We start from the raw sequence: 113,953 nt of genomic DNA on the forward strand, positions 1-113,953 counted from the left end.
CGAGGTCAGGTCGACCCCGATCCAGGCATCGTACGTGAAGGGGCTGCAAATCTCATCTGCTGTCAAAATGCAGCCGCCGCGATACACCATCTTGTGGGGCGTCGCTGACGCGGATCGGTCGGCGGCGGCGGGGGGCTCGGCTAGCCTAGTCGCGTCGAACCATTATGTCGCAAGCAGGTCGCTGACGGGCGTTGATAATGGATTTGGTATCCAGGCGGGTTATGCTCGCTGCCCCTTGCACCGGAGCGCTCGCTATAACCGTGGCGGCAGGTGCATCAGCCGCGACGACGCCCAGCACCCTTGCCAACTTGCCGGCCTGGATGGGCTTGGCATCCGTACGGGGCGCGAGCTGGGCAGTGCTGGAAGGCTCCGGAGCAGTCTCGCCCGGTGTGGTCGTCTATGCAGAGGCCAATACGGTGCTCGCGACACCCGAACCTCTGTTCGAAGCGGCATCTCTGTCCAAGGTGGTTCTGGCGGTCGCGGTTCATGACATAGTGCGGGAAGGCCTGATCGATCTGGATCGACCAGTGGCCGAGCATGTCGCGTTCACCGACGATGGCGTGACGCGGTCGATCACGCCTCGCTACCTGCTCTCTCACTCTAGCGGCCTGCCTGATTGGCGCGACGAAGCGAACGAGCCGCTAACAAGCTCGTTCGCTCCCGGCACCGCTTCCGCTACGCTGCCTTGGCCTGGCTGAAGTGACCTCTGCCGGCCCATTGGGCTCCGTTCGACATCAGGGTAGCCGTGTTGGGGTTACAGCCCTATCCGTCAGTGCTTCGTAGTCCGTTCCGACCGTGAATGCACATGAACGGACGTCCGCGTCCGCGTCTGGGCTATGAACGAGAGGCTCTCAGGGGCCGGATGTGGGCCTAGCGTTACCTAATGGTCCAAAGGTCAGTCTCAATCTTCGGCCCAGCGCCTGAGCAGGTTGGACTGCGTCTTTGCCAGCAGGTCCAGTTCGGGCGTCTTGCCAAGGCGGTCGAACAGGGCGTGCCGTGCCGTTTCCAGATCGAACAGGAGTTCGCGGGCATCGGCATCGCGGATCAAGCTGCGTACCCAGGTTACGGCGGCGAGGCGCTCGCCGGATACGACCGGCGCGACGCGGTGCAGCGCCGTCGTCGGATAGACCACTGCATCGCCTGCCGCGAGTTTCACGTCCTGTTCGCCCGCCGCGGACTCGATCACCAGTTCGCCGCCTTCGTACGTGTCGGGCTCTGACAGGAATATCGTAACGGACACGTCGGTGCGCATGCCGCCCATGATCGCGTCGTCGACATGGCTGCCATAGGCCATGCCAGGTTCGTAGCGGCTGAACAGCGGCGGGCGAACCACGTGCGGTCGTGTGGCCATCCGGAACAACGGGTTCGCGAGCAACCGGTCGACCACCTAGTCCTGCATGTCGGCCAACAGCGGGTCGGCGCGGTCCACCTGCTCGTTGCGCTTGACCGGGCGGGCTTCGCGACCAGCGGTCCGGCGCCCATCGACATAACGCGTCTTGCCGAGATTATCTCGCAGCGACTGGAGATTGTTGGCGTCCAGAACGTTGGCAATCATGATCAACATCAAGTTTCTCGTCGCGTCGGCGTGACGTCGGGACGAGTCCCTATCAGTCCAAGGCCATGTGGCCAACGTATTGGCGAGTAAGGAATAGTATGCGTACGAAATTGTGGATGGGCGTTGGCGCCTTCGTCGTCGCGCAATCCGGTCAGGGGATCCTGGCCGAAGTGGCAGCCAAACCTCTGGCGCCGTCCGTCGACCAGGTCGGCGAAGGCGGCGAGAACGAGCGCGGCGAGGGTGAGGGCGAAGGTGAGGGGCGACACGTCGTGCGCTCGACCAAGTCGAGCCATGTCGTCCGCAATCCCCGTCGCGCGCGTGCCGCGCAACAGCATGCGGGCCAGCGCGGCGAAGGCGAATATGAAGGTGGCGAGAACGAAGCTGGTGAAGGCGAGGGCGAACGCTGACTCTCGGTCAAAAATGAGGAGGAGCCAGTCTGGGATCACGCGCACACTCACATGAGCCGTGGCGGCGATAAACAGTATACCTGGTTAAAAAGCGAGATCGTCTCGCACCGGCTGATCCTGGACCTGAGCGTCTTTAGTGCGATTATAACGCTGGGAACGGTGCTGGCGGCATCGCAAGCCTAGGCGCTGCTCAGCCACTCCGCCTCGCTGACAACGACACGTCCCTGAAATCGGTGGCCGGGCGGGCTGATGGCCACCTCATGCGCGCTTCGGTTCGACCGTTCGTCGGACCCGCATCGTGCGATGAGGTCTCCCGCAAAAACGATTGTCTTTCAGGCAAATCGGCTAATCGGTCGTCGTTCCCGGCTGACCGTTTGCATCGAAACACTGCATTGTCACGGATCGCCGTCACTATCGGTAAGGGCTACGATGACGTGACCCGCCGGGTGGGGATCGTGGTCGATCAACCAGTCGCGGGCTTTCCTGACCATTTGCGCCGGCCGTCTACTGCCATCCCCTTCCATGCGGACCAGGATAATTTCTCGTGCCAGCGCCTGTGAGGCGCTGTTCGCGCATCGCCAACGCGACTTGTTCAGGACAAGTATCGGCGCCGATCCTTGCCGAGTTACAGTTGCTACCTCCGGTTCGTGGCCAGTTTTCTGTGCTGTAGGATCGGTGAAACTATCGAGTTGCGACGATTCAAGAGATTTGAAATTCCCTATAAAATTGGATGTCTTCGATTGTGGTTAATTGTGGCGCAGTTCCACCATCGCGACGTCTTGTTCGCGCATTGGTAGCGTCAGTCGATAAGGCTTTCCCGCGCGGACATGAATAGTGCTGATAAGCGGGGCGTCGGTCGTAACGCTTTGCAGTTTTTGCAGCTGCGCATCAGTCAACTTGGCGGGACGGCCCATTTCCAAGTAGGTCGAATACGCGTCGTTCTGCTGGAAGCCGGTGCGCCGCGTCCGTAGCTGGTATGATCCCGGCTTCAATCCTGTCAGGTCGAGCGTGAGCGGCGTGGTCAGTGCAGGCTTGCGCAGCTTGGTAAAGAACGGGCGATTGCTGACGGGCTGATTTGGCAACACCGCTCGCCAGGCCAGCACCTGCAATGTTCCATCTTTCAATGTGGCGATGGTCTGGTCATCGCCGGTGGGCAATTCACGGTCGCCGAGATCCGCCAGATACTTGTACGCGAACCACGATGCCTTGCGCACGCCTTGCGGCGTCATCAGTCCGAAGCCGCCCTCGAACGGTCGGGCTTGTGGGCCCGGCTCTTCGAACAAGTCGCTGTAAGTCCAGTAACTCATGCCCTGCGCCAGTCCCTCGGTCCGACGGAGCTTCGACAAGATGTACGCAGCGCTCAGATAATCATCGTGAATGGGATCGCGCGGATTGTAGCTGGTACTCCATTCGGTGAAAAAGAGCGGCAGGCTGGATCGCCCGGCTGCTTCCATTTCCTTGCGAACCTTACGCACATCCTGAACAATAGCATCCGGATTACGCGAGAGTTTGTTGTCGCCCTCACCTTTTTCGTCCAGAAAGCCGCCTTCGACGCCGTAGGTGTGCGTCGTGATGAAGTCGACCGGAACGCTGTTCGTCTTGGCGTATGCGAGAAATTCGGGGATCCATGCCGCGCCCGCGGTCGATGGTCCACCGATGCGCAACTGTGAGTCGATCGCCTTAATCGTGTGCGCCGTCCGGGCATAATAATCGAAATACGCCTGCTGGTCCGCTTTCTCCCAGAAACCGTCCAGGTTCGGCTCGTTCCAGAATTCGAAATACCAACTGCGCACTTCCTTCGCCCCATAGCGTGACACCGCATGCCGAACGAACGCATCGACCAAAGCCGTCCATTTTGCGGGCTCTGGGTGGGAGGTATTACCCTTCCAGTAAAAGAGCGTTTGGTCGGATTGTTTCATGCCGTCGGGCGTGAAGCCGAGTTCCACAAACGGCTTCAAGTCCATCTTCAACAAATTATCATACAGATAATCAATACGACGCCAGTCATAAACGGGCTTGCCGGCAACTTCCCGATACACATGCAGTTGATCGGCAAAGATGTTGTGGAAGCGAATGTGTCGGAAGCGAAGTTCCTTCTGCACCGTTCGCAGTTGCTCCAGACTATCATGACGGATGAGCGTGCCCGGATAATCCGCGCCGATAGACATTTCCGCCATTCGATTTCGCGGTTGGGTTTTACCCTGAACATTGACCGCAATGACGTGGGGCGCAGTCTTTTGCGCGATCGCGTCACTTGGAACTGAGAGGCCCAGAACGATCCCGATTGCCAATGCGGATGCCCGTGCTGCGTACCGAAAATGCATTCTGTGCTACCCCGCTGAAGCCGTCGACGTACGATGATAGCCTTATCAAGGCAATTTCATGCGGTTCGCCTGGTTCGAACCACATAATGCCGAGGTCGGTGCCGGAACAAGAGCCTGCCGTTTCCGGGGGAATGTCGGAGTGGCGGAGCAGGGCCGGTAATATCCAGGCCCCGGCTCGTGGCTCGACAGGCGAAATTTGGAGTGATGGCAGCGAGATGAGGGGTAATTGCGACGAAGCCGCGCTCTTGGCGGCTGTCCAAGGGACCTCATCACGGCGGCGGGGCAGGCTGCATAAAAGATGACGTATTATTCAATTGTCCTATAATAGTGTTAGGGCTAACGCCGACGTAGAAGCATCGTGACGAGAAGATGCAGCTAGAGGATGTGGCGTCCCAACGGGTGCCGCATAATGGGGGGGATTTATGAGCGTTTTCACTACCGATTCCGGTCGACGTTGGCATGCCGCAGCCGCAATGCGCGCCGGTGTGTCCTTGGCAGCGCTGCTCGCTGCCGGCGTTAGCGGCAATGCCTGGGCACAGGCCGAGACGCAGGCCATATCGCCAAACACGACGCAGGCAGCAGCACCGGGACAGGGTCCCGGCGATCCGGCCGCTGACCAGGGCGATGGCGACATCGTCGTCACCGGCCGTCGCGCCGCACTGGAGGCGGCGGACGAGCGCAAGCGTCGCAGCGAAACGATCGTCGACTCGATCGTGGCCGACGATGCCGGCAAGCTTCCCGACAACTCGATCACCGAGGTTCTTCAGCGTGTCTCGGGCGTGTCGATCGTGCGCTTTGCAGCACTCGGCGATCCCGATCACTATTCCGTCCAGGGTTCGGGCGTGCAGGTCCGCGGCCTGACCGGCGTGGCGTCGCGCCTCAACGGCCGCGAGATCTTCAGCGCGAACAACGGCCGCGCGATCCTGTGGAGCGACGTGACGCCCGAGCTGATGTCGGCGGTCGACGTCTACAAGGCATCGACGGCGGACCTGATCGAGGGCGGCACCGGCGGTCAGATCGATCTGCGTACCAAGCTGCCGTTCGACTTCAACGGCAAGTTCCACATCGCGGGCACCGGGGAGCTCGCGCTCGGCGACATGGCGAACAAGGCCGATCCTTCGGGCTCCGTGCTGGTCACCGACTCGTTCGATACGCCGATCGGCCGGATCGGCCTGCTCGGCGACGTCGCGTTCAGCCAGTTCAGCTCGCTGTCGCAGTTCATCCGCGTCAGCCCCTATTTCAAGACGAAGCTCGGCGATGGCAGCGAGCGGTACGTCCCCAGCGGCTTCGCGTATGGCGACGAGGCGTTCCAGTACAAGCGCTACGGCATCTACGGTGCGGCGCAGTGGCAGCCGGCGGAATCGCTGACCTTCACCGGCAGCTTCTTCCAGTCGCGCTACAAGAGCCAGTCGAGCGACTACGGTACGCAGCTCGATTCGCAGACGCTGGCGGTCGATCCGGCGAGCAGCACGTTCGACAGCAACGGCCTGCTGACCAAGACGAACGCACTGTTCAATCGCGATACGGGGACGTTCCTGCCTACCGGCGGCTCGGTCAACAGCAGCGGCAACAAGGGTTTCGTGGAGAGCAATACGCGGACACGCGATTACTCGCTGTCGTTCGCGTGGGCGCCGGATGACAGTCATCTGTCGCTGAAGGGATCGCTGCAGCGTGTCGATTCACGCCAAATCTACGACCGCGTCGACATCTTCCGCGACATCGGGTTCGGCCAGAGTTTCGGGATGGACCTGACGGGCGACCTGCCGCAGATCACCGTCGGTCCGGCGACGCAGGCGTCTTTCGCCAATCCAGCGAACTATTTCTGGACGGCATCGATGCCGCACAACGAACGCAACAAGGGTCGGCTGGACGCCGGGCAGCTCGATGCCGAATACAAGTTCGACGACAGCTTCTTCCGGTCGGTCAAGGTCGGCGGCCGCTATGCAAAGCGGACTGAGCGCGACCTTGCGAACGGCTATAACTGGGCGGCGCTCGGCCGCGGCTGGAATGGCGATCCGCAGCTGACCTATGCCAACGCGGCACCGGGCGACGTCGCCAGCCACGCGTTCAAGGACTTCTTCCGCGGCGACACGACCCTGCCGGGCAACCTGATGTTCGCGTCGGAAAGTCTGGCGGACCGGTTCAACGTCAATCGCACCGGGCTGGTACAGTCGCCGCCGACCAACTTCTGTGGTCCCCCGACTATTGACGATGACAACAACCCGGCTACGCCGAACGTCCCCAATCCTCTCTGGAACGATTGCTCGTCCAAGGGCCCATTGCCGGCCACTGGCTATGGCGGCCTTTCGGGGATCCGAGCACCGGGCTTCGTCCTCCCAGGCGACGAGGTGCAAAATCGTACCAAGAACATCGCGGGCTATGCGCTGGTGCGGTTCGGGCCCCAGGGGGATGCTCGTGGCATCTCCGGTAACGTAGGTGTGCGGGTCGTGCACATTGAGAACGAGGGCAGCGGGTTCATCCAGCAGAATGGCGGCACTGTCTTTATCCGCAATGGCGCTCAGGTTTCGCTCGCGAACACCTTCCTAGCGCGCGGCGGCAAGGCGGATTTCACGCGCGTTCTGCCGTCGGTCAATATCGAATATGCGCCGACCGACCGGATCAAGGTGCGCGGCGGGTACAACATCACGATGGATCTGCCGACCTTCAACGCGCTGCGCGCGTCGGGGTCGATCGGTGTGGCGACGACACCCAGCCAGACTCCGGGCGGGATCGGGACGTTCAACAACTTCACCGCGGACACCGGCAATCCGTTGCTGAAGCCGACGCTGTCGAACAACTTCGACGTCTCGCTCGAATATTACGGACGTGCGGGGACGTCGTTCCACATCGCGCCGTTCTACAAGCGGCTGACCAACCTCCCAATCTATGCGCTGACGACCCGGCAGGTCACCGTCCAGTTCACCGACGGAACGACGGAGAACGTCTCGGCATCTGCAACCGACTATAGCAACGCGACCAAGGCGGCGACGGTCAAGGGCGTCGAAGTCGGGGGACGCTTCTTCTTCGACATGCTGCCGGGCGCGCTTGCCGGTATCGGTTTCGAGGGCAACTACACGTTCATCAAGAGCAGCAATCCGGGCGATGCCTACCGCGATATCACCGGTGCCAGCAGGAACGATGCGCCGCTGGTGGGTCTGTCGAAGCACAACCTAAACGCGACGTTGCTTTATGAGCGCAATCCGATCTCGTTGCGGATCGCGTACTCGTGGCGCTCGCAATATCTGTTGTCCACGAACAGCAACGGCACGAACGGTACGTACACCTATTACAGCGCGCCGGGCGTCGTCAGCAATCAGGATGGCGGCCTCGATCCCACCACTCAGATCGCGCTGCCGATCTATGGCGGCAACTACGGGTCGATCGATGCCGGCGTCCGCTTCAAGGTGACCGACTATCTGTCGTTCGGCGTGCAGGGGACCAACCTGACCGCGTCGACGCAGCGCACGCTGATGGGGGGCTACCCTGGCGGCAAGCTGGTCGGGCGTAGCTGGTTCCAGGCCGATCGTCGTATCAGCACTGGTATCAACCTCGCCTTCTAACGATGATACGCTGCTCGCCGACACCGTGTCGGCGAGCAGCAAAGCGAGGCTGTAATGACCAAGCGGATCCTGATCGTGGGCGGTGGCACCGCCGGGTGGCTGACCGCGGGCTATCTCGCCAAGCGGCTCGGCGCGGACCTGCCGGGCGGTGTCGCGATCACGCTTGTCGAGTCGCAAGACATTGGGATCCTTGGGGTCGGTGAGGGGACGTTCCCGACGATCCGGCGGACGCTCGCGACGATCGGGATCGACGAGGCCGACCTGATCCGTCGTTGCGGTGCGACGTTCAAGCAGGGTGCCAAGTTCGTGCACTGGCGCCACGCGCCGGGGCAGGGGGCGACCGATCATTACTCGCATCCCTTCCAGGTCGCGGATTCAAGCGATGGCCTCGACCTGCTGCCGTATTGGCTGCTGGGGCATGGCGGTCCGGAGAATTGGGACGAGGTCTCCAATCCGCAGAAAAAAGCCTCCGACCGGCATCGCGCACCCAAATTGCCTACCAATCCCGATTATGTCGGGCCGCTCAACTACGCGTTCCACTTCGACGCGGTGGCGCTGGCCGGTCTGTTGCGCGAGCAGGGGGTAAAGAACGGCGTCCGGCACCTGACCGACACCGTGAGCGAGGTGCTGCTCGATGCCGAGGGTGCGATCGGCGGCGTGCGCACCGAGCGGAACGGCGTTCTGGACGCGGATCTCTATATCGACTGCACCGGCTTTCGCGCCGAACTGATCGGCAAGGCGATGAAGGTTCCGTATCGCTCGTGCCGGGACGTCCTGTTCTGCGATCGCGCGATCGCGGCGCAGCTACCCTATGCGCGGCCCGACGATCCGATCGCCTCCTACACGATCTCGACCGCGCAGAAGAACGGATGGATCTGGGATATCGGGCTCGATCGCCGGCGGGGCATCGGCCATGTCTACTCGTCCGATCATGGCGACGACGAGACGGCGGAGCGCGTCCTGCGGGGCTATCTCGGCGCGGCGGGTGAAAAGGCCGATGTGCGCCATTTCAAGTTCGATGCGGGCTACCGCGAGGTCAACTGGTACAAGAACTGCGTCGCGGTCGGGCTGTCGAGTGGTTTCTTCGAGCCTCTTGAAGCGACCGGCATCGCGTTTGCAGAGGTGTCGGCGGGAATGATCGCCAACCTGTTCCCGTGGGGCGGCGATTACGAGACGTCCGCGCGTCAGTTCAACGCGAACATGCTCCGCCGCTACGAGCGCGCGCTCGATTTCATCAAGCTCCATTATTGCATCTCGGAACGGCGCGACACGGCGTTCTGGCGCGACAACGTGGCCGACACGTCGGTGCCGGACAGCCTGCTGGAACTGCTCGACCGGTGGCGCTTCCGGCCACCCAACGAGCTCGACATCGACGGCCAGGTCGACATCTTCACCGAGGCGAGCTGGCAGTATGTGCTGTACGGCATGGGGTGGAAGACGGACCTGAGCGCGAAGGCCGGTGCCCTGCGCTATCACGAGGATGCGCGGCGCGCGTTCGCCGAGGTACAGCGTCAGGCGCGCTATGCGATCGCGAATCTCCCGTCGAACCGGGACCTCGTCGCATACGCCCAGACCCACAGCTTTGGTGCGCGGGCCGCGGCATGACCAGCGACGGTGCCGCCCGAGTCACGAAGGTCGTCATCGTCGGCGGCGGCACGGCAGGCTGGATGACCGCCGCTGCGCTGTCGCGGCTAGTGCCGAGCGGCGTATCGGTCACACTCGTCGAATCCGAGGAGATCGGCACAGTCGGCGTCGGCGAGGCGACGATCCCGCCGCTGCTCGACTTCAACCGCATGCTGGGGATCGACGAAGACGCGTTCGTCCGCGCGACCGGCGCGACGTTCAAACTGGGGATCGAGTTTCGCGACTGGGTTCGGCTCGGCGACGCGTATCTGCATCCGTTCGGCACGCATGGCCGTGATATCGGCGGGGTGTCGTTCCATCAGCTCTGGCTCCGTCAGGCCGCGTTGGGCAACCCCGATCCGGGACCGATCGGCGACTATTGCCTGTCGGCAGTCGCAGCGCGTCGCGGGCGGTTCACCCGGCCGAGCGCCAATCCCGAATCGGTCCTGTCGACCTTGTTCTACGCGTTCCACTTCGATGCCGCCTTGTACGCGAAGCTCCTGCGCGACATGGCGGAGCAGGACGGCGTGGTCCGCGTCGAGGGTCGCGTGGTCGCGGTCGAGAGGGACGCAGGGACGGGATTCATCGAGGCGGTGCGGCTCGAAGGCGATCGCCGCATCGACGGTGAATTGTTCATCGACTGCAGCGGTTTCCGATCGTTGCTGCTGGGCGACGCGCTGGACGTTCCGTTCACGAGCTGGAAGCATTGGCTGCCATGCGACCGGGCCTGGGCGGTGCCGAGCCAGCGACAGGGAGGTCTGACCCCGTACACGCGCGCGACCGCCGATACCGCCGGATGGCGCTGGCGCATCCCGCTTCAGCACCGGGTCGGCAACGGGTACGTCTATTCCAGCGCACACATCGACGACGACGATGCAAGGCGCGCGCTTTTGGCGGGGTTGGAAGGGGAGGCGTTGGGCGAACCACGCCAGTTACGCTTCGAGGCAGGTCGACGGGACCGACTATGGGAGCGGAACTGCGTCGCGATCGGGCTCTCCGGCGGCTTTCTCGAGCCGCTCGAGTCCACCAGCATTCATTTGATCCAGTCGGGCATTACGCGACTGATGAGCCTGTTTCCCGACCTGGGGTTCGGCGTGACCGAGATCGACGAGTATAACCGCGTGATGCTGCGCGAATACGAACAGGTCCGCGATTTCATCATCCTGCATTATCACGCGACCGAGCGATCGGACTCGCCGTTCTGGGACCGGTGCCGGACGATGGCGATCCCGGCGTCGCTGTCGGCCAAGCTGGCGCTCTGGTCGGGGAAGGCGCGGGTGTTTCGCGAACAGGGGGAATTGTTCACCCCAGATGGCTGGATCGCGGTGCTGCTCGGCCAAGGCATCCGGCCGGCGTCGTTCGACCCCCTGGCCAGCGCGCTGCCGGCCGACGAGTCCGCGCGGTTCCTGGCGCATGTTCGGGACGTGATCGACAAGACAGCTGCGGCGATGCCGACGCACGAGGCGTTCATCGCCCAGAACTGCGCTGCACGAACGCACCAAGCGGCATGATCCCGTTACGGCGCACAGGCGGACGGCTGGCCTCGACAAGGCGGCTGCGCATCGTCGCGACGACGGCGTTGCTGCTGGCGTCCCTCGCAACGCCGGGGTCCGCCCGCGCGCCGGACGCGGTGGCGTATCGCTGGACCAACGTGACGGTCGGCGCGGGCGGGTATGCGCCCAACATCGTATTCAGCGCGGTGGAGCGGGGGCTCGCCTATCTCCGGACCGACATGGGTGGCGCGTATCGCTGGGACGAAAAGATCGCGCGCTGGGTGCCGCTGCAGGACGGTAACGCGGTGCCGAGCTACATGGGTATCGAGAGCATCGCGCCCGATCCCCGCGATCCCGATGTCGTCTACATGGCGGCAGGGGTGGGTGCCAGCCAGCCCGCGGCAATCCTGCGATCCGCCGACCGGGGACGATCTTGGCGGATCACGCCCGTCCCGTTCGCGATGGGCGGCAACGAGGATGGTCGCGGGCTCGGCGAGCGGCTCGCGATCGATCCCAATGCGACGAGGCGGCTGTTCTTCGGCTCGCGGCACGACGGCTTGTGGCGCAGCGACGATGCCGGCGCGACCTGGGCAAAGGTCGCGCGCTTTCCGGTCGCGGGGCTGGCGCGCCCCGGTTTTCGCCGGACGCATGGTGGGATCGCCTTCGTCGCGATCGATCCTACCAGCGGCGGGGCAGGCCGACCGTCCCGACGCGTGTGGGCCGGCGTTGCCGATCCGGGCGCCACGCATCTGTATCGTTCGGACGATGCCGGCGAGACGTGGATCGCGGTGACGGGCCCGGCGCTGCTCGCGGCGAAGGGCGTCGTCGATCCGCGGGGCGTGCTGTGGGTCGGCTATGCGAGCGGGCTGGGGCCGAGCGGCATCGCGACCGGCGCGGTGTGGCGCTACGATCGCGACGGCACCGGCCGCGACGTGACCCCTGCCGCGTGGCGCGATACCGGGGCGGAGGGCGCATTCTTGGGCGTTGCGGTGTCCGCGATGTCGCCGGGAACCGTCGCGGTCAGCACCGTCGACCGCTACAAACACCGGGATTCGCTCTGGATCAGCCGCGACGACGGCCGAAGCTGGGACGATGTCGGGCCGCGCAGCCGGCGCGACGTGTCGGCGACGCCGTTCCTGTTGCACGAGGGGAAGGGTGCCGATTTCGGCCACTGGATCTCCGGCCTTGCGATCGATCCGTTCGATCCTGGTCATGTCGCCTACACGACCGGCGCGACGGTCTACGCGACCCGCGCGCTCACACGTTCGGGCGCGGTCGACTGGGCGCCCTGGACCCGCGGGATCGAACAGACGGCGATCATCACGCTCGCGTCGCCGACTGGGGGCGCTCCGCTGATCTCGGGGTTCGGTGACCTCGCCGGCTTCGTGCACGACGATCTCGACCGCTCGCCGCGGCCGACGTTCGTCGATCCGTACATGTCGAACACCAACACCATCGACTACGCCGGGATGGCGCCGAACGTCGTCGTCCGAAGCGGCAGCCTGTACCTGGACAGGCCGCGCGACGCGTCGATGGGGCGGTCGGAGGACGGCGGCCGCACCTGGACCGAGATCACCGTGCCGGCGATGGGCAATCCACCGCGGCGCGAGGACCTGAACGGCGATTGGCCGATCACCGTATCGGCCGACGGCACGACGATGGTCGTAGCGACCCCGGTCCCGCAGGTGTCGCGCGACGCCGGCCGTCATTGGTCGATCGTCGCCGGGCTGCCGGGCAAGATCCGTGCAGTCGCCGACAAACGCGACCCAAGGGTTTTCTACGCGGTCGACGTTCTGCATGGGCGGGTGCTGGTGTCGCGCGATGCTGCGGCAAGTTTTTCCGTCGTCGCGGCACGAGGGCTGCCGGCCGATCTCAAGCCGGTCGGCCGGCAAGGTCGCGAAGCGCAGAGCAGCCTTGTGGCCGACCCCGACCGCACGGGAACATTGTGGCTGCTGGCGGGCGAACGGCTGTTCCGGAGCATCGACGGCGGCGCGAACTTCGCGCCCGCGCATGGTGAGCTGCGGGTCGAACTCTTCGGTCTCGGCCGGAACGGTGTGTTCGCGATAGGAACGCTCGCCGGTGTCCGGGGGGGCTGGCGCTCGGTGGATCAAGGACGGTCCTGGGCGCGGATCGACGACGACGCGCATCGCTGGGGCGGCCGCTACCGCGTCATCTCCGGCGATCCCAGGCGCGAGGGACGGGTCTATATCGGCACGGACGGCCGCGGCCTGTTCTACGGCGATCCGATCGCGGCGCGATAATCCGGCGCTCACGAACGCCCGGCATGCGTCGCTAGGGTCGGCTCGAACGAGCGGATCGTCGAAAGCTAGACCAGGCCGCGGCCTTCCAGCTTCAGGACGGGGACGAAACCCTCGCCGGGGTTGGCGGGCATCGTCAGGTGCAGCCCGCGTGCATCGCGGTGGTGCGCCAAGCTGCCGCCGCCGAGCAGGGTTACGCGTTCGACGACGCCGTCGGCGAAGCGGTTGCGTCCCAGTGCTTCGATCGTGACCTCGCCCTGCGGCCAGCCAAGGAACAGCGCGTAGAGCGCCCCCTTGTTGGTGGTGAAGCGCACGTCGCGCGACGTGAACACGCCCGAAGACTGCTCGTTCTGCATGCCGGCCTGGAGCTTGGTCGGGCCTTCGCCGTAGATGCGCCATGGCCGCGAGCCGAAGATCGCCTCGTCGTTGACCGCGATCCAGCGGCTCATGCCGTCGAGGATCTTCTCCTCCTCGCCGTCGATCGAGCCGTCGCCGGGCTGCGGGATCGAGAGCAGCAGGTTGCCGTTCTTCGAGACGACATCGGCAAGCCGCTGGATGACCTGTTCGGCGGTCTTGTAGCTTTTGTCGGTGAGCCGCGCGACGTTGTAGAACCAGTCACCGATGCACGTATCGGTCTGCCACGGCTCGTCCCACAGATGATCGGTGAAGCCGCGCTCGACGTCCTGGACCAGCCCGAACCGCGCATAAGGCTTTAGCTGCTTGGCGGTCAGCACGACGTCGATCTTGCCGTGCCAGGCGATCGAGCGGTTATAGTAATCCGCTGCTGCCTGGAGCCCGATCGGGCCGAACGGCAGCTCGTAATCGTCGAAATAGCAGAAGTCGGGCTTGTACTTGTCGATCAGGTCGGTCTGGCGCAGCAGCCATTTCGCGGCATAGCCCGGATCGTTCGGCGGCGGCGTTTCGATCCACTGGCCATCGTTCGCATCGTGCCACGCGTTCATCGCCGCCACCGTGTCGATGCCGTTCGGCAGGACCGCGTGCGCGCCGGTGTAGAGCTGTTGCGGATCGAGCCCGTCCCACCATGTGCCGCGGCCGTCGGCGGTGCGCAGTTTGAACGCGTCGTATCGCTGGCCCTTCAGCGGACCGGTCGGGTCATAGCCATAGGCGGTCTGATACCAGTGCCAGCTATGCGCGGCGTGGTTCGAGACGCCGAACTTGAGCCCGGCTTTCCGCGCGGCCTTTTCCCAAGTGCCTACGACGTCGCGCTTCGGCCCGACGCGGAGCGAATTCCAGGCGTGATAGCGGCTGTCGTAGCAGTCGAGATTGTCGTGATGATTGGCGAGCGAGACGAAATATTTCGCCCCCGCCTTGGCATAGCGGGCGATCAGCGCGTCGGGATCCCAACGATCCGCGGTCCAGCGGTTCATCACCTCCATCATCCCCGACTTGGTCGGATGACCGTACGTCTTGAGGTGATGTTCGTAGGCAGGGTGCCCCTGCATGTACATGAAGCGGCCGTACCAGTCGCCCTGCTCGGGCACCGACTGCGGCCCCCAATGCGACCACAGGCCGAGCTTCGCGTCGCGGAACCACTCGGGGTAGCGATAGTGATCGACCAGCGATTGCCAGGTCGGTTGCACCGGGCCCCGCGCCAGCCCCATCGGGCTCTGCGCTAGCGCAAGTGTTGCGGGACCAAGTGCGGCGATCCCGGCGAGAACTGAACGGCGGCTGAGATCGATACTCACTTGGCTGCGACGGTCCGGCGGATCGCGGCGAGCGCCAGCGGGCGCATCACCGCATAGCCGGCGGGGGTCGGGTGGACGCCGTCGCTCGCCAGCCCCGGCTTCATCGCGCCCTCGGGCGTGGCAAGCGCGGTGTAGTAATCGACATAGGTGAAGCCGTTCTTCGCAGCATAGGCCTTCAACCAGCTATTGAGCGCGCGGATCTGCGGCACCGGCTGCTTGTCCTTGCTCCACGGAAAGGCGGCGGCGGGCGGGGTCGAGGCGATGATGACCTTGATGCCGTTCGCACGCGCGAGGTCAGCCATGCTGGCGATGTTTCCCTGCACGATTGCCATCGTCGAGGCGCCGGTGTTGCCGGCGATGTCGTTCGTGCCCGCCATGATGTGGACCGCGCGCGGCTTGAGCGCGATCACGTCCTCGCGGAAGCGCACCAGCATCTGCGGCGTGGTCTGCCCGCCGATGCCGCGATCGATCAGTCCGCCGGTGAACAACGCTGAGTCCGCGCCGATCCAGTTGTCGGTGATCGAATCGCCCATGAAGACGACGCGCACAGGCATGCGGGATGCCTTCAGCTGTTCGTTCTGCGGGCGGTACCGGCACAACTGGCCGAAGTCGCGCGTGAGCATGTGCAGCTTCCAGGCCTCCCATCCGGCGCCATCGGTCGGCGACGGATGCGCGGGGCAGGGGGCCGCGACGATCCCGACCGGATCACCGGCATAGGGATCGCCCGGGACATTGGTCTGTGCCGCGGCGGCCGACGAGGTCGCCGCCAGCGCCGCAATGGCGATGCCGCGCATCACTTCCCCGCGCATCACTTAGCCGAGACGATCTGGACCAGCGACGCGGCGTCCTGCCCGGTCGGCAGCTTGCCCGATGCCGTGAGCCTCCGGGTCTTGTCGTCCCAGCGCACCACTGCCTTGCGCCCACCCTTGGTGCGATAGTCGTTGGTCACGCCGTCATCGTCGTACAGCGCGAAGTTGGCATCTGCGCCCGGATACACGCGGATGCTCTCCAAGGCCTGGGCCGTCGCTGTGCTCGGCACCTGGACGCCCATCGGGATGATCGATCCGGCGCGCACGAACAGCGGGATCTTGTCGATCGGCGCATTCGCGGTGACGGTCTGGCCGCCCGTGAAGCGCTGGTTGGTCCAGTAGTCATACCATTCGGCACCCGCCGGCAGATAGACCTGGCGGCTGGTCTTGCCCTGTTCGGTGACGGGCGCGACCAGGAAGGCGGGGCCGAACATATATTCGTCGCCCATGTCGGCGACGTTGGGATCGTTCGGGAAATCCATGAACAGCGCGCGCATCATCGGCGCATTGCTCTCGTACGTGTGGCGCCCGAGCGAATAGATATACGGCATCAGCGAGTAGCGCAGCTTCAGGAAGTTCGCGAGGACCGGCTCGGCCGCGGTGCCGTACTGCCAGATCGCGGTGGCCGGCCGCTGGCCGTGGATCCGCAACGTCGGCGTGAATACGCTGTATCCGAACCAGCGCGTGAACAGCTCGGGATAATCCGCGTAGTCGGGCGCCATCGCGGTCGCGCCCGCTGGATCGAGCAACACCGGGCGTGTCGCCTTGGGCCCGTTGGGCCATTGCCAGCCGCCGATGTCGCTGCCCCAATAGGCCATGCCGCTGGCGGTGAAGCCGAGCCCGGCGGGCACCTGCCGGTGCAGCGCCTCCCAGGTCGACTTGATGTCCGACGACCAGAACAGCCCGCCGTTGCGCTGTGCGCCGAGATAGGCCGCGCGCGACAGGATCAGGTTGCGCATCGTGGGGCGATCCTTCGCCGACCCGTCCGCCACGCTCATCGTGTGGAGCAGCGGGAAGACGTTGTGATAGCGATCGCCCGAGCCGATCGAATAGAAGCTGCCGTCGGGCACCAGATCAGGTTCGGTCTCGTCGAGCCAGAACCAGTCGAAGCCCTGGCTGGCGATGTTGTCGCGGATCCGGTCCCAAAACCAGTGGCGCGCATCGGGGTTGGTGCTGTCGAGCAACGCGCCCGCGCGGTCGGAGCGGATCGGCAGGCCGTCGACGACGTTGCCGTCCTTGTCCTTCAGCAACCAGCCCTTGGTCGACAGCAGGTCGAAGTAGCGCGATTCCTTTTCGAACCGCGGCCAGACGCTGATGATCGAATGCATGCCCATCGACTTGAGCTTGTCGTTCATGCCCTTGGGATCGGGGAAATAATTCCGGTCGATGTCGAGCTGACCCATGCGCGACCAATAGAACCAGTCGAGCACCATGATGTCGAGCGGCAGGCCGCGGCTGCGATATCCGTTGGCGACGTCGAGCAGTTCCTTCTCGGTCTCGTACCGCGCTTTGCTCTGGATGAGACCGAACGCGGCCTTTGGCGGCAGCGGCGTGGTGCCGGTCAGCGTGGCGTAGCCGGCATAGATTTCGTCGGTAGTGGCGCCGGCGATGACGAAGAACGAGACGCGCTCGCCGACTTCCGACTGCCAGTGCGTCGCGCTGTGCAGGCCGGGAGACATGACCGTCGAGGACGGGTTGTCCCAGACGATGCCGTAACCCTTGTTGGTGACCATGAACGGTACGCACACCGTCTCGCCCGCCGGTGCATCGTAATTGTGGCGGCAATCGATCGTGCGGCCGCGAAGGTCGAGCTTGCCTTCCTGGTTCTGGCCGAGGCCGTAATAATGCTCGTCCGCGGGCGAGGCGAAGCTCGCGCCGACGCGGAACGTCTTCTCGCCGTTGACGGTGTGCGGCGCCATTTCCCAGCCGGTCATCTGCGTCAGCATCGAGCCGTCGGGCTTGCGGATCGTCACCGATACGGGCGGCAGCGACGGCGCGAAATAGCGCTCCATCTGCGACGGCGCCTTGGGCCAGGGCTTGGCGTCGACCGACAGCGACAGTGCGGACGAGGTGAAGACGTCGGCGCCTGCATCGCTACGATGCGTCCAGCCGGCGGCATCGGGCTTTGCGTTGGGACCATCGCCGGGGGGCGCGTCGACCTGGCCACGGTCGGTCGCGATCGTCACGCGGACGATGTTCGGGGCATAGGCCTCGACCGAAACCAGGCTCCCGTTGCGGTCGACCGTCGCGATCGGTGCGGCAAAGGAGGTGGTGCCGAGCGTCGCGAGCGCGACACCAATAGCCAACCGTGCGACCAGGCGCGACGACCAGCCCCGCGACGAGCGGTCTAGTCGCGACGTCTTGCCGGACTGATCGGACGGCTGCGTGACGACACGGGCTGGGGCAATATGCATTAAAATCCTCTCCACGGGCTTATGCCCTTACGGTAACGCGATCATGGCCGGAACGGCGATTTTGTCGTATAATTGCAGATACGGGAGATGGATCAACTGTATTTCCGTTGATCGTCGCACCCCGGGACTAGAAATCCGGGCGTAACCCGTTCGCTTTGCGCTCACGGAGAAGGATGCAGTCTTGGTTCGTATGAATAAGCTAATCGCGGGCGTGGCCCTTTCCGTGTCGTTGAGCGGCGGTACCGCGTCCGCGCAGACCATGACCGAGGTTCCGCGGATCGTCAGCAAGGCGGGCCGGCATGCGCTGCTCGTCGACGGTGCGCCGTTCCTGATGCTGGGCGCGCAGGTCAACAACAGCAGCAACTACGCGTCCGCGCTGCCGCAGGTGTGGCCGATGCTCGACCGGATCCATGCGAACACCGTCGAGATCCCGATCGCTTGGCAGCAGGTCGAGCCGGTCGAGGGCAGATTCGACCTGAGCTTTCTCCAGACGCTGCTCGATCAGGCGCGGATGCACGACAAGCGCGTCGTGCTGCTCTGGTTCGGGACGTGGAAGAACACTTCGCCCGGCTACACGCCGGATTGGTTCAAGGCCGACAATCGCCGTTTTCCGCGGATGAAGATGAAGGACGGCACCGACCATTATGTCCATTCGCCGATGTTTCGCGCGACGCTGGAGGCGGACAAGCGCGCGTTCGTCGAGGTGATGAAATATCTGAAGGCGCATGATCCGCAGAACACGGTGATCATGGTGCAGCCCGAGAACGAAGTCGGCAGCTATCGCTCGCCGCGCGACTACGGCCCGCAGGCCAATGCGGTGTTCGCAAAGCCGGTGCCGGCAGATCTGGCCAAGGCGCTGAAGAAACCGGGTGGCAGTTGGACGCAGATGTTCGGCGCGCAGGCCGACCGGGCGTTCAACACCTGGCACACGGCGCGCTTCGTCGACGAGATCGCCGCGGCGGGCAAGGCGATCAAACCGTTACCGATGTACGTCAATGCGTCGCTTGCGGGGCCCTCGAACGTGCCCGATCCGACCGGAGTCGCGAGCGGCGGACCGCAGCAGGACGTGCTCGACATCTGGAAGGCGGCCGCGCCCGCGATCGATTTCCAGGCGCCCGATATCTACGACCGCGACGCGGGTCATGTCGCGCTGTACCTCGACGCGTATGCGCGGCCCGACAATGCGCTGATGGTACCCGAGATCGGCAATGCGAAGGAGTTTGCGCGGTTCTTCTATGCGGCGCTCGGGCGCGGTGCGATCGGCTACGCGCCGTTCGGCATGGATGACACCGGGTATTTCAACTATCCGCTCGGGGCGAAGGCGCTCGACGACGACACGGTAGACGCGATCGGGCTGAAATACGCGGTCCTATCGACGATGGCGCGCGACTGGGCGAAGATCGCGTACGAGCATCCGACCTGGGGCGCGGCCAAGCCCGACGAGAGCACGGGGCCGACCGCTCCTCAGTTGACCACCATGGGGAACTGGACGATCGCCACCAGCTACGGCGAATGGCAGTTCGGTCAGAAGGACTGGACCTGGATCAAGTCCGAGCCGCCCGTCTGGGCGAAGCAGCCTGTGGGCGGCGTTGCGGTCGCACATCTGTCGCCGAACGAATTTCTCGTAGTCGGCGATCACGTCCGCCTGAACTTCGGGACGGCGAAGGATGGCCCGAAGAACGGTTCGGTATTCCGCGTCGAAGAAGGTCGCGTGGTCGACGGACGATGGGTGATGAGCCGCGTGTGGAACGGCGACCAGACCGACTACGGGATCAACCTCACCACGCCGGTCATTCTCAAGGTGATCATGGGTAGTTACAAGTAACTGCGCCGGGCTCGACCGATATCAGGCAATGGGGAGGGCTCTATAGTGCTGCTCGCGATCGGTGTTCTTTCTTCGTCGTAGCGCATCGCGGATGCCATGAACCTGCACCGCGTCATGGCTTCGGGCTGCGCCGGAGAATTCGGTGTTGGCGCTGGAACACTGCGTTGGAAATTGAAAACCACGCTTGGATGTCCGCTATTGGGGCTTGGCGCCACACATCCGTACCCGCCGGGTAAGAATAGCCTTACTCCGCGCGTTATATCGTAGAATTTTCCATTCCCATTTCAGGGTCATCGGAAAAGAAAACTTAAAGGGCGTCTCAAGACTGCTATTGGCGCCAAATTTTATGGCCGCAACAAGTATTTTCCAATAATGGCTTAACCACGTCTCCACCACAAAATGGTGGTTGGTGACCCCTACGGGAATCGAACCCGTGCTTCAGCCGTGAAAGGGCCGCGTCCTAACCGCTAGACGAAGGGGCCTGCGTGGTGGAGGCCGACTAAGGGGAAGGGGGCGGGGCGTCAAGCGTTTCGGTACAAGAATTTAGTCCGCCCACGCCGCGTCCTCGACATGGAGTTCGGCGGATGGGCGCGAGGACCAGTCGTCGATCTTCGCGCGGCCCGCCAGCCAGAGCTTGCGGTGGGGGGGGGCGCCTAGCAGGGCTTGGCCCAGTGCGCTCTCGGCCGAGCGGAAGGCCATCGCCTTGATGCTGCGGCCGTCGTCGCCGGCGACGATCGTGCGGACATGGCCGTTGCCGACGACGTCTGCCTTGATCACGCGGACCGGGCCCATCGCAACGCGCGGCGCTGGCCAGCCCATGCCGTAGGGACCGCCGGCTTCCATCGATTCGACGAGGCCGGGGTTTACTCCGCCGGCCGCCAGCACTGCGTCGAGCAGGAGCGCGCGATCGCCATTGGAACGTTCGACCGCGGCGGCTAGACGCTCTTCGAGGAAGTCGGTGAAGGCGGGAATCGCGGCTTCGGTGATCGTCAGGCCGGCGGCCATTGCATGGCCTCCGCCCGCCACCAGCAGTCCGTGTTCGCGGGCTGCCATCACAGCCGCGCCGAGGTCTACGCCGGGTATCGAGCGGCCGGAGCCCTTGCCGATGCCGTTCTCGTCGATCGCGATGACGATCGCGGGGCGGCCGAGCTTTTCCTTGAGGCGACCGGCGACGATGCCGATCACGCCGGGGTGCCAGCCGTGGCCGGCGACGATGGCGACCGCGCGGTCTCGGCTGGAGAGGAGGTCGGCGGCCTCCTGCACGGCGGTTTCGATCGCGCGGCGTTCTTCGTTGAGGCGGTCGAGTTCGGTAGCGATCTGGCGGGCTTCGTCGGGGTCCTGCGTGGTGAGCAGGCGGACGCCGAGGTCTGCGCGACCGACGCGGCCGCCGGCGTTGATGCGCGGGCCCAGCGCGAAGCCGAGGTCGGTGCAGGTCGGGTTGCGCGTCAGGCGCGACGCCTCGATCAGCGCGGCGACGCCGATGTTCTTGCGCGCGCCCATGACCTTGAGGCCCTGCGACACGAACGCGCGGTTGAGGCCGCGAAGCTGCGCGACGTCGGCGACGGTGCCGAGCGCGACGATATCGAGCAAGTCGATCAGTTTCGGCTCGGCGCGGTCCTTGAAGAAGCCGCGGACGCGGAGCGTACGGACGAGCGCGGCGGCGGCGAGGAAGCACATGCCGACGGCGGCGAGGTGGCCGTGGGCCGCGCCTTCGGTCTCGTCGAGGCGGTTGGGGTTTACCAGCGCGAGCGCGTGCGGGAGCGCGGTCGAGCATTTGTGGTGGTCGATGACGATCACGTCGACCTGCGCGTCGCGGGCGGCATCGAGCGCGTCGAACGCCTGTGCGCCGCAGTCGACCGTGACGATCAGCGTGGCACCTTCGCCGGCGAGGCGGACGAGCGCTTCGCCCGACGGGCCGTAGCCTTCGAGCAGGCGATCGGGGATATAGGGGCGCGCCTCGATACCGAGATCGCGCAAGACCAGGACCATCAACGCGGCGGAGGTGGCGCCGTCGACGTCGTAATCGCCGAAGATCGCGACCTGTTCGTGCGCCTGTACCGCGTCGGCGAGGCGCTCGGCAGCGCGGTCCATGTCGCGGAAGATCGACGGGTCGGGCATGAATGCGCGGATCGAGGGCGTGCGATGCGCGTCGAGCGCGTCGCGGGGGCAGCCTCTGGCGAGGAGGAGCTGGGTGACGAGGTCGTCGCCGGTAAAGCCGTCCCGGCCGTCAGCCGCTAGGGCTCGCCAACGCCAGGGCTGGCCGAGGATGGAGGATGTTACGCCAAGAACTGTCATGTCTCGGACGTAGTGGCTGCGGGGGGATTGTCGAGCGGAGAGGGACGCGTGGTTAGGGCGATCTGGCAACCGCGTGCACCACGTGCGTCTTGTTCTCCCGCGAAGGCGGGAGCCCAGTATGGGTCCGCGCCTTCGCGGGGAACAGTTTTGCGCGGACTGGCGGAATGTAAACTCTCCCCCCCGTTCGTGCGGAGTAGCGACCGAGTAGCTTCGTAGAATCGTATCGAGGGCGCGTATTGAAGCATGCGTTTCGTGTGCCAACCGGTCCTTCGATACGCCGTCTCGATACGCCGCCTTCAGCGCCTACTCGACGGCTACTCAGGACGAACGGGGAGGGAGGGCGGGATCAGGAATCCGCGCCAGGCGGATCCGCAACAGGGGATAGGCGAGCGATGTTGAAGTCGGTCTACGCAACCCTCACTTCATCCAGGGCCGCTCGCGAAACCACTTTGTCACGATATACTTCACGCCCTCGACCACTGGCATACCCTCGTGCAGCGTCAGCCCGTTAGGGCTCCCGTCCGGGTTCATGTTGTTCCATGCCAGCAGCATGCCGCGTTTCGGCGCGATCTTCACGCCGGCCTGCGGGAACCACGTCGCGCCGCCCTCGGGGACGTTGTTGAGGAACACCATCGCGGTCCAGGTGCGCTGGCCGCCTTGCTCCTGCATTTTCGCCCAATAGCTTTCGGACTCGTGGAAATAGTCGTGGTGCGCGCGGAATTGCTGGCCGGGGGCGTAGCGTTGGCCCTGCATTGTCTCGCCGTGGAGCAGGTCGATCCCGAGCAACGTCGCGATCGCTTCGTCGGTCGGCTGCACCTCTGGCGACCAGCGATCCATGTCGCAGCTCTCGCTGGTCCGGAAATTGCTGTTCGGGCGATCGGACAGCAGGGTCGACGGCCGCCGCTTGGAATCGATCACGGCGATCAGCCGCTTGCACGTCGCGGGATCGAGGAACTTGTCCTGATAATAGAACTGCACCGTGTCCATCGCGATGCGCTGCACCGCCGGATTGGCGTCGAGGCGCGCGGCGACCTGCGATCCGAAGGCCTGGCGGACTGCCGCGGCCGGATCGATCTTCTTGGCTTTTGAAAAGATACCCACGCCGCAGGATTTGGCGAAACGCCTTCAAAACGCAAGAGCCCCGCGATGATCTTCACCACCGCGGGGCTCCCCCTGTTACCTTAATGCCGGTAAGCCGCAATTCTCAGGAAGGGCCTACCAGAAGATGTCGTACACCGTGTCGACCACGCGGCCGCTGTCGAGATCGACCAGCAACGCGTCGTTGTAATAGCGCACCCAGCGATACGGGCCGTACGCCTCGGGCAGGCGGTAGGTGTACGGGTCCTGGATCCAGTAATTCTGGTTGTAGAGGATGCTGTTCAGCGAAAAGCCGACGCCGAAGCGACGATAGCCCGATCCCCACCCGCTCGGCGCGTAGTAGCGGGGGAGGCGGTAGGCGCCGCGGTTCGACGCGCGGTAGTTGCTCCAGGCGTAACGGTTGTCGTTGCGCCAGCCACGGTTCCACGCGCCGCCCTGGTTGTAGTGACCCTGGTTGTAGCCGCCGCGACCATAGCCCTGGACGTTGCCGTAGGCGCGGTTGGGCTGGCGGTTCTGGTAGCCATCGCGGCCGCCGTTGCGCCAGTCGCCCCGGTTGTCATTGCGCCCTTCGTTGCGCCAATCGCCTCGTCCGCCGTTGCGGTCGAACTGGCCGCGATCCGCTTGCTGGTTGCCGCGATCGAAACCGGGGCGTCCCTGGTCGCGGTTCCAGTCGGGGCGGTTCTGGCCGGCTTGCGGGTCGGGACGGTTTTGGCCGTTCCAGCCCTGGCCGTTGCCGCGCTGACCGTTCCAAGCCTGACGGTCGCCACGCTGTCCGCCGCGCTGACCGTTCCAATCGGGACGGCCTTGACCATCCGGTCGGTCGCCACGGACTTGCGGTTGCGTGCCGAGATCGGCGCGTTGCGGGCGCTGGCCTTGGTCGGGCGCGGCGGGGCGGTCGGGGCGCTGCTGCTGGAAGGGTTGCCCGTCCGGACGTGGGCCCCGATCGCCGCGATCCTGACGCTGGCCGCGGTCAGGGCGCTGGCCACGGTCACCGCGGTCCTGGTCGACCTGCTGCGCGGTCGCGGTCGATGCCATCATGGTTGCCGGCACCAACGCGGATGCTGCCATCAAGAGTTTGAGAAACTTGCCCGTCATTGCCGTCGTCCTCGACTGCCGGCGCACGAGCCGACTCCTATGATGTATCGGGTCTAGTCGATCTCGTGTGTGGAGAGGCTGAATGGGTTCGTCAGCGATTAGACAGGTTTAGGTCGGATACGTCGCTACGTCTCTGAAGCATCCACCCCGGCGAAGGCCGGGGCCCAATTGGGGGCGGAGAGTAACAAGGCGCGCGGCCAATCACCTTGGACGTTCCAGTTGGGCCCCGGCCTTCGCCGGGGTGGTGCAGCAGGGGTAGCGGCAGTTACACCAGCTGTAATCGGGTGCGCTACCGAACCACCACAGACATCTGGCTCTTCCTTGTTCTCCCGCGAAGGCGGGAGCCCAGACTGGACTCCCGCCTTCGCGGGAGAACATGCTCTTTGATTTTACGGACGCGCTACCGCGCAGGTGGTGGCACCAGAGCAGGCACCAGCCGCGCGGAGTCCGCCGGATCGATCCCCGGCCGCGGTCCTGCGGGAATAACCTCTTCCCCCCGCATCGCCCTTCCGGCACGCTGCACCGCCTCGACCACCCGCGGATACACCCCGCATCGGCACAGGTTCGTGATCTGCTCGCGGATCAGCGCTTCGCTCGGGTCGGCATTGCGCTTCAGCAAAGCCGCGGCGGCCATGATCATCCCCGGAATGCAGAACCCGCACTGCGACACCGACTCCACGATAAAGGCCAGCTGCACCGGATGATTGCGTTCGCGCGACAGTCCTTCGATCGTCGTGACGTACGCCCCCTCGATCGAGCCGATCGGCACCCGGCAACTCCGCACCGCACGCCCGTCGATATCGACCGTGCACGCGCCGCACTGCCCCGTGCCGCAGCCATATTTGGTCCCCGTCAGGTTCGACGCATCGCGCAGCGCCCACAACAGCGGCGTCTCGTTGTCGAGCTTGTATTCGATCGGCTCGTTGTTGACGGTGAAGCGGCTCATGCGCGCCGTCCTAGCCCCGCGAGACGGATCGCACCACGCGGCATTGCCACGCGCCGTCGCCCCGGCTTATGTCGCGCAGATAATACCGCGAGGGGGCGCACCACGATGCACGTCGATACCAAATCCACACCAGCGGCCGGAGGCGATGCCAGCCACGGCTACGACGCGCCCGACCTGCGCGTGTTCGTGTTCGCGCTGTTCTTCATCTTCGGCGGCATCACCTCGCTGAACGACATCATCATCCCGAAGATGAAGGAGCTCTTCACGCTCGACCATGCGACCGCGATGCTGGTCCAGTCGGCGTTCTTCCTCGCCTATGCGCTGTTCTCGATCCCCGCCGCCGCGATCGTGCGCAAGGCTGGCTACATGCGCACCGCGTCGATCGGCCTCGTGACGATGACCGCGGGCTGCCTGTTGTTCATACCTGCCGCAGGGCAGGCGAGCTTCGGCATGTTCCTGTTCGCGCTGTTCGTGCTCGGCGCCGGCATCACCGTGGTGCAGGTCGTTGCCAACCCGCTGATCTCGGCGCTCGGCCATCCCAAGTCGGCGTCGAGCCGGCTGACCTTCGCGCAGGCGTTCAACTCGCTCGGCACCACCATCTTCCCGTATGTCGGCTCCGCGCTGATCCTCGGCGGGCTGGCGACGGTCGACTCTTCCAAACTCACCGGCGCCGCGCTCGATGCGTACCGGACGGAATCGTCGCGGACCGTCGTGCACACCTATATCGGCCTCGCGATCGCGCTGCTGATCGTCGCCGCGGTCGTCTGGACCCGCCGCAACCGGCTCAACGAGGAGCAGGACCAGACCGGCAGCATCTTCCACGCGTTCACGCTGCTCAAGCGTCCGCGCTTCGCGATGGGGACGGCGTGCATCTTCCTGTACGTCGGCGCCGAAGTCGCGGTCGGCTCGCTGATCGTCAATTACCTGATGCAGCCGAGCGTGATGGGCCTGACCGACGTCGCGGCGGGCAAGCACGTGCCGTTCTACTGGGGCGGCGCGCTGGTCGGCCGGTTCATCGGCGCCTACGTCCTGAACAAAGTGTCGCCGGGCAAGGTGCTCGCGGGCGTCGCGACGGGGACGCTGGCGCTGATCCTGATCTCGGCGAACACCGAGGGCGCGCTGTCGGGCTGGGCGCTGCTGGCGATCGGTCTGATGAACGCGGTGATGTTCCCGACGATCTTCTCGCTGGCGTCGGAAGGTCTCGGCAAGCGTGCGGCGGAAGGCTCGGGCGTGATCGCCACGGCGATCGTCGGCGGCGCGATCATCCCATATCTGACGGGGATGCTCGCGGACAAGTCGGGCAGCCTGCACTTCGCGCTGCTGCTCCCGGCGATCTGCTACGCGCTGATCCTGGCGTACGGGCTTTACGCGCGGAAGCCGGTAGTCGAAGCGGCCTACTGAGCGTGTTCCCCCGCGAAGGCGGGGGCCCAGACTGGGTCCCCGCCTTCGCGGGGAAACAAACTACTGCGACGATCCAAGCATCGGCGCCGCCCGCCCGGTCGCGAGATCGGCATCCGAAAACCGGATCGGCGTACGCAGCCCCGGCATTAGAGACCCATCCGGCCGCGCGACTTCAATCGCCATCCCCCGTGCGACAACCTGCGGATCGTCGAAAGCCTGCGCAACGGTATTGATCGGCCCGGCCGGCACCCCGACCGCCTCCAGCCGCGCCAGCAACTCGAGCTTAGGCACCAGAGACGTCGCCGCCTCGATTCCCGCGAACAACACATCCTTGAACGCCAGCCGCCCGGCATTGGTCGCGAACCGCGGATCGTCGCGCATCTCGGGCAAGCCCATCGCATCGCAGAACCGCCGGAACTGCCCGTCATTCCCGACCGCGAGGATGAACCACCCATCGCTGGTCGGAAACACCGCATAGGGACACACGTTCATATGCGCATTCCCGACCCGCGTCGGCGACACGCCGCTCGCAAACCAGTTCATCGCCTGGTTCGCCAGCACCCCGGTCATCGTATCGAGCAGCGCCATGTCGATCTGCTGACCCCGGCCGGTCCGCTCGCGCATCGCCAGCGCCGCCTGGATCGCGATCACGGAATACAGCCCGGTCATGATGTCGGCGAACGCGACGCCGATCTTCTGCGGCGCGCCATCGGGCTCGCCGGTGAGGTCCATGATCCCGCTCATGCCCTGGACGATGAAGTCGTAGCCTGCACGGGGAGCGTAGGGCCCGTCCTGCCCAAACCCGGTGATCGAGCAATATACCAGCCGCGGGTTGATCGCAGTTAGCGCAGCGTAGTCGAGCCCGTATTTTACGAGCCCACCGACCTTAAAGTTCTCGATCACGACATCGGCGTCGGCGATCAGCTCGCGGACGATCGCTTGTCCTTCAGCGGTCGTAAAGTCGGCCACGATCGACCGCTTGCCGCGATTGGCGGCATGGAAATACGCGGCGTCGCGCGTACCGTTGGGGTTATCGATGAATGGCGGGCCCCAGGTTCGCGTGTCGTCCCCGGCGGGGCTCTCGATCTTGACGACGTCGGCGCCGAGATCGGCGAGGACTTGGCCTGCCCAAGGCCCAGCCAGAATGCGCGCGAGTTCGACAACCTTTAGCCCGGTGAGAGGGGAAGGTTTGCCCTCCACGATCACAGCACCACCCCGGCGGAGGCCGGGGCCCAATTGGAAAGGTTGGAATAACGGCACGCAGCGTTAGCCAATATGCGTCCCCCAATTGGGCCCCAGCCTCCGCCGGGGTGGTACGACGAGCCGCGCGCAGCCTTCAAAACGCAGCGATACCCGTGATCGCGCGCCCGAGGATCAGCGCGTGCACATCATGCGCACCCTCATACGTGTTGACCGTCTCCAGGTTCATCAGGTGGCGCATCACCTGATACTCCCCCGAAATCCCGTTGCCGCCGTGCATGTCCCGGCTCATCCGCGCGATGTCGAGCGCCTTGCCGACGTTGTTGCGCTTGACGATCGAGACCATTTCCGGCGCGAACCGGCCCTCGTCCATCAACCGCCCGACGCGCAACGACGCCTGCAACCCGAGCGCGATTTCGGTTTCCATGTCCGCCAGCTTCTTCTGGAAAAGCTGCCGCCCCGCCAGCGGCGTCCCGAACTGGTTGCGATCCAGCCCATACTGCCGCGCCGCATGGAAACAAAACTCGGCCGCGCCCAATGCACCCCAGGAAATCCCGTAGCGCGCGCGATTGAGGCAGCCGAATGGCCCCTTCAACCCCTGCACGTCGGGGAGAAGCGCGTCGTCGCCGACCTCGACCTCGTCCATCATCACCATGCCCGTGATCGACGCGCGCAACGACAGCTTGCCCTCGATCTTGGGCGTCTCCAGCCCCTTCATCCCGCGCTCGAGGATGAAGCCGCGTATACCGCCGCCATGCTCGTCGGACTTCGCCCAGATCACGAACACGTCGGCGATCGGCGAATTGGAAATCCACGTCTTCGCGCCCGAGATCACATAGCCGTTCGCCGTCTTCTTCGCGCGCGTCGTCATCCCGCCGGGATCCGACCCCGCATCCGGTTCGGTCAGCCCGAAGCAGCCGATCCATTCGCCCGTCGCGAGCTTGGGCAGGTATTTACGCTTCTGCTCCTCGGACCCGAACGCGTTGATCGGGTACATCACGAGGCTCGACTGCACCGACATCATCGAGCGATAGCCCGAGTCGATCCGCTCCACCTCGCGCGCGACCAGCCCGTACGCGACATAGGACGCACCGACGCCGCCATATTCCTCGGGGATCGTTGGCCCCAGTAGGCCCAGCGCACCCATTTCGCGGAAAATCGCGGGATCGGTATGCTCGTGCTGGAATGCGTCGATGATCCGCGGCGCGAGCTTGTCGTCGGCATAGGCCTTCGCGCTGTCACGGATCATCCGCTCGTCCTCGCTCAACTGATCGTCGAGCAGGAACGGATCCGCCCAGTCGAACTTGCCCATCCCGGCCATATGAATCTCCTTCGTTGACCGCCGACTTCGTGGTTCGGCCAGCGAAAGTCCACCCCTGACGAGACGTTTACGCGTCGATCAGCGTCAGCACCGCGATCGTCACATGCTCGCGGTCGCCGATCGAGTCGATGCGGTCGACCACCAGATCGGCGACGATATGCCCGCGCATCGCGAACTCCGCTTCGGGCAGTCCGTCGATCCAGTCTCGAAGACCGGGTACGGGCATCGCCGCGATCGTCAGCCGGTGCAGCGTGCCGACGAAGGTCGCGCTCGCCCAGGGCGTGCACGCGATCGACTCGACGTGCATCGTCAGGCCCGCCGCCCCCGCATGGCCGCGAAGCGCGCGGATCAACAGCGTGCCCGCATCGGGGTCACGGATCGCGTCCATCCTCACGATCCTTGCCGTTCTATAAAGGTTTCGATCCGCGCCACCATCGGCGCGCGCGGCTGGCGACCGAGTCGGAGATCGTGGACCAGCCGCGGATCGCCGACCGCCAACCGGCCGAACTTCGACGTCGGCATGCCAGTCTGCCGCAGATATCGGTCTATCTTGATGAGAACGGACATGGTCGCTCCTTCCTGTTCTGGCCCCGAGTCCCTGGCCGAGCCTTGTTTGTGTTCTTGATCTGTTCCGGCAAATCCTACTTGTCTAGGAAAATTCCTACGCTACGGTTCGGGCGTGGCTAGAACCGTGTCCGATCCCGATCCAAGAACCGCGCTGGCAACGCTGGCTGCGGCGCGTGGCGACAGTCTGGCGGCGTTGTCGGCGATGCTGGGGCGCAACGCGGCGTATCTTCAGCAATATGTCCGCCGCGGATCGCCGCGGGTGCTCGGCGAACGCGACCGCCGATTGCTGTCGGACTATCTGGGTGTGAGCGAGGCAACGCTGGGCGCGCTCCCCGAACGCGCGGCAGGGTTTCGCATCCGCAAGCTCGACGTCGCGGCGTCGGCTGGGCCGGGCGCGCTGGTCGACCGCGAGATCGTGCTCGGCACCGACACGCTGGACCCCGGCCTCGCGCGGAAACTCGGGCTAAGGGACGGGCAGGCGGCGATCATCCGCGTGCGCGGGAGTTCGATGGAGCCGGGACTATTCGACGGCGATCACATCGTGGTCGACACCGCCGACCGTACGCCGCGCGCAAAGGGCGGGGTTTACGTCATCCGGATCGACGACGCGGTTATGGTGAAGCGTGTAGCTCTGGTACGCGGTGCGCTAGTGGCGACGAGCGATAACCCGGACGCGGCGGCTGTGCCGGACGGAGCGATCGCCGTCATCGGCCGCGTAGTCTGGCAAATGCGCGAGCCGCGGTAAGGATAGAGCCGCAGCGCCCCAAAATGCATCCGGTTCTCCCGCGAAAGCGGGAGCCCAGGGTTACAACCGACAACGTTCGTGGTCCTGGACCCCCGCTTCCGCGGGGGAACGGGTAGAAAAGCCTCCCCTTGCAGGGATGCCCAGGAGTCAGCGCCCCTGCAGCTTGCTCAGGATGGTCATCGACTGTTCCGAGCCCGACTGCGGGACGATCTCGCCCACGCGGTCGATGATCGCGTCCCAATGTGCCGCGACACCCTCCACCGACAGGTCGTCGCCGGTCAGCAATTTGCCCTGCGTCAGCGTCACATACGCCGCCTGGAACACCCCCGCGCCCGCGCCGACGATCATGTTGGTCGGCGCATCTTCCGACACGAGGAACACCGCGGCAGGCGCGACCTTGTCGGGGGAAAACGCCTTGAACGCTTCCTCGGGGAAGATGTCCTGGGTCATCCGCGTGCCCGCGGTCGGCGCGATCGTGTTGACCTTGATGTTGTTCTTCGCGCCCTCGATCGCGAGCGTCTTGGTCAGGCCGGCGAGACCCAGCTTGGCGGCGCCGTAGTTCGCCTGCCCGAAATTGCCGTAGAGACCGGTCGACGACGCGGTCATCAGGATGCGGCCGTAATTCTGGGCGCGCATCGTGTCCCAGACCGCCTTGGTGGCGTTGGCCGAGCCGTTCAGGTGGACGTCGACGACGAACTTGAAGTCGGCGGGCTCCATCTTGGCGAAGCTCTTGTCGCGCAGCACTCCGGCGTTGTTGATGAGGATGTGGACGCCGCCCCATTTCTCGGAGGCTTTCGCAACCATCTCGACCATCTGGTCGTACTCGGTGACACTGCCGCCGTTCGATATCGCCTCGCCGCCCGCCGCTTCGATTTCCTCGACGACCTTCAGCGCGGCGTCGGAATGGCCGGTGCCGTCGCGCGAGGCGCCGAGATCGTTTACGACGACCTTCGCACCACGACGGGCGAGTTCGAGCGCGTATTCGCGACCGAGACCGCCGCCTGCGCCGGTGACGATCGCAACGCGGCCTTCAAAGCTGATAGATCCAAAGTTCTCAGACATGGAAAAGGCGCCCCTCTCTTATAGTTGGAGCGCCTTTCCTAGAACGTAAAGCCAGCTAGGCAAGCGGCAGGATCACCCGCCGCTTGCCGTCTGACTTACTTGCCGCCGCGGTTGCGGCAGCCGTCCTTGACCGTCTTCGAGCACACCGGATACTCGGCGGGTGCCGGCGTCGGCGGGGTGACGGTCGGCTGGCCGAACGTCACGCCACCGGCAGGTGCTGGCGGTGCCATCGGTGCGGCGGGTGCTGCTGCCGGATCGGCAGGAGCGGCCATCGCAGGATCGGCAGGCGCTGCGGGATCGGCCGGTGCCGCCTGGTCCGCGGGCGCGGTCTGCGCGGCGGGGTCTGCCGGCGGCGTCGTCTGGGCGATCACGGGCGACGCGAGAAGAGCGGCGGCGGCGAAGAGAATGGACTTCATACGAATCTCCTAAATGGGTGCACCATTTTGGTAGCGCGACGTCTGAACGCACTAAGTCGTGCTTGGGTCCTTCGTTTCGCATCCGATTCCATTCGCCCCACCGCGGGACAGTCTCGTTATCCGCCCGTATCGAGCGAATAGCCCGCCGAACGAACGGTGCGGATGATGTCCGGACGCTCGCCGACGTTGATCGCCTTGCGCAGTCGCCGGATGTGCACGTCGACCGTCCGGCTCTCGATATCGCTGTCGTGCCCCCACACCGCATCGAGCAGCCGCTCGCGCGAGAACACCCAGCCCGGATGCTCGAGGAAGTGCTTCAGCAGGCGGAACTCGGTCGGTCCGAGCGACACGACTTCGCCCGAACGGCGGACCTTGTGGCCGACGGTGTCCATCTCGATGTCGGCATAGCTCAGCGCTTCACCGGCGAGGGCAGGGCGGACGCGGCGCAGTACGGCTCCGACGCGCGCGACGAGCTCACGCGGCGAGAACGGCTTGGTCACGTAATCGTCGGCACCGGTTTCCAGGCCCCGCACGCGATCCTCCTCCTCACCACGCGCGGTGAGCATGATGATCGGCACGTTCTGCGTTTCGGGCGCACGGCGCAGGCGGCGGCACACCTCGATCCCCGACAGCCCCTCGACCATCCAGTCGAGCAGGACGATATCGGGCACTTTCTCCTTGGCAAGCAGCAAGGCTTCCTCGCCATCGGGGGTATGCGCGATCTCGAAATCCTCGCGCTTGAAATGCCAGACCAGCAATTCGGCCAGCGCAGCATCGTCCTCGACCAACAGCATTTTTGCGCGTGCCATTATGCCTGCTCCTTCTTTATGCCGCGTTCGCGATCGACCATCTGCGTGCCGGTCGCGGCGAAATAGACCATCTCGGCGACGTTGGTGGCGTGATCGCCGATCCGCTCGAGGTTCTTGGCGACGAACAGCAGATGCGCGACCTGACCAATCGTCCTGGGGTTCTCGACCATGTAGGTGACGAGCGTGCGGAAGATGCTGTCGTAGAAATCGTCGAGCGCATTGTCGCATTCGACGACGCGGACGGCTTCCTCGGGGTCACGCGCGGCGAACGCGTCGAGCACGTCGTGGACCATCTCGCTCGCCATCCGGCCCATCGCGGGCAGGATCGAGATCGGTTCGATCCGGTGCTCGCTCTCGATCATCGGCACGCGTTTGGCGATGTTCTTGGCGTAATCGCCGATCCGTTCGACGACGCCGGCGATCTTCAGCGCGGCGACGACCTCGCGGAGATCGACCGCCATCGGCGCGCGCAGCGCGATGATCCGCACCGCCAGTCGCTCGACCTCCGCCTCGATGACGTCGATCTGCTTGTCGGCGACGCGGACCTGCTCCGCGAGCGCGAGGTCGTTGCGTTGCAGCGCCTGCATCGCCTTGTCGATCGCGTCCTCGGCGAGCCCGCCCATCTGCGAGATCAACCCGCGGAGCTCGCCGATGTCGTTGTCGAAGGCCTTGACCGTATGCGTGTTCATGGTCGTTTCCCGACTCAGCCGTAACGGCCGGTGATGTAATCCTTGGTCCGCTCTTCGCGGGGATTGGTGAAGATGTCCGAGGTGTTGCCGTATTCGACCAGCGTGCCGAGGTGGAAGAACGCGGTCTTCTGGCTGACGCGCGCCGCCTGCTGCATGTTGTGCGTGACGATCACCATCGCATAGCGGCCGCGTAGTTCGTGGATCAGCTCTTCGATCTTGGCGGTCGCGATCGGATCGAGGGCCGAGCACGGCTCGTCCATCAGGATGACCTCGGGATCGACCGCGATCGCACGCGCGATGCACAGGCGCTGCTGCTGGCCGCCCGACAAGGCCGTGCCGCCGTCGTTCAGCCGATCCTTGACCTCGTCCCAGAGGCCGGCGCGGCGCAGCGACTTCTCGACGATCCGGTCGAGATCCGCTTTCGCACCGGCCAGCCCGTGAATGCGCGGGCCGTAGGCGACGTTCTCGTAGATCGATTTCGGGAACGGGTTGGGCTTCTGAAACACCATGCCGACGCGCGCGCGGAGCTGCACCACGTCCATGTCGGGCGAATAGATGTCCTGGCCGTCGAGCTTGATCTCGCCGGTGACGCGCGCGCTGGCGACAGTGTCGTTCATGCGGTTGAGCGTGCGCAGGAAGGTCGACTTGCCGCAGCCCGACGGGCCGATGAACGCGACCACCTCGTCCTGGTCGACGTCGATAGAGACGTCATTGATCGCGATCTTGCTGCCATAGGCGACGGAGACGTTGCGCGCCGTCATCTTGAGGATGGGAGGCTTGAAAGGTTTTGGCATCACCAGCGGGTCTCGAATCGGTTGCGGAGGTAGATCGCGACGCCGTTCATCGCGAGCAGGAACACGAGCAGGACGATGATCGCGGCGGAGGTCTTCTCGACGAAGCCGCGGCTGACCTGATCGGACCACAGGAAGATCTGGACGGGCAGCACGGTCGCGGGATCGTTTAGCCCAGACGGCGGCGCGGCGATGAACGCCCGCATGCCGATCATCAGCAACGGCGCGGTCTCGCCCAGCGCGCGCGCCATGCCGATTATCGTGCCGGTGAGGATACCGGGCAGCGCGAGCGGCAGGACGTGGTGGAACACGACCTGCACCGGCGACGCGCCGATGCCGAGCGCGGCGTCGCGGATCGACGGCGGGACCGCCTTGATCGCGTTGCGCCCGGCGATGACGATGACGGGCATGGTCATCAGCGCGAGCGTGAGGCCACCGACGATCGGTGCCGACCGCGGCATCCCGAACGTGCCGAGGAATACGGCCAACCCGAGCAGGCCGAAGATGATCGACGGCACCGCGGCGAGGTTGTTGATCGAGACCTCTATCAGGTCGGTCCAGCGGTTCTTCGGCGCATATTCCTCGAGATACAGCGCCGACAGCACGCCGATCGGGAAGGCCAGCAGCAGCGTGACGATCATCGTCAGCAGCGACCCCTTGAACGCCCCCCAGATCCCGACGCGGGTCGCATCGGTTGAGTCCGCCGAGGTGAGGAAGCCCGCGTTGAACCCGCGGGTCAGCGCACCGCTCGCCTTCAGTCGCGCGACGATCGCTTCGGCGTCGCGCGTGCCGTTGCCCTTGGCGGCGACGTCGATCGGGCTGGAGACGGGGACCTCGAACACGGTCTTGCGCTGGAGCAGAGACGGGTCGGCCTTGATCGCATCGCGGACCACCGCCCAGGCGCCGTCGGAGAGCAGGTCGGTGCCGTCCTTGCCGAACGCCTTCGTGGCGGCGGAGTCGACGGTGCCTTCCAGCCCTGCACCGGCGAGGGCGAGATCGGCGCCGCGACCCACCAGGCGGGCGGGCACGATCGGCAGCTTGGCGGCGGCGAGATCGACCGGGAGCGACACGCGTGTCTCGACGAACCCGCTCGCGCCCTGCATCACCATCGTGATCAGCAGATAGGCGAGGAACGCGGCGGACAGCCACACCGCGGCGAGCCCGGCGAAGCGGAAGCGGCGCTCGGATGCATAGCGGCGGCGGATGCGCGATTGCATCGCCTGCGTCGTCCAGTCGGTCGGCACGCGGCGCACCGGTTCCGCAGCACTCACGGGCAGTTGGGGCACGAGCGTGTCACTCATAGGCTTCGCGGTACCGTTTGACGACGCGCAGCGCGACGATGTTGAGAAGGAGCGTGACCACGAACAGCGTCAGGCCGAGCGCGAACGCGGCGAGCGTCTTGGGGCTGTCGAACTCGGCCTCGCCAGTCAGCAGGTCGACGATTTGCTTGGTGACGGTGGTGGTGCTCGCGAACGGGTTGAGCGTCAGCGTCGCGACGCCGGAGGCGGCCATGACGACGATCATCGTCTCTCCAATCGCGCGGCTGACTGCCAGCAACACGCCGCCGACTACGCCGGGAAGCGCGGCAGGAAGCAGCACGCGGCGGATCGTCTCGGACGAGGTCGCGCCCATCGCAAGGCTCCCGTCACGCATCGACGAGGGGACCGCAGCGATGGAGTCATCCGCCATCGACGACACGAACGGGATGATCATGATGCCCATCACGAGGCCGGCGGCGAGCGCGCTTTCCGACGACGCCCAGCTGATCCCGACCGACACGGCGAGGTCACGCACCGCGGGCGCAACGGTCAGCGCGGCGAAATAGCCGTAGACGACGGTCGGTACGCCCGCGAGCACCTCGAGGATCGGCTTCATCCACTTGCGCGTGTTGGGCGCGGCATATTGCGTGAGGTAGATCGCGCTCATCAACCCGAACGGAATCGCGACGATCATCGCGATCACCGCGCCGATGAAGAACGTCCCCCAGAACAGCGGCACCGCGCCGAGCGACGCGCCCGGATCGCGCGCGTCGATGACCTGTGGGCTCCAATGCGTGCCGAACAGGAAGTCGGTGATCGGCACGACCGAGAAGAATCGCGCGGATTCGTACAGCAGCGAGGCGACGATACCGACGGTTGTCAGGATCGCGATCAGCGACGCACCGAGCAGCATCAGCATCACGACCCGCTCGACCTGCGTCCGCGCACCGAACCCGGGCTTCACGCGCGTGAAGGCGAACGCGCCGCCGGCGAAAGCGAGCAGCAGCGCGGCGGCGGTGGCGATCCAGTCGTAGCGCGATTGCGCCGCGGCGTAGGACGGGGCGAGCGTGCGGGCGAGCCCGTGGAACGCACCGAAGCTGCGACCCTCCGCGAGGCTACGCGCTTCGGAGAGGATCGAGGCGCGGTCGAAGCCGGGCGGGGGGAGCTGGATCGCGGCCGGGGTCGCAAGCACCGCATCGGTGACGAGCGCCGGCGCGGTCATCGACCAGACGACGAGAAAAACGAGCGGCGGGATCGCGGTCCACAGTGCAACGTACCAGCCGTGATGCGACGGCAGCGAGCTGAACCGCACGGTGCTGCCCGCGCGGAAGCGCGTGGCGCGGACGCGCGCGGTGAGCCAGCCGATCAGGCCTAGACCGAGGACTAGGAAGAGGAGGGCGATGGGGGACATCAGGCGGGTCCTCCCAAGGCAACCACGCCGGCGGAGGCCGGGGCCCAATTGGGGAGGTTGCAGTAACGACGTGCTGTGCTCACCAATGCAACGGTGCCCAATTGGGCCCCGGCCTTCGCCGGGGGGGTGGCGCTATAATTTGGGACTTTCGTCGTCAAACTCACGTTCCCCCGCGGACGCGGGGGCCCAGCTAAGTTCTGATCGCGCGCTTGGCCCCTGGGGCTCCGCGTCCGCGGGGGAACTAGCAAGGGCGTGCGGTTGGACGAAACACCCATCACGACAATACCGCCGGATCCAGCACCGTCTCATTCGCGATTATCGCCGCCGACCGAGCCTGAATCGACGCCGGCGAAGCAATCAACCCCCGCTTCACCAACGGCCCCGTAGCCCCCCAGTTCGCCGCATACAGCTTCAACAAGTTCCGCAACCCCGGGATCGCGGTCAGATGAGCCTTCTTCACGTAGATATACAGCGGCCGAGACCCCGGATACGCATTGTCCGCGATCGTCGCATAGGTCGGCGCCACGCCCGAGATCGATACCCCGTTCACGTCGTCCTTATTCTCTTCGAGATAGCTGTACCCGAACACGCCGATCGCATTCGGGTTCGACTGCAATTTCTGGACGATCAGATTGTCGTTCTCACCGGCATCGACATAAACCCCATCCTCGCGCACCCGCGTGCACAGCGCCTTGTGCGCTTCGGCATCCGACTTCGCGAGCGCCTTGGCCGAAGGATCGCTCGCCTCGCACCCCTTGGTCAGGATCAGCTCGGCCAGCGCATCGCGCGTGCCACTGGTGGCCGGTGGCCCATAAACCTGGATCGGCACCGCGGGCAGCGCGGGATTGACGTCGCGCCACACCCGAGCGGTATTCACTTTGCCGCCCGGATTGGCAGCCAGCGCCTTGTAGAGATCGGTCGGCGTCAGCTGCATCTTCGGGCCGTTCTTCGCCTCGGCAAACGCGATGCCGTCGATCCCGACCTGGATCTCGATCACGTCGCGGACGCCGTTCTTCGCGCACGTCGCGTACTCGCTCGCCTTCATCCGCCGCGATGCATCCTCGATATCGGGATGCGCTGCGCCGACGCCGGCACAGAACAGCTTCATGCCCGCCCCGGTCCCGGTCGATTCGATCACGGGCGCCTTAGCATCGGGATCGTTCGCGACGAGCTGCTCGGCGATCATCGTCGTGAACGGATAGACGGTGGAGGAGCCGACAGCGGTGATCTGGTCACGCGAGCCCGCACCGCCGCCGTTCGCCTGATCGACGCACGCGGCCAGAGCACCCAACACCCCAAGTAGAACGAACCGCTGCACCAGAATTCCCGTCATGCACCGGCCTTAGCGGTACTTAAGACGATCCTGTGTGACAGTTGGGTTACCCTTTTATGACAGCGCCTTTGGTCGCCCCGCCGCTCGGGGGGAGGATGACCGAAACCACCGTCCCGACGCCGACCTGACTTGCGATATCGAGCCGACCGCGGTGCCGCTCGACGATATGCTTGACGATCGCCAGCCCGAGACCCGTCCCGCCCAGCGATCGGCTGCGCCCAGCATCGGCGCGATAGAAGCGCTCGGTCAGCCGCGGAATGTGCACCGCGGCGATCCCGTCACCCTCGTCGCGAATCGACAGGCGGATCATTCCTGCGTCGTCGCGCTTCAGCTCGATCGTCACCGGCGTCCCCGCACGCCCGTATTTCATCGCGTTGCCTATGAGGTTGTGGAGCATCTGCGACAGCTGCACCCGATCCCCCGACACCGAGGAGAGGTTCGGATCGATCGTCGCGACTAGGTCATGCCCGCGATCGCCCGCAGCATCGGCCAGTTCCTCGCGCGTGTCCTCGACGAGCTGGGCGAAATCGACCGCTTGGTCGGGCAGGCGAAACTTCTCCGCCTCGATGCGCGACAACGAGATCAGATCCTCGACCAGCCGCTGCATCCGCCGCGCCTCGTCGTCCATCACCTTCAGGAACCGCGCACGCACCTCCGCATCTTCGCCTGCCTCGTCGCGCAACGTCTCGATAAAGCCGAGGATCGACGCCAGCGGCGTGCGCAGTTCGTGGCTCGCGTTCGCGACGAAATCGATCCGCATCCGCTCGGCCGCGTAGTTGCCGGTCTGATCGACAAGGTGGACGATTCGCTGGCCTTCCGACGTCTCGCTGAGCAGCATTTCCCAGCGCTGATCACGCGTGCCGAGCCCGACCAGCTCGATCGGTCGCTCGCCGTCGATCGGTCCCGGCGTGCCCAGGCGCTCGGCGGCGGCAGGATGGCGGATCGCAACGCGCGCATCCTCGCCGAGAATATGCGCCCCGAGCAAAGTCCGCGCCGCGCGATTGGCGACCACCACGCGGCCGTCCTCGACCAGCATCACCGGTGCGACGATAGCGTCGAGGACGTCGTCGAGCACGGACGGCGACACGCTCGTCGCATCATCCAAGGCAGGCGCCTCGTCGCCGGTTCCGGCGGCAACCAAAGCGGCGGCGATTCCCCCGACCAGCGCGACGATCGCGCCCTGCACGTCATGCGTGAGCGCGAACACCGCCATTGCAGCGATGACGACCACGACGATCGCCCAAAACGTACGCAGGCCAAATCCGGAAAGCATTGCGGTCTCCTGGGACGGAATCGACGTCCATGCGCAGCGCCATACAGCGGCACGGTGCAAACCGGTATGGTCCGTTGGCGCCCTCGACGTGACACACCGCGAAATCGAACGATATGCGAAGTCGTCCTACTCCGGCACGCTCTCCCAAGCGTCGATACGGCGATGTTGTCAGCGCTTCAGGATTATGAAAGGGCTGTGGTCTAGCAGGGGCATCATGGACGACATCGAACTCAACCAAGATCCGGTCGCAACCGCGGAGACCGACACCTCCGTTCCATCGCGTCGCCGCGTGCTGGCGCTCGGAGCGGTGACCGCAGGCATGGTAGTGTCGATTCGCCCGGCGCTCGCGCAGACCGCGGGTTCGGTGTTGAACTGCGAGATTCCGGTGCCCGATCCGGGCCGCGCCGGCAGCTATATTGATGCGAACGGCGGCGTCGTACCGGCGCGTACCAAGGGTGCATTCCCGCCCTCGACGCGCGCGTTCAAGGGCGAAGAGGTTAAGCGCGCCATGGCCAGCGGCAGCACGCTGCCCGGCACCGATTCGGACCGCAGTCGCGCGTACGTCAAATATATCCGTCGGTTGCAGCGCGGCCAGGGCGGCTTCACCTGCTTCGCATCGTTGCAGATGCCGCGCGGCTGAAGCCGTGTCGGGGACGATTTTTCGGGGACCGCCCGACGGAGGCCTGCTGATCGCGCCACTCGATGAATTCACCGCGGTCTATCATCGCGCGTCGGGGATCACGCACTTACTGACCGAACCCGCGCCGCAGATTCTGGCGGTGTTAGGCGAAGGAGCATCGTCGCTGGACGTCCTCCTGGAGCGGCTTGGACGGGACTATGATCTCGACGACGGTACGCGTGAGGCTTTGGCGGCACGGCTAGAAGAACTCGTCGAAGCCGGACTGATCGAGCGGGCATGAGGCACGCTTTTTCCGTCCGCATCGGGCCGATCGGTTTCCGTATCGGCTCCGACTGGCGCGCGCCGATCGCCGAACTCCAAAGCCTGTACCGCGATTACCCCAAGCCGCACGACGGCGTCCCCGACTTCACCGTCCGCCTGTTCGCGCGCCGGCCTTGGCGACGGTTCATCCGCCCGTCCGTCGAGATCGGTGGCGACTACATGCTCCCCGAAGCTGCACCCTTGCCGCTCCGCCAGGGATTGCTCGCAGCCGAGATGGCGATGAATCTTCAGATGGCGCTGGGCGCCCGTCGCTATCTGTTGCTTCACGCGTCCGCAGTCGAGCGCGATGGTCGCGCGCTGTTGATGACCGGCATTTCGGGCGCAGGGAAATCGACGCTCGCGACCTTGCTCGCGGCGAAGGGCTGGCGGTTCATGGGGGACGAGTTCGCGTTGCTCGAACCCGCGACCGGGCTGATCCACGCGTTCCCGCGATTGATCAGCCTGAAGAACGAGGCGATCGCGGCGGCCGAGGCGGCATGGCCGACCGCGCGGATGGGGCCGCTGATGCCGGCGACGCCGAAGGGCGACATCCGCCACATGGTCCCCGATGCACGGGCGATCGCGGCGATGGATGTGCCCGCAACGCCCGCGCTGCTCGTCTTCCCGCGCTACGGTTTCGAGCCGGAGACGCGACCGGTGCCGCCGGCCGAGGCGTTCGTGCGAATGACACAGGCCTCGACGAATTACGTCGCGCTGGGCGAGGCCGGCTTTCGCGCTTTGACGGGCCTGATCGCCGACGTCCCTTCGGTCGCGATCGATTATCCGGACGGGGCAAGCGCGATCGAGCAGGTCGAGGCGCTATGGTCCGCGCTGTGAGCGACGCCCGCCTCCTCGCCCGCGCGCTCGCCGATCCGGCCAGCATCGTCGGGCTCGATGCGGACGGCTGGACCGCACTGCTGACGATGGCGCGGGCGGAGCAGTTGATCGGTACGCTGGCGATGCGTCTCGACGGCTTGCCGATGCCAGCTACGGTGAAGGCGATCCTCGCCGACGCACGCGCCGCTGCCGAACACGGCCGCCGCGCCGCGCTCTGGGAGGCCGAGATGGCCCGGCGGGCGCTATCTGCGGTCGAATGCCCTGTCATCCTGCTGAAGGGCACCGCGTTCGTCGTGGCGGGTTTGTCGGCAGGGCAGGGGCGATCGATCGGCGATCTCGACATTCTTGTGCCGCGCGCATCGATCGACGCGGTCGAGGCGGCGCTGCTCGCGGCTGGCTGGGAATGGGTGAAGCCCGACCCGTATGACGACGTCTATTACCGCCGCTGGATGCACGAACTCCCGCCGCTGATCCACCGCGACCGCGACCGGATGATCGACGTCCACCACACCATCCTGCCGCTGACTGCGCGGATCACGCCGGATGCGGCGGCGCTGATCGTCGGCAGCGTGCCGCTGGAGAATGGTTTGCGTACGCTTTCTACCAACGGCATGCTGGTCCATGCCGCAGCGCATTTGTTCGCCGATGGAGATCTCGCCGGTGGTCTCCGCAACCTGTGGGACGTCCGCTGTCTGGTCGAGGAGTTCGGAACCGACGGCCTCGACGAGGAGGCACGACGTCACGGTCTTCACCGTGAAATAACGCGGTCGCTTCGGCTGGTTGAAGTGCTGTTCGGCGATGGCAAGGCAAGCGACTTCGACCGTCTCTACATTCGCCGTATTACTGCACGAGACGGCTGGGGCAGGCCAACCCGACCGATCACCCGGCTAGCCTTCTACGTCCGCTCGCACTGGCTGCGCATGCCGCCAGCGATGCTTGCCCGTCACCTCTGGACGAAGTGGCGCAAGGCTTAATTCAGACGTGCTCCACGTTTGCGCCGGACGGCCCAGACGATCAGCAACACGACCGTGATCGCGAACGTATCGGCGATCCAGTCGTAGATGTCGCAATCGCGGTGGAGCGACGGGATCGCCTGCAGGACCTCGATCATCGCGCCGAGGAACGACAGCCGCTCGCCGATCCGGAACAGCCGCGCGGTCGGAAACGACAGCGCCGCCAGCAGCGCCATCGTCGCGAAGGCGAGCATATGCCCGAACTTGTCGCCGAACTGGTCGATCGGCATGTGCGGCGGCTTCGGCAGCAGCGCCATCGTCACCGCGAACACGATCGCCACGACCAGCGCGACGCGCGTGAGCGTCGTCCGGTTCATGCGCCGAGCCTTTCGAGCGTGGGGATGAGTTCGTCGAAACCGTCGACCACCGCGTCGGCGCCCAGTTCTTCGACAGGTTGCATCAGGAAGCCGAAGCTGCACGCGATCGTCGGCAACCCCGCCGCTTGCCCGGCCTGGATATCGAAGATCGAATCGCCGACGAACGCCGCGCGGTCTCCGCCGCCCCCGCTTTCACGACACAGCTTCACCATCTCGTGGATCGGCATTGGCGACGGCTTCGACTCCGCCATCGTATCGCCGCCCAGGATGCAGGCAAATCGATCGATCAGCCCGAGTTCGCCCAGTACGGTCCGCGCGAACCGTTCGACCTTGTTGGTGACGATCCCCAGCGTCACGCCCTTCGCGGCCAAAGCGTCCAGCGCGTCGATCACACCTGGATAAGGCTTTGTCAGCACACAGATATTCGCCTCGTAATAGGCGAGCAGTTTGGCGTGCAGCGTGTCGAGCATCGGCTCGTCATAGCCGCCGGTCGCGGTCAGTCCCTGCTTGAGCATGTGCCGCGCGCCGCCGCCGATCATCGGCTTGACCTGCTCGACGGTGAGGGGCGGGCGATCGACCGTAGCGAGGGCGTGGTTGACCGCGGCGGCTAGGTCGCCGCTCGTGTCGAGCAACGTGCCGTCCAGGTCGAACCCGACGATATCGAATAAAAAATGCGTCATTGGGTGCGGGCCTGCCAGCGAGACTATGGAATTGGCAAGGCTTTCGTGGCAGCGATCCTTCCATGACGACGCATTCCATCGACCAACCGATTCCGGCCCACCCCATCGCAGTCGTGATCCTTGCCGCCGGCAAGGGGACGCGGATGAAATCCGATCTTCACAAGGTGCTTCACCCGATCGCCGGGCGGCCGATGCTGCTGCATCTCGTCGCAAGCGCGGCGGCGTTGCAGCCGGCGAAGACCGTCGTCGTGACGGGGGCAGGGCGTGAACAGGTTGAAGCGGCGGTGGCGCCGCTTGGGATCGCCACTGCGCTCCAGGCGGAGCAACTGGGCACCGGTCACGCGGTTGCGCAGGCCCGCGAGGCGCTGGCCGGGTTCGAGGGCGACGTCCTGATCCTCTACGGCGATGTACCGTTGGTCACGACCACGACGATGCAGCGGATGATCGACCGGTTGCACGCCGAAGACACGCCCGCCGTCGTCGTGCTCGGCTTTCGCCCGACAGAGCCCGGCGCCTATGGTCGCGTCATCGCCGACGCCGCGGGCCGGATGGACCGGATCGTCGAGTATAAGGACGCGTCGGAGGCGGAACGCGCGGTGACGCTGTGCAATTCCGGACTGATGGCGGTGCACTCGACCGACCTGTTCTCGCTGCTCGACCGGCTCGGCAACGACAACGCGGCAGGCGAATATTATCTCACCGATATCGTCGAGCTTGCCGCAGTCGCCGGTCGCTCGTCCGCCGTCATCGAAACCGGCGCGGACGAGGTAGCCGGCGTCAACAGCCGCGGCGAACTCGCCAGCGTCGAAGGCGCATGGCAGGCAACGCGACGCGCGCAGGCGATGGTGGACGGTGCGACGTTGATCGCCCCCGACACCGTCTGGTTCTCGCACGACACGCAGCTCGGTCGCGACGTCGTGATCGAACCCAACGTCGTCTTCGGCCCCGGCACCCGCGTTGCTGACGGCGCGACGATCCACGCGTTCAGCCACGTCGAGGGCGCCTCGGTCGGCAAGGGCGCGAACGTCGGCCCGTTCGCCCGCCTCCGCCCCGGCGCGGAACTCCACGCGGATGCCAAGGTCGGCAACTTTGTCGAGGTAAAGAAGGCGATCATCGGCGAAGGCGCGAAGGTGAGCCACCTCACCTATATCGGTGACGCGGATATCGGGGCGGGCGCGAACATCGGCGCGGGCACCATTACCTGCAACTACGACGGCTATTTCAAATACCGCACGGTAATCGGCGAAGGCGCATTCATTGGTTCGAACTCGGCTTTGGTCGCGCCCGTCACGATCGGCGCAGGCGCGATCGTCGCCGCGGGATCGGTCGTCACGCAGGACGTCGAGACCGATGCGCTAGCGCTGGTTCGTCCGCCTCAGGTGGCGAAGCCCGGCTGGGCCAAGCGCTTTCGCGAAAAGATGTTGGCGCGTAAGGCGGTCAAGTAAGTTTCCACGGAGTAAGATGTAAATGTGCGGCATCGTTGGAATTTTGAGCGGCGAAGACGTTGCCGGCCGTTTGCTCGACGGCCTGAAGCGGCTTGAATATCGGGGCTATGATTCGGCGGGCATCGCCACCGACAATGACGGCGCGATCGAGCGGCGTCGCGCGTCGGGCAAGCTGGTCAATCTCGCCAACGAACTCGCCGCGCATCCGCTGCCCGGCAAGACCGGCATCGCGCATACCCGCTGGGCGACGCATGGCGGCCCGACCACCAACAACGCGCACCCGCACGCCACCGGCGAGGTCGCGGTGGTCCACAACGGCATCATCGAGAACTTCAAGCCGCTGCGCGACGAACTGATCGCGCGCGGCCGGACGTTCACCAGCGAAACCGACACCGAAGTCGTCGCGCATCTCGTCAGCGAGAAGATCGAGGCGGGTATGGACCCGATCGCCGCCGTCCGCGACGTGCTGCCCCGCCTGCACGGTGCGTTCGCGCTCGCGATCCTGTTCCGCCAGCATCCCGACCTTCTGATCGGTGCGCGTCTCGGCTCGCCCTTGGTCGTCGGCTACGGCGAGGGCGAGATGTACCTCGGCTCCGACGCGCTGGCGCTCGCGCCGTTGACGCAGCGGATCGCGTATCTCGACGAGGGCGACTGGGTCGTGCTGACCCGCGACGGCGCACAGGTCTATGACCGCGAGAACACGCCGGTCGAGCGCGCGATCACGCTCTCAGGGATCACCGGCGAGGTGATTTCGAAGGGCAACCACAAGCATTACATGCTGAAGGAAATCTACGAGCAACCGATCGTCGTCGCACAGACGCTGCGCTCGTATCTGAAGCGGATGGAAGGCGAGATCACGCTGCCGATCCCCGAGTTCGACCTCTCGACGATCAAGCGCGTTACCATCGTAGCGTGCGGGACGAGCTTCTACGCGGGCATGGTCGCCAAATACTGGTTCGAACAGTTCGCGCGCGTCCCCGTCGACCTCGATGTTGCGTCTGAATTCCGCTACCGAGAGCCGGTGATGGAGGAGGGCGGACTTGCTCTCTTCATCTCGCAGTCGGGCGAGACCGCGGACACGCTCGCGGCGCTGCGCCACGCCAAGGCCGAGGGCCAGAAGATCGCGGTCGTCGTCAACGTGCCGACCAGCACGATGGCGCGCGAGGCCGACCTTCTGTTGCCGACCCATGCGGGGCCTGAAATCGGCGTGGCATCGACCAAGGCGTTTACCTGCCAGTTGGCGGTTCTTGCGGCACTCGCGGCCAATCTGGCGCATGCCAAGGGTCTGCTGAGCAAGGACCAGGAGCGCGAGATCGTCCGCCACCTCGCCGAGGCGCCCGCCGCGCTCAACGGCGCGCTGGCGTATGACGAGGCGATCGAGGCGATGGCGCACAAGATCGCCGGCGCGCGCGACGTGCTGTATCTCGGCCGCGGCACCGATTACCCGCTGGCGCTCGAGGGCGCGCTGAAGTTGAAGGAAATCAGCTACATCCACGCCGAGGGCTATGCCGCCGGCGAGATGAAACACGGCCCGATCGCACTGATCGACGAGCATGTGCCGGTCATCGTCATCGCGCCCTCGGGCCCGCTGTTCGACAAGACCGTCAGCAACATGCAGGAAGTCATGGCCCGCGGCGGCAAGGTCGTGCTGATCTCGGATTACGACGGCATCCAGGCGGCCGGCGAAGGCTGCATGGCGACGATCACCATGCCCAAGGTCCACCCGCTGATCGCGCCTTTGGTGTACGCAGTACCGGTGCAGCTGCTCGCGTATCACGTCGCGGTACTGAAGGGCACGGACGTCGACCAGCCGCGAAATCTGGCGAAGAGCGTGACGGTCGAGTAATCGGCTTCGCATCTGAAGAGCAAACCTAACACCGGTATACCACCCCGGCGAAGGCCGGGGCCCAATTGGGGGACGGTAGTAACGACGGATAGTCCTCCGTTACGGCGACCTTTCCAATTGGGCCCCGGCCTCCGCCGGGGTGGTGTCTTCTTCTCAGGTCGAGCAGGCGTTTTCTCCTCGAATCCCAAACCCCCGATTGACTAAGATTGTGCGCCGCGTCACAACTCGCGCCGTCGATGTCGGGCAACCGGCATGGCACCGCGCGGGAGAGCGTTTCCGGTCCTTCAAGGGCCAAAGGAACCGCCGAAGGAGCAACCACCCCGGAATCTCTCAGGTACCAGAGACCGCGCGAGGCTGATCGACACTCTGGAAAGCGTCCTGACGTTCGCGTCGAGGGCCACCGAAGGGGTAAGCGCTGGACATCTCCGGCGTGAAAGCTCTCAGGTCCCGTGACAGAGGGGGTTTGGATCGTTGCACCGTTTGGTGCCGCGCGCCCCTTCGACGGAGACCGACATGAGCGACCCAGAACAGCGCGATTTCGCGAGCATCATCGACCAGGCAGACGACTACGTCGAGCCCGAGATCCTGCCGTTGCCGCTCGACGCGTGGCACCGCGCACAGGGCGCGCGGATGGTCGAGTTCGCCGGCTACGAGATGCCGATCCAGTATGACGGCATCATGGCCGAACACGCCTGGACGCGCGACTCGGCCGGCCTGTTCGACGTCAGCCACATGGGCCAGCTCGTCTTCTCCGGTGAAGGCGTCGCGCACGCGCTCGAAACCGTCCTGCCGGGCGACATCGCGGGCTTGAGCGAGGGCAAGATGCGCTATTCGCTGCTGCTCGCACAGGACGGCGGCATCCTCGACGACCTGATGGCCACGCGCCTGCCCGATGATCAGCCTTCGCCATTCTCCGCGCAGGACGTCGAGCCCGAGGCGTACGACCCGCTCCACCCGTCTCCGACTGCGAGCGGCAGCTTCTACGTCGTCGTCAACGGCGCGACCAAGTATGACGACGTCAGCTACCTGATCGAGCATCTCCCCGACGACGTCACGATCAACATTCTCGAAGACCAGGCATTGCTTGCAGTGCAGGGCCCGAAAGCGGTCGAGGCAGTCGCGCGGATCGTCCCCGGTGTCGACGGCCTCGTGTTCATGACCGCCGGGGCGTTCCACTGGAACGACGTCCCGCTCTGGATCAGCCGCTCGGGCTACACCGGCGAGGACGGCGTCGAGATCTCGCTCCCCGCCGAACACGCCGTCGCGTTCGCCGACGCCTTGCTCGCGCTTCCGGAGATCAAGCCGATCGGCCTCGGCGCGCGCGACTCGTTGCGTCTCGAAGCCGGCCTGCCGCTCTACGGCCACGACCTCGATCCCGAGATCACGCCGGTCATGGCCGACCTCGGTTTCGCGCTGTCGAAGCGCCGCCGCGAAGCCGCCGACTTCCCCGGTGCCGAGCGCATCCTCACCCAGCGCGAGCACGGCCCCGCCACCAAGCGCGTCGGCCTGATCGTCGAGGGCCGCCAGCCCGCGCGCGAAGGTGCCGAAGTGATCGACGATACCGGCGCGACGATCGGCCGCCTCACCAGCGGTGGTTTCGCGCCCACGCTCGGGAAGCCGATCGCGATGGCCTATGTGCCGCTCGCGCTGTCGACGCCCGGCACCCGCATCGAAATCGCGCAACGCGGCAAGGTCCACACCGCCACCGTCACCGCGATGCCCTTCATTCCCCACCGCTACGTCCGCGCAGGAGCCAAGTGATATGAGCCGTTACTTCACGCAGGATCATGAATGGGTCGACGTCGACGGTGATGTCGGCACCGTCGGCATCTCGGAATACGCGCAGAGCCAGCTCGGCGACGTCGTGTTCGTCGACGTCCCCGAAGCCGGCAAGACGCTGAGCAAGGGCGACGAAGCCGCGGTCGTCGAGTCGGTCAAGGCCGCCTCCGACGTGTATTCGCCGGTCTCGGGCACCGTCACCGAGGGCAACGCGGCGTTGACCGACGACTCTAGCCTGGTGAACTCTGACGCCGAAGCGGCTGGCTGGTTCTTCAAGCTGACGCTTAGCGACCCGAGCGAACTCGACAGCCTGATGGACGAAGCCGCCTACGCGACGTTCGTCGAAGGGCTGTAATCTAACTGCTCCCCTCCCGCTTGCGGGAGGGGTCGGGGGAGGGGCTGGTACAGTCGTTCCCCGTCTCATTCCCTCCCCCGACCCCTCCCGTGAACGGGAGGGGAGGAGACTAGAATGCGCTACCTTCCCCTGACCCAGCCCGACCGCGAGGCGATGCTCGCCGTCATTGGCGCCTCGACCATCGACGACCTCTTCGTCGACGTCCCCGAAGCCGCGCGCCTCGACGGCCCGGTCCGCGACCTGCCGATGCACGCCTCCGAAATGGCGGTCGAACGCCACATGTCGGCGCTCGCCAAGAAGAACCTCACCGCCGGCGAAGCGCCGTTCTTCCTCGGCTGCGGCGCGTACAAGCATCACGTTCCCGCCTCGGTTGATCACCTGATCCAGCGCGGCGAGTTCCTCACCGCCTACACGCCGTACCAGCCTGAGATCGCGCAGGGTACGCTGCAGATGCTGTTCGAGTTCCAGACGCAGGTCGCGCGGCTGCTCGGCACCGACGTCGCCAACGCCTCGATGTACGACGGCTCGACCGCGTGCTGGGAAGCGATCGTGATGGCGCGCCGCATCACCAAGCGTGGGCGTGCGATCCTGTCGTCGGGCCTCCACCCGCATTACGTCTCGGTCGCCAACACGATGGCCAAGTTCACCGGCGACGCGCTCGACACGACCGCGCCCGAACTGGTCGCCGACATGGACCTCGACCAGCTGATCGCGAAGATCGACGACGATACGTCGTGCGTCGTCGTCCAATACCCCGACATCCTCGGCCGCATCGCCGACCTGCGCCCGCTCGCCGACGCCTGCCACGCCAAGAAGGCGCTGCTGATCGCCGTCGTCACCGAGCCGGTCGCGCTTGGCGCGATCACCTCGCCCGGCGAGATGGATGCGGACATCGTCGTCGGCGAAGGCCAGTCGCTCGGCGTCGGCCTGCAGTTCGGGGGGCCTTATGTCGGCCTGTTCGGCTGCAAGGACAAATACGTCCGCCAGATGCCCGGTCGCCTCTGCGGCGAGACCGTCGACGCCGATGGCCGTCGCGGTTTCGTCCTCACGCTGTCGACCCGCGAGCAGCACATCCGCCGCGAAAAGGCGACGTCGAACATCTGCACCAATTCCGGCCTCTGCGCGCTGGCCTTCTCGATCCACATGACGCTGCTCGGAGAAGCCGGCCTTCGTCAGCTGGCGGAAGTGAACCACGCCGGCGCGGTCGCTGCCGCCGAACGCCTGTCGCAGATCCCCGGCGTAGAGCTGGTCAACGACACCTTCTTCAACGAGTTCACCCTGAAACTCCCGACCGAAGCTCGCCCGGTAGTCCGTACCCTGGCCGATCGCGGCATCCTCGCCGGCGTCTCGCTCGGCCGCTTGTACCCCGGCAAGGACGCTCTCGCGAACGGCCTTGTCGTCGCCGTGACGGAAACGACCACCGCGGAGGACGTCGAAACGCTAGCCACCGCACTCCAGGAGATACTGGCATGAGCATCAACCAGAGTGGCTGGCGCCCGACCTCGCCCGAGGCGAACACCGGCAGCGTGCCCGCGAGCATTACTGGTAACAAGGCCCTGATGCTGGAAGAAGCACTGATCTTCGAGATCGGTGACACCCACACCACCGGCGTAGATTTCGACGGTTACCGTTCTCCTGCGAACGCAGGAGCCCAGGGTTCCGAGGACGCCGCGCGTGACCCTGGATTCCTGCGTTCGCAGGAAAACAAGCTAGGCGAGTTGCTCCGCACCGCACCCATCGGCCTCCCCGGTCTCTCCGAGCCAGAAACCGTCCGCCACTACACGCGCCTCTCGCGCCAGAACTACGGCATCGACCTCGGCTTCTTCCCGCTCGGCAGTTGCACGATGAAGCACAACCCGCGCCTCAACGAGAAGATGGCGCGGCTGCCCGGCTTCTCCGACGTCCACCCGCTCCAGCCGGTCGACACGGTGCAGGGCGCACTCGAAGTCATCCACCAGCTCGCACACTGGCTCGTAACGCTCACCGGCATGACTTCGGTCGCGATGAGCCCCAAGGCCGGCGCGCACGGCGAACTCTGCGGCATCCTCGCGATCCGCGCCGCACTCGAAGCCAAGGGCGAAGGCGCGCGGAAGATCATTCTCGTCCCCGAGAGCGCGCACGGCACCAACCCCGCCACCGCAGCCTTCGCCGGCTATAGCGTCGAGGACATCCCCGCCACCGCCGAAGGCCGCGTCGACACCGCTGCGCTGAAGGCCCGGCTCGGCCCCGACGTCGCCGGCGTGATGATCACCAACCCCAACACCTGCGGCCTGTTCGAGCGCGACATGCGCGAGATCTCCGACGCGGTGCACGCGGCGGGCGGCTTCGTCTATTGCGACGGCGCGAACTTCAACGCGATCGTCGGGCGGGTTCGCCCAGGCGATCTCGGCATCGACGCGATGCACATCAATTTGCACAAGACCTTCTCGACGCCCCACGGCGGCGGCGGTCCGGGCTCGGGTCCGGTGGTGTTCTCGGAAGCTTTGACCCCCTACGCACCGCTCCCCTTCGTCGAGAGGCAGGGCGACCAATTCGTCCTGATCGAGGAAGAAAATGCCGACGAGCATCACGCCGGCAGCTTCGGCCGCATGGTCGCGTTCCACGGCCAGATGGGTATGTTCACGCGCGCGCTGACCTACATCCTCAGCCACGGCGCGGACGGTCTGCGCCAGGTGTCCGAGGACGCGGTACTCAACGCGAACTACATCCTGCGTAGCCTCGACGACACGCTCGACGCACCGTTCGGCCCCTCGGGTCCGTGCATGCACGAGGCGCTGTTCTCGGACTCGGGTCTCGCCGCCGGCTTCTCGACGATCGACATCGCCAAGGGCCTGATCGACGAGGGCTTCCACCCGATGACGATGTATTTCCCGCTCGTCGTCCACGGCGCGATGCTGGTCGAGCCGACCGAGACCGAATCGAAGGCGGCACTCGACCAGTTCATCGCCGCGCTCCGCTCGGTCGCCGAACGCGCGAAAGCGAGCGACCCCAGCCTCAAGACCGCCCCCCATTTCGCCCCCCGCGCGCGCCTGGACGAAACGCTTGCAGCGCGCAAACCGGTGCTGGTCTGGAAGGACCCGGCCCCGCTGGCGCAGGCGGCGGAGTAAGGGAAGCAGGTGATCTTCGGGGCGTGACGCTTGCACCCGAAGAACAATACCACCCCGGCGAAGGCCGGGGTCCAATTGGGCGACGCTGCTGAGGGATGGCGGCGTATCGTTATTGCCACCTCTCCAATTGGGCCCCGGCCTCCGCCGGGGTGGCAGTGCAAATGTGTCGCCGCCTCTTTTACCTCGGCTGTATTGCTGCCATGCTACACCAACTGAAGGTGATCGCGTGGGGGACGCAATGCAGGCGCACGAAGCACAAGGCTGGATCAGCTACGCGATCACCGCGGTCGTCATCGGCATAGTCTTCGCGGTCCGCTGGCGCCGCATGAGCGTGGTGAAACCTCTAAAGCTCGAACGCCTCTGGATTTTCCCCACGCTCTACGCCGCCGTCGCACTCTACATGTTCACGATGTACCCGCCACACGGCCTCGCCTGGCTGTTCTGCGCGCTGGCCTTGGTCATGGGCGCAGCACTAGGCTGGCAACGCGGCAAGCTCATGCGGATCACGATCGATCCCGACAGCCACGCACTCAACACAACGTCGTCCCCGGCAGCGGTGCTGTTCATCGTCGCGATCGTCGCAGTCCGAACCGGCGCGCGCGCCGTGATCGGCGACGGCCATGCCCTCCACCTCGACGCCTTCGCCATCACCGACATGCTGGTCGCGTTGGCGCTAGGCCTGTTCACGACCCAACGCATCGAAATGTACCTCCGCGCCAAGCGGATGCTCGAAACCGCACGCGTCCGCTAACCCGCCGCTACCGTACGATCCTCCCCCGCAAGGGGGAGGTGGCTGGCCCTTTGCCAGACGGAGGGGGAGGAAAGGGCAACCTTTGTTGCGTGTCCTCCCCCTCCGTCACCTTCGGCGACACCTCCCCCTTGCGGGGGAGGATCGAGGGGGCGCCTTCAAGCAATCGCCTGCTCAGTCTCTTCCCGCCGCCGCACATGCTCGCGCCACACGATATACGACCCGCTCGCCACGATAACCGGCGCCCCGGCCCAGGTCGCCTCCGCCGGCAAGGTGTCGAACACCAGCCACCCCAGCAACGTCGCCCATAGCAAGCTCGAATAATCCATCGGCACCACCACCGACACCGGCCCGAGCCGCAACGACGTCGTCATCGCGATCTGCGCCAGCCCGCCGAATATCCCGACACTCGCCAGACACACCCACGCGACCAGATCATGCGACTGCGCCGCCCGCCCGTAGAATACCGACAGCGGGATCAACGACAGCGCCGAGAACCAGAACACCGTCGTCAGCGCACTCTCCGTCTTGCCGATCTGCCGCAACAGGATCGACACGCTCGCCGTCCCGAATGCTCCCGCCAGCGCACACCCCGCACCCCATAGCGGAAAGTGTTCCCCACCCGGTTGCGCGACGATCAACACGCCCGCAAACCCGGTCGCGACCGCCGCCCAGCGGTGCCACCCGGTCGGTTCGCGCAACACCAGCGCCCCCAGGATCGTCGCGAACACCGGCACCGTGAACCCGATCGTCGTCGCCTCCGCCAGCGGCAACGCGACGATCCCGTTGAAGGTAAATGCCATCGCCGACAGCCCGACGATCGCCCGCACAACATGCGCCGGCAACCGCTTCGTCGCGACAGAAGGCAGACCCGGCCCCGCGACGATCACCGCCGACACCAGCAAACACGCGCCAAACTGGCGAAAGAACAGGATCTCCGACACGCTCGCGCCATGCCTCTCGGCGAGCTTGATCGCGGTGTTCATCAGCGCGAAGATCACGACCGACAGCAACCGCATGCCGATGGCGGGAAGGATGCGGTCGGTGGGCATGGGGGATCCCTACGCAAACCACTGCCGCGTCGCCACCCCGCAACTCACACGTGACGAACCCCCGCGCACCCGCTATCCGCTCCCCCATGATAAAGCGCGCACTCCCCGTCACCCGCGAGGCGGATTTCTCCGCCTGGTACCAGGCCGTCATCTCCGAGGCCGATCTCGCCGAGGAATCCGGCGTCCGCGGCTGCATGGTCATCCGCCCGTGGGGCTATGGCATCTGGGAGCGCATTCAACGCCTGCTCGACGACCGGATCAAGGCGACCGGGCACGAGAATTGCTATTTCCCGCTCTTCATCCCGCTCTCCTACTTCGAGAAGGAGGCCGAGCACGTCGACGGGTTTGCCAAGGAAATGGCCGTGGTCACGCACCACCGCCTCAAGGCCGATGGCTATGGTCGCCTGATCCCCGATCCCGACGCGAAGCTCGAGGAGCCGCTCGTCGTCCGCCCAACCTCCGAGATGGTCATCGGCGCCGCGTTCGCGCGCTGGGTCCAGTCGTGGCGCGACTTGCCCGTCCTGATCAACCAATGGGCCAACGTCGTCCGCTGGGAAATGCGCACCCGCATGTTCCTGCGCACCAGCGAGTTCCTCTGGCAGGAGGGCCACACCGCGCACGCCACGCCGCAAGAAGCGCGCGACGAGACGCTCAAGATGCTCGAAGTCTATCGTGATTTCGCGGAGGAGTGCCTCGGCGTCCACGTCATCGCCGGCGAGAAGCCCGAGAACGAGCGCTTCCCCGGCGCCGTCGCGACCTATTCGATCGAGGCGATGATGCAGGACGGCAAGGCGCTGCAGGCGGGCACCTCGCACTTCCTCGGCACCAATTTCGCGTCGGCTCAGAACATCCGCTTCCAGAATGCGGGCGGCGAGTTCGAGCTGTGCAACACCACCAGCTGGGGCGTGTCGACGCGGATGATCGGCGCGGTCATCATGGTCCACGGCGACGACGACGGCCTGCGCGTGCCGCCGATGATCGCGCCGTGGCAGGTCGTGATCGTGCCGATGCTGCGCGACGTCCCCGAGGACGCGGCGATCGTCGAATACTGCAAGTCGCTTCAGGCCGAACTGGCCAAGCAGTCCGCGCTCGGCGAGCCGATCCGTGCGTTGCTCGACCTCAAGCCCGCCAAGGCCGCGACCAAGCGCTGGGGCTGGGTCAAGAAGGGCGCCCCGATCGTGATAGAGGTCGGCGGCCGCGACATGGCCGGCGGTAACGTCACCGTGATCCGCCGCGATCGCCTCTACCGCGAGGACGGCAAGCTCGACAGCATCGCCACGCCGCGCGACGCGTTCGTGAGCGACGTCTCGGGGATGCTGGCCGAAGTGCAGGCAACGCTCCACGTCGAATCGATGAACCGCGTGAAGGGCAACATCGTCCCCGCCAACGACTTCGCCGCGGTCGAGGAGCATTTTGCCGACGGCGTGAAGAACCCCGGCTGGGTCGACGTCCGCTGGTCGAAGCCGACCGGCGCGGTGCTCGACAAGGTGGTCGAGCGGTTGAAGGCGCTGAAACTCACGATCCGCAATGCGCCGATGGGGCAAACCGGATGTGACGACGGTGCGTGCATCTTTACCGGCGAACCCGCGGTGGAACGAATCCTGATCGGCCGCGCCTACTAGGCCCTGACAAGCTGGGACCGGCGTCACGTCCAAGGCTGCTTACCGGCGCTGTGCCGGGAGTAGCCTGGATACCCGATGCCATGGAGCAACCGAAACGGACCGGTCTGTCGGCTGTGTCGCCATGCCCCGTCTGCTATCATCGCCTCGGCTTTGGCGGGGTGACATCAGGGGGCGGCTATGGGCGTGACCGGGATCGGCGGCTTCTTCTTCCGGGCAAAGGACCCGGAGGCGATACGTGCCTGGTATGTCGAGCACCTCGGTGTCGGCTCGGTGCCCTATGGATCGTGGGAGACGCAGGCAGGCCCCAGCGTCTTCGCGCCGTTTGCCGTTGATGCCGACTATTTCCCCACAGATCGGCCCTGGATGCTCAATCTACGCGTCGACGACCTCGACGGCCTGATCGCGACGCTCCGCGCGGCCGGGATTGCGGTGATCACCAATCCCGAGTGGGACATGCCCGGCTTCGGCCGTTTCGCCCGCATCCACGATCCGGAAGGCAACCCGATCGAACTCTGGCAACCCGAGGGCGCTGCATGAGGACGATAAGCGCTAAGTTGGTCTGACGAGCTGCCAAGTTCGTGGCGTACCAGAACTCGACCGGGCGAGCGCCAAGACTTCCCCCCTCCCTGAAAGGGAGGGGCCGGGGGGTGGGTTGCCCCAATTGAGCCATGACGGTTCGGACGCGCGGAAGCTGACCCACCCCCAACCCCTCCCTTCCAGGGAGGGGAGCAGAACAACAGGCCTGACCCGCGTGGGGGATACGCGGGGACCGCCCGCTGAGCCATCCACCGCGCCACCCGCCAAGCCTCCGCTCAAAACAACTCCCCCTGAGGCCCCCTCGGCGCCCGGAACAGATCACCCCGCAAAGCCACCCGCTCCCGATTCAACCCATGCTTGGCGCACGCAATCCGGAACCGCGTTCCCAGCAGGTCCGCCCAAGGCCCTTGCCCCTGCATCCGCGTGAAGAAGTTCGGATCGTTATCCTTCCCCCCGCGCAGCGACGCAATCGTCGCCATCACCTTCCCCGCGCGATCCGGGAAATGTTCGTCGAGCCAAGCCCGGAACAGCGGTGCCACCTCATGCGGCAATCGCACCGGAATGAAGAACGCCCGCGTCGCCCCAGCCTCCGCGGCCCGTGCGATCAGATGTTCGATCTCGTGATCCGTAATTGCCGGGATGACCGGCGCGATCGAAACGTAGACCGGCACGCCTGCGTCCGCGAGTTTGCGCACCGCCGCCAGCCGTCGCTCGGGATGCGGTGCGCGCGGTTCGACGGTCGAGGCCACCTTGGGATCGAGCGAGGTGATCGACATTGCCACCGCCGCGAGGCCCTTCGCTGCCATCGGCGCCAGCAGGTCGATATCGCGCACCACGCGGTCCGACTTGGTGGTGATCGTCAGCGGATGATCCGTTTCCGCCAACACCTCGATGATACCGCGCGTGATCCGCCAATCACTCTCTATTGGCTGGTACGGATCGGTATTTGTCCCCAGCGCCATTGGTGCCACCGCATAACCCGGCTTGCTCAACTCCGCCCGTAACAGCGCCGCCGCAGAAGGCTTGGCGAACAGCTTGCTTTCGAAGTCCAGGCCCGGCGACAAATCGTGAAACGCATGGCTCGGTCGCGCGAAGCAGTAGATGCAGCCGTGCTCGCATCCGCGATATGGATTGATCGAGCGGTCGAACGGTACGTCGGGCGAGGCATTGCGGCTGATGATCGTCCGCGGCGTCTCGACCGTCACGGTCGTGCGCAGTTTCGGCGCGATCCCGTCGATTCCCTCGCGCATGTCCAGCCAGTCGCCATCCGCTTCGGTTTGCGGCAGGTTGAACCGCCGGCTCTCACTATTGAGCGTAGCACCACGAACCGGACGGGCCTGTTTCATCAGCTGAAACTAAGCGCCGCCCGGGAACATAGCAAGAACGAAATCAGAAGCGAACGCCGAGCCCCGCAACCACCTGATGCCGGCTGAAATCCAGGCTGGCCTTGTCGGTGCCGTCGGTGATCTCGTAGCCGTTATAGTCGGTGTAGACATATTCGAGCTTGCCATAGAAATTGCGCCCGAACGCGGTCTGCACGCCTGCGCCGGCATGGAAACCGCTCAGATTGTCCGACACGCGGAAATTGTCCTGGGGAAAGTCGCGGTCCGAATAGCCGATGCGGATCTGGCCGTTCGAATAGCCGCCCTTGATGTACAACACCGTGTTGGGGTTCAGCAGGAAGCCGCCGCGTACGCCTGCCGTCAGGTTGCGCCCGGGGGTAAGGCACGTTTCCGTCCCGGTGCCGGGGAAGCACTGCTCGACGCTCGATCCCTCGATGCCGCCATAGACGCCCAGGATCATGTCGGTGTTCACGACCATGTCGTAGCCGAGTTCGCCACCATAAGTGACGCCGCTCTTGCCCTCGCGCACGCTAGCCGAGTCGTCCGCGGTCTCGACGTTCAATTCGGTGATCACGCGGTCGTACCCGATGCGCGGCTCGGCACGGAAACCGCTGACGCCGTCGGTTGCGCCGTAGCCCGGTCCGGCATCGCGGCCGAAATCCTGCCCGGTATCGGACTGTGCGAACGCAGGCGCCGCCGGCGTTGCGGCGAGTGCCGCGATAAGCATGAACTTGTACATTAGACGATATCCCCTTTGGACCGGCCCCCTGGCCTATTCCACGCCGGGTTCATGGATTCGACGTGCCTTCCAGACGGTTAATTCGGTGGTGAAACATTCGTTTTCGATCTGTTTGCACCGGTGCGAATGATCGCTCGCAGAGGTGCGGCAGAGCGCCTAGGGCAGAGAGATGACGGAACAGATCACAACGGTGGAGCGCGCCTTCGAGTTAGCAAGATCGGGTGCGTGCAACTCGGTCAACGACTTGCGCCAAAGACTGCGGCGTGAGGGCTATGACGCGGTGCATCTCCATCTGCACGGGGCTTCGATCAACAAACAGCTCGTCGACCTAATCCACGCCGCCAAGGGCTGACCGTCTGGTCGTGCATACGCCGCGACGCGGCCCGCCACCCGGCGAGCCGCGCAACGCCGGTCACTTCTGTGCGAGCTCGGTCGGCTTCGGCATGTTCAGTCCGGCTTCAGACCATTGTGCGGAAGTCCGGCAGGTTTTCCGATTGATCCGTGTTCCGGTCGCAGCGGGTTCGGTCAGGCAATATTGGCCGGTTTTTGCTTCGTATTTGAGAACGGTCTTCTGCTGCGGATCTGACGGCGCTGCGAAGGCGGGCGCGCTGGCGACGAGTACGGAGGCGAGAGCCAGGCTCTTCAGGATGATCGAGGTCATGGTAGCGTCCTTCAGTGGTTGAGACGCGCCCGGCTGGGCGGTATCTCGACTACTGCATCGACCGTGCCAGTTGCATAATACAGCGCCACGCAAGGGCGAAGTCACTTAGCTAGCGGGATTTTTCAACAAGTAGAGGTTGGTCCGCTGATGTGGTTTTCGTAGTGAGACACACCACAACTTAGTAAAATCCACAGTAAATTGGCGGGATCGATACTCGCCAGCCCTCCCTATTCAATCGAAAGAGGGAAGAGTCCGCGGCACTTGGCCTTGAAAGCAGCGAGGGCATCACAGTAAGCTGGAAGATGCCAGCGCAAGCCTGAGATGAACTTAACGCTCCAGCAGCCGCGGCATCAGTTCGACGAAGTTGCAGGGGCGGTGACGGCTGTCGAGCTGGTCGCGAAGGATGCCGTCCCAGCCGTCCTTCACCGCGCCGGTCGAGCCGGGCAGCGCGAAGATATAGGTGCCGTGCGACACGCAGGCGCACGCGCGCGACTGGACGGTCGAGGTGCCGATCGTCTGATAGCTCAGCATGCGGAAGAGTTCGCCGAAGCCCGGGATCATCTTCTCCGCGACTTGTTCCACAGCCTCCGGGGTAACGTCGCGGCCTGTAACGCCGGTGCCGCCTGTGGTGATGATGCAGTCGACCTCGGGATCGCCGATCCACGCGTGCAGGCGGGACACGATCGTCTCGACGTCGTCTTTCTCGATCCGGCGGTCGGCGAGAACATGCCCCGCCTCGGTCAGCCGTGCGACCAGCGTGTCGCCCGAGCGATCCTCCGCAAGGCCCCGCGTGTCCGACACCGTCAGCACGGCGATCCGGACCGGCAGGAACGTCCGGCTTTCATCGATCGGCATGAAACTCAGTCCGCGCGCGTGACAGTGGTGGATTGCGGTCCGACGCTGGCATTTACCGCGACGGTGGCGTTCAACGGCGTCGTGCTGGCGCGGTACTGCGTGTACGGCTTGGCCGCCATCCGCACCGCGGTCGCACCCGGCAGGCCTGGGAAGCGCGGCCACATGCCCTGCGCCAGCGCGTTGCGGCTGGTCGATGCCTTCTTGCCGCCCTGCGCCTCGTACATCCAGTAATTGCGCAGCACGGTGGTGACGTATCCGCGCGTCTCCCAATACGGAATGCTCTCGATATACATCAGCGGATCGCCGTTATCGTGGACGATCGCGTTCCAGTCGCCAACGGGGCGCGGACCTGCATTATACGCCGCGATTACCTTGGGCAGCAGCCCGCCGGTGACGCCCGCCATGTCGCGCAGCCGCTCGAGATGGCGCTGGCCGACGTCCATGTTGGTGCTCGGCTTGGTCAGCGCCTTCACGTCGATCGAGGTGCCACGCTCACGCGCGAAGTCGGTCGCGGCGGCGGGCATGATCTGCATGAGGCCATACGCGCCGGCCGGACTCTTGATCGTGTTACGGAACCGCGATTCCTCGAGCGTGTGCGCGTAGACCAGCGCCTTGTCGATGTGCCAGCCACTGTCGGGCGTCCAGTTCGGCGTCGGATAGCGCGCCTCGGCGGTCGACGTGACCCCCTGCGGGCAGTTGTGCGCAAGCCATACCGTGGTCGCCGGCAAGCTCAGCGCTTCCGCCACGCGGACCAGGTTGGCGAACTCGCGCGGATCGCCGATCTTGGCCTGCTGGCGGATGACGGTATCGGCCAGGTCGGTCTCGCCGACCTCGACCAGCGCCGCCGCGACGCGCACGTTCGGGCGCTTGCCGACGACCTTCCAGTCGCTGGCCACGAGCCCGCCGACCGACGTGCCCTTGTCCTTCATCGCAAGTTGCTGGCGCGCAAGCTGGCCGTAGAAGCTCTCGCCGAACTGTGCTGCCGCCTTCAGCCGGCCCTCGATCTTGTCGGGGCGCGAGCACACCATGTCCGCACGCGACGCCCAATACAAAGCCGCTGCACGAAGATCAACGTCGCCGGCCCGTGCCGCAACACCCTCGAACCCGGTCTCGGCGTTCGCGCAGTCATTCTGCCGCCACGCCGACAGCGCGCCGACCCAGCGACCCTGGACGGCCCAGTCGCCGATGCCGTCCTGTGCCTTTGCCGCCATCACGCGCGCGTTCACGTCGTCGCCCTGGAGGAAATAGATCCACGCGATCTTCTGCTGCCATTCGGTCAGCGCCTCGGGGGTGAGGCCGGGCGTGCTTTCCAGCAGCGCCTGCGCCTCGCGGCCCATGTCCGCCTTGACGTAAGGCTGCATCTTCAGCGCGAGATCGGCGGCGATCATGTCGCCCTGCAGGCTCTTGGCGCGGACCCGACGCGGCGCGCCGTCCTGCCAGATAAGCCGCTGCGCCGTGGGGAGCGGAGGCAGATCGACCGCGCCGCGGGTGGTTGCAAGGCGCGAGATCTGCGCTGCTTCGGGCAGTTCGGGCGCTTCGTTGAGTAGCGCGACCAGCGGCTCCATCTCGACGCGGGGCGAGCCCTTCGCCGTATACATCTCGGCGCGCGCGATGGCGTGCAACGGGCCGGGCTTCATCGTGTCGAGCCCGATCTGCGCGTCGGTCCACTTGCCGTCGCGGATCGCCGCAAACACCGTCTTGTACGCCTCGCGCTGGCCCGCATCGAGCTGGTCGGGGATCTGCTCGATCGTCGGTGCGCCGATCAACTGCGTCGTGCCGAGCCGCGCATCGCCAGCGGGCTCACCGGCAACGGTCGCCGCGAGTGCTGGAAAGGGGAGGGCGCTCAGCCCCAGAACGATAGCTAGAGTCCGAATCATCTCACACCCTCTTGCGTCAGTCCGCGCATCAACATCTGCAAATCCTTCCAGGCCTCGGCCTTGGCCGCGGGCTTCTCGATCAGAAACCGCGGATGAAAGCTCGCGACCACGCCGGTCTCGCTGGAAACTTTGCCAGACGTCGAACCAGACCCCGTTTCTCCGGTCTTATGGTTAAACTCGTGTAAACGCCCGCGCGCCGCCTGTAATTCCGTCCCGAGGATCGCACGGCTCGCCGCATTGCCCAGCAGCAGCAACCGCTTGGGCGCAACCAACCCGATGTGATGCTTGGCGATTTCCGACAGCCGAGCCTCGACCTCGCTCTGGATCCGCCCCGCCGTCGGCCGCTTCGCGCAGACCGCCGCGAGATGCACTTCGTCGCGCGTCAGACCGATCGCCGCGAGCATCTTGTCGAGCAACCGGCCCGACGCGCCGCTCAGCAAAGCCCCTGCATCGCCGTCGTCCCGGTCGGGGCAATCGACAAGCACCATGACCGTAGCGTCAGCGGGACCAACCGCGGCCAGCGAAACCCCGCTCCAGTCCGCCTCGGGAACCTCCGCACTACTCCGCCAGTTGAGGAAATCAGCCAGCAAAAGCGGCATCGCGGACGGTGCGACGATCGGCGCAGCAGGCGCAGCGGAGGGTATGACGACCGGCTCAGGCGCCGCAAACCAGTCGCGCGGGACGTCGTCGACGAGCGTGTCGACGCCAGCCTCGTGCCACCAGTCGAGCGCGCTCGCCGCTGTATTTCGCCAGTCGATGGTTTGGTCCGCCCCCACAGGGTAACCTATGCTGCACGGTTGACGTGGCGGTCAACTCGCGCAATCGCCATATTGGACAAGACGGTGCCCGCCCGAGCCCGAACGAAGGGTGGGGCGCAATGCTGAGGCAAGAGGGGACATCCCCCGGGAGACGATGATGACGACACGTGAATCGATGCCGTACGACGTGGTGATCGTCGGCGCAGGCCCGGCCGGTCTCTCGGCAGCGATCCGCCTGAAACAGCTGGCGGCCGAGAAGGACGCCGAGATCAGCGTCTGCGTGCTCGAAAAGGGCTCCGAAGTCGGCGCGCATATCCTGTCGGGCGCGGTCATCGATCCCAAGTCGCTCGACGAACTCCTGCCGGACTGGCGCGAGGACGGCTGCCCGCTCGCCGAAGTGCCCGTGACCGAGAACCATCACTGGATTCTGACCAAGACGAAGAAGAGCGAAATGCCGCACTTCGTCACGCCCTCGTTCATGCACAACAAGGGCACGTATACCGGCTCGCTCGGCAATTTGTGCCGCTGGCTCGCGAGCAAGGCGGAAGAGCTCGGCGTCGAGATCTTCCCGGGCTTTGCAGCCGCCGAAATCCTGTTTAACGACGACGGCTCGGTGAAGGGCGTCGCGACCGGCGACATGGGCGTCGCGCGCGACGGCACGCACAAGGGTGACTACACCCCCGGCCTCGAACTTCACGCCAAATACACCTTCTTTTCCGAAGGTTGCCGCGGGCACCTGACGAAGGAACTGATCCGCAATTTCGCGCTCGACAAGGACAGCGATCCGCAGGTCTACGGCCTCGGCATCAAGGAGCTGTGGGACATCGATCCCGAACTCCACGTCCCCGGCCGCGTCATCCACACGCAGGGCTGGCCGCTGTCCGAGACCGACGGCTCGAACGGCGGCGGCTGGATCTATCACCAGGCGAACGGCCAAGTCTCGATCGGCTTCGTCACATGGCTGAACTATACCAACCCGTATCTCTCGCCGTTCAGCGAGATGCAGCGCTGGAAGACGCATCCCGAGATCGCCGCGCTGCTGAAGGGCGCCAAGCGCGTCAGCTACGGCGCGCGCGCGATCAGCGATGGCGGGCTCCAGTCGATCCCCAAGCTCGTGATGCCAGGCGCCGCTCTCATCGGCGACAGCGCGGGCTTCCTCAACGTGCCGCGCATCAAGGGCACGCATACCGCGATGAAGTCCGGCATGATGGCCGCCGAGGCCGCGGTCGAGGCGATCGTCTCGCAGCGCGGCCATGACGAACTCGCCGCCTATCCCGAAGCGTTCGATAAGTCGTGGGTCAAGAAGGAGCTGTCGGTCGTCCGCAACGTCGTGCCGCTGGTCAAGAAGTTCGGCGACCTCGTCGGCTCGGGCCTCGCTGGCATCACGATGTGGGCCGAGCATCTGGGGATCAAGATGCCCTTCACGATGCACCACCACCCCGATAACGAGAGCCTGTGGCGCAAGGACCTCGTCAAGCCGATCGTCTATCCCAAGCCCGACGGCGTCCTGACGTTCGATCGCCTCTCGTCTGTGTTCGTCTCGAACACCAACCACGAGGAGGACCAGCCGGTCCACCTGACGCTCAAGGATGCGAGCGTGCCGATCGCCTACAACCTGCCGATGTACGACGAACCCGCGCAACGCTATTGCCCGGCCGGCGTTTACGAAGTCGTCGGCGAAGACACCGCCGATCCGAAGTTCGTCATCAACGCGCAGAACTGCGTCCACTGCAAGACCTGCGACATCAAGGACCCCATCCAGAACATCAACTGGGTCGTACCCGAGGGCGGCGGAGGCCCCAATTATCCCAACATGTAAGCGTCTGTTTCTAGCACTCGGTCTCGTCGTGGCGGCGCCCGCCACGGCGGCGCCGGCTGACCTTTCCGCCTATCTGAAGGCGCGCGCCGCCGACGCCGCAGGACGACCGGACCTCGCCGCCGCCAGCTATGCCAAGGTGCTGGCGGCGTCTCCCGACGATCCCGTCGTCGCGATCCGCGCCTACCGCGAGGCGCTCGAGGCAGGCGACATGCAACTCGCCACGCGCGCCGCCGCGGTCCTCGGCAAGGCCGGCGTAGCCCCGGCCGATGCCGGCCTCCTCCCGCTCGCCGAGGCCTCGCGACGCGGCGACACCAAAGCCGCAAGCGCCGCCGTTGCCACGCTCGCCACCGGCCCGCTCGTGGTCCTCGCGCCCTCGCTATACGCCTGGGTCGCGCACGCCGAGCGCCGCGACCCCGAACCGTCGCTCGCCGTCGCCGCGAAGGACCCCGTCGCCAACCGCTTCGCCACCGAAACGCGCGCGCTGATCGCCGCGGCGCTGCCCGGACAAACCCTCGCGACCGGCGTCTCACGCCTGCTCGCCCGCCTCGCCAGCGACCTCGCCGCGGGCGAGCCCTCGCCTCTGTCGATCGCCTTGACGCAGGCCGCCCTCCGCGCCGACCCAAGCTACGACCGCGCCCGCATCCTGCTCGCCGACGCGCTGGCCCGCACCAAGACCGTCGACCGCGCACTCGCCGTCCTCGACGAGATCACCCCGAAAAGCCCCTTCGCAGCCGCCGCCGCGGCCGAGCGGATCGATATCCTCGCCGCCGCCGACCGAGACGGCGAAGCGCTCGCCGCCGCCAAGAACCGCGTCGACCAGAAGGACGCCGACGCCGCCGACTGGCAGCGCTATGCCGACCTGCTGCTGACCACCGGCAACCCCGCCGAAGCCGCCACCTGGTACGCGAAGATCATCGCCGCGGACGGTGCAAAGGGCGGCACCTGGGGTGCATGGCTGCAATATGGCGGCGCGCTGGACCAGGCCGGGCGCTGGCCCGAAGCGCGCGACGCTCTGGAAAAGGCCGTCGCCCGCGGCCCCGCGCAACCGCTCGCGCTGAACTACCTAGGCTTTGCGCAAGTCGAGCACGGCGACGACATCCCCGCGTCTATCCAACTGCTCGAACGCGCCAGCCGGATCGATCCGACCAACGCCTCGATCACCGACTCGCTCGGGTGGGCCTATCACCTCTCCGGCGACACCACCCGAGCGCTCCCCCTGCTCGAAACCGCCGCGCAGGCCGAACCCACCAACGCCGAAATCGCCGACCACCTCGGCGACGCGTACTGGAGCGTCGGCCGAAACTACGAAGCGCGTTACGCCTGGCGCGCCGCCTTGCTGACCGCCGAACCAGCCGACACCGCACGCATAATCGCCAAGATAGGCAACGGCCTTCCTGCCAACGCCCGCCGCTGAAACCACTCTCCCATCGGGAGAGGGGAGGCCCCGCACCGCAGGTTTGGGAAGGGTGAGGGCAAGGCGAATTGACGGCGGAAGCGCCGTTTCGCGAGATCGCCACTAATTCCGAGCATCTGCGGAAGTGATCGACCGCGTCAGCAACTCGCGAGGTATGCGGCATCCCCCTCTCGTCATCCTGACGAAAGTCAGGATCCAGAGCCAAGGACGACACCAATCGTTACCCTGGATCCTGGCTTTCGTCAGGATGACGCGCTTAAACCCGCAGACATCACGCGTATTACGCTAAACCGCGCTGGAACCCTTCGCCGTCAAACCTAGAGACCGACAATGCCCGCCATCACCGAACCCGCCCCCGCCAAGATCAACCTGGCCCTCCACGTCCGCCGCCGCCGCCCCGACGGCTACCACGACCTCGAAACCCTCTTCGCCTTCGCCACCGAAGGCGACCTGATCACGGTAGAACCCGCCCAAACCAACAGCTTCACCATAACCGGCCCCTTCGCCGCAGCACTCCTCCCCGCCCAAAACACCACCCTGACCCCGAACACCACCCCGGCGAAGGCCGGGGCCCAATTGGGGGCGAACAATGACGAGGCCCCCCGCTCGTCCAGCACCCCTCCAGGCAACGCCCCCTGGAATGGCAACCTTGTAACCGCCGCAGCAGACGCCTTCACCACCGCGTTCGCCCCCGAGGCTCACCACGTCATAACCCTGGAAAAGCACCTCCCCATCGCCTCAGGCATAGGCGGAGGCTCAGCCGACGCAGCCGCCACGCTCCGAGCACTAGCCCGCCTTCACGGCATATCCCCAACCGACCCCCGCCTCCACGACATCGCCGCAAAGCTCGGCGCCGACGTCCCCGCCTGCCTCGCCAACCGCACCACGCTAGGCACCGGCAAGGGCGACACCCTCACCAATCTCGAAGGCCTGTCCGGCACCCCCCTCCTGCTCGTGAACTCAGGCGTCGCGGTCTCCACTGCCGCCGTCTTCAAGACCTGGGACGGCCACGACCGAGGCCCGATACCCGAAGGCAATCTTCTCGACCGTGCAAGGTTGGGGCGCAACGACCTAGAACCCCCCGCACTGGCCCTTGCCCCCGTAATCGCCGAAGTTCGCACCCTCCTCGACGCAGCCCAAGGCGTCCTCCTATCGAGAATGTCCGGCTCCGGCGCCACCTGCTTCGCCCTGTTCGAAACCCCCGAAGCCAGAGACACCGCAGCAACCGCCGCCCAAGCCAAAGGCTGGTGGACCCTCGCGACAAAGCTCGCCTGATCGCTCGATAGGCGGCGGCACTTTCGATGCTGGCCGCCGCCTTGCCGCCACCACCCGTCATCCTGACGAAAGTCAGGATGCAGAGCGGCAAACGAAACCGTTCGTCAAAACCTGTTCTCGACACCATCGACGAGTCGATCGCCGCTAAACCCGCGCTCGAACAACCAGAACCGTTCTCGACTAAACTCTGCCAGTCCCATCTCGTCACCCCAGACTTGTTCGGCATTTATCCCCTTCGAACGTGTTAGTCCGCAGTCGTACGGCACCACGCCCTTGCCGTGTTCTCCCGCGAAGGCGGGAGCCCAGTCTGGATCCCCGCCTTCGCGCGGAGACATGTCTTACTTGCGCGCAAAAGACAGCAGCCGCCGTGTTCAGGGGGTCAGCGCTCCACGGACTCAATGGCCGAGGAGCGCGGAACGTTGGGTGCTGAACCAAGCCCCGCATGATTAGGCTCGGCAACTAATCGCGGCCGTTGCGAAACGCACACCTTTTCTGGAAAACCTCTCGTTCCCCACTTGTTCCAAAAGAACAAAGGGAATACATGGTGTTTGACGCGTTGAATGGCACGCGCGCTTGCTTTAGCGATGGGAGCATATTCGATGGCCGCTAATCTGAAAGTGATCGACACCGGCATGGCAACCGCAACCAACGACCGGCAGAAGGCGCTCGACGCCGCGCTCGCGCAGATCGACCGCGCCTTCGGCAAGGGCTCGGCAATGCGCCTGGGCTCCAAGGAAACCATGCAGGTCGAGGTCATCTCGACCGGCTCGCTCGGGCTCGACATCGCGCTCGGCGTCGGTGGCCTGCCGCGCGGCCGCGTGATCGAGATTTATGGTCCAGAAAGCTCGGGCAAGACGACGCTCGCGCTCCACGTGATCGCCGAAGCACAAAAGGGCGGCGGCACCGCGGCGTTTGTCGATGCCGAGCACGCGCTCGACCCGGTCTATGCCAAGAAGCTGGGCGTCAACATCGACGAACTGATCGTCTCGCAGCCCGACACCGGCGAGCAGGCGCTCGAGATCGTCGACACGCTCGTCCGCTCGAACGCGATCGACGTGCTCGTGGTCGACTCGGTCGCAGCACTCGTGCCGCGTGCCGAAATCGAAGGCGAGATGGGCGACAGCCATGTCGGCCTCCAGGCCCGCCTGATGTCGCAGTCTTTGCGCAAGCTCACCGGTTCGATCAGCCGCTCGCGCTGCATGGTGATCTTCATCAACCAGCTCCGCATGAAGATCGGTGTCATGTACGGCAACCCCGAGACGACGACCGGCGGCAACGCGCTGAAGTTCTACGCTTCGGTCCGCCTCGACATCCGCCGCATCGGCGCGATCAAGGCGGGCGAAGAGGTGACGGGCAACCAGACGCGCGTGAAGGTCGTCAAGAACAAGGTTGCGCCGCCGTTCAAGCAGGTCGAGTTCGACATCATGTACGGGCAGGGCGTCTCCAAGCTCGGCGAGATCCTAGATCTCGGCGTGAAGGCGGGCTTGGTCGAAAAGTCCGGCGCGTGGTTCAGCTACGACAGCGTCCGCCTCGGCCAGGGTCGTGAGAATTCGAAGACCTTCCTCAAGGACAACCCCGAGACCGCCGACCGCCTCGAAAAGCAGATCCGCGCGCGCACCGACAAGGTCGCCGAGGAAATGATGGCCGGCCCCGAAGAAGGCGACGACGCCTAATCGTACTTTCCCTCTCCCTCAGGGGAGAGGGAGGGAGCCATTGCCTTCGCAATGGGAGGGTGAGGGCACGCGGGACGTAGTGTCCAGTGCTTAGCTCATGGTGGCCAAGCATGTGCACGGCGGACGGTTCAGATGCGTCGCGAACTGAAACCGCGCCAACCTATCCCTAACACCACCCCGGCGAAGGCCGGGGCCGAGTTGGCATGATGCAGCAATAGAGTCGCGCGTTAGGCCAAGCTCGTTCGAGTCGGCAACTCACATTCGACGTCGAGCCTGCTTCCCCTTGTTCTCGTGCTTCCCTGTTCTCCCGCGAAGGCGGCAGCCCAGTCTGGATTCCCGTGTTCGCGGGAAACAACTCTAATGATGTCAGTATGCTCGCCTACATCGGACCGCGAAACACCGCGTCACAAATACCGCGCCAGCGTCTGCACTTTGTGCACTTCGGACCGAATGTACCAATTATGTGAGATCCTATAGACCGTTCGATCGTCCCCCCCCGACCGAGCATGAAACGGATCAGCCCATGACCACCGCCTACGACTGGACCGGCAAAATAGGCGACGTCTGGGCCAAGGAATGGCGCCGAACCGACCGCAGCTTCACCAACCTGACACCGCACTTGAACGCAGCGATCCTGTCCGCCGCCATCCCCCAAACCCGCAAGATCATCGACATAGGCTGCGGCGCGGGAGCAACCTCACTAGCCACCGCGCAAGCGCTCCCGACCGCGCAAATAACCGGCATAGATCTCTCACCAAACCTGATCGAGATCGCCAAAGACCGCGCCAAAACCCAACCCAATGCCAGCTTCGAATGTGCGGACATCACCGCCGCCGCCGCGAACCACGCCCCCATCGACCTGTCCGTCTCCCGCCACGGCGTCATGTTCTTCGCTGACCCCGTTGCCGCCTTCACGACCTTAGCCGAAGCCGCCGCCCCAGACGCAACGCTTGTCTTCTCCTGTTTCGCCGACCGCGCCGCCAACCGCTGGGCCACCGAAATCATCACCGCGACCGGCGGCAATGCAGACGCGCCAGCAACCACCGCACCCGGACCCTTCGCTTTCGCCGATCCGAACTACGTCGCGAGCATCCTCGGAAAATCCGGCTGGCACGTCGCGGCACCCGAACGTATCGACTTCGCCTACCGGGCAGGGGAGGGCGCCGACCCCGTAGCCGACGCCGTCGACTATTTCCGCCGCATCGGCCCAGCCGCCTCCGCCATCCGCGACGCCGCCCCCGAGGAACGCGAGCGCCACATCGCGCGTCTCACCCAGGTCTGCGACCGGTACCGAAGCGGCGACACGGTGGAATTCCCCGCCGCCGCCTGGATCTGGACCGCGCGCAAATCGTCCGAATAAAAAACAGGGGGTTCAGCATGATCATCGTCCACCACCTCGAAAACTCGCGATCGCAGCGGATCCTGTGGATGCTCGAGGAACTCGGCCTCCCCTACGAGATCAAGCGCTACGAGCGGAACAAGGCAACGATGCTCGCCCCGCCCGAACTCAAGCAGGTCCACCCGCTGGGTAAATCGCCCGTAATTGAGGACGACGGTCAGGTAGTCGCCGAGACCGGTGCGATCGTCGAATATCTGGTAGATAAGGCGGACGGCAAACTCGGCGCCCCCGCCAACCGCGCCGACGCGCTGCGGTACCGGTTCTGGCTCCACTATGCGGAAGGCTCAATGATGCCGCCGCTGCTTCTGAAGCTCGTCCTCGCGCGCATCCCGATCCTGGGCAAGGCGGCGACCAGGAAGATACAGCCGATGATCGACGTCCACCTCGACTATGTCGAATCTGAGCTGTCCAAGCGCCCCTGGTTCGCCGGCGCCGAGATGACCGCCGCCGACATCATGATGAGCTTCCCCCTCGAAGCCGCCCGCAGCCGCGGAGGCCTCAACGAGTCACGCCCCGCGACGATCGCGTGGCTGGCAAAGGTCCACGCACGGCCCGCGTATCAGGCCGGCCTCAAAAAGGGCGGCCCCTACGCGTACGCCTGACCCGCTGCGATAGGGCCCAAGTCTACCCAACCACTCCGTCATCCTAGGCTCGACCCAGGATCCAGAGCCACAGACACCGGCGCTCGTGGCTCTGGATCCCAGCGTTCGCTGGGATGACGGAACAGTGGTGCGACGCTCCGTGCAAGCGTCGATTCAAACCTGCCCCGGCCCGATCTTCTCGTAGCTGTCCACATCCACCTTCGGCCCATGCCCGGTAGGCGCATGCGGAAAGTCCCGATCGGCAGGCTCGCGCTCGTCGAGTCCGCCCTCCCATTTCGCCACCACGGTCGCCGCCACCGCATTCCCGATCACGTTCGTCGCCGAGCGCCCCATGTCGAGGAAATGGTCGACCGCCAGGATCAGCAAAATCCCCGCTTCCGGAATCTTGAACATCGACAGCGTCCCCGCGATCACCACCAACGACGCGCGAGGCACGCCCGCAATCCCCTTCGACGTCACCATCAGCACCAGCAGCATCGCGATCTGCTGCCCGATCGGCATATGGATACCGTACGCCTGCGCGATGAACAGCGACGCGAACGTCATGTACATCATCGACCCGTCGAGATTGAACGAATAGCCAAGCGGCAGCACGAAGCTCGCGATCCGCGGCGGCACGCCGAACCGGTCGAGCGCCTCCAGCGTCCGCGGATACGCCGCTTCCGACGACGCCGCCGAGAACGCCAGGATCAACGGATCGCGGATATACCGCACCAGCAACCGCGTCCGCGGCCCGATCAGCAGGAACGCGATCCCGATCAGCATCGCCCACAGCAGCGCGAGCCCGATATAGAAGCTCAGCATGAAATAGCCGAGTTGGCCGAGGATGGCCGGCCCCCGCTCGGCGAGCGTCGCGGTCACCGCCGCGAACACCGCGAACGGCGCGAACCGCATCACGTAATTCGTGATCTGCAGCATCACCGCAACCAGCGCCTCGATCGCCTTCACCAGCGGCGCGGCCTTCTCGCCGACCGCGGTGATCGCGACGCCGACGAACACCGAGAACACGACGATCTGGAGGATCTCGTTGCCCGCCATCGCCGCGATCATCGAATCGGGGACGATGTGCGTGATGAACTTGGCGAGATCGAACGCCGCGCGGTCGACGCCGCTCGACGCGGTGGCCGGCGGCATCGCGAGTTCGAGGCCGACGCCCGGCTGCAACACGTTGACCAGGATCAGGCCCAGGGTGAGCGATAACAGGCTCGCGCAGATGAACCAGCCAAGGCTGCGCAATCCGACCCGCCCGAGCGCACCGGTATCGCCCATATGCGCGATGCCCACGACCAGCGTCGAGAACACTAAAGGCGCGATGATCATCTTGATCAGCCGCAGGAACAGCGTCGTCACGATCGAGAAATAGCCGGCGATGTCCTTCAGCCGTTCGGCGGACTCGGCCGTGCCGTTGTCGATCGACGCGTTCAGGATCCAGCCGACGACCATCCCCGCGACGAGGCCGAACAAGATGTAATAGGTTAGCCGCTTGGCCATTAATCGCTCCCGAGAATTGCGAACAGGGAAGGGGATTGCGGCGCCCGGGTCAAGGACCCTATCGTCCGGCGATGTCGACCGCACGCCACAAGCCCGCCTTCAGCCCCTCGCGTCGCGACCTGCTGAGCCTCGCGATCGCAGCACCGTTGCTGTCGACCACCGCGATCCTCCGCGCCGCCGAGCCGGACCTGTCGGCGCTGTCCGACATCACCGGCACGACCAGACCGATCGATGCCGCCGAACGTGCCGCGCGGCTGGTCCGCGCGCAATCGCTGATGAAGGCGGCGGGCATCGGCGCGGTGCTGATCGAGCCGGGATCGTCGATGATCTATTTCACCGGCGTTCGCTGGCATACGAGCGAGCGGCTGACGCTGGCGATCCTCCCGGTCGAGGGCGAACCCTGCATCGTCACGCCGTTCTTCGAGGAACCGTCGGTGCGCGAGACGCTTGCCGTCCCTGCCGAGGTCCGCGTGTGGCAGGAGGACGAGAACCCGCTCGCCATCGTCGCCGGTTTCCTGCGCGACCGGAAGCTCGCCGCGCGGCCGATCGGCCTGGAGGCGGAGGTGCGCTACTTCGCCTATGCCGGGCTTGCGCGCGTGCTGCCCGAGGCGAAGATCGTGTCCGCCGACCCGGTCGTCCGCGCCTGCCGGATGATCAAGACGCCTGCCGAGATCGCGCTGATGCAGGCCGCGACCGAGGTCACGCTGGCCGCCTATCGCTGGACTTACGCGCGCGTCGAGAAGGGCATGACCGGCCCCGAGATTGGCGCGCTGATGAATGCCGCGACGAAGAAGCTCGGCGGCGCGCCCGAGTTCGCGCTTGCGCTGATCGGCGAGGCGTCGGCCTATCCGCACGGCAGCCGGGAGATCCACCGCGTCGCCGACGGTCAGGTCGTGCTGATGGACTGCGGCTGCACTGTGCACGGCTATCAGTCCGACATCTCGCGTACCTGGGTCCACGGCGCGGCGACCGCTGACCAGCGCAAGACGTGGGATCAGGTCGCACGCGGGCAACAGATCGCGTTCGCCGCCGCAAAGATCGGGGCACCCGCGGGAAGCGTCGACGATGCCGTCCGCCGCCATTACGAGACGCTCGGCTACGGGCCGGGGTACAAGCTCCCCGGCCTGTCGCATCGCACCGGTCACGGCATCGGCATGGACGGCCACGAACCCGTCAACCTCGTCCGCGGTGAGACGACGAAGCTGGCGGCGGGGATGTGCTTTTCCGACGAGCCGGGCATCTACATTCCCGGGAGGTACGGGGTGCGGATTGAGGATTGCTTCCACATGACCGATGCTGGGCCGAAATGGTTCAGCGAGCCGCCCAAGTCGATCGACGCGCCGTTGGGGTAGTGGACGCCCAAGGACCGCCACCCCCTCCACCAACACCACCACCCCGGCGAAGGCCGGGGCCCAATTGGGGGACGGCGATAACGAAGCGCTGCTCTCCATTACTTCCCCCTCTCCAATTGGGCCCCGGCCTTCGCCGGGGTGGTGTTGCTCTTGCCGAATTGCAGCACCTCCTTGTTCTCCCGCGAAGGCGGGAGCCCAGTCTGGGTCCCCGCCTTCGCGGGGAAACAAGCTATCTTCGTTTCAATGCGATGCGTACGAGGCGAGCCCCACACCCGACTTGAGCGAACCGCCCCGCTCGCCTAAGTCCCCGCGCATGACATCGACGAACGACATCCGCCGCGGCTTCCTCGACTATTTCGGATCGCAGGGGCACCAGATCGTGCCCTCCGCGCCGCTCGTGCCGCAGAACGACCCGACGCTGATGTTCGTCAACGCCGGGATGGTGCCGTTCAAGAACGTCTTCACCGGCCTCGAATCGCGCCCCTACACCACCGCGACCTCGTCGCAGAAATGCGTCCGCGCCGGCGGCAAGCACAATGATCTCGACAATGTCGGCTACACCGCGCGCCACCACACCTTCTTCGAAATGCTCGGCAATTTCTCGTTCGGCGATTATTTCAAGGAACAGGCGATCGTCCACGCCTGGACTTTGCTCACCCGCGAATGGGGCCTGTCACCCGACAAATTGACCGCCACCGTCTACCACACCGACGACGAGGCGTTCGATCTCTGGAAGAAGGTCGCCGGCCTCCCCGATCACCGCATCATCCGCATCCCGACCAAGGACAATTTCTGGTCGATGGGCGACAACGGCCCGTGCGGGCCGTGCTCGGAAATCTTCTACGACCACGGCGACCACATCTTCGGCGGCCCTCCCGGCAGCCCCGACGAGGACGGCGATCGCTTCGTCGAGATCTGGAACCTCGTGTTCATGCAGTATGAGCAGGAGAATGCCGAGATCGTCGGCAACCTGCCGAAACCGTCGATCGACACCGGCATGGGTCTCGAGCGCATCGCCGCAGTCATGCAGGGCGTCACCGACAATTACGACACCGACACGTTCAAGGCGCTGATCGCGGCGTCGGGCGCGCTGACGCACACCGCGACCGACGGCGCCAACACCGCCAGTCACCGCGTGATCGCCGATCACCTGCGCACCGCCGGCTTCCTGATCGCGGACGGCGTGCTGCCCGCGAGCGAGGGCCGCGGTTACGTCCTGCGCCGGATCATGCGCCGCGCGATGCGCCACGCGCACATCCTCGGCGCCAAGCAGCCGCTGATGCACCGGCTGGTCCCCGCGCTCGTCACCGAGATGGGCGCCGCCTATCCCGAACTGTCTCGCGCGCGTCCGCTGATCGAGGCGACGTTGCAGCAGGAGGAAACGCGCTTCCGCCAGACGCTCGACAAGGGGCTGAAGCTGCTCGACGAGGCGACCACCGGGATGACCGACGGCACGCTGGCGGGCGACGTCGCGTTCAAGCTCTACGACACCTACGGCTTCCCGTACGACCTGACCGAGGACGCACTGCGCGAACGCAACATCGCGGTCGACCGCGCCGGTTTCGACACCGCGATGGCCGAGCAGAAGCGCGCCGCCCGTGCCGCCTGGAAGGGCTCCGGCGCGAAGGCCTCGGACGACATCTGGTTCGACATCGTCGAGCAGACCGGCGGCACCGAATTCCTCGGCTACGCGTCGGATACGGGCGAGGGCGAGGTCGTCGCACTGGTCAAGGACGGCGCGCGCGTCGACCACGCCACCACAGGTGATACGGTCGCGATCGTCGTCAACCAGACGCCCTTCTATGGCGAGAGCGGTGGCCAGGTCGGCGACGCGGGCCACATCTCCAACGACAGCGGCCTGCACGCGAACGTCACCGAGACCTCGAAGCAGCTCGGCCGCGTGTTCGTCCACCATGCGATCGTCGACTCCGGCGAGATCAAGGTCGGCGACCCGGTCAAGCTCCAGATCGACGTCGCCCGCCGCGCACAGATCCGCGCGAACCACTCCGCGACGCACCTGCTGCACGAGGCCCTCCGCGAACGCCTCGGCACGCACGTCGCGCAGAAGGGGAGCCTCGTCGCGCCCGACCGCCTGCGTTTCGACTTCTCACAGCCGGTCGCGATGACCCCCGCCGACATCGCGCAGGTCGAGGCCGACGTGAACGCGCAAGTCCGCGGCAACGGTGCGGTCACAACGTTGTTGATGACCCCCGACGACGCGATCGCGATGGGCGCGATGGCGCTGTTCGGCGAGAAATACGGCGACGAAGTCCGCGTCGTGTCGATGGGCTCGACGGAGGACGGCACCTATTCGATCGAACTGTGCGGCGGCACGCACGTCAATGCGCTCGGCGACATCGGCCTGTTCAAGGTCGTCGGCGAAGGCGCGGTCTCCAGCGGCATCCGCCGTGTCGAAGCCCTCACCGGCGAAGCGGCGCGCGCGTACCTGACCGGCCGTGACGACCGCCTGCGCGAAGCCGCAGCAGTCCTGAAGTCGACCCCCGACGAGGTCCCAGCGCGCGTAGCCTCGCTGCTCGAAGACCGCCGCCGCCTCGAACGCGAACTCGCCGACGCCAAGAAGGCGCTGGCGCTCGGCGGCGGTGGCTCGGGCGAAGCGGCTGGGCCCGAACAGGTCGGCGGCGTCGCGTTCATCGGCCAGGTGCTCAGCGACTTCGAAGCAAAGGGCCTGCGCGGCGCAGTCGACGAGGCCAAGCACCGTCTGGGTTCGGGCGTCGCGATGCTGGTCGCGATCAATGACGGCCGCGCTTCGGTCGCGGTCGGCGTGACGGCGGACTTGGTGGCGAGCCACAACGCCGTCGACCTGCTCAAGATCGCGGTCGCGACGCTCGGCGGGCAGGGCGGCGGCGGCCGTCCCGACATGGCGCAGGGCGGTGGTCCCGATGGTGACAAGGCGGCGGACGCTGTGGCTGCGGTTCGCGCCGCGCTCGAGGCCGTTAACGCATAATCCTGTCGTTGCGCTAACGGTCCGTGCGTAGGATGGTGCTTTCCAGGAGAGTATCATGATTATCACGACCCTGATCCAGACGGTATCCGCCATGCTCCCCACGGCGCCTCCGGCACCACCGGCGCTGCCCGCACCGCCGATCATGACGTCGAACATCGTGGAGCGGGGATTCGGCGGCGCGACGGCGGCGGAACGCTACGTCGTCGATGTCGACGGTCGAGCGGACGGTGCGGTCGTCTGGACGGGATCGCTTCGCGTCGCGTCGAATGCGGCGGCAAGCTTCCGGCGCGATCAGACCGAAGCAGAGGAAAATGATTGCGGCGTCCGGGCGGGATATCGCAGCGGCGTACAGACAGGCTTCTCGCTGCAATTGCGACCGACCAGGGTCGACGAGGCCGATAGCGGCGTTGCCGTCATGTTGCGCTGGACCCGTCCTGGAACCGGGCAATGTCCGGTCCAGGCCAGCACACGAACGGTTGAAATGAACGATGCGGTCAGATTGAAGGCCGGCGAGACGGTGACGATGAAGGGGGACGGCGGGCTGGTCGTCAAACTTCACCGCCGACCGTGACGGGCAGGGTCAGCCCCGAACCTTCGCCAGCGTCGTTCCGGCGGTGATCGCCTCGATATCCGTTCTCACATGCAGCAACCGCACGCCGGACCTGGTCATCGTCTGGTCGAGCGCCGCTGCGAAATCTTCGGTCCGCTCGACGGTTTCCGCCCAACACCCATAAGCCCGCCCCAGCGCGGCGAAATCCGGATTGCGTAGCGTCGTCCCAGACACCCGCCCCGGATACTCCCGCTCCTGGTGCATGCGGATCGTCCCATAGCCGCCATTATCCACGACGAGCACCAGAATGTCCGCGCCGTGTGCCACCGCGGTTGCCAGTTCCTGGCCGTTCATCAGGAAGCAGCCGTCGCCTGCTAAGGCGACGACGGTCCGCTCTGGATGCCGCAACGATGCCGCGACCGCGGCCGGCACGCCATACCCCATCGCGCCGGCAGTCGGCGCTAGTTGTGTGCCCGGCCCGGCATACGCCCAGTAGCGATGCCACCAGCCCGAGTAATTCCCTGCGCCGTTGCAGATGATCGTATCCGCCGGCAGCCGCTCTCGCATCGCTGCCACACACGGCCCGAGGTCCATGACGAGGTCACGCGAGCTTGGTGTCGACCACGCAAGCCACTCCGCATGCGCCTCCGCCCCGGCAGTTCGCGGCGGGAGGTCGACCGCCAGCAACGCTTCGGCGAATTCTTCCATCCCCGCACAAACCGCAACATCCGCGCGGTACGCCCGGTGCAACTCGTCGGGATCGGGATGCACATGGATCAGCCGCTGCCCCGGATGATCCGGCGTGATCAGCGCATAGCCATCGGTCGTCGCCTCCCCAAGCCGAGGTCCGACCACCAAAAGCAGATCCGCCGCCTTCACCCGCTCGACCAGCTTCGGATTCGGGCCGTACCCCAGGTTCCCAGCCCACACCGGACAGTCGTTCGGAATAGCATCCTGCCGCCGAAACGCCGCCGTCACCGGAATGCCGTTACGATCCGCCCAGGTCGAGAACGCCCCCGACGCCGCCACATCCCAGCCAGCACCGCCGACGATCGCCACTGGCCGCTCGGCGGTGGTCAGCAGATCGGCAAGCAGATCCATCGTATCGGCATCACACCCTTGGGCCACCCGCTCGACCCGCGGCCGATCGACCGCGTCGACCACGTCCAGCAGCATGTCCTCGGGCAACGCCAGCACCACTGGCCCCGGCCGCCCCGACATCGCCGTCGCATAGGCCCGCGCAACATATTCCGGGATCCGCCGCGCATCGTCGATCCGCGCCGCCCACTTGGCGATGGGTGCGAACATCGCCTGGAAATCGATTTCCTGGAACGCCTCGCGGTCGCGCGTGCCGCGGTCGATATCGCCGACGAAGAGGATCATCGGCTGCGAATCCTGCATCGCCACGTGCACGCCGATCGACGCATTGGTCGCGCCCGGCCCGCGAGTCACGAACGCCACCCCCGGCCGATGCGTCAGCGTCCCGTCCGCGCACGCCATGAACCCGACGCCGCCCTCCTGCCGGCACACGACGAGGTCGATCGCCGGCGTATCGTGCAGCGCGTCGAGCACGGCGAGGAAGCTCTCCCCTGGCACGGTGAAGATCCGGTCGCAGCCCTGTGCGACGAGTTGGTCGACCAGGATACGGCCGCCGGTGCGTGGTGTGATCATCGCCGCATCCTGCCGTCCGTTGTGCGCGAAGTCGAGAACCGGTTACGCTGGCCTCGAAGTCGGGACCAACCCGACTCGCCCGGAGAGGATCATGACCGACTTCACCACCGTCGCCAGTGGCTTGCGCTTTCCCGAAGGCCCGGTGGCGATGCCCGACGGCAGCATCATTCTCGTCGAGATCGAGGCGGGCTGCATCACGCGCATCGCCCCTGACGGAACGAAAACGATGGTAGCCGAACCCGGCGGCGGCCCCAACGGCCTCGCGATCGGCCCGAACGGCAAGCTCTATTGCTGCAACAATGGCGGCTTCGCGTGGCGCGAGACCAACGGCTTCCTCACCCCGCACGGCCAGCCGGACGACTATTCCGGCGGCCGGATCGAACGGATCGACATCGCCACCGGCGCGGTCGAGATACTCTACAAGGACGGCGATTGCGGCTGCTCGCTGCGAGGACCCAACGACATCGTCTTTGATTCGCACGGCGGCTTCTGGTTCACCGACCACGGCAAGTCGCGCGACCGCGCCCGCGACATCACCGGCATCTTCTACGCGAAAGCCGACGGCAGCTATCTGGAAGAAGTCATCTTCCCGAGCGAAAATCCCAACGGCATCGGCCTCTCACCCGACGGAACGCGGCTCTACGCGGCGGAGACGTTCACCTGCCGGCTGATGGCGTTCGACATCGTCGCGCCCGGCAAGGTCGCCAGCGCCGCGGGCACGCCGCTCTACCGCCCCGCCGGCTACAAGTTCTTCGATTCGCTCGGCGTCGAGGCGTGCGGCAACATCTGCGTGGCGACGATCGGCCAATGCGGGATCAGCGTGATCTCGCCGGCGGGGGAGCTGGTCGAGTTCGTCGCCACCGACGACGTGTTCACGACCAACATCTGCTGGGGCGGCACGGACGGCATGGACGCCTACATCACCTGCTCGGGCAGCGGCCGGCTGGTGAGGACCCGGTGGAAGCGGTCGGGGTTGAAGCTGGCGTATTGAGCCGACTCAATCCTCCCCCGCCAGGGGGAGGTGGCACCGAAGGTGACGGAGGGGGAGGACACGTAACAGAGGTTTCCCTTTCCGCCCCCTCCGTCCGGCAAAGGCCGGCCACCTCCCCCTGGCGGGGGAGGATCGTGAGAAGTCGCTCGAGGTACGTTGCCGAGTGCCAACCACCGGCTTATGCGAGGCGAAAGACCTGAGGAGGATGCATGGCGAACAAGCGCTACACCGATGCGGCAACGGCACTCGAAGGCGTGCTGTTCGACGGCATGACGATCTGCGCGGGCGGGTTCGGGCTGTGCGGCATCCCCGAGCGGCTGATCGACGCGATCGAGGCGTCCGGCGTGAAGGACCTGACGATCGCCAGCAACAATGCCGGGATCGACGGGCAGGGCCTCGGCAAACTGCTCCGCTCACGCCAGGTGAAGAAGATGATCTCGTCCTATGTCGGCGAGAACAAGGAATTCGAGCGGCAATATCTCAGCGGCGAACTCGAGGTCGAGTTCTGCCCGCAGGGCACGCTCGCCGAACGCTGCCGGGCAGGGGGGGCGGGCATTCCCGGCTTCTACACTAAGACCGGCGTCGGCACGCAGGTCGCCGAGGGCAAGGAAACGAAGGTCTTCGACGGCCAGGAATACATCCTCGAACGCGGCATCCGCGCCGATCTCGCGATCATCAAGGGCTGGAAGGCGGATGAAAGCGGCAACCTCATCTTCCGCAAGACCGCACGCAACTTCAACCAGCCGATGGCGACCGCGGGGAAGATCTGCGTCGCCGAGGTCGAGGAGATCGTCCCCGTCGGCAGCCTCGATCCCGACGCGATCCACCTGCCGGGCATCTACGTGAAGCGGATGATCGTCGGCGCGCCCTACGACAAGCAGATTGAGTTCCGGACCGTCCGCGAGCGGGTTTCCGCGTGACACGAAGCCTGATGGTTGATCGCAAGCGCTCCCCGTTCTCCTGCGAACGCAGGAGCCCAGGGTCGCAGGCGTGGCGCTTGGTATCCTGGACCCCTGCGTTCGCAGGGGCACTGGTTTTGCAGGGGTGCGTAAGTGTCTCCGCGCCGACGTCGATCGCAGCGACGCCGACTGTCTCCGCACCCGTCACGGTCGACGGCGTACCCGCCAGCATGCAGTATCTCTACGCCTCGGGCGAAGCGGCGGCGGTCAGCATCCAGGCCTGGAACGCGCTCGTCGGCTACATCCGCGCGCAACGCACGCCGACGTCCGTCGTCCTCACCCAAGGCGCCACGCTCGCCGCGCCGGTTTTCACCGCCTGCGGCACCAAACCCAAAGCCGCGGTCTTCGACGTGGACGAAACCGTGCTTCTCAACCTCGGCTTCGAATATGACGCGTCTTCCGGCCAGCCCTGGTCCGACCCGCGCTGGCAGGACTGGGAGCGCACCGGCGTTAAGCAGGTCGCGCCCGTCCCCGGCGCGCTCGCCGCGCTCACCCAACTCCGCGCGATGGGCGTTACGGTGATCTTCAACACCAACCGCTCCGCCGCCAACGCCGCACAGACTGAAGCCACGATCGAAGCCGCCGGGCTCGGCCCCGCGCGCCACGGCGAGACGCTGTTCCTCGCCGGCGACGACGCGATGGGCTCGAAGAAGGACGGCCGCCGCGCGACGATCGCTACAAAATACTGCGTCGTCGCAATGGGCGGCGACCAGCTCGGCGACTTCAGCGACCTGTTCAACGCCGGCCAAACCCCCGCCGCCCGTCGCGCAACGGTCCAGTCGCCCGCGATCGCCGCGAAATGGGGAGCAGGGTGGTTCGTCCTGCCCAACCCGGTCTACGGCACCGCGCTCAAAGGCAATCGCGACGAGGTATTCCCGCCAGCAGTCCGCTGGGCCCCGACTGGAGGCGTACGCTAATGGCCGATCATCCCGCCAATCACCCAAACGCGATCGCGCTCGACAAGGGCGCGCAGCTCACCGGCGAATCGGTCGAGGTCGCGCGCATCTGGATCACCAACGGCGCCGGCAGCAACGTGCTGATCGACGCGGGCATCCTCGAGGATCCGACCGTGTTCGGTTACCTCCTCGCCGACACGATCCGTCACGCCGCGCGCGCCTATGCGGGCACCTGGGGCCTCGACGAGGATGCCGCGTTGCAGGCGATCGTCGACGGCGTCGGCACCGAACTCCGCGAACAATTCACGACCATCACCACCATCCAGGAAGGAATGCACTGATGCCCTGGGACCGTAACCAGATGGCCGCGCGCGCGGCGCAGGAACTGAAGGACGGCTATTACGTCAATCTCGGCATCGGCATCCCGACGCTGGTCGCGAACAACATCCCCGAGGGGATGACCGTCACGCTCCAGTCCGAGAACGGCATGCTCGGGATCGGCCCGTTCCCGTACGCGGGCGAGGAGGACGCCGACCTGATCAACGCCGGCAAGCAGACGATCAGCGAACTCCCTTCGTCGGTGTATTTCAGCTCGTCGGACAGCTTCGCGATGATCCGCGGCGGGCATATCGATCTGACGGTACTCGGCGCGATGGAAGTCAGCGAAGGCGGCGACATCGCCAACTGGATGATCCCGGGCAAGATGATCAAGGGCATGGGCGGCGCGATGGACCTCGTCGCGGGCGTCAAGCAGATCATCGTCGTGATGGACCACGCCGCCAAGGACGGCACGCCGAAGTTCATCTCGTCGTGCACGCTGCCACTGACCGGCAAGAACGTCGTCGACATGATCGTCACCGACCTCGCCGTGTTCCAGCGCCCCGATCACGACAGCCCGTTCAAGCTGGTCGAAATGGCGCCGGGCGTCACTGCGGACGAGATCGCCGCGAGAACCACCGCGCACTACACCATCTGATGGGCTACGCCCTCGTCACCGCAAACCGCAATTACTCGAGCTGGTCGCTGCGGCCCTGGGTCCTGATGAAGGCGCTCGGCATCGACTTCGAGGACCGGATCGAGCCGTTCCTGAAGCCCGTCAATTACGAGGCGTTCCGCGCCTTCTCGCCGACCGGGCAGGTGCCGGTGCTGATCGACGGCGCGCGCACGCTATGGGATTCGCTCGGTATCGTCCTCTATCTCGCCGAGCGTCACGACGGCGTCTGGCCGGTCGACGAGGAGGCACGCGCGTGGGCGATCTGCGCGACCGCCGAAATGCATGGCGGGTTCTCCGCGCTTCGCAACGAGCGCACGATGAACGTCGGCGTCCGCGTCGAAGCCGCCCCCGGCAGCGACGCGCTCGACCGCGATGTCGCGCGGATTACCGAACTCTGGAGCGAGGGACTCGACCGGTTCGGCGGCCCGTGGCTCGCTGGCGCAGAGTTCACCGCCGTCGATGCGTTCTATGCGCCAGTCGCGTTCCGCGTGCGGACCTACGGGATCGACGTCGGCCCGGCAGGTCTGGCCTGGGTCGACCGGATCATCGCGCACGCGGCGATGCGCGAATGGGAAGCGACCGCACTCGCCGAGACATGGCGCGAGGAAAGCCACGAGGCCGACCTCCTCAACTGCGGGTCGATCACCGCGGACTTCCGCCGCTGATGCGCCGCGCCGCGATCGTCATAGCGCTGATCGTCATCCTGATCGCAGGCACGGCGTTCACCGCGGGACCGGGTACGCTCAGCGTCCTCGATGGCGTGATGGGCGGCGGTCGCGGCACCGCGCGCATCCGCGAAGGCGTCCCGTTCGGCACTCACGGCCAGAAGCTCGATGTCTGGCGCCCGTCCGGTGGCGCCAAGACCGGCCTGCCGGTGCTGATCTTCTGGTACGGCGGCGGCTGGGTGCACGGCTCGCGCGGCGCCTACGCCTTCGCCGCGCGCGCCTATGCGAAGGCGGGCTACGTCGTCGTCATGCCCGACTACCGCAAGGTGCCCGACGTCCGCTTCCCCGCCTTCCTCCAGGACGGTGCAGAAGCGGTGAAGTGGACTCGCGACCACATCGCACAGTCCGGCGGCGACCCGAACCGGATCGCCGTCGCTGGTCATTCCGCCGGCGCCTACACCGTCGCGATGCTGACGCTCGACGAGCGCTGGCTGAAGGCGGAAGGCGTCGACCCCCACATCATCAAGGCCGCGGTCGGCCTGTGCGGGCCTTATGATTTCTACCCCTTCACCGCGAAACGCGCGATCGACGCGATGCAGGGCGCCGCCGACCCGGTGATGACCCAGCCGATCCACTTCGCGCGCGCCGACGCCCCGCCGATGCTGCTGATCACCGCCGGCGACGACACGCAGGTCAAGCCGCATAACGCGATCAACCTCACCGCGCGGCTGAAGGCGCTGGGGGCACCGGTGACGCACATCGATTATCCCGGTTTGAGCCACGAAAACGTCGCGATGGCCTTGTCGAAACCCTTCCGCGGCAAAGCGCCGGTGCTCGCCGACAGCGTCGCGTTCCTGAACAAGGCGATGCCCGCGCGGTAATCCATCTTGTTTCCCCGCGAAGGCGGGGCCCCAGTCTGGGCACCCGCCTTCGCGGGTGGACAATCTTTCCGCCGGCCCTCCACGCGCACGGTTCAGCGACCGAAAATTACATACAACCTTGGCGTCGCACCCCTTTTCGGTTAACGCGCGCTCCATCATGGCCACTCCGCAAACGCTGTACGAAAAGATCTGGGCGGCGCACGTCGTCGAACGCCGCGACGACGGCACCTGCCTGATCTATATCGACCGCCACCTCGTCCACGAAGTCACCAGCCCGCAGGCCTTTGAAGGCCTGCGCGTCGCAGGCCGCAAGGTTCGCCGCCCCGACCTGACGCTCGCCGTCCCCGATCACAACCTCCCGACCACCGCGCGGAAAGATGCCGCCGGCCGCGTCCTGCCGATCGCCGATCCCGAAAGCGCGCAGCAGCTCGACGCACTCCGCCGCAACACCAGCGAGTTCGGCATCGACTATATCGACGCGACCGCGATCGAGCAGGGCATCGTCCACGTCGTGGGCCCCGAGCAGGGCTTTACGCTCCCCGGCACCACGCTCGTCTGCGGCGACAGCCACACATCGGCGCACGGCGCACTCGGCGCGCTTGCGTTCGGGATCGGCACCAGCGAGGTCGAGCACGTCCTCGCCACGCAGACCTTGCTGCTGTCGCAGGCCAAGACGATGGAAGTCCGCGTCGACGGCGAACTCGGCTTCGGCGTCAGCCCGAAGGACGTCATCCTCGCGATCATCGGCAAGATCGGCGCGGCGGGCGGCACCGGCCATGTCATCGAATTCACCGGCAGCGTGATCCGCAACATGTCGATCGAAGGTCGCCTGACGATCGCCAACATGTCGATCGAGGCAGGCGCGCGCGCCGGCCTGATCGCGCCCGACGACACCACCTTCGCCTATCTCAAGGGCCGCCCGATGGCCCCGACCGGCGAGAACTGGGACCGCGCGGTGACGTGGTGGCGTAGTCTCGCCACCGATCCCGGCGCGCGCTACGACAAGTCCGTCACGCTCGACGCCGCCGATATCGCCCCCGGCCTCACCTGGGGCACCAGTCCCGAGGACGTCGTGCCGATCACCGGATTCGTCCCCGAACCGTCAAGCTTCGCCGATCCCGCCAAGCAGGCCGCCGCACAGAAGTCGCTCGACTATATGGGCCTGACCGCCGGTACCGCGATGCGCGACGTGCCGATCCAGCACGTCTTCATCGGCAGTTGCACCAACAGCCGTATCGAGGATCTCCGCGCCGCCGCGGCGATCGCCGACGGACGCCATGTCGCCACGGGCGTCCGCGCGCTGGTCGTCCCCGGCTCGGGCCTGGTGAAGCGTCAGGCCGAAGCCGAAGGGCTCGACCGAATCTTCATCACCGCCGGTTTCGAATGGCGCGAACCGGGCTGTTCGATGTGCCTCGCGATGAACCCGGACAAAGTCCCTGCGGGGGAGCGTTGCGCTTCCACGTCGAACCGTAATTTCGTCGGCAGACAGGGTCCCGGAGCGCGCACGCATCTGGTATCACCCGCGATGGCGGCAGCGGCGGCGGTGACCGGTAAGCTGAGCGACGTCAGAGAGTTGATGGGGGAACGAGCATGAAGAAGGTTTTCGTATTGCTGGCGGCTGGGGCAATGCTCAGCGGCGTAGCGGCCTATGTCGCATCGGCGCGGGTCGTTCCGGAGCGCACGGAACAGCGATGATTCCCGTCACGACCGTCTCGGGCCGCGCCTATCCGTGGGGCGCGAAGAACATCGACACCGACGTCATCATCCCGGCGCACTGGCTGAAGACGATCACGCGCACCGGCCTCGGCCGCGGCGCGTTCGAGACGGTCCGCGCGCAACCCGGCAACATCTTCGACGACCCGCGCTATGCCGGCTCGCCGATCCTCATTGCCGGCGATAATTTCGGCTGCGGTTCCAGCCGCGAGCATGCCGCGTGGGCGCTCGCCGATATGGGCATCACCGCGGTGATCGCGCCGAGCTTCTCCGACATATTCTCGGGCAACGCGTTCAAGAACGGCATCGTCCCCGTCGTGCTGCCCCAGGAGGCGATCGACCGGCTTATCGAAGTCGCCAAGGACCAGACCGTCACCGTCGATCTCGAGACGATGACCGTCACCACCCCGTTCCAGGACCGCTTCACCTTCGAACTCGACGCATTCCGCCGTCAGTGCCTCATGGAAGGGCTGGACGAAGTCGGCCTGACGCTGGCAAGGGATACCCAGATTTCAAAATTCGAGGAGGCGGTCGCATCGAATCGCCCCTGGACGACGGTGGAGAGCGGGTATGCGAGCATTGGTGTCGAAGGCGGTCGGCGGACCTGAAACTCTGAAAATGGTCGAGCTGCCCGATCTGGTAGCCGGCCCCGGACAGGTCGTCGTCGCGGTCAAGGCCTGCGCGATCAACTTCCCCGACGTCCTGATCATCGAGGACAAATACCAGTTCAAGCCACAGCGCCCGTTCGCACCCGGCGGCGAGATCGCTGGCACGATCGATTCGATCGGCGAGGGCGTCACCGGCTGGGCAGTCGGCGACCGCGTGATCGCGATGCTCGGTCACGGCGGCCTCTGCGAGAAGGTGATCGCCGACCCCGCCAAGCTCTACCGCCTCCCCGAAGGCCGCAGCTTCGCCGAGGGTGCCTCGCTCATCCTCACCTACGGCACGACCATCCACGCTTTGCTCGACCGCGGCCATATCAAGGCGGGGCAGACGCTGCTCGTGCTCGGCGCGGCCGGCGGGGTAGGGCTCGCCGCGATCGAACTCGGCAAGGCGTTCGGCGCGAAGGTCGTCGCCGCGGTATCGTCCGAGGAAAAGGCCGCCGCCGCCAAGTCAGCCGGTGCGGACGAAACGCTGATCTATGCCCGTGCCCCGTTCGACAAGCACCAGTCGAAGGCGCTCGCCGAGCAGTTCAAGGCCGCGGTCGGTCGCGACGGCGCGCACGTCATCTACGATCCGGTCGGTGGCGACTATGCCGAGCCTGCGCTGCGATCGATCGCCTGGGAGGGCAAGTATCTCGTCGTCGGTTTCCCCGCCGGCATTCCGAAATTGCCGCTCAACCTAACGCTGCTCAAAAGCTGCGACGTATGCGGCGTGTTCTGGGGCGCATTCGCGGCGCGTGATCCCAAGGCGAACCAGGCGCATATCGAAACGCTGTTCGATTTGTGGGAAGCCGGAAAGATCGCGCCGCGCGTGACGGAAACATTTGCGTTCGAGGACGGCGGCAAGGCCATCGCGAAGATGGCCGCTCGTGGTGCTATCGGGAAACTCGTCGTAGAGGTCGGCTGAGTACAGCTGCCTCTACAGGGGGGTCAAAACACGTTGTACGCAACGGTGGCGATCGCGCCCCACATCGCTGTCGACGCAAAAATTCCGTAGGCAAGCCCGTGCACGACCGGCGGTGTAGCGCGCGTCTTGGCCACGGAAACGGATGTCGGCTGGGATAGCGTCGTCATATCACTCTCCTATCCGTGCACTGTGTCACGTGATCGACTTATATATCGTTACAACCAGACCATAGTTCCAGTAGTTTTTGTACGTTTCTGTCGATTGTTGCGCGGGGGCGTTGTGCGACCTATCTCGGGGCCCACGACGAGACTTAACGGGGACCCGCGCAATGACCACTTTCGACGACCGCGAACGCGCCAGCGAGGCGAATTTCGCGCGCGAGGAAGAGATGGCCTTCCGGATAACGGCCCGGCGCAATCGCCTGCTGGGTGGCTGGGCGGCGCAGGAAATGCACCTGACCCCTGAAGAGACGGACGCCTATGCGACTGCGCTCGTGCATGCCGACATGGAAGGCGGCGGCGACGATGATGTTGTGCGGAAACTGGTCGGCGACCTGACCGCCGCGGGGCTCGACCATGATGAGGCTACCATCCGCCGCGCGCTGGCGCAGCAGATGATCGAGGCACGTCGCCAATTGCTGGAGTCGCATTGATATGCCGATGGCTGCTGACGATATCGCAACGATGATCAAGGACGCGATCCCCGATGCCCAGGTCGAGATCACCGATCTCGCGGGCGACGGCGATCATTATGCTGCCAAGGTCACCGCCGCCAGCTTTGCCGGGATGAGCCGGGTGAAGCAGCACCAGGCCGTCTATGCCGCGCTCGGCGGTCGGATGGGCGGCGTCCTGCACGCACTACAGCTTACGACCGCAATCTCCTGAGGACCGAAGACATGACCGACGATTCCAACGCCCGCATCGACGCCCTGGTAAAAGCCAGCCCGGTAGTCCTGTTCATGAAAGGCAGCCCGTTGTTCCCGCAGTGCGGCTTTTCTAGCCGCGCGATCGCGATCCTCAACCATCTAGAGGTCGAGTTCGAGAGCGTCGACGTGTTGCAGGACCAGGGCATCCGGCAGGGTATCAAGAGCTATTCCGACTGGCCGACCATCCCGCAGCTCTACGTCGATGGTGAATTCGTCGGCGGCTCTGACATCATGATGGAGATGTACGAGAGCGGCGAGCTGGCGCAGTTGTTCGAGACGCAGAAGGCCAACTGATCAAGGCACCGGGTGGGTGGATCGACGCGAGACCGGAAGGGAAAGCGGTCGATCCACCCTGTGAACGCGTTCGCGTTCGGTGACGGCACACTAGTTGCACGGCCCATGCCAGAACCTGCCGTTCGCGGTTTTGGCGACGTTCGATAGTTAACTCAGGTTTGGCCCGGCATCGGCCTGTAAGAGTTTCCGACAGCTCTCCGCGACTAACGAGGTCTTGCCATCGCCGCGTCGAGCCGCCATTTCGCATCCATGGCTGAGCATCCGACCGGTATCCCGATCCAGCTCGAGCCGCTGGTCGTTCGCGTGCTCGCGCCCAACGCTTCCCCCTACACCTATACAGGTACGCAGACGCACATCGTCGGTATGACCGATCTTGCCGTGATCGATCCAGGCCCCGACGATCCCGGGCACATCGAGGCGCTGCTGCGCGCGATCGATAGCCGCCCGGTCAAGGCGATCGTCGTCACGCATCACCACCGCGACCATAGCCCCGCCACGCGTCCGCTCCAGTCGCTCACCGGCGCCCCGATCGTCGGCGCTGCACCGTTCGACCTCGCCGACACGGGCGCGCGAGCAGACGCGTCCTTCGACGCCGCCTACGCCCCTGATCGCGTTCTTGCGGAGGGTGATAGCGTGACCGGTGATGGCTGGACGCTGGAGGCGATCGCGACTCCTGGCCACACGTCGAACCATCTGGCGTTCGCGCTGCCCGAGACGAAGGCGCTGTTTTCCGGCGATCACGTCATGGGCTGGTCGACGACGATCGTCTCGCCGCCCGACGGCAATATGACGGCGTACATGGCCAGCCTCGAAAAGCTGATGGGTCGAGACGACCGCATCTATTATCCCGGCCACGGCGAGGCGATCGACAAGCCGCAACGGCTCGTCCGCGGCATGCTCGGCCACCGCAAGCAACGCGAGGGGCAGATCCTCCGCTTGCTTCGCGATGGCGCGCGGCCGATCCCGGCGATGGTCGAGCGCATGTATGTCGGTCTTGGCGCGCAACTCGTGCCCGCCGCCGAACGATCGGTGCTGGCGCATCTGTACGACCTGCAAACCCGCGGACTGGTTATCGAGGAAGGCGAGACATGGCGAACGACAGCGTGACCGAACCCGTACGCAAGAGCGGCGTGGCCCCGTTTCTGGCCAAGGCGGTCGGAATCGTTTTAATCCTCGTCCTCGCGGGGCTGCTCATGCTTTGGGGCGTGCAGCGCTACGTCAGCGACCGGCTCACGCCCGATCCGACGACGATCGCCAGCGCGAGCCTTGAGGGACTGCGCGAGCAGAACCGCCTGTCGGCGTTCGCCGCGCGCTACGTCGCGGTCGTCACCTCGAAACAGTCGCAGCTCGGCTTCACGACCGAGAAGACGCTAATCATGCCCGGGATGGTCCGGTACGAAGTCGACATGGCCAAGCTGACCCAGTCCGACGTCGCGTGGGATGGCACTTCGAAGACGCTGTCCGTGCGCCTTCCCGCCGTCGAAGCCGATGGCCCGCAGGTCGATCTCAACGCGGTGCGCGAATATGGTTCGGGCGGCGTGCTGACCACGTTCACCGATGCCGAGAAGCGCCTCGACGCCGCCAATCGCCGTGCCGGCCAGATCGAACTGATCCGCCAAGCGCGCGAGCCCGCGATGATCAAGCTCGCCCGCGACGCGACGCGCCGTGCGGTCGAACGCAGTTTCGCGATGCCGCTGCGGGCTGCCGGAATCGACGCGACCGTCGTGGTCCGCTTCGCCGACGAGCCGACCGCGAATACCGAGCGCTGGGACACCTCGCGCTCGCTGCAGGACGTGCTAGGGAACCGCCCCTAGGGAACGGGCAACACTCGGGATACGACCATGGAATTGAAGCAGAACTTCGCCGGTATCGACATACGCGCCGAGATCGAGCGCCTCCGCAAGGAGAAGAACGCCGTCATCCTCGCGCATTACTACCAGAAGCCCGAATTGCAGGATCTGGCCGATTTCGTCGGCGACAGCCTCGATCTGTCCCGCAAGGCCGCTGCCACCGACGCCGACGTGATCGCATTCTGCGGCGTGCGTTTCATGGCCGAGACCGCCAAGATCCTGTCGCCCGACAAGATCGTCGTGCTCCCCGACATGGACGCCGGGTGCAGCCTGGAGGACAGCTGCCCGCCCGAGCAGTTCGCCGCCTTCCGCGCGAAACACCCCGATCACATCGCGCTGACCTACATCAACTGCTCGACCGAGGTGAAGGCGCTCTCCGACATCATCGTCACGTCCTCGTCGGCTGACACGATCCTCGCGCAGATCCCGCCCGAGCAGAAGATTATCTTCGGCCCTGACCGCAATCTCGGCGGTTACCTCGCGCGGAAGACCGGCCGCGACATGCTGCTGTGGCCGGGCGTGTGCATCGTCCACGAGGCGTTCAGCGAAACCGAACTGATGAAGCTGAAGGCGCAGCACCCTGGCGCGCCCGTCGTCGCGCATCCCGAATGCCCGCCGATCATCCTCGACCACGCCGATTACGTCGGCTCGACGCGCGGCATCCTCGATTACGCGCTCGCGATGCCCGGCGACACGCTGATCGTCGCTACCGAGCCGCACATCATCCACCAGATGGAAAAGGCGCTCCCGAACAAGCGCTTCATCGGCGCGCCGGGTGCGGACGGCAACTGCAACTGCAATATCTGCCCGTACATGGCGCTCAACACGCTCGAAAAGCTGTACGTCGCGCTACGCGATCTCTCGCCGCGGATCGAGATCGAGGAAGGGCTTCGTCTCCAGGCGAAGAAAAGCCTCGACCGCATGCTGTCGATGGCATCGAATACCGTGGGGAAGGGTGATCTCGGGCCGAAGTAACGGTCCGTTTTAATTGGCCGCCGTTCGGGCTGGATTACTCCAGCCTGGCGCGGTCACATTAGGAATAGTTCAGATCAGGGCGCGCTCAGAGCGCCGGGACGTCAACATCGCTCAACTGGGCGAGCGCCTGGTCGATATGGATGGCGGCTAGCGGCAGCTGCAGCGTGTCGGCCAGCGTAAGAGCTTCGTCCAGCAGGGCATGCAGGCGTGCGGTATCGGCCATCGTGGTGGTGGGCATAAGAATATCCTCGGTAGTGATCGGCAAACCCTCGACGTCTCGAATGGTTCCTATACCGGAAAAATAATTCGATGAGTCGAATGAACCGTGAAGTCACTGTTCCGACCGTCTCTTTTTTGGCACCGCGCGCCGAGCATATTTTCGACGAACAATCCGGAGACGACAGGTGAAGACAGCATTGCCCGAGTCGTTCGATATCGACGCCTTCGTCGCGGCGACGCTGGCCGAGGATCTCGGTACGATCGGCGACATAACGTCGGCCGCAGTCATCCCCGCGGACGCACGGTTTACCGGTGTCATGGACAGTCGCGATCCGATCGTCGTCGCTGGCCTCGATCTCGCTGAAGCCTTCTTCCGCGCGCTGGACTCGGATGTGCGGATCGAACGCCTCGTCCGCGACGGTCAGCAGGTGGCGGCCGGCACCGAACTCATGCGGCTCGAAGGGGCAGGGCGCGCGATGCTGACGGCCGAGCGGTCCGCGCTCAACACCGTCCAGCATCTGTCGGGCATCGCGACGATGACGCGCGCGTATGTCGACGCGATCGAGGGGACGGGCGCGATCCTGCTCGACACGCGCAAGACGATCCCGGGCCTGCGCATGCTGGAGAAATACGCGACCCGGATGGGCGGCGCGCAGAACCACCGCATGGGGCTGTGGGATGCAGCGATGATCAAGGACAATCACGTTGCGGTCGCGGGCGGTGTCGCCGAGGCGGTCCGCCGCGCCAAGGCGGCGGGGATCGCGCAGATCATCGTCGAGGTCGACCGCATCGACCAGATCGAGCCCGCGCTGGAGGCTGGCGCGACACACCTGCTGCTCGACAACATGCCGCCGGCGATGTTGCGCGAAGCGGTGGCGCTCGTCGCCGGTCGCGTTCCGACCGAAGCATCGGGCGGCGTCAATCTCGACACGATTCGCGCGATTGCTGAATCTGGCGTGACCTATGTGTCGGTCGGCCGCTTGACGCAGTCGGCGCCCGCAGCAGATATAGGGCTGGACTTCGCGACCGTCGAATAGCTCCGCCAGATCCGGCGCGGGCCTTCGGCTGGCCAGGTCAGGGAGTAGGACCATGATCAGGCCGGTTGCCATCGTTCGCTACGAGCGCCTTTATTGGGCGGCGTTCATACTGGATACGATCGTCGCGGCGATGACCTGGACGCAGCGCGAGGCGATCGTCACCGCCTATCCGGTACTCGCCAAGGCGACGTGGATATTGCCGACGTTCCAGGCCATCGGGATCGCGGTGACGGTGCTGCTCTGGTACTTCACCGCGCGCGCGCCGAGCGTTGTCGCGAAGTGGGTGGTCGTGATCCTCGCCGCCTTGTCGACCTGGGCCGCCGTCCAGGCGCTTGCAACGCTCGCGACGGGTAGTGCGATCGTCGGCACGGCATCGATCCTCTCGCTCATCGCAGAAGCACTCTACGTCGCTGCCGCCGTCCACCTTTTCCGACCCGGCAGCAAAGCCTGGTTCGGCCAGGACGACGACGCCGATTTCGACACGGATACTGACAGAGGGAACGTCGCATGATCTCCAGGCTGACCCTCGCCGCCGTCGCGATCGCACTGCCGAGCGTCGCGCAGGCGCAGGCCTATCAATGCTCGACTCCCGCGTCGGTCGAGCGCGTCCGGCCGGACCTTCCGTCTGAGAGCCAGCCGAAGCGCGATATCCCGATCGGCAGCTATACGCTCGCGATCACCTGGGCGCCGCAATATTGCCGAGAGAATGGCGATCGCACCGGGTCGACGTTCCAATGCGGCGCCGGCAACCGGTTCGGCTTTACGCTGCACGGATTATGGCCCGACGGGGTCGGCAAGGACTGGCCGCAATATTGTCATGACGCCGAGTTCGTGCCGCCTCCGGTCATCCGTGCGCATCTCTGCACGACGCCGTCCGCGCAGTTGCTCCAGCATGAGTGGGCCAAGCACGGTACCTGCATGCCCGGGTATCGTCCCGCCAAGTATTTCAACCAGTCGGCCGGGCTGTACAGCAAGCTCCGCTATCCGGATATGGACGCGTTGTCGCGCGCGCCACTGACCGCAGGCTGGTTCGCCGCGGCGATGGCGAGCGTGAATCCCGGCCTGAAGGCTGACATGATGCGGGTTACCGCGACGAAGCAGGGCTGGCTCGACGAGGTCTGGATCTGCCTGGATCGCCGCTTTCGGTATCGTCGTTGCCCGGTGCATCAGGGCGGACTGAACCCAAGCGCACCGCTCCAAATCTGGCGTGGTAGTCGATAGGCTGTAGGTGGTCGCTAAATCAGCATGGCACGGCGACCACCTCACATTCCGTTCGTGCTGAGTAGCGACCGAGTAGCTCCGTTAGGAGCATATCGAGGGCGCGTATCGAAGCATGGGTTACCCGCGCTAACCTGTCCTTCGATACGCCATCTCGATACGCTTCGTTGGAGCTACTCGACGGCTACTCAGGACGAACGGAAGACGGACGAACGCACGATTGGCGAACGGAAGAGCCGGGCGGGCAGCCGGGAGCGCCGTCTACCGCCGGTCCCTCAACCAAACCAACACCGCCGCCAGCACGCCGACCCCAGTCCCGACCAGAAACCCCGGCGTCGCCTGCCCAATCGCAAACCCCACCCCCGTACCGCCCAGCATCCCCAGCGCGACGAGGAACCCGCCCGCAGCGCTCGGATTCTTGTGGGGGGGCAGGGTGTCGCGGGAAGTCGGTTCGGCCATCGCCATGTCCTGCCACGTGCTGCCACGGGATGCCAGCCACGCGCCACACCTGATCCGCCGCCCGGACGAAACGTGGCGGAAATACGGCGTTAGATACTGTTCCGCAACGACAAGCCCGGCTAGGAGCCGGACATGGTGTTCCGCGTCGGGCGAGCCGGGCCGGCCGCCGCCTTTTTCGTTCTGACGACAGCGGGTGCCCTACCTTGCGCGGGCATACGTGCCGCAGGAGCACAAACCGCGCCCGTGTCGACCCAAACGCAGGCAAGCCCGACCGCCGACACGCCGATGTCGCTCGACCCCAATTCGCCGCTGGCCCCGCTGCCCGACATCGGCGTCGCCTGGCCCGATCTCGCGACGTCGCCGATGGACCCGGCCGCCACGGTCGCTGCGGTCGACGCCAACGCGGAGAGCCGCTACGCTTGGCGGATCGACGGCATCGACGGGATCAACGACACGCTGCTGCGTCAGCGGTTCGCGCAACTCTCGACGCTCGACGCGAACGACCACCAGGCCGCCAATGCCGCCCAGCTCGATCGCCGCGCGCGCGAGGATGCCGACCTGCTCAACAGCCTTCTTCGCGCCGAGGGCTATTACGACGCCAACGTCATCACGCGGGTCGAGCCCGGCGCGAAACCGATGGTCGTGCTATCGGCGACCCCTGGCACGCTCTACAAGTTCAAGGGCGTGACGATCGACGGCATCGCCGCGGCAGGCGACAAGGCGCCGGGGCTGACGACTGCGTTCGGGATCAAGCCCGAAGACCCGGTCAATTCCGATGCGATCGTCGCGGGGCAGGCCAAGCTGACGACGCAGATCGGCCGCGAAGGCTTTCCGTTCGCCAAGGTCGGCGATCCGGCGATCGTGGTCGACCACGCCACCCGCACCGCGACGCTCGACCTGTCCGTCCAACCAGGCAGCGCGCGCAAGTTCGGACAGGTTGTCGCACTGCCCGGCAACCGGGTGTTCGGCGCGGACCATGTCGCGGAGATCGCGCGGTTCTCGCCCGGCGACCTGTACGATGCCGCCAAGCTCGACGATCTCCGCCGCGCGCTGATCCAGACCAGTCTGGTCTCCGCCGTCGACTTGAAGCCGGTGCAGGGCGCGACCCCCGATACCGTCGACATCGCCGTGAAGCTCGATCGCGCGCCGCCGCATACCGTTGCGGGCGAGCTCGGCTACGGCACCGGCGAAGGCGCGCGCGCGGAACTCAGCTGGACGCACCGCAACCTGTTCCCGCCCGAAGGCGCGTTGACGCTGCGCGGCGTGTTGGGCACGCAGGAACAGCTCGGCTCGGTCGTCTTCCGCCGCAACAACTTCAAGGCACGAGACCGGGTGCTGACGCTCCAGGCCTCCGCTGCACATACCAACCGTGACGCCTACGACGCCAAGACCTATTCGCTCGCCGGCACGCTGGAGCGCCAGACCAACATCTTCTTCCAGAAGACCTGGACATGGTCGGTCGGCGCCGAGCTGCTAGCGTCGGACGAGCAGGACGTGATCCTCTCGACCGGCGCGCCACGTCGCCGCACCTTCTTCATCGGTGCGTTGCCGACCAGCCTCAACTACGACGGATCGGACGATCTGCTCAACCCGACCAGGGGCTTCCGCCTCGGCGGCCGGATCAGTCCGGAAGTGTCGTTGCAAGGTTCGGTGTTCGGCTATGCGCGCACCCAGTTCGACGGTAGCGTGTATCAACCATTCGGCGACCGGGTGGTGCTCGCCGCCCGCACCCGGCTCGGCACGATCGTTGGCGCGCCGCGCGACCAGGTCGCGCCATCACGCCGCTTCTACGCCGGCGGCGGCGCGTCTGTGCGCGGTTACGGCTATCAGTCGATCGGCCCGCGCGATCCCAACAACGACCCGATCGGCGGCCGCAGCCTGACCGAATTCTCGATCGAGGCGCGCGTCCGCGTCCTCGGCAGCTTCGGGATCGTGCCGTTCCTCGACGCGGGCAATATCTACACCTCGCCGCTGCCGAAATTCACCGGGCTGCAATACGGCACCGGCATCGGCGTGCGCTATTATTCGAACTTCGGCCCGATCCGCCTCGACGTCGGCACCCCGATCAACCCGCAGCCCGGCGACAGCCGCATCGCCGTATACGTCTCGCTGGGGCAGGCATTTTGACCGAAGAGGTCGTTCTTCCAAAGCGCCGGATCGCTTGGTGGCGATGGATCGCAAGCGCGGTCATGGCACTGCTCGTGATCGTCGGTACCGCGTTGTTGATCGTCGACACCGACATCGGCCACCGTTTCGTCGCGGACCGGATCGCGGCGATCAAGACGGCGAATGGCTTGCGCTTCACGGTCGGGCGGATTGATGGCTCATTATACGGCGACACGCGCCTGACGGATCTCCGCGTGTACGATCTGGAAGGGCTGGTCTTCCAGGCGCCCAACGTCACGCTCGACTGGTCGCCGTTCGACTGGTTCTCGAACCGCCTCGAGATCCGCCGGCTGATCGTCGATCGCGCGATCCTGACGCATACCCCGCGCACCCGGCCCTCGAAGACGCGCGGCCCGATACTCCCCGACTTCGACATTCATATCGGCAAGCTCTCGGTCGGCCGCCTTACGCTGGCGAAGCGCGTGCTCGGGACCCAAAGGATCGCGACGCTCGAAGGCCGCGCGGACATCCGCTCCGGCCGCGCACTCGTCGATCTCAAGGCCCGCGTCGCCGGCAGCGACGACCTGAAGCTTCGGATCGATGCCGAGCCGGCGCGCGACCGTTTCGACCTCGACGTCGCCGCGAAGGGGGCCGCGGGCGGCGTGCTCGCGCGGATGGTGAAGGCGAAGGGCCCGGTCGCGCTCGCGGTCACCGGCGACGGTAGCTGGGCGAAGTGGAACGGCCGCGCGAACGGCATCGTCGGCACGACGCGCGTCGTCGATCTCGCGCTCGCGCAGGTCGCCGGCCGCTACACGCTGTCGGGCACGCTCGCGCCATCGTCGCTGCTGAAGGGGCGGCTGCAAAAGCTGACCGCGCCGCGTATCCTGGTCAACGGCAGCGCCGGGTTCGCCAACCGCCGCCTCGACGGCCAGCTGTCGCTGCGCACCCCCGCGCTGGCGGTCGACACGACCGGCATCATCGATCTCGCCACCAACGCCTATCGTGACGTGCGGATCAAGGCACGGCTGCTGCGGCCGCCCGCGTTGTTCGACAACATGACCGGCAACATGGTCGAGCTTCGCGCGATCCTCGACGGCCCGTTCGCGACCGCGGCGTTCGACTATCGTCTCGACGCCAGCTGGTTCGCGTTCGACCAGACCGGGTTCGAGAACGCCCACGCCGCCGGCAAGGGCCGCTTGTCCGCCGCCCCCGTCACCGTTCCGATCCGCTTCACCGCCGCGCGCGTCACCGGCGTCGGCACCGTCGCGGGCGGGATCTTGCGCAACCTGTCGGTCGACGGCCTGCTCCGCGTGACGCCGACGTTGCTCACCGGCGACGCGCTCAAGCTCCGCTCCGACAAGCTCACCGGCAGCATCAATCTCGCGGTCGACCTGCGCAACGGCCAGTTCGAGGTCGGCATCAACGGCGGGCTCGGCCGCTATCTGATCCCCGGCCTCGGCATCGTCGACGTGAAGTCCACGTTGCGCGTCGTCCCCGGCCCCAACCGCCACGGTACGCGCGTCATCGGCCAGGGCAGCGCGCAGATGGTGCGGCTCGATAACGCCTTCTTCCGCAGCCTCGCAGGCGGTCTGCCGCGGATCACCACCAACCTCGAACGCACCACCGACGGCATCCTCCACTTCACCAACCTGGTGCTGACCGCGCCGCAGATCCGGCTGACCGGCAACGGCTATCGTCGTCGCGACGGCACCTTCCATTTCGAGGGAAGCGGGCGCCAACAGACCTATGGCCCGGTTCAGCTCGTGCTCGACGGCCAGATCGACAAGCCGACGCTCGACCTCGTCTTCGCCAGCCCCAATGCGACGCTCGGCATGTCGAACGTCCGCGCGCATCTCGATCCGACGCCGCAGGGGTTCGCGTTCACCGCAGCCGGCGGATCGCGGCTTGGGCCGTTCACGACCAATGGCGCGATCCTGTTGCCGCCGGGCGCCGATGCGACGATCGCCATCGCCGCGCTGAACGTTGCCGGCACCAAGGCGAGCGGTAACATCGCGGTCGTCGATGGCGGCTTCAACGGACAGCTCGCGGTTGCCGGCGGCGGTATCTCGGGCGAACTTCTGTTCCGTCCGGTCGGGACCGTTCAGCGCATCGAAGGCCATCTCGCCGCCAAGGCCGCGACGCTCGACACCGTTGCGCTCCGATCGGGCAAGCTTGATTTCGTCACGTTGCTCGATCCCGCCGGCACCTCGATCGAGGCGACCGCAACCGGCCTCGGCCTGCGTCGCGGCACGCTCAGCCTCGCCCGGTTCAACGGTTCCGCATCGCTGCGCGGCGGCGTCGGGACGATCAAGGCATCGATCGCCGGCTCGCGCGGCCGCGCGTTCGATATCCAGAGCGTGACTCAGGTGACCGCCAACAGCTACGCGATCTCCGCGCAAGGCACGCTCGACGGTCGCCCACTGAAACTGCTCACCCCCGCGATCCTGACTGAGGGCGAAGACGGCTGGCACCTCGCGCCCACCAAACTCAGCTTCGGCGGCGGCGAGGCGCAGGTCGGCGGCCATTTCACCGGCACCAGCACCGCGGTCGACGCCAGCCTGACGCGGATGCCGCTAGCGCTTCTCGATATCGGGTATTCCGGGCTCGGGCTCAGCGGTTCGGCATCAGGGCGTTTCAACGTCGTCACCGCGAACGGCGCCGCGCCGACCGGCAAGGCCGATCTCACGATCCGCGGGCTCAGCCGCGCCGGGCTCGTCCTGTCGTCGCGACCGATCGATGTCGGCGTCGCGGCGGTGCTCTCGCCCGACAAGCTCGGCCTGCGCGCCGTTATTGCGTCCGCCGGCAAGACGATCGGCCGCGCCCAGGCCCAACTCGCGCCACTCGGGCAGGGGGACCTCGCCTCGCGTATCACCAACGCCCGCCTGTTCGGCCAGCTCCGCTACAGCGGTCCTGCCGATACGCTTTGGCGGCTCACCGGGGTCGAGTTGTTCGACCTGTCGGGCCCTGTCGCGATCGGTGCGGATGTTGTCGGGACGCTCGCCAACCCGACGCTGCGCGGTATCGTCCAGGCGAACGGCGCGCGGATCGAAAGTGCGACCACCGGCACCGTGCTGACTAATGTCCAGGCGACCGGGCGCTTCGGCGGCTCGCGACTTGTGATCGACCGGTTCGGCGCGGACGCGGGCAAGGGCGGCCGCGTCACCGGCACCGGCCAGTTCGAATTCGCCGCCGCCGCGGGAGTGGGTCTCGACCTCAAATTGCAGGCCTACAAGGCGGTGATGATCAACCGCGACGACATCGGCGCGACCGTCTCCGGGCCGCTGACGTTCAAGTCGAACGGCTCGGGCGGCACGATCGCGGGCGATGTCGTGCTCGACAAGAGCCGCTACCGCCTCGGCCAGGCCACCGCTGCCAGCGCCGTCCCCCAACTCAACATCCGCGAGATCAACCTGCCCGACGGCGGCGAGGAAGTCGCGACCCCGACCAAGCCGTGGACGCTGGCGATCAAGGCCCGCGCGCCGAACCAGGTCATGGTCAGCGGCCTCGGCCTTACCAGCGAATGGTCCGCCAACCTCCAGATCGCCGGCCAGCCCGAGAACCCGGCGATCACCGGCCGCGCGACGCTGATCCGCGGCGACTACGAGTTCGCCGGGCGACAGTTCGAGTTGGCGCGCGGCGTGATCCGCTTCGACGGGCAGGTCCCGGCGAACCCGGCTTTGGATATCGAGGCGAATGCGGACTCGACGGGCCTGAGCGCATCGATCCGCGTTACCGGCTACGCGCTGAAACCCGAGATCGGCTTCACCAGCACGCCAGCATTGCCCGAGGACGAACTCCTCTCGCGGCTGCTGTTCGGTACCTCGATCACCAATCTGTCCGCGCCCGAGGCTCTCCAGTTGGCAGCGGCGGTCGCGGCGTTGCAGGGCGGTGGCAGCGGCCTCAACCCAATCAACGCGGTACGTCGTGCAGCAGGTCTCGACCGCCTCCGCATCCTCCCGGCCGATCCGCAGACCGGGCAGGGCACCTCGATTGCGGCGGGCAAATACGTCACCCGGCGCCTCTATGCGGAGATCGTCACCGACGGTCAGGGCTATTCCGCCACGCAGGTCGAGTTCCAGGTCACCCGCTGGCTGTCATTGCTGTCGAGCATCTCCACGCTCGGCCGCCAAAGCGCCAACGTCCGCGTGTCGAAGGATTATTGAAGGATGATCGCGCACGCCGGTTTCGCTAGAAAGAACGCATGAAGCCCGTCATCTTCGGCCTGTCTGGCCCCGTCCTCACCCCCGCCGAACGCGCGTTCTTTGCCGAGTGCGAGCCCGCGGGCTATATCCTGTTCAAGCGCAACATCGTCGATCGCGCGCAGGTGAGGGCGCTGACGGACTCGCTCCGCGCGCTGGCCGGACGCCAGGATCTGGCGATCCTGATCGACCAGGAGGGCGGCCGCGTCGCGCGGATGGGACCACCCGAATGGCCCGCATTCCCCGCTGGCCCGGTATTCGACGCAGCCTATGAACGCGCACCGATGACCGCGATCCAGGCAGCGCGAGCGAATGCCCAGGCGCTGGGCGTGATGCTCAGCGAGGTCGGGATCACAGTCGACTGCCTGCCGCTGCTCGACGTGTCGCAGCCGGACACCACCGAAGCCGTGGCCTCACGCACTTTCGGCTCCGATCCCATGCGTGTAGCGGCTCTCGGCCGCGCAACGCTGGAGGGACTGGCCGAAGGCGGCGTGGTCGGTGTCGTCAAGCACATGCCCGGCCACGGCCGCGCGCGAGTGGACACGCACCACCACCTCCCAACCGTCACCGCGACCGATGCCGAGCTCGAGATCGACCTCGAACCGTTCCGCACGCTCAACCAAGCACCGATGGGCATGACGTCGCACATCGTCTTCGACGCGTGGGATGCCGACCGCCCCGCGACGCTGTCACCGATCGTGATCGACGAGATCATCCGTCGACGGATCGGCTTCGACGGCCTGTTGATGACCGACGACATCGACATGAAGGCGCTGTCCGGCACCGCTGGCGACAAGGCAGCGGGCGCGATCGCTGCCGGGTGCGATTTGGTGCTCGACTGCTGGGCGCGGATGGACGAGATGGTCGAGATCGCCGGGCGGCTGGGGGAAATCTCGGAGGCGTCGCGAGCGAGGCTCGATCGGGCGATGGCGTCGGTCGGGACGGGCAAGGGTGATTTTGCGGAGCTGATCGCTACGCGGGATGCGTTGTTGGCGCGGGCCTGACTCTAACCCATCATCCCCCCCGGCGAAGGCCGGGGCCCAGTTGGAAAGGTTGCAGTAACGAAGTGCAACGGTAGTCAGTACCGTTCCTCAACTGCGCCCCGGCCTTCGCCGGGGTGGTGTTGGTGGAGGGGCCCCCGTTCGTCCTGAGTAGCCGCTGAGCTTGTCGAAGCGGCGTATCGAAGGACAGGTTGGCGTGCGGAACCCATGCTTCGATACGCGCCTTCGATACGGCTCTGACGAGCCTACTCAGTCGCTACTCAGCACGAACGGAATGGGGATGCGAACGGCCACGCGTTCCCCCCCGTCACCCCAACCCCCGAGCCCGCTCGTCCCGCCGCAGCGTCAGCACCTCGACCCCGCCGCGCGTCACCGCCACCGTATGCTCGAACTGCGCGGATAGCTTGCCGTCGTCGGTCACCACCGTCCACCCGTCATCCTCGGTCGACACCTTGCGCGTCCCCTGGTTGATCATCGGCTCGATCGTGAACACCATTCCCTCGCGCAGCGTCATGCCGGTCCCCGCGCGCCCGAAATTGAGCACCTGCGGCTCTTCGTGCATCTCGCGGCCGATGCCGTGCCCGCAATAGTCGCGCACCACCGCATAGCCGTGCTTCTTCGCGTGCCGCTCGATCGCAAAGCCGATATCGCCGAGATGCGCGCCCGCCCGGACCTGCCGGATACCCTGCCACATCGCCTCCTGCGCGACCCGCACGAGGCGCTTTGCGGCGGGTGGAACGTTCCCGACAAGGTAGGTTTTACTCGAGTCGGCTATGAAGCCGTTCTTCTCGAGGGTGATGTCTAGATTGATGATGTCGCCGTTGCGGATGATGTCGCGAGGGTTGGGCACGCCGTGGCAGACTACCTGGTTGATCGAGCTGTTGAGGACGTACTCGAAGTCATATTGGCCCTTGCTCGCGGGGCGGGCTTCGAGGTCGTCGGTGATGAAGCGGTCGACCCTGTCGTTGACCTGCAACGTCGACATTCCCCCCAGGTCCAGCGCGTCGAGCATCTCGAACACCGACGCGAGCAACGCGCCGGATATTCGCATCAGCGCCAGTTCGGCGGGCGTCTTCACCATCTCAGACTACGCTGACCGAGGCCGCAGCGAGTTGCGCGGTGACGATATCATTGAACGAAAGCGTCGGGTTGGCCTCGGCGAGCATGCCGATCTTCATCCAGAACTCCGCCTGCGCATTGATCGACCGGCACAGCACCTGACTCGCCCGCCGCGCATCCTCGTGCAGCGCGTCGTCGATCTTCACGATACCCATTCAAGCCTCACATTCACTCTGACCATACGAAGCATGTACGGTTCATATGGTCGTGGGTCAAACGTGGAGGCTGGATGCCTAGCAGCGCGCGCTGTAGCGTCCGGCGATGGACGACGCGCAACTGACTCTGGATCTCGACGGATGGGAGGGGCCGCTCGATCTACTGCTCTCGCTCGCACGCGGGCAGAAAGTCGATCTGCGGAAGATCTCGATCCTCGCGCTGGTCGAGCAGTATCTGGCGTACGTCGACTCCGCACGCGCGCTCAAGCTCGAACTCGCGGCCGACTATCTCGTGATGGCCGCATGGCTGGCGTATCTGAAGTCGGCATTGCTCCTGCCGCGCGACCCGCTCGCCGAGCCCGACCCGGAGAAACTCGCGCTGCGGCTCCAACTGCGGCTCGAACGGCTGAGTGCGATGCGCGAGGCCGGTGCGCGGCTGATGGCGCGGGATCGCACCGGGCGCGACGTTTTCCTGCGCGGCGCACCCGAGGGGCTGCGGACGGTGCGCAAGGCCGCATGGCAGGCGGAGATATTCGACCTGATCGCCGCGTACGGTCGCATTTCCGCGCGGACTCGGCCGGTGATGCACGTCGTCGCCGACCGCGAGGTGATGACGCTGGAAGCAGCGCTCGAGCGCGTGTCGATGCTGGTCGGCGAACGAATCGACTGGAGTGTGATCGAAAGCTTCCTCCCCGAAGCGGGCGAGCGTCTCCGGCGGTCGGCGCTGGCATCGAGCTTCGTTGCGGCACTCGAACTCGCGCGGCAGGGGAAGATCGAATTGCGCCAGGCGTCACCCTTCGCGCCGCTGTATCTGAGAGCCCGCGCGTGACCCCACCGGACGACTTCACGCGCGCCGTCGAGGCGGTGCTGTTCGCAGCCGAGACCCCGCTGACGATCGACGCGATCCGCGCGCATGTCGGCACCGGCGACGTCCGCGCGGCACTCGCCCAACTGACCGCCGACTATGCCGGTCGCGGCATCGCGATCGTCCGGCGCGGGGAGCGCTGGCAGTTCCAGACCGCGCCGGACATGGCGCACATGCTCCGCCGCGACCGCGAGGAACCGCGCAAGCTCAGCCGCGCAGGGATCGAGACGCTGGCGATCATCGCGTACCACGAGCCCGTGACCCGCGCGGAAATCGAGGCGATTCGCGGCGTGCAGATCTCGAAGGGGACGCTCGACGTCCTGATGGAAGCGGGCTGGGTGAAGCCGGCCGGGCGGCGCGAGATGCCGGGACGCCCGCTGATGTTCGCGACCACGCCTGCATTCCTCGTCCATTTCGGCCTCCAGAGCCGCCGCGACCTGCCCGGAATCGACGATCTGCGCGCCGCCGGGCTGCTCGATCCGGTCGATCTGGCGTTCGATCGCCTCGAAGATGGCGAAGACGACCGGGAAGATGGCGAGGTGGCTGGCAAAGCGGCAGGATGAGGCTTAGATAGGGTTCAGTTTCCAGGAGAATTGCCATGGGCGGTTTTAGCCCGATTCACTTGCTCGTTCTCGCGGTCGTCGCGATCCTCCTCCTCGGCGGCGGCCGATTCTCCAGCCTGATGGGCGACGTTGCCAAGGGCGTGAAGAACTTCAAGAAGGGCATGTCCGAGAACGACGACGAGACGCCGGCCAAGCCATCGGCGCGGATCGAAGCGCAGAAGACTGCCGATCCCGCGTTCGATCGCGACGGCAATCGCGTCCGTGACGACCGTCCTGCCTGAAGCCGGCAGAGTTGACGACCCTAGATAGGCGCGGCTGAATGTTCGATATCGCGCCCTCCGAGTTTCTGCTCGTGGCTTTCGTCGCGCTCGTCGTGATCGGTCCCAAGGATCTGCCCAAGGCGATGCGCGTGGTCGGCTATTGGGTCGGCAAGGCGCGTGGCGTCGCGCGGCAATTCCGCTCGGGCTTCGATTCGATGGTCCGCGAGGCCGAACTCGAAGAGATGGAAAAGCGCTGGGCGTCGGAAAACGAACGCATCATGCGCGAGCATCCACAGACGGGCACGGACTCGACGGCCGATACCACGCAGGTGGTGCACTCGCCGGAGACGGAGGAGCACCGTCGCGATTATCGGTCCGTCGATCATACCGATGAGCCGGTGATGGTCGAGAAACCCGTGGTGGCTGCTGCTTCGGAGCATGCTTCGCCGGTACCGGCCGAGCAGGAGCATAAGCCATTGGCGGATCGCGGTCCGGACCTGTTCGACGGACCGCTGGATACGCCAGCCGCGACCGCACCCCATCCCGGCGACAAGACCGGCAAGTCCGACGTGGCGTCATCGTGAACGCAGCGGGCGTGACTATCCTCCATAACGCCGAAAGCCAGACATGAGCGAGATCGACGAAAGCCGGGCGCCGTTGCTCGACCATCTGATCGAGCTACGGCGGCGGCTGCTTTACTGCATCGCCGCGCTGGTCGTGACGTTCGCAGTGGCGATGTATTTCGCCGAGAACATCTTCGGCTTCCTGGTTCACCCGCTGCTCGCAGCCGGCCAGAACAAGGTCATCTATACCGAGATCTTCGAGGCGTTTTTCGTCCAGATCAAGGTCGCGTTCTTCGCCGCGATGATGCTGTCGTTTCCGGTGATCGCGAACCAGGTGTGGCAGTTCGTCGCACCCGGCCTGTACAAGAAGGAACGCGGCGCGTTGCTGCCGTTCATCCTTGCGACGCCGGTGCTGTTCCTAACGGGTGCTGCGATGGCCTATTACGTCGCGATCCCAATGGCGCTGCACTTCCTGCTCGGTTTCGACGGCATGGTCGGTGGCATTCACCGCGAAGCGCTGCCGGCGATCGGCAATTACCTCTCGTTCACGATGCAGTTCCTGTTCGGCTTCGGCATCTCGTTCCTGTTGCCGGTCCTGCTGATGCTGCTGGAGCGGGCAGGGATCGTCACGCGCAAACAACTGATCGGCGCGCGGCGCTATGCGATCGTCGCGGCGTTCGCGATTGCAGCGGTGCTGACGCCGCCGGATATCGGCTCGCAGCTGCTGCTCGCGATCCCGCTGGTGATCCTGTACGAACTCGCACTGATCGGGATCTGGTTCACCGAGCGCAGCCGGGCGAAGGCCAAAGCGGTCGAGGGCGACTCCACCGACATCGTCGAGAGCTGACCCGCCGCGGGGCCTATACGAACCGCAAGGCCAGTACGAAAAAGGGGCCCGGTGCATGTGCACCGGGCCCCTTTTCATTATCATAAGCGCAAAGGCTTACTTGGCGTTGTTCGCGGTCTTTGCGACGGTCTTGCCCGCCGAGCTCACGTCCTTGCCTGCGCCTTCGACCGTGTTGCATGCCGACACCATCAACGCGCTGGCTACAATCGCCAGTCCAACCAACTTACGCATGATACTTCCTCCAAGAAGGGCTTGAATGCCACGGGAGGGGGAATGTTCGGGGACGCCATTCGTTCCGCCGCTGGAACCAACGCACGGCAGGAAAAGGCTATTTTTGGAATAAAGGCCCGGCAGCATCACCAGGGGGGGGAGGGTGTACTACCGGGCCTGTGTTCTGGATAGCGAGAGCGGGGGGGCATAAAGTCGCTATCCGAAGTGTAGAACGGTAACGGCGATGGTCGGTTCCCGCTTTTCTTCGAATCTATTCAATTAAATGCGTCGTCTGATATGGATCAGCCGACGTTGCAGAAAAGGCCTAGTCGCGCCCGGTAATGGCGAAGGCGATCTCGTACGCGCCGACCAGCGGATCGTGGTGCAAAGGCGATCGCAACTGGCGCGACAGGCCTTCCATGACGCGACCATAGCGCGACAGGGCCTCTCGGAATGCATCGCTCTCGACCAGCGCACGCGAAACGACGCGAACAACCGCCCGGTCGGGTTTGTCGGCGAGCTTGTCAGCCGGCTTCACCACGATCCTGATCTGAGCCGCCGGATCGCAGCTCATCGCCAGTTCGATCGTCTCCGTCACAAGAAACGCCAGCGCGACCGCGACGTCCTGGTTGACCAGATACGGATCGACATCGAGCGTGATGCCCAAACCATGCGAGCGATCCGACGCGGTCGCGCGGATATTTGCGGAAAGCTCGCCGATCATCGTCCGAAGGTTCAGGCCACGGTTTTCCTCGAGCTCGGCGAAGTGATTGCGGTGAACCACGGCCAGCGCATCGACGCGGCGCTGGATCGACGAGTAAGCTGCGGTAGCGTCGGGGCTTGGTGCGCTGCGGGCGTGGAAGTTGATCAGGCTGGAGATAACCTGAAGATTGTTCTTCACGCGGTGGTGCACCTCGCGCGTCAGCTTGGTCTGGCGCACGAGCCCTTCGGCAAGGCCGGCTTCGTGCAGCGCAACCGTCCGGCTGATCGACTGGAAGGTTTCTCCCAGTTCGCGAATTTCCTGTGCGGGCAGCGTGTGTACGGTGCCGAAGTCGAGTTCCTCGCCGGGTGTGAAGGCGGCCACCGCACCGCGCAGGCGGCGGAGCGGGCGGATCAGAAGCCGGTCGACCACGAACCACGCTATGCTCGCCGCAGCGATCCACATGAGCAGCGGCAACAGCATCGCCACGATCAGCGATGACGTCACGGGTGCGCTGCGGATACTCGTCCTCAACGCGAGCCCGGCGACACCGAGCTCAGTCCGCATAGTCTCCATGCGATCGAGCGGGCGCTCGTCGGCGATCGTTTCGAGGTGAAGCGCGTCCTCATCGAGTACGATCGCACTGCTGAATGCCGACGCTCGAGTCGAGGGACGTCCGATCTTCTCCAGGAAGGCGCGTGGGAAGAAGGCGCGGGCGGACGTGTCGCCGCTAGGTCCGGAAATCGCGAGGATGAGTCCGTTGTCGGGAACGATCGCTGCGGCGACGGGCATGTTGTCCTGCCGCACGGTCACCGGGTTGGGCAGCGGAACGCCGCACAGAACATGGCCGGCGCGGTCGGTGATGATGAAGCGCGTACCAGCCGACGACTGCTGGGCGAACACGCCCTGAGCGCGCGCGCAACTCGGGGCATCAGCAGGATCGGTCCCGAGCGCGTTCACCGCAACCCGAAGCGCGGTCATGTCGCCGACGAGTTCGATCGCGATGGCGCGCGCGCTTTCGTCTGCCGTCACGCGTAACCGGGCACGCGCCTCTGCATCGGCCAGCCGCGTCGTTTGCAACGTGGCAAACACCGCGATCAAGGCCAACGGCAAGAGCGCCGCACTGATGATCAGAAAAAGTTTAGCGCCGGTGGGCAAACTGCCCATCGCGGACAGCAGGCGACGTTTATTTAGCGGCGCTGGCTCCGGGGAGGTCGTATCTACAGCGGTCGCTATGGGCTCGCGGCCCACCGTCAGTCCAGCTTGCCGAGGAGTTCGAGCAGGTCGTCCGGGATCGTCTCGTCCACGGTCTTCTGATACACCGAACGCAGCGCCGAGCCCATTTGTTGGTCCTTATCAGGGACCTTGGCGGGTTTCGTTGCAGGCACTGTCTTCTCCGTGTCGTGGCCCAAACTCAAAACTTCCCCCTGCACGACGCAAACCAATATGTGATGACGAGCAAAACTGCGCCCTTGGGCACCGGACTACATACTCGCGAAAGATGTTCGTGAAACCAAATAGCGTCTGGATGGTTCCACACCCGAGCGAAAAATACGCATCTCCGCTCGATCGCAGCCGATACCTGGCGGCGATGGCGTGGACACGGGGCATTTTCGACCGACACCATTGCAATGACGCGAGCCACCCGACACATGAGGGGCCGCGTAGGATCAGGGAGTATTCGTTACCCATGTCTCTTGGACAGCAACTTGCACCGCACCTTCCATTTTTGCGGCGCTACGGCCGGGCCCTGACCGGCAGCCAGATGCACGGCGACAAATACGTGCGCGCCACGCTCGAGGCGATCGTCGCCGCGCCTGAGGAATTCCCCCGCGACGTCGATCCCCGTCTCGGCCTGTACCGGATGTTCCAGGCGATCTGGAACTCGGCGAACTTCGACGAGGTCGGTGACGAGAGCGTCAGCGATGCCGAGGGTCACGAAGCCGTCGCCCGCGCTCGCCTCGCACGGATGACTCCGCTGTCGCGTCAGGCGCTGCTGCTGACCGCGATGGAAGGCTTCACGCCCGAGGACGCGGCGTATCTGATCGAGGTCGATACCAGCGAAGTCGACGATCTGGTCGCGGATGCCTTGTCCGAGATCGAAAACCAGACCCGCGCCAAGGTTCTCATCATCGAGGACGAGCCGATCATCGCTATGGATATCGAGACGATCGTTCGCGATCTCGGTCACGACGTCACTGGCGTTGCGGTCACGCGTGACGAAGCCGTCGCGCTGGCGATGGAAACGCGTCCCGGTCTCGTTCTTGCGGACATCCAGCTCGCCGACGACAGCTCGGGCATCGACGCGGTCAAGGACATCCTGGCCGAGTTCGAGGTCCCGGTGATCTTCATCACCGCGTTCCCCGAGCGCCTGCTGACCGGCGAGCGCCCCGAGCCGACGTTCCTGATCACCAAGCCGTTCCAGCGGTCGACCGTGAAGGCCGCGATCAGCCAGGCGCTGTTCTTCGACCAGGCGACCGTCCCGACCGCCTGAAGGCGGCAATGCGTATCGGGTTCGTGACCGCAAGACAGTTACGGACCCAAAACGTTTTTCGCGAGTTTGGTGATTATGGCTGATCCGAACGAACCAATTCATATCGATACCGAGGATGCACGGGCTGGCGCCACGCCGCACATGACCCGGTACATCCTGGCGATCTCCCTCGTCTTGGTCATTGTTATCTTTGGCTTTATAATCCTGCGCTGAGCCGGATTATGAGCAGGTCGCTGGTATTTCCCGCGACCTGTGCCTATGTCTGTCGTCCGCGTACGGCAGTGTTTTATCGGGATTGATCGGATTACCATGACCCAGCCTGCTTCGCCCGTGGACGACGAAATGGATGATGTTGTCGAGCCGGTCGAGCATGTTTCCTTGTCGGATGCCGAGTTCAAGGTTCAGCTTGCCCAGGTGATCCCGCATTTGCGCGCGTTCGGGCGCTCGTTGTCGGGCAGCCGCGATCTCGCCGACGATCTCGTGCAGGAAACGCTGCTCAAGGCCTGGGCCGCGCGTCTTCGGTTCCAGGCCGGGACGAACATGCGCGCTTGGACGTTCATCATCCTTCGCAACCTGTATCTGTCGCAGATGCGGCGTGCGCGCTTCAAGGGCGAGTGGGACGATCTGGTCGCAGACCGTATCCTCGCTGCGCCTGCGAGCCAGGATCGTCACGTCGAGCTGGGCGATATGCAGCGTGCGTTGATGCATCTCCCTCAGCCGCAGCGCGAGGCTTTGATCCTCGTGGGCGCGGGTGGCTTCGCGTATGAAGAAGCCGCCGAAATCTGCAGCGTAGCCGTCGGGACGATCAAGAGCCGCGTTGCGCGTGGTCGTGTTGCGCTCGAGACGATACTGACCGATGGTTCGCTACCGTCGCGACGGGATCATGAGACGGACACGAGCAAGACGGCGCTTGATTCGATCATGGGCGATGTCGAAGAACTCAGCCGCGGTCGCTAGTCCCGATTAACGAACGCCGCATCGCTCAGTTTAGGCGATGCGGCATCGCGTCCAGGCGGCGCAACATCATCATCATATCGTCGGGTACCGAGTGCGTGTCGTCGAACGCGCCACGCAGCGCGTGACCGATCACGTCGGTCGCGCGGGGGCGGCGCACGACCTGCTGGCCGTTCTCTTCGCGCCTGATCGTGAGGAATGCGTAAGTCATGTTCGCTACAACGGGCCAATAGCGTTTTCGTTGCTTTGTCGTGACACGCGTAGACAGCGGATTATAGCGATGACGCATGGCTTTAGTCTCACCTGAACTGGCGATAAACGCCGCGCTCGACCGCGCAAGACTTTGGTCCCCATTCCTGGCGATGGTCCTCAACCGCGAGCCGGACTTGGCGCGATCGCTGGCGGCAGGAAAGCTGGACCTCTCCTTGTCGAGTGCCGAAGCCGACATGCCGGTCGCGCGTCGCCTGCGGATCGAACGGCGCGCAATGGCGCTCAACGTCGCGATCGGCGATCTGGCAGGCGTTCTCGATCTCACCGCGGTGACCGGCGCGCTGACCCGCTTTGCCGACTATGCGCTCGACACCGCGATCCGCACCGCGATCGAGGAACGGACCCCTGGCGCCGAACCACGCGGCTTCGTCGCGATCGCGCTCGGCAAGCAGGGCAGCAGCGAACTCAATTATTCGTCGGACATCGATCCGATCCTGTTGTTCGACCCGGCGACGCTGCCCCGGCGTCCGCGCGAGGAGCCGGAAGAAGCGGCGGTGCGGATCGGCAAGCGAGTCGTCGAACTGCTCCAGGCGCGTGATGGCGACGGCTATGTCCTGCGCGTCGACCTCCGCCTGCGGCCATCGCCCGAGATCACGCCGATCGCGCTGCCGGTCGATGCGGCGATCGCCTATTATGAGGCACAGGCGCTGCCTTGGGAACGCGCCGCGTTCATTCGAGCGCGTGCGGCGGCCGGTGACATCGCGCTAGGCCAGCGATTTCTCGACGCGATCCGTCCGTTCGTGTGGCGTCGCGCGCTCGATTTCGGCGCGATCGGCGAAATCCGCGGCATCTCCGCGCGGATCCGCGATCATCATTCGCAAGGCCAGGCATTCGGCCCCGGCTATGACCTGAAGCGCGGTCGTGGCGGCATCCGCGAGGCCGAGTTCTTCGCGCAGATTCATCAGCTGATTCACGGCGGTCGCGATCCCGCCCTGCGCGCGCCCGCAACCCGCGATGCCCTATCCCGACTGGCCGAAGCAGGCTGGATTGGTACCGACGAATCGATTGCGTTGATCGAGGGCTACACGCTGCTCCGGACGATCGAGCACCGCGTCCAGATGATCGACGATCGCCAGACGCACGCCTTGCCGACTGGCGATGCACTCCACCGCGTGGCGAAACTGCACGGGCTGGACGATTCGGGCGCGCTGTTGGCGTTGCTCGAGCCGCGCGTGACGGCGACCGGCCGGATCTACGACGCGCTCGACGATACTGTCCGCCCCGCCTTCTCGCATGACGCGGTGACGCTGGAAGCTGACCTAGCTGCGGCAGGGTTCGACGAACCCGAACCGGCACGTCGGCGGATCGAGGCGTGGCGGGGTGGCGCCTATCCTGCGCTGCGCAGTCCGGCCGCGCGTGAGGCGTTGGAGGCGGTGTTGCCGACGCTGGTTCCTGCGTTGGCGACTGCTCCTGTCCCACAGGCGGCGCTGCTCCGATTGGACGCATTGCTCGAACGCCTGCCGAGCGCGATCAACATCTTCCGCTTGTTGGAGGCGCGACCGGGCTTGGCGACTTTGCTTGCCGCCATCCTCAGCCATGCGCCCACGCTCGCGGACGATCTCGGTCGTCGGCCTGATCTGCTCGACGGACTGATCGATGCGACCGCGTTCGAGCCGGTTGGGGACGTCGCGGCGCTCGAAGCGATCATGCGCGCGGGCGAGGCGGGCGGCGACTATCAGTCCCGGCTCGACCATGTCCGCCGCGTCGTCGGCGAGCTTCGATTCGCGCTCGGGACACAGATCGTCGCCGGCGTGTCCGACCCGCTGGACGTCGCGGCAGGCTATGCACGCATCGCGGAGGCGGCGATCGGCGTCCTCGCAGCCGCGACGATAGAGGAATTCGCCAAGGTGCATGGTCGCGTGCCGGACAGCGAACTCGTCGTGCTGGCGCTAGGTCGAATGGGTGGCGCGATGCTGACCCACGCGTCCGATCTCGATCTCATCTATCTGTTTACAGGCGACTTCTCCGCCGAGTCCAACGGCCCCAAACCGCTTGGCGCGACGCTCTACTACAATCGTCTCGCCCAGCGGCTGACCGGCGCGCTGTCGGTCGCGACGGCGGCGGGCCCGCTGTACCAGATCGACACCCGGTTGCGACCATCGGGCGGGCAGGGGCCACTGGTCGTCACGCTCGACAGCTTCGCCCGCTACCAGCGCGAGGATGCCTGGACCTGGGAGCACATGGCGCTCACCCGCGCCCGCCCGGTGTTCGGATCGGCCGACGCTCGGGATACGGTGGCGGCTATCGTCCGCGACGTGCTCGAAGGCGATCGACCGGCGCGTGACGTGATCGCGGACGCGCGAACGATGCGCAGCGACATGGCCGCGCACAAGCCGCCCAAGGGCGCACTCGACGCCAAGCTGCTCCCCGGTGGTCTGGTCGATCTCGAATTCGCGACCCATGTGGTTCAACTCGTGAACAGGACCGGGTTCGACCCCAACCTGGGTGGCGCGATCGATGCATTGATTCGAGAAGGGCTCGTCCCGCCGTCGCTCCGCCCGGCGCACGACGTCCTCACGCGTTTGCTCGTGACGTTGCGGCTCGTCGCACCCGATGCCGCGCCGCCGGGGCATGCCACCGAGAATCTCATCGCCCGCGCAATCGGGGTGACGGACTGGGCGGCGGTGGTTGCCACGCTCGAAACGACGCGGCAGGAGGTCCGCCGGTTCTGGGTGCAGGTGACGGGAGAGCAGCATGGATGAAGGTTCGATGATCCCCGACGTATCGCTGACGATCGATGACGCCGTGGTTTCGCTCGCGAGCCTCGGCGCGCCGTTGGTGGTGTATTTCTACCCGAAGGACGACACAGCCGGTTGCACCACCGAAGCGAAGGACTTCTCCGCACTTTCCGACGCGTTCGCAAAGGCGGGCATAACCGTCGTCGGCGTGTCCAAAGACAGTGCAGCGTCGCACGCAAAATTCACGGCAAAACATGGACTTACGGTCCGGCTTGCCAGCGATGTCGAAGGTGTCGCCTGCGAGGCTTTCGGCGTGTGGGTCGAGAAGGCGATGTATGGTCGCAAGTACATGGGGATCGAGCGCGCGACGTTCCTGTTCGGCGCCGATGGGACACTGGCCAAGGCGTGGCACAAGGTCCGTGTGGCGGGGCATGCCGAGGCGGTTCTGGCCGCCGCCAAGGCGCTCTGAACAGCCCGCAGTAACGTTCGGAGATTCGCCGACATTTCACGTCCGATGTCGTCGTTGGCTTCCTGTTCCCTCGCAATCGTCCCAATTCGCATCAACTCGCCGCATCAACCTGCCGCTCCGCCGCGCCGACCGTGCGGGGCTATTGCCCGGAACGGCGGTATCCGGCCTAACCCACACTGTCTGGTGCGCGGAGGGGCTGCGAGTCAGGACAGAGTTTCGGAGCCGTCCGCCTGGAAGCGAACGGCCCTGCATTTTTGTGTCGGGGACCAATGGTCGAATTTACCGCAGCAGCCATCGTGACGCGCCTCGAGGCCGTATCGATGGTGTCCAAATCGTTCACGTTCCGCCGTTTGGCGATCGCCGCAACAGTGATGGGAATGACTACGGTCGGCGCGACTGCCGAGGCCCAGGTCGTTGCTTCGAAGGTAGCGCACCACGTCGCTGCAAT

110 protein-coding genes, 1 tRNA gene and 2 riboswitches (1 of these 113 cut by a window edge) are annotated in these 113,953 nt (G+C 65.6%); of the genes, 67 read left to right on the forward strand and 44 right to left on the reverse strand.

The window, feature by feature from the left end; all coding sequences use genetic code 11:
• The first annotated feature begins 326 nt into the window (after positions 1-326).
• Entirely contained in the window at positions 327-698 is a 372-nt protein-coding gene (locus ASE82_RS00005; RefSeq protein ID WP_435368529.1) for a serine hydrolase domain-containing protein, read from the forward strand.
• 203 nt (positions 699-901) lie between these two features.
• Here ASE82_RS00005 and ASE82_RS00010 read toward each other — a convergent pair whose 3' ends face one another.
• Together ASE82_RS00010 and ASE82_RS19745 are read right to left on the reverse strand one after the other, a co-directional pair.
• Positions 902-1,387, reverse strand: coding sequence for a Fe2+-dependent dioxygenase (locus ASE82_RS00010; protein ID WP_200910627.1), 486 nt, complete (start codon positions 1,385-1,387; stop codon positions 902-904).
• Positions 1,388-1,564: a hypothetical protein gene (locus tag ASE82_RS19745; protein WP_200910628.1), complete on the reverse strand. Its 177-nt coding sequence runs from the start codon at positions 1,562-1,564 to the stop codon at positions 1,388-1,390. It abuts the gene before it with no gap.
• A gap of 89 nt (positions 1,565-1,653) precedes the next feature.
• Between ASE82_RS19745 and ASE82_RS00015 the strand changes: the two genes are divergently transcribed.
• On the forward strand, positions 1,654-1,962 hold the full coding sequence (locus ASE82_RS00015; RefSeq protein ID WP_156348707.1) for a hypothetical protein: 309 nt from the start codon (positions 1,654-1,656) through the stop codon (positions 1,960-1,962).
• A 51-nt stretch (positions 1,963-2,013) separates the two neighbouring features.
• Positions 2,014-2,145 (forward strand): hypothetical protein, encoded by a 132-nt coding sequence (locus ASE82_RS20220; RefSeq protein WP_268795386.1) that lies wholly within the window; start codon positions 2,014-2,016, stop codon positions 2,143-2,145.
• Positions 2,146-2,708: 563 nt separating this feature from the next.
• Here the strand turns inward: ASE82_RS20220 and ASE82_RS00020 are convergent.
• On the reverse strand, positions 2,709-4,253 hold the full coding sequence (locus ASE82_RS00020) for a GH39 family glycosyl hydrolase (RefSeq protein WP_235524295.1): 1,545 nt from the start codon (positions 4,251-4,253) through the stop codon (positions 2,709-2,711).
• Positions 4,254-4,708: 455 nt separating this feature from the next.
• Here ASE82_RS00020 and ASE82_RS00025 point away from each other — a divergent pair, with 455 nt between their 5' ends.
• The 4 genes from ASE82_RS00025 to ASE82_RS00040 are packed head-to-tail and all read left to right on the forward strand — an operon-like array spanning position 4,709 to position 13,223.
• The gene (locus tag ASE82_RS00025; RefSeq protein ID WP_082440925.1) at positions 4,709-7,846 is read left to right on the forward strand and encodes a TonB-dependent receptor; all 3,138 of its coding nucleotides are present in this window, start codon (positions 4,709-4,711) and stop codon (positions 7,844-7,846) included.
• Positions 7,847-7,900: 54 nt separating this feature from the next.
• Entirely contained in the window at positions 7,901-9,451 is a 1,551-nt protein-coding gene (locus tag ASE82_RS00030; RefSeq protein ID WP_056057256.1) for a tryptophan halogenase family protein, read from the forward strand.
• Complete coding sequence (locus ASE82_RS00035; RefSeq protein ID WP_056057258.1) at positions 9,448-10,980, forward strand: tryptophan halogenase family protein; 1,533 nt, start codon at positions 9,448-9,450, stop codon at positions 10,978-10,980. The genes ASE82_RS00030 and ASE82_RS00035 overlap by 4 nt, the downstream gene beginning before the upstream one ends.
• The gene (locus ASE82_RS00040) at positions 10,977-13,223 is read left to right on the forward strand and encodes a hypothetical protein (protein WP_235524300.1); all 2,247 of its coding nucleotides are present in this window, start codon (positions 10,977-10,979) and stop codon (positions 13,221-13,223) included. Before ASE82_RS00035 ends, ASE82_RS00040 begins: the two co-directional genes overlap by 4 nt.
• Positions 13,224-13,288: 65 nt before the next feature.
• On the opposite strand, the gene ASE82_RS00045 is transcribed toward ASE82_RS00040, so the two are convergent.
• Genes ASE82_RS00045 through ASE82_RS00055 form a run of 3 tightly spaced genes read right to left on the reverse strand, consistent with a single transcriptional unit; the run spans position 13,289 to position 18,149 of the window.
• Entirely contained in the window at positions 13,289-14,920 is a 1,632-nt protein-coding gene (locus tag ASE82_RS00045; protein ID WP_056059444.1) for an alpha-L-fucosidase, read from the reverse strand.
• Between the two features lie 2 nt (positions 14,921-14,922).
• The gene (locus ASE82_RS00050; RefSeq protein ID WP_200910629.1) at positions 14,923-15,720 is read right to left on the reverse strand and encodes an SGNH/GDSL hydrolase family protein; all 798 of its coding nucleotides are present in this window, start codon (positions 15,718-15,720) and stop codon (positions 14,923-14,925) included.
• A gap of 14 nt (positions 15,721-15,734) precedes the next feature.
• Positions 15,735-18,149 (reverse strand): glycoside hydrolase family 31 protein, encoded by a 2,415-nt coding sequence (locus ASE82_RS00055; protein ID WP_082440929.1) that lies wholly within the window; start codon positions 18,147-18,149, stop codon positions 15,735-15,737.
• A 190-nt stretch (positions 18,150-18,339) separates the two neighbouring features.
• On the opposite strand from ASE82_RS00055, the gene ASE82_RS00060 reads away from it, so the two are divergent.
• A complete protein-coding gene (locus tag ASE82_RS00060; protein ID WP_056057265.1) occupies positions 18,340-19,974 on the forward strand; it encodes a DUF5597 domain-containing protein in 1,635 nt (544 codons plus the stop codon).
• Positions 19,975-20,381: 407 nt separating this feature from the next.
• Here the strand turns inward: ASE82_RS00060 and ASE82_RS00065 are convergent.
• The 5 genes from ASE82_RS00065 to ASE82_RS00085 form a co-directional block, all read right to left on the reverse strand.
• Positions 20,382-20,456 (reverse strand) — tRNA-Glu (locus ASE82_RS00065).
• A 61-nt stretch (positions 20,457-20,517) separates the two neighbouring features.
• Positions 20,518-22,269 carry a single-stranded-DNA-specific exonuclease RecJ gene (gene recJ / locus ASE82_RS00070; RefSeq protein WP_056057269.1) on the reverse strand — a complete coding sequence of 584 codons (1,752 nt, stop codon included), beginning with the start codon at positions 22,267-22,269 and terminating at the stop codon, positions 20,518-20,520.
• Positions 22,270-22,686: 417 nt separating this feature from the next.
• Complete coding sequence (locus ASE82_RS00075) at positions 22,687-23,370, reverse strand: prolyl hydroxylase family protein (RefSeq protein ID WP_056057273.1); 684 nt, start codon at positions 23,368-23,370, stop codon at positions 22,687-22,689.
• Between the two features lie 114 nt (positions 23,371-23,484).
• Positions 23,485-24,462, reverse strand: coding sequence for an RcnB family protein (locus ASE82_RS00080; RefSeq protein WP_056057276.1), 978 nt, complete (start codon positions 24,460-24,462; stop codon positions 23,485-23,487).
• Between the two features lie 400 nt (positions 24,463-24,862).
• Positions 24,863-25,408 (reverse strand): (2Fe-2S)-binding protein, encoded by a 546-nt coding sequence (locus ASE82_RS00085; protein WP_056057278.1) that lies wholly within the window; start codon positions 25,406-25,408, stop codon positions 24,863-24,865.
• 105 nt (positions 25,409-25,513) lie between these two features.
• Here ASE82_RS00085 and ASE82_RS00090 point away from each other — a divergent pair, with 105 nt between their 5' ends.
• Entirely contained in the window at positions 25,514-26,809 is a 1,296-nt protein-coding gene (locus ASE82_RS00090) for a sugar MFS transporter (RefSeq protein WP_056057280.1), read from the forward strand.
• 60 nt (positions 26,810-26,869) lie between these two features.
• Here ASE82_RS00090 and ASE82_RS00095 read toward each other — a convergent pair whose 3' ends face one another.
• From ASE82_RS00095 to ASE82_RS19750, 4 genes are all read right to left on the reverse strand, one after another.
• Positions 26,870-28,009 carry a CaiB/BaiF CoA transferase family protein gene (locus ASE82_RS00095; protein ID WP_200910630.1) on the reverse strand — a complete coding sequence of 380 codons (1,140 nt, stop codon included), beginning with the start codon at positions 28,007-28,009 and terminating at the stop codon, positions 26,870-26,872.
• 136 nt (positions 28,010-28,145) lie between these two features.
• The gene (locus ASE82_RS00100; RefSeq protein WP_056055772.1) at positions 28,146-29,330 is read right to left on the reverse strand and encodes an acyl-CoA dehydrogenase; all 1,185 of its coding nucleotides are present in this window, start codon (positions 29,328-29,330) and stop codon (positions 28,146-28,148) included.
• 67 nt (positions 29,331-29,397) lie between these two features.
• A complete protein-coding gene (locus tag ASE82_RS00105) occupies positions 29,398-29,718 on the reverse strand; it encodes a hypothetical protein (RefSeq protein WP_056057286.1) in 321 nt (106 codons plus the stop codon).
• Between the two features lie 2 nt (positions 29,719-29,720).
• Positions 29,721-29,897 (reverse strand): hypothetical protein, encoded by a 177-nt coding sequence (locus tag ASE82_RS19750; RefSeq protein ID WP_200910631.1) that lies wholly within the window; start codon positions 29,895-29,897, stop codon positions 29,721-29,723.
• Positions 29,898-30,009: 112 nt separating this feature from the next.
• Here ASE82_RS19750 and ASE82_RS00110 point away from each other — a divergent pair, with 112 nt between their 5' ends.
• Positions 30,010-30,642 carry a S24 family peptidase gene (locus tag ASE82_RS00110; RefSeq protein WP_235524302.1) on the forward strand — a complete coding sequence of 211 codons (633 nt, stop codon included), beginning with the start codon at positions 30,010-30,012 and terminating at the stop codon, positions 30,640-30,642.
• A 147-nt stretch (positions 30,643-30,789) separates the two neighbouring features.
• Here the strand turns inward: ASE82_RS00110 and ASE82_RS00115 are convergent, their stop codons facing one another.
• The 9 genes from ASE82_RS00115 to ASE82_RS00155 form a co-directional block, all read right to left on the reverse strand.
• Positions 30,790-31,704 (reverse strand): SDR family NAD(P)-dependent oxidoreductase, encoded by a 915-nt coding sequence (locus tag ASE82_RS00115; protein WP_056057292.1) that lies wholly within the window; start codon positions 31,702-31,704, stop codon positions 30,790-30,792.
• A gap of 95 nt (positions 31,705-31,799) precedes the next feature.
• Positions 31,800-32,120, reverse strand: coding sequence for a hypothetical protein (locus ASE82_RS00120; RefSeq protein ID WP_056057295.1), 321 nt, complete (start codon positions 32,118-32,120; stop codon positions 31,800-31,802).
• 116 nt (positions 32,121-32,236) lie between these two features.
• Positions 32,237-32,929 (reverse strand): phosphate regulon transcriptional regulator PhoB, encoded by a 693-nt coding sequence (phoB, locus tag ASE82_RS00125; RefSeq protein WP_055873047.1) that lies wholly within the window; start codon positions 32,927-32,929, stop codon positions 32,237-32,239.
• Positions 32,929-33,618, reverse strand: coding sequence for a phosphate signaling complex protein PhoU (gene phoU / locus ASE82_RS00130; RefSeq protein WP_056057297.1), 690 nt, complete (start codon positions 33,616-33,618; stop codon positions 32,929-32,931). The genes phoB and phoU overlap by 1 nt, the downstream gene beginning before the upstream one ends.
• Positions 33,619-33,632: 14 nt before the next feature.
• Complete coding sequence (gene pstB / locus ASE82_RS00135; RefSeq protein WP_056057300.1) at positions 33,633-34,412, reverse strand: phosphate ABC transporter ATP-binding protein PstB; 780 nt, start codon at positions 34,410-34,412, stop codon at positions 33,633-33,635.
• Positions 34,412-35,710, reverse strand: a complete 1,299-nt coding sequence (gene pstA / locus ASE82_RS00140) for a phosphate ABC transporter permease PstA (protein WP_056057303.1) — start codon at positions 35,708-35,710, stop codon at positions 34,412-34,414. The genes pstB and pstA overlap by 1 nt, the downstream gene beginning before the upstream one ends.
• Positions 35,703-37,079 carry a phosphate ABC transporter permease subunit PstC gene (gene pstC, locus ASE82_RS00145; RefSeq protein WP_056057307.1) on the reverse strand — a complete coding sequence of 459 codons (1,377 nt, stop codon included), beginning with the start codon at positions 37,077-37,079 and terminating at the stop codon, positions 35,703-35,705. Before pstC ends, pstA begins: the two co-directional genes overlap by 8 nt.
• A 274-nt stretch (positions 37,080-37,353) precedes the next feature.
• The gene (locus ASE82_RS00150; protein WP_056057310.1) at positions 37,354-38,412 is read right to left on the reverse strand and encodes a substrate-binding domain-containing protein; all 1,059 of its coding nucleotides are present in this window, start codon (positions 38,410-38,412) and stop codon (positions 37,354-37,356) included.
• A 46-nt stretch (positions 38,413-38,458) separates the two neighbouring features.
• Positions 38,459-39,685 (reverse strand): ATP-binding protein, encoded by a 1,227-nt coding sequence (locus tag ASE82_RS00155; RefSeq protein WP_056057313.1) that lies wholly within the window; start codon positions 39,683-39,685, stop codon positions 38,459-38,461.
• A 214-nt stretch (positions 39,686-39,899) separates the two neighbouring features.
• Between ASE82_RS00155 and ASE82_RS00160 the strand changes: the two genes are divergently transcribed.
• The 4 genes from ASE82_RS00160 to ASE82_RS00175 are packed head-to-tail and all read left to right on the forward strand — an operon-like array spanning position 39,900 to position 42,436.
• Positions 39,900-40,325, forward strand: a complete 426-nt coding sequence (locus ASE82_RS00160; protein WP_056057316.1) for a hypothetical protein — start codon at positions 39,900-39,902, stop codon at positions 40,323-40,325.
• A 4-nt stretch (positions 40,326-40,329) separates the two neighbouring features.
• On the forward strand, positions 40,330-40,605 hold the full coding sequence (locus tag ASE82_RS00165; RefSeq protein WP_235524304.1) for an HPr-rel-A system PqqD family peptide chaperone: 276 nt from the start codon (positions 40,330-40,332) through the stop codon (positions 40,603-40,605).
• The gene (locus ASE82_RS00170; RefSeq protein WP_056057319.1) at positions 40,602-41,462 is read left to right on the forward strand and encodes an HprK-related kinase A; all 861 of its coding nucleotides are present in this window, start codon (positions 40,602-40,604) and stop codon (positions 41,460-41,462) included. Before ASE82_RS00165 ends, ASE82_RS00170 begins: the two co-directional genes overlap by 4 nt.
• Positions 41,447-42,436 (forward strand): nucleotidyltransferase domain-containing protein, encoded by a 990-nt coding sequence (locus ASE82_RS00175; RefSeq protein WP_056057322.1) that lies wholly within the window; start codon positions 41,447-41,449, stop codon positions 42,434-42,436. The genes ASE82_RS00170 and ASE82_RS00175 overlap by 16 nt, the downstream gene beginning before the upstream one ends.
• Here the strand turns inward: ASE82_RS00175 and ASE82_RS00180 are convergent.
• Both ASE82_RS00180 and ASE82_RS00185 read right to left on the reverse strand, forming a co-directional pair.
• Positions 42,433-42,792, reverse strand: a complete 360-nt coding sequence (locus ASE82_RS00180; RefSeq protein ID WP_056057325.1) for a hypothetical protein — start codon at positions 42,790-42,792, stop codon at positions 42,433-42,435. The genes ASE82_RS00175 and ASE82_RS00180 overlap by 4 nt on opposite strands.
• The gene (locus ASE82_RS00185; RefSeq protein ID WP_056057328.1) at positions 42,789-43,472 is read right to left on the reverse strand and encodes an HAD-IA family hydrolase; all 684 of its coding nucleotides are present in this window, start codon (positions 43,470-43,472) and stop codon (positions 42,789-42,791) included. The genes ASE82_RS00180 and ASE82_RS00185 overlap by 4 nt, the downstream gene beginning before the upstream one ends.
• 62 nt (positions 43,473-43,534) lie before the next feature.
• Between ASE82_RS00185 and glmU the strand changes: the two genes are divergently transcribed.
• From glmU to ASE82_RS00220, 7 genes are all read left to right on the forward strand, one after another.
• A complete protein-coding gene (gene glmU / locus ASE82_RS00190) occupies positions 43,535-44,917 on the forward strand; it encodes a bifunctional UDP-N-acetylglucosamine diphosphorylase/glucosamine-1-phosphate N-acetyltransferase GlmU (RefSeq protein WP_056057331.1) in 1,383 nt (460 codons plus the stop codon).
• Positions 44,918-44,939: 22 nt separating this feature from the next.
• Complete coding sequence (glmS, locus tag ASE82_RS00195) at positions 44,940-46,763, forward strand: glutamine--fructose-6-phosphate transaminase (isomerizing) (protein WP_056057333.1); 1,824 nt, start codon at positions 44,940-44,942, stop codon at positions 46,761-46,763.
• Positions 46,764-47,016: 253 nt separating this feature from the next.
• Positions 47,017-47,120, forward strand: a riboswitch (glycine riboswitch).
• Positions 47,121-47,229, forward strand: a riboswitch (glycine riboswitch). It begins immediately after the preceding riboswitch.
• Between the two features lie 47 nt (positions 47,230-47,276).
• A complete protein-coding gene (gene gcvT, locus ASE82_RS00200; RefSeq protein ID WP_082440931.1) occupies positions 47,277-48,524 on the forward strand; it encodes a glycine cleavage system aminomethyltransferase GcvT in 1,248 nt (415 codons plus the stop codon).
• Between the two features lies 1 nt (position 48,525).
• Positions 48,526-48,897 (forward strand): glycine cleavage system protein GcvH, encoded by a 372-nt coding sequence (gene gcvH / locus ASE82_RS00205; protein ID WP_056057335.1) that lies wholly within the window; start codon positions 48,526-48,528, stop codon positions 48,895-48,897.
• 114 nt (positions 48,898-49,011) lie between these two features.
• On the forward strand, positions 49,012-50,370 hold the full coding sequence (gcvPA, locus tag ASE82_RS00210) for an aminomethyl-transferring glycine dehydrogenase subunit GcvPA (RefSeq protein ID WP_056057339.1): 1,359 nt from the start codon (positions 49,012-49,014) through the stop codon (positions 50,368-50,370).
• Positions 50,367-52,004, forward strand: coding sequence for an aminomethyl-transferring glycine dehydrogenase subunit GcvPB (gcvPB, locus tag ASE82_RS00215; protein ID WP_056057341.1), 1,638 nt, complete (start codon positions 50,367-50,369; stop codon positions 52,002-52,004). Before gcvPA ends, gcvPB begins: the two co-directional genes overlap by 4 nt.
• A gap of 226 nt (positions 52,005-52,230) precedes the next feature.
• Positions 52,231-52,755 carry a CcdC protein domain-containing protein gene (locus tag ASE82_RS00220; RefSeq protein ID WP_235524307.1) on the forward strand — a complete coding sequence of 175 codons (525 nt, stop codon included), beginning with the start codon at positions 52,231-52,233 and terminating at the stop codon, positions 52,753-52,755.
• Between the two features lie 155 nt (positions 52,756-52,910).
• Here the strand turns inward: ASE82_RS00220 and ASE82_RS00225 are convergent, their stop codons facing one another.
• On the reverse strand, positions 52,911-53,804 hold the full coding sequence (locus ASE82_RS00225) for a DMT family transporter (RefSeq protein WP_056057347.1): 894 nt from the start codon (positions 53,802-53,804) through the stop codon (positions 52,911-52,913).
• Between the two features lie 86 nt (positions 53,805-53,890).
• Between ASE82_RS00225 and ASE82_RS00230 the strand changes: the two genes are divergently transcribed.
• The gene (locus ASE82_RS00230; RefSeq protein ID WP_056057349.1) at positions 53,891-55,426 is read left to right on the forward strand and encodes an aminoacyl--tRNA ligase-related protein; all 1,536 of its coding nucleotides are present in this window, start codon (positions 53,891-53,893) and stop codon (positions 55,424-55,426) included.
• Between the two features lie 177 nt (positions 55,427-55,603).
• Entirely contained in the window at positions 55,604-55,963 is a 360-nt protein-coding gene (locus ASE82_RS00235) for a VOC family protein (RefSeq protein WP_056057352.1), read from the forward strand.
• Positions 55,964-56,238: 275 nt separating this feature from the next.
• Here the strand turns inward: ASE82_RS00235 and ASE82_RS00240 are convergent, their stop codons facing one another.
• Together ASE82_RS00240 and ASE82_RS00245 are read right to left on the reverse strand one after the other, a co-directional pair.
• Positions 56,239-57,309: a PA0069 family radical SAM protein gene (locus ASE82_RS00240; protein WP_056057354.1), complete on the reverse strand. Its 1,071-nt coding sequence runs from the start codon at positions 57,307-57,309 to the stop codon at positions 56,239-56,241.
• Between the two features lie 43 nt (positions 57,310-57,352).
• On the reverse strand, positions 57,353-58,045 hold the full coding sequence (locus ASE82_RS00245) for an outer membrane protein (RefSeq protein ID WP_056057357.1): 693 nt from the start codon (positions 58,043-58,045) through the stop codon (positions 57,353-57,355).
• Between the two features lie 169 nt (positions 58,046-58,214).
• Here ASE82_RS00245 and ASE82_RS00250 point away from each other — a divergent pair, with 169 nt between their 5' ends.
• Positions 58,215-58,397, forward strand: coding sequence for a hypothetical protein (locus ASE82_RS00250; RefSeq protein WP_056057360.1), 183 nt, complete (start codon positions 58,215-58,217; stop codon positions 58,395-58,397).
• Between the two features lie 60 nt (positions 58,398-58,457).
• On the opposite strand, the gene ASE82_RS00255 is transcribed toward ASE82_RS00250, so the two are convergent.
• The 4 genes from ASE82_RS00255 to ASE82_RS00270 all read right to left on the reverse strand — a co-directional run bounded on the left by ASE82_RS00255 (position 58,458) and on the right by ASE82_RS00270 (position 62,214).
• A complete protein-coding gene (locus ASE82_RS00255; protein ID WP_056057363.1) occupies positions 58,458-58,706 on the reverse strand; it encodes a hypothetical protein in 249 nt (82 codons plus the stop codon).
• Between the two features lie 327 nt (positions 58,707-59,033).
• Complete coding sequence (moaB, locus tag ASE82_RS00260; protein WP_056057366.1) at positions 59,034-59,561, reverse strand: molybdenum cofactor biosynthesis protein B; 528 nt, start codon at positions 59,559-59,561, stop codon at positions 59,034-59,036.
• A gap of 5 nt (positions 59,562-59,566) precedes the next feature.
• Positions 59,567-61,438 carry a lytic transglycosylase domain-containing protein gene (locus ASE82_RS00265; RefSeq protein WP_056057369.1) on the reverse strand — a complete coding sequence of 624 codons (1,872 nt, stop codon included), beginning with the start codon at positions 61,436-61,438 and terminating at the stop codon, positions 59,567-59,569.
• Positions 61,435-62,214 (reverse strand): uracil-DNA glycosylase, encoded by a 780-nt coding sequence (locus tag ASE82_RS00270; RefSeq protein WP_056057372.1) that lies wholly within the window; start codon positions 62,212-62,214, stop codon positions 61,435-61,437. The genes ASE82_RS00265 and ASE82_RS00270 overlap by 4 nt, the downstream gene beginning before the upstream one ends.
• Positions 62,215-62,353: 139 nt before the next feature.
• On the opposite strand from ASE82_RS00270, the gene ASE82_RS00275 reads away from it, so the two are divergent.
• From ASE82_RS00275 to ASE82_RS00300, 7 genes are all read left to right on the forward strand, one after another.
• A complete protein-coding gene (locus tag ASE82_RS00275; RefSeq protein ID WP_056059450.1) occupies positions 62,354-64,015 on the forward strand; it encodes an electron transfer flavoprotein-ubiquinone oxidoreductase in 1,662 nt (553 codons plus the stop codon).
• Positions 64,016-64,043: 28 nt separating this feature from the next.
• Positions 64,044-65,429 carry a tetratricopeptide repeat protein gene (locus ASE82_RS00280; protein WP_056057375.1) on the forward strand — a complete coding sequence of 462 codons (1,386 nt, stop codon included), beginning with the start codon at positions 64,044-64,046 and terminating at the stop codon, positions 65,427-65,429.
• Between the two features lie 330 nt (positions 65,430-65,759).
• Positions 65,760-66,704: a 4-(cytidine 5'-diphospho)-2-C-methyl-D-erythritol kinase gene (locus ASE82_RS00285; protein WP_056057378.1), complete on the forward strand. Its 945-nt coding sequence runs from the start codon at positions 65,760-65,762 to the stop codon at positions 66,702-66,704.
• Positions 66,705-66,730: 26 nt separating this feature from the next.
• A complete protein-coding gene (locus ASE82_RS19175; protein WP_156348708.1) occupies positions 66,731-66,952 on the forward strand; it encodes a hypothetical protein in 222 nt (73 codons plus the stop codon).
• 351 nt (positions 66,953-67,303) lie between these two features.
• Positions 67,304-68,377 (forward strand): recombinase RecA, encoded by a 1,074-nt coding sequence (gene recA, locus ASE82_RS00290; RefSeq protein ID WP_056047175.1) that lies wholly within the window; start codon positions 67,304-67,306, stop codon positions 68,375-68,377.
• A gap of 523 nt (positions 68,378-68,900) precedes the next feature.
• Positions 68,901-69,737, forward strand: coding sequence for a class I SAM-dependent methyltransferase (locus ASE82_RS00295; RefSeq protein WP_056057381.1), 837 nt, complete (start codon positions 68,901-68,903; stop codon positions 69,735-69,737).
• A gap of 17 nt (positions 69,738-69,754) precedes the next feature.
• The gene (locus ASE82_RS00300) at positions 69,755-70,378 is read left to right on the forward strand and encodes a glutathione S-transferase family protein (protein ID WP_056057383.1); all 624 of its coding nucleotides are present in this window, start codon (positions 69,755-69,757) and stop codon (positions 70,376-70,378) included.
• 153 nt (positions 70,379-70,531) lie between these two features.
• Here ASE82_RS00300 and ASE82_RS00305 read toward each other — a convergent pair whose 3' ends face one another.
• Positions 70,532-71,869 carry a dicarboxylate/amino acid:cation symporter gene (locus ASE82_RS00305; RefSeq protein WP_056057386.1) on the reverse strand — a complete coding sequence of 446 codons (1,338 nt, stop codon included), beginning with the start codon at positions 71,867-71,869 and terminating at the stop codon, positions 70,532-70,534.
• Between the two features lie 71 nt (positions 71,870-71,940).
• On the opposite strand from ASE82_RS00305, the gene ASE82_RS00310 reads away from it, so the two are divergent.
• From ASE82_RS00310 to ASE82_RS00320, 3 genes are all read left to right on the forward strand, one after another.
• On the forward strand, positions 71,941-73,221 hold the full coding sequence (locus ASE82_RS00310) for a M24 family metallopeptidase (protein ID WP_056057389.1): 1,281 nt from the start codon (positions 71,941-71,943) through the stop codon (positions 73,219-73,221).
• A gap of 313 nt (positions 73,222-73,534) precedes the next feature.
• Complete coding sequence (gene alaS / locus ASE82_RS00315) at positions 73,535-76,186, forward strand: alanine--tRNA ligase (protein ID WP_056057392.1); 2,652 nt, start codon at positions 73,535-73,537, stop codon at positions 76,184-76,186.
• A 55-nt stretch (positions 76,187-76,241) separates the two neighbouring features.
• Positions 76,242-76,757 carry a hypothetical protein gene (locus ASE82_RS00320; protein ID WP_056057394.1) on the forward strand — a complete coding sequence of 172 codons (516 nt, stop codon included), beginning with the start codon at positions 76,242-76,244 and terminating at the stop codon, positions 76,755-76,757.
• Positions 76,758-76,766: 9 nt separating this feature from the next.
• Here ASE82_RS00320 and ASE82_RS00325 read toward each other — a convergent pair whose 3' ends face one another.
• Entirely contained in the window at positions 76,767-78,407 is a 1,641-nt protein-coding gene (locus ASE82_RS00325) for a thiamine pyrophosphate-binding protein (protein ID WP_056057398.1), read from the reverse strand.
• A 91-nt stretch (positions 78,408-78,498) separates the two neighbouring features.
• On the opposite strand from ASE82_RS00325, the gene ASE82_RS00330 reads away from it, so the two are divergent.
• The 10 genes from ASE82_RS00330 to ASE82_RS00375 all read left to right on the forward strand — a co-directional run bounded on the left by ASE82_RS00330 (position 78,499) and on the right by ASE82_RS00375 (position 87,075).
• Positions 78,499-79,398, forward strand: coding sequence for an SMP-30/gluconolactonase/LRE family protein (locus ASE82_RS00330; RefSeq protein ID WP_056057401.1), 900 nt, complete (start codon positions 78,499-78,501; stop codon positions 79,396-79,398).
• 209 nt (positions 79,399-79,607) lie between these two features.
• On the forward strand, positions 79,608-80,318 hold the full coding sequence (locus tag ASE82_RS00335) for a CoA transferase subunit A (RefSeq protein ID WP_056057404.1): 711 nt from the start codon (positions 79,608-79,610) through the stop codon (positions 80,316-80,318).
• Positions 80,319-80,395: 77 nt separating this feature from the next.
• Positions 80,396-81,274, forward strand: coding sequence for a 5'-nucleotidase, lipoprotein e(P4) family (locus ASE82_RS00340; RefSeq protein WP_056057407.1), 879 nt, complete (start codon positions 80,396-80,398; stop codon positions 81,272-81,274).
• The gene (locus ASE82_RS00345; RefSeq protein WP_056057410.1) at positions 81,274-81,594 is read left to right on the forward strand and encodes a DUF5076 domain-containing protein; all 321 of its coding nucleotides are present in this window, start codon (positions 81,274-81,276) and stop codon (positions 81,592-81,594) included. Before ASE82_RS00340 ends, ASE82_RS00345 begins: the two co-directional genes overlap by 1 nt.
• Positions 81,594-82,229 (forward strand): 3-oxoacid CoA-transferase subunit B, encoded by a 636-nt coding sequence (locus ASE82_RS00350; protein WP_056057413.1) that lies wholly within the window; start codon positions 81,594-81,596, stop codon positions 82,227-82,229. Before ASE82_RS00345 ends, ASE82_RS00350 begins: the two co-directional genes overlap by 1 nt.
• Positions 82,229-82,912 (forward strand): glutathione S-transferase family protein, encoded by a 684-nt coding sequence (locus ASE82_RS00355; protein WP_056057415.1) that lies wholly within the window; start codon positions 82,229-82,231, stop codon positions 82,910-82,912. Before ASE82_RS00350 ends, ASE82_RS00355 begins: the two co-directional genes overlap by 1 nt.
• The gene (locus ASE82_RS00360; RefSeq protein ID WP_056057418.1) at positions 82,912-83,793 is read left to right on the forward strand and encodes an alpha/beta hydrolase; all 882 of its coding nucleotides are present in this window, start codon (positions 82,912-82,914) and stop codon (positions 83,791-83,793) included. Before ASE82_RS00355 ends, ASE82_RS00360 begins: the two co-directional genes overlap by 1 nt.
• Before the next feature lie 157 nt (positions 83,794-83,950).
• Positions 83,951-85,387 carry a 3-isopropylmalate dehydratase large subunit gene (gene leuC, locus ASE82_RS00365; RefSeq protein ID WP_435368528.1) on the forward strand — a complete coding sequence of 479 codons (1,437 nt, stop codon included), beginning with the start codon at positions 83,951-83,953 and terminating at the stop codon, positions 85,385-85,387.
• Positions 85,388-85,484: 97 nt separating this feature from the next.
• Entirely contained in the window at positions 85,485-86,114 is a 630-nt protein-coding gene (gene leuD, locus ASE82_RS00370) for a 3-isopropylmalate dehydratase small subunit (RefSeq protein WP_056057421.1), read from the forward strand.
• Entirely contained in the window at positions 86,077-87,075 is a 999-nt protein-coding gene (locus ASE82_RS00375) for an NADPH:quinone oxidoreductase family protein (RefSeq protein ID WP_200910632.1), read from the forward strand. The genes leuD and ASE82_RS00375 overlap by 38 nt, the downstream gene beginning before the upstream one ends.
• Positions 87,076-87,098: 23 nt before the next feature.
• Here the strand turns inward: ASE82_RS00375 and ASE82_RS19180 are convergent, their stop codons facing one another.
• Entirely contained in the window at positions 87,099-87,242 is a 144-nt protein-coding gene (locus ASE82_RS19180) for a hypothetical protein (protein ID WP_156348709.1), read from the reverse strand.
• A gap of 161 nt (positions 87,243-87,403) precedes the next feature.
• On the opposite strand from ASE82_RS19180, the gene ASE82_RS00380 reads away from it, so the two are divergent.
• The 6 genes from ASE82_RS00380 (at position 87,404) to nadA (ending at position 91,119) form a co-directional block, all read left to right on the forward strand.
• On the forward strand, positions 87,404-87,727 hold the full coding sequence (locus ASE82_RS00380; protein WP_056057427.1) for a DUF1476 domain-containing protein: 324 nt from the start codon (positions 87,404-87,406) through the stop codon (positions 87,725-87,727).
• A gap of 1 nt (position 87,728) precedes the next feature.
• Positions 87,729-87,959: a BolA/IbaG family iron-sulfur metabolism protein gene (locus ASE82_RS00385; protein ID WP_056057430.1), complete on the forward strand. Its 231-nt coding sequence runs from the start codon at positions 87,729-87,731 to the stop codon at positions 87,957-87,959.
• 11 nt (positions 87,960-87,970) lie between these two features.
• Entirely contained in the window at positions 87,971-88,294 is a 324-nt protein-coding gene (grxD, locus tag ASE82_RS00390; RefSeq protein WP_056057434.1) for a Grx4 family monothiol glutaredoxin, read from the forward strand.
• A gap of 249 nt (positions 88,295-88,543) precedes the next feature.
• Positions 88,544-89,401 carry an MBL fold metallo-hydrolase gene (locus ASE82_RS00395; protein WP_056057439.1) on the forward strand — a complete coding sequence of 286 codons (858 nt, stop codon included), beginning with the start codon at positions 88,544-88,546 and terminating at the stop codon, positions 89,399-89,401.
• Complete coding sequence (locus ASE82_RS00400; RefSeq protein WP_056057442.1) at positions 89,383-90,108, forward strand: DUF4230 domain-containing protein; 726 nt, start codon at positions 89,383-89,385, stop codon at positions 90,106-90,108. Before ASE82_RS00395 ends, ASE82_RS00400 begins: the two co-directional genes overlap by 19 nt.
• Positions 90,109-90,135: 27 nt before the next feature.
• A complete protein-coding gene (gene nadA, locus ASE82_RS00405) occupies positions 90,136-91,119 on the forward strand; it encodes a quinolinate synthase NadA (protein WP_056057445.1) in 984 nt (327 codons plus the stop codon).
• Positions 91,120-91,204: 85 nt separating this feature from the next.
• Here the strand turns inward: nadA and ASE82_RS19185 are convergent, their stop codons facing one another.
• Positions 91,205-91,357 (reverse strand): hypothetical protein, encoded by a 153-nt coding sequence (locus ASE82_RS19185; RefSeq protein ID WP_156348710.1) that lies wholly within the window; start codon positions 91,355-91,357, stop codon positions 91,205-91,207.
• Between the two features lie 166 nt (positions 91,358-91,523).
• On the opposite strand from ASE82_RS19185, the gene nadC reads away from it, so the two are divergent.
• The 3 genes from nadC to ASE82_RS00420 are packed head-to-tail and all read left to right on the forward strand — an operon-like array spanning position 91,524 to position 93,596.
• Complete coding sequence (gene nadC, locus ASE82_RS00410; RefSeq protein ID WP_056057448.1) at positions 91,524-92,375, forward strand: carboxylating nicotinate-nucleotide diphosphorylase; 852 nt, start codon at positions 91,524-91,526, stop codon at positions 92,373-92,375.
• A 52-nt stretch (positions 92,376-92,427) separates the two neighbouring features.
• On the forward strand, positions 92,428-92,886 hold the full coding sequence (locus ASE82_RS00415; RefSeq protein WP_056057452.1) for a hypothetical protein: 459 nt from the start codon (positions 92,428-92,430) through the stop codon (positions 92,884-92,886).
• Positions 92,883-93,596, forward strand: a complete 714-nt coding sequence (locus tag ASE82_RS00420) for a ribonuclease T2 family protein (protein ID WP_056057456.1) — start codon at positions 92,883-92,885, stop codon at positions 93,594-93,596. The genes ASE82_RS00415 and ASE82_RS00420 overlap by 4 nt, the downstream gene beginning before the upstream one ends.
• Positions 93,597-93,854: 258 nt before the next feature.
• Here the strand turns inward: ASE82_RS00420 and ASE82_RS00425 are convergent, their stop codons facing one another.
• Positions 93,855-94,052: a hypothetical protein gene (locus tag ASE82_RS00425; protein ID WP_056059452.1), complete on the reverse strand. Its 198-nt coding sequence runs from the start codon at positions 94,050-94,052 to the stop codon at positions 93,855-93,857.
• Between the two features lie 132 nt (positions 94,053-94,184).
• Between ASE82_RS00425 and ASE82_RS00430 the strand changes: the two genes are divergently transcribed.
• The 3 genes from ASE82_RS00430 (at position 94,185) to ASE82_RS00440 (ending at position 101,361) form a co-directional block, all read left to right on the forward strand.
• Positions 94,185-96,179: an autotransporter assembly complex protein TamA gene (locus tag ASE82_RS00430; protein ID WP_082440938.1), complete on the forward strand. Its 1,995-nt coding sequence runs from the start codon at positions 94,185-94,187 to the stop codon at positions 96,177-96,179.
• 62 nt (positions 96,180-96,241) lie between these two features.
• Positions 96,242-100,321, forward strand: coding sequence for a translocation/assembly module TamB domain-containing protein (locus tag ASE82_RS00435; RefSeq protein WP_056059458.1), 4,080 nt, complete (start codon positions 96,242-96,244; stop codon positions 100,319-100,321).
• Positions 100,322-100,359: 38 nt separating this feature from the next.
• Entirely contained in the window at positions 100,360-101,361 is a 1,002-nt protein-coding gene (locus tag ASE82_RS00440) for a glycoside hydrolase family 3 N-terminal domain-containing protein (protein ID WP_056057459.1), read from the forward strand.
• A 304-nt stretch (positions 101,362-101,665) separates the two neighbouring features.
• Here the strand turns inward: ASE82_RS00440 and map are convergent, their stop codons facing one another.
• Positions 101,666-102,439, reverse strand: a complete 774-nt coding sequence (gene map, locus ASE82_RS00445; protein ID WP_056057462.1) for a type I methionyl aminopeptidase — start codon at positions 102,437-102,439, stop codon at positions 101,666-101,668.
• A 1-nt stretch (position 102,440) separates the two neighbouring features.
• A complete protein-coding gene (locus ASE82_RS00450; protein ID WP_056057466.1) occupies positions 102,441-102,632 on the reverse strand; it encodes a ParD-like family protein in 192 nt (63 codons plus the stop codon).
• Between the two features lie 106 nt (positions 102,633-102,738).
• On the opposite strand from ASE82_RS00450, the gene ASE82_RS00455 reads away from it, so the two are divergent.
• The 5 genes from ASE82_RS00455 to tatC are packed head-to-tail and all read left to right on the forward strand — an operon-like array spanning position 102,739 to position 105,730.
• On the forward strand, positions 102,739-103,461 hold the full coding sequence (locus ASE82_RS00455; RefSeq protein WP_056057469.1) for a segregation and condensation protein A: 723 nt from the start codon (positions 102,739-102,741) through the stop codon (positions 103,459-103,461).
• Positions 103,458-104,060: an SMC-Scp complex subunit ScpB gene (gene scpB / locus ASE82_RS00460; protein ID WP_056057472.1), complete on the forward strand. Its 603-nt coding sequence runs from the start codon at positions 103,458-103,460 to the stop codon at positions 104,058-104,060. Before ASE82_RS00455 ends, scpB begins: the two co-directional genes overlap by 4 nt.
• Positions 104,061-104,095: 35 nt before the next feature.
• Positions 104,096-104,341, forward strand: a complete 246-nt coding sequence (locus tag ASE82_RS00465) for a Sec-independent protein translocase subunit TatA (protein WP_056057475.1) — start codon at positions 104,096-104,098, stop codon at positions 104,339-104,341.
• 38 nt (positions 104,342-104,379) lie between these two features.
• Positions 104,380-104,904, forward strand: a complete 525-nt coding sequence (gene tatB / locus ASE82_RS18700; RefSeq protein ID WP_082440940.1) for a Sec-independent protein translocase protein TatB — start codon at positions 104,380-104,382, stop codon at positions 104,902-104,904.
• Positions 104,905-104,947: 43 nt separating this feature from the next.
• Positions 104,948-105,730: a twin-arginine translocase subunit TatC gene (gene tatC / locus ASE82_RS00475; RefSeq protein WP_056057478.1), complete on the forward strand. Its 783-nt coding sequence runs from the start codon at positions 104,948-104,950 to the stop codon at positions 105,728-105,730.
• A gap of 96 nt (positions 105,731-105,826) precedes the next feature.
• Here tatC and ASE82_RS00480 read toward each other — a convergent pair whose 3' ends face one another.
• From ASE82_RS00480 to ASE82_RS20225, 3 genes are all read right to left on the reverse strand, one after another.
• Positions 105,827-105,961, reverse strand: a complete 135-nt coding sequence (locus tag ASE82_RS00480) for an entericidin A/B family lipoprotein (RefSeq protein ID WP_056057480.1) — start codon at positions 105,959-105,961, stop codon at positions 105,827-105,829.
• Positions 105,962-106,265: 304 nt separating this feature from the next.
• Positions 106,266-107,807 carry a sensor histidine kinase gene (locus ASE82_RS00485; protein WP_056057485.1) on the reverse strand — a complete coding sequence of 514 codons (1,542 nt, stop codon included), beginning with the start codon at positions 107,805-107,807 and terminating at the stop codon, positions 106,266-106,268.
• 86 nt (positions 107,808-107,893) lie between these two features.
• Positions 107,894-108,028 carry a NepR family anti-sigma factor gene (locus ASE82_RS20225; RefSeq protein ID WP_268795387.1) on the reverse strand — a complete coding sequence of 45 codons (135 nt, stop codon included), beginning with the start codon at positions 108,026-108,028 and terminating at the stop codon, positions 107,894-107,896.
• Positions 108,029-108,330: 302 nt separating this feature from the next.
• Here ASE82_RS20225 and ASE82_RS00495 point away from each other — a divergent pair, with 302 nt between their 5' ends.
• The 3 genes from ASE82_RS00495 (at position 108,331) to ASE82_RS00505 (ending at position 110,091) form a co-directional block, all read left to right on the forward strand.
• Positions 108,331-109,134, forward strand: coding sequence for a response regulator (locus ASE82_RS00495; RefSeq protein WP_056057492.1), 804 nt, complete (start codon positions 108,331-108,333; stop codon positions 109,132-109,134).
• A gap of 75 nt (positions 109,135-109,209) precedes the next feature.
• Positions 109,210-109,347, forward strand: coding sequence for a hypothetical protein (locus tag ASE82_RS19655; protein WP_162236661.1), 138 nt, complete (start codon positions 109,210-109,212; stop codon positions 109,345-109,347).
• Positions 109,348-109,443: 96 nt separating this feature from the next.
• Positions 109,444-110,091 (forward strand): sigma-70 family RNA polymerase sigma factor, encoded by a 648-nt coding sequence (locus ASE82_RS00505; RefSeq protein WP_056057495.1) that lies wholly within the window; start codon positions 109,444-109,446, stop codon positions 110,089-110,091.
• Between the two features lie 25 nt (positions 110,092-110,116).
• Here ASE82_RS00505 and ASE82_RS00510 read toward each other — a convergent pair whose 3' ends face one another.
• Complete coding sequence (locus ASE82_RS00510) at positions 110,117-110,299, reverse strand: hypothetical protein (protein WP_056057498.1); 183 nt, start codon at positions 110,297-110,299, stop codon at positions 110,117-110,119.
• 151 nt (positions 110,300-110,450) lie between these two features.
• Here ASE82_RS00510 and ASE82_RS00515 point away from each other — a divergent pair, with 151 nt between their 5' ends.
• From ASE82_RS00515 to ASE82_RS00525, 3 genes are all read left to right on the forward strand, one after another.
• Positions 110,451-113,060, forward strand: a complete 2,610-nt coding sequence (locus ASE82_RS00515) for a bifunctional [glutamine synthetase] adenylyltransferase/[glutamine synthetase]-adenylyl-L-tyrosine phosphorylase (protein ID WP_156348712.1) — start codon at positions 110,451-110,453, stop codon at positions 113,058-113,060.
• A complete protein-coding gene (locus tag ASE82_RS00520) occupies positions 113,053-113,505 on the forward strand; it encodes a peroxiredoxin (protein WP_056057505.1) in 453 nt (150 codons plus the stop codon). The genes ASE82_RS00515 and ASE82_RS00520 overlap by 8 nt, the downstream gene beginning before the upstream one ends.
• 269 nt (positions 113,506-113,774) lie before the next feature.
• Positions 113,775-113,953 carry the start of a M23 family metallopeptidase gene (locus ASE82_RS00525; protein ID WP_235524311.1) on the forward strand. It continues 592 nt past the right edge of the window, so 179 of the gene's 771 nt are visible here — the first part of the coding sequence; its start codon is at positions 113,775-113,777; the stop codon falls past the right edge of the window.

Origin of the sequence: Sphingomonas sp. Leaf230, assembly GCF_001421745.1 — a bacterium.
In the GTDB taxonomy this organism is placed as follows: Bacteria; Pseudomonadota; Alphaproteobacteria; order Sphingomonadales; family Sphingomonadaceae; genus Sphingomonas.

Coding starts and splice junctions, on each gene's coding strand:
- ASE82_RS00235 (WP_056057352.1), top strand. CDS start 55,604: ATGGGCGTGACCGGGATCGGCGGCTTCTTCTTCCGGGCAAAGGACCCG.
- ASE82_RS00480 (WP_056057480.1), bottom strand. CDS start 105,961: ATGCGTAAGTTGGTTGGACTGGCGATTGTAGCCAGCGCGTTGATGGTG.
- ASE82_RS00185 (WP_056057328.1), bottom strand. CDS start 43,472: ATGACGCATTTTTTATTCGATATCGTCGGGTTCGACCTGGACGGCACG.
- ASE82_RS00465 (WP_056057475.1), top strand. CDS start 104,096: ATGGGCGGTTTTAGCCCGATTCACTTGCTCGTTCTCGCGGTCGTCGCG.
- ASE82_RS19175 (WP_156348708.1), top strand. CDS start 66,731: ATGCTGGCCGCCGCCTTGCCGCCACCACCCGTCATCCTGACGAAAGTC.
- ASE82_RS00395 (WP_056057439.1), top strand. CDS start 88,544: ATGGCTGAGCATCCGACCGGTATCCCGATCCAGCTCGAGCCGCTGGTC.
- ASE82_RS00160 (WP_056057316.1), top strand. CDS start 39,900: ATGGACGACATCGAACTCAACCAAGATCCGGTCGCAACCGCGGAGACC.
- ASE82_RS00300 (WP_056057383.1), top strand. CDS start 69,755: ATGATCATCGTCCACCACCTCGAAAACTCGCGATCGCAGCGGATCCTG.
- ASE82_RS00355 (WP_056057415.1), top strand. CDS start 82,229: ATGGGCTACGCCCTCGTCACCGCAAACCGCAATTACTCGAGCTGGTCG.
- ASE82_RS19655 (WP_162236661.1), top strand. CDS start 109,210: ATGGCTGATCCGAACGAACCAATTCATATCGATACCGAGGATGCACGG.
- tatC (WP_056057478.1), top strand. CDS start 104,948: ATGAGCGAGATCGACGAAAGCCGGGCGCCGTTGCTCGACCATCTGATC.
- ASE82_RS00275 (WP_056059450.1), top strand. CDS start 62,354: ATGACGACACGTGAATCGATGCCGTACGACGTGGTGATCGTCGGCGCA.
- phoU (WP_056057297.1), bottom strand. CDS start 33,618: ATGAACACGCATACGGTCAAGGCCTTCGACAACGACATCGGCGAGCTC.
- ASE82_RS00485 (WP_056057485.1), bottom strand. CDS start 107,807: ATGGGCAGTTTGCCCACCGGCGCTAAACTTTTTCTGATCATCAGTGCG.
- grxD (WP_056057434.1), top strand. CDS start 87,971: ATGACCGACGATTCCAACGCCCGCATCGACGCCCTGGTAAAAGCCAGC.
- ASE82_RS19185 (WP_156348710.1), bottom strand. CDS start 91,357: ATGCCCACCACCACGATGGCCGATACCGCACGCCTGCATGCCCTGCTG.
- ASE82_RS00225 (WP_056057347.1), bottom strand. CDS start 53,804: ATGCCCACCGACCGCATCCTTCCCGCCATCGGCATGCGGTTGCTGTCG.
- ASE82_RS00230 (WP_056057349.1), top strand. CDS start 53,891: ATGATAAAGCGCGCACTCCCCGTCACCCGCGAGGCGGATTTCTCCGCC.
- ASE82_RS00105 (WP_056057286.1), bottom strand. CDS start 29,718: ATGGACGCGATCCGTGACCCCGATGCGGGCACGCTGTTGATCCGCGCG.
- ASE82_RS00050 (WP_200910629.1), bottom strand. CDS start 15,720: ATGCGCGGCATCGCCATTGCGGCGCTGGCGGCGACCTCGTCGGCCGCC.
- ASE82_RS00350 (WP_056057413.1), top strand. CDS start 81,594: ATGCCCTGGGACCGTAACCAGATGGCCGCGCGCGCGGCGCAGGAACTG.
- gcvT (WP_082440931.1), top strand. CDS start 47,277: ATGAGCGACCCAGAACAGCGCGATTTCGCGAGCATCATCGACCAGGCA.
- ASE82_RS00515 (WP_156348712.1), top strand. CDS start 110,451: ATGGTCCTCAACCGCGAGCCGGACTTGGCGCGATCGCTGGCGGCAGGA.
- ASE82_RS00265 (WP_056057369.1), bottom strand. CDS start 61,438: ATGATTCGGACTCTAGCTATCGTTCTGGGGCTGAGCGCCCTCCCCTTT.
- ASE82_RS00320 (WP_056057394.1), top strand. CDS start 76,242: ATGATTATCACGACCCTGATCCAGACGGTATCCGCCATGCTCCCCACG.
- ASE82_RS00285 (WP_056057378.1), top strand. CDS start 65,760: ATGCCCGCCATCACCGAACCCGCCCCCGCCAAGATCAACCTGGCCCTC.
- tatB (WP_082440940.1), top strand. CDS start 104,380: ATGTTCGATATCGCGCCCTCCGAGTTTCTGCTCGTGGCTTTCGTCGCG.
- ASE82_RS00505 (WP_056057495.1), top strand. CDS start 109,444: ATGACCCAGCCTGCTTCGCCCGTGGACGACGAAATGGATGATGTTGTC.
- ASE82_RS00360 (WP_056057418.1), top strand. CDS start 82,912: ATGCGCCGCGCCGCGATCGTCATAGCGCTGATCGTCATCCTGATCGCA.
- ASE82_RS00385 (WP_056057430.1), top strand. CDS start 87,729: ATGCCGATGGCTGCTGACGATATCGCAACGATGATCAAGGACGCGATC.
- ASE82_RS00035 (WP_056057258.1), top strand. CDS start 9,448: ATGACCAGCGACGGTGCCGCCCGAGTCACGAAGGTCGTCATCGTCGGC.
- ASE82_RS00040 (WP_235524300.1), top strand. CDS start 10,977: ATGATCCCGTTACGGCGCACAGGCGGACGGCTGGCCTCGACAAGGCGG.
- leuC (WP_435368528.1), top strand. CDS start 83,951: ATGGCCACTCCGCAAACGCTGTACGAAAAGATCTGGGCGGCGCACGTC.
- ASE82_RS00180 (WP_056057325.1), bottom strand. CDS start 42,792: ATGAACCGGACGACGCTCACGCGCGTCGCGCTGGTCGTGGCGATCGTG.
- ASE82_RS00245 (WP_056057357.1), bottom strand. CDS start 58,045: ATGTACAAGTTCATGCTTATCGCGGCACTCGCCGCAACGCCGGCGGCG.
- pstB (WP_056057300.1), bottom strand. CDS start 34,412: ATGCCAAAACCTTTCAAGCCTCCCATCCTCAAGATGACGGCGCGCAAC.
- ASE82_RS00435 (WP_056059458.1), top strand. CDS start 96,242: ATGGCACTGCTCGTGATCGTCGGTACCGCGTTGTTGATCGTCGACACC.
- map (WP_056057462.1), bottom strand. CDS start 102,439: ATGGTGAAGACGCCCGCCGAACTGGCGCTGATGCGAATATCCGGCGCG.
- glmU (WP_056057331.1), top strand. CDS start 43,535: ATGACGACGCATTCCATCGACCAACCGATTCCGGCCCACCCCATCGCA.
- pstC (WP_056057307.1), bottom strand. CDS start 37,079: ATGTCCCCCATCGCCCTCCTCTTCCTAGTCCTCGGTCTAGGCCTGATC.
- gcvPA (WP_056057339.1), top strand. CDS start 49,012: ATGCGCTACCTTCCCCTGACCCAGCCCGACCGCGAGGCGATGCTCGCC.
- gcvH (WP_056057335.1), top strand. CDS start 48,526: ATGAGCCGTTACTTCACGCAGGATCATGAATGGGTCGACGTCGACGGT.
- ASE82_RS00150 (WP_056057310.1), bottom strand. CDS start 38,412: ATGACGGGAATTCTGGTGCAGCGGTTCGTTCTACTTGGGGTGTTGGGT.
- nadA (WP_056057445.1), top strand. CDS start 90,136: ATGGAATTGAAGCAGAACTTCGCCGGTATCGACATACGCGCCGAGATC.
- ASE82_RS00030 (WP_056057256.1), top strand. CDS start 7,901: ATGACCAAGCGGATCCTGATCGTGGGCGGTGGCACCGCCGGGTGGCTG.
- recJ (WP_056057269.1), bottom strand. CDS start 22,269: ATGACAGTTCTTGGCGTAACATCCTCCATCCTCGGCCAGCCCTGGCGT.
- ASE82_RS00080 (WP_056057276.1), bottom strand. CDS start 24,462: ATGACGGGCAAGTTTCTCAAACTCTTGATGGCAGCATCCGCGTTGGTG.
- ASE82_RS00455 (WP_056057469.1), top strand. CDS start 102,739: ATGGACGACGCGCAACTGACTCTGGATCTCGACGGATGGGAGGGGCCG.
- ASE82_RS00250 (WP_056057360.1), top strand. CDS start 58,215: ATGACGGAACAGATCACAACGGTGGAGCGCGCCTTCGAGTTAGCAAGA.
- recA (WP_056047175.1), top strand. CDS start 67,304: ATGGCCGCTAATCTGAAAGTGATCGACACCGGCATGGCAACCGCAACC.
- ASE82_RS00330 (WP_056057401.1), top strand. CDS start 78,499: ATGACCGACTTCACCACCGTCGCCAGTGGCTTGCGCTTTCCCGAAGGC.
- ASE82_RS00375 (WP_200910632.1), top strand. CDS start 86,077: ATGCGAGCATTGGTGTCGAAGGCGGTCGGCGGACCTGAAACTCTGAAA.
- ASE82_RS00450 (WP_056057466.1), bottom strand. CDS start 102,632: ATGGGTATCGTGAAGATCGACGACGCGCTGCACGAGGATGCGCGGCGG.
- ASE82_RS00310 (WP_056057389.1), top strand. CDS start 71,941: ATGTCGACCGCACGCCACAAGCCCGCCTTCAGCCCCTCGCGTCGCGAC.
- ASE82_RS00025 (WP_082440925.1), top strand. CDS start 4,709: ATGAGCGTTTTCACTACCGATTCCGGTCGACGTTGGCATGCCGCAGCC.
- ASE82_RS00420 (WP_056057456.1), top strand. CDS start 92,883: ATGATCTCCAGGCTGACCCTCGCCGCCGTCGCGATCGCACTGCCGAGC.
- ASE82_RS00240 (WP_056057354.1), bottom strand. CDS start 57,309: ATGAAACAGGCCCGTCCGGTTCGTGGTGCTACGCTCAATAGTGAGAGC.
- ASE82_RS00055 (WP_082440929.1), bottom strand. CDS start 18,149: ATGCATATTGCCCCAGCCCGTGTCGTCACGCAGCCGTCCGATCAGTCC.
- ASE82_RS00440 (WP_056057459.1), top strand. CDS start 100,360: ATGAAGCCCGTCATCTTCGGCCTGTCTGGCCCCGTCCTCACCCCCGCC.
- moaB (WP_056057366.1), bottom strand. CDS start 59,561: ATGCCGATCGATGAAAGCCGGACGTTCCTGCCGGTCCGGATCGCCGTG.
- ASE82_RS19745 (WP_200910628.1), bottom strand. CDS start 1,564: ATGTTGATCATGATTGCCAACGTTCTGGACGCCAACAATCTCCAGTCG.
- ASE82_RS00155 (WP_056057313.1), bottom strand. CDS start 39,685: ATGCTTTCCGGATTTGGCCTGCGTACGTTTTGGGCGATCGTCGTGGTC.
- ASE82_RS00170 (WP_056057319.1), top strand. CDS start 40,602: ATGAGGCACGCTTTTTCCGTCCGCATCGGGCCGATCGGTTTCCGTATC.
- ASE82_RS00380 (WP_056057427.1), top strand. CDS start 87,404: ATGACCACTTTCGACGACCGCGAACGCGCCAGCGAGGCGAATTTCGCG.
- ASE82_RS00115 (WP_056057292.1), bottom strand. CDS start 31,704: ATGTCTGAGAACTTTGGATCTATCAGCTTTGAAGGCCGCGTTGCGATC.
- ASE82_RS00430 (WP_082440938.1), top strand. CDS start 94,185: ATGGTGTTCCGCGTCGGGCGAGCCGGGCCGGCCGCCGCCTTTTTCGTT.
- ASE82_RS00510 (WP_056057498.1), bottom strand. CDS start 110,299: ATGACTTACGCATTCCTCACGATCAGGCGCGAAGAGAACGGCCAGCAG.
- phoB (WP_055873047.1), bottom strand. CDS start 32,929: ATGGCACGCGCAAAAATGCTGTTGGTCGAGGACGATGCTGCGCTGGCC.
- ASE82_RS20220 (WP_268795386.1), top strand. CDS start 2,014: ATGAGCCGTGGCGGCGATAAACAGTATACCTGGTTAAAAAGCGAGATC.
- ASE82_RS19180 (WP_156348709.1), bottom strand. CDS start 87,242: ATGACGACGCTATCCCAGCCGACATCCGTTTCCGTGGCCAAGACGCGC.
- ASE82_RS00335 (WP_056057404.1), top strand. CDS start 79,608: ATGGCGAACAAGCGCTACACCGATGCGGCAACGGCACTCGAAGGCGTG.
- ASE82_RS00120 (WP_056057295.1), bottom strand. CDS start 32,120: ATGAAGTCCATTCTCTTCGCCGCCGCCGCTCTTCTCGCGTCGCCCGTG.
- ASE82_RS00015 (WP_156348707.1), top strand. CDS start 1,654: ATGCGTACGAAATTGTGGATGGGCGTTGGCGCCTTCGTCGTCGCGCAA.
- glmS (WP_056057333.1), top strand. CDS start 44,940: ATGTGCGGCATCGTTGGAATTTTGAGCGGCGAAGACGTTGCCGGCCGT.
- ASE82_RS00415 (WP_056057452.1), top strand. CDS start 92,428: ATGATCAGGCCGGTTGCCATCGTTCGCTACGAGCGCCTTTATTGGGCG.
- gcvPB (WP_056057341.1), top strand. CDS start 50,367: ATGAGCATCAACCAGAGTGGCTGGCGCCCGACCTCGCCCGAGGCGAAC.
- ASE82_RS00255 (WP_056057363.1), bottom strand. CDS start 58,706: ATGACCTCGATCATCCTGAAGAGCCTGGCTCTCGCCTCCGTACTCGTC.
- ASE82_RS00060 (WP_056057265.1), top strand. CDS start 18,340: ATGAATAAGCTAATCGCGGGCGTGGCCCTTTCCGTGTCGTTGAGCGGC.
- leuD (WP_056057421.1), top strand. CDS start 85,485: ATGATTCCCGTCACGACCGTCTCGGGCCGCGCCTATCCGTGGGGCGCG.
- ASE82_RS00090 (WP_056057280.1), top strand. CDS start 25,514: ATGCACGTCGATACCAAATCCACACCAGCGGCCGGAGGCGATGCCAGC.
- ASE82_RS00400 (WP_056057442.1), top strand. CDS start 89,383: ATGGCGAACGACAGCGTGACCGAACCCGTACGCAAGAGCGGCGTGGCC.
- ASE82_RS00295 (WP_056057381.1), top strand. CDS start 68,901: ATGACCACCGCCTACGACTGGACCGGCAAAATAGGCGACGTCTGGGCC.
- pstA (WP_056057303.1), bottom strand. CDS start 35,710: ATGAGTGACACGCTCGTGCCCCAACTGCCCGTGAGTGCTGCGGAACCG.
- ASE82_RS00175 (WP_056057322.1), top strand. CDS start 41,447: ATGGTCCGCGCTGTGAGCGACGCCCGCCTCCTCGCCCGCGCGCTCGCC.
- ASE82_RS00520 (WP_056057505.1), top strand. CDS start 113,053: ATGGATGAAGGTTCGATGATCCCCGACGTATCGCTGACGATCGATGAC.
- ASE82_RS00345 (WP_056057410.1), top strand. CDS start 81,274: ATGGCCGATCATCCCGCCAATCACCCAAACGCGATCGCGCTCGACAAG.
- ASE82_RS19750 (WP_200910631.1), bottom strand. CDS start 29,897: ATGTCCGTTCTCATCAAGATAGACCGATATCTGCGGCAGACTGGCATG.
- alaS (WP_056057392.1), top strand. CDS start 73,535: ATGACATCGACGAACGACATCCGCCGCGGCTTCCTCGACTATTTCGGA.
- ASE82_RS00425 (WP_056059452.1), bottom strand. CDS start 94,052: ATGGCCGAACCGACTTCCCGCGACACCCTGCCCCCCCACAAGAATCCG.
- ASE82_RS00100 (WP_056055772.1), bottom strand. CDS start 29,330: ATGGCCGGGATGGGCAAGTTCGACTGGGCGGATCCGTTCCTGCTCGAC.
- ASE82_RS00495 (WP_056057492.1), top strand. CDS start 108,331: ATGTCTCTTGGACAGCAACTTGCACCGCACCTTCCATTTTTGCGGCGC.
- ASE82_RS00325 (WP_056057398.1), bottom strand. CDS start 78,407: ATGATCACACCACGCACCGGCGGCCGTATCCTGGTCGACCAACTCGTC.
- ASE82_RS00085 (WP_056057278.1), bottom strand. CDS start 25,408: ATGAGCCGCTTCACCGTCAACAACGAGCCGATCGAATACAAGCTCGAC.
- ASE82_RS00305 (WP_056057386.1), bottom strand. CDS start 71,869: ATGGCCAAGCGGCTAACCTATTACATCTTGTTCGGCCTCGTCGCGGGG.